This window comes from Streptomyces sp. NPDC040405 (assembly GCF_055595765.1).
The window spans coordinates 774,816-887,854 of the sequence record NZ_JBVIVI010000002.1; the positions used below are offsets into that span (position 1 = coordinate 774,816).

General features: G+C 71.3%; 105 protein-coding genes and 2 pseudogenes (1 of these 107 only partly in view). 62 read left to right on the forward strand and 45 right to left on the reverse strand.

All coding sequences use genetic code 11. The features are described 5' to 3' along the window. Positions 1–128: 128 nt before the first annotated feature. Entirely contained in the window at positions 129–1,805 is a 1,677-nt protein-coding gene (locus ACZ59A_RS10850; RefSeq protein ID WP_470956371.1) for a fumarate hydratase, read from the reverse strand. Between the two features lie 260 nt (positions 1,806–2,065). Here ACZ59A_RS10850 and ACZ59A_RS10855 point away from each other — a divergent pair, with 260 nt between their 5' ends. After that, complete coding sequence (locus ACZ59A_RS10855) at positions 2,066–2,704, forward strand: DUF1707 SHOCT-like domain-containing protein (protein WP_470957875.1); 639 nt, start codon at positions 2,066–2,068, stop codon at positions 2,702–2,704. A 178-nt stretch (positions 2,705–2,882) separates the two neighbouring features. Continuing rightward, positions 2,883–3,239: a WhiB family transcriptional regulator gene (locus ACZ59A_RS10860; RefSeq protein ID WP_468051270.1), complete on the forward strand. Its 357-nt coding sequence runs from the start codon at positions 2,883–2,885 to the stop codon at positions 3,237–3,239. Positions 3,240–3,351: 112 nt separating this feature from the next. Here the strand turns inward: ACZ59A_RS10860 and glpX are convergent, their stop codons facing one another. Next, the gene (glpX, locus tag ACZ59A_RS10865; RefSeq protein ID WP_470956374.1) at positions 3,352–4,383 is read right to left on the reverse strand and encodes a class II fructose-bisphosphatase; all 1,032 of its coding nucleotides are present in this window, start codon (positions 4,381–4,383) and stop codon (positions 3,352–3,354) included. 169 nt (positions 4,384–4,552) lie between these two features. On the opposite strand from glpX, the gene ACZ59A_RS10870 reads away from it, so the two are divergent. Then, the gene (locus ACZ59A_RS10870) at positions 4,553–5,131 is read left to right on the forward strand and encodes a DUF4245 domain-containing protein (protein ID WP_470957877.1); all 579 of its coding nucleotides are present in this window, start codon (positions 4,553–4,555) and stop codon (positions 5,129–5,131) included. A 69-nt stretch (positions 5,132–5,200) separates the two neighbouring features. Here ACZ59A_RS10870 and ACZ59A_RS10875 read toward each other — a convergent pair whose 3' ends face one another. The 3 genes from ACZ59A_RS10875 to xseA all read right to left on the reverse strand — a co-directional run bounded on the left by ACZ59A_RS10875 (position 5,201) and on the right by xseA (position 7,518). Continuing rightward, positions 5,201–5,791, reverse strand: a complete 591-nt coding sequence (locus tag ACZ59A_RS10875; protein ID WP_470956377.1) for a malonic semialdehyde reductase — start codon at positions 5,789–5,791, stop codon at positions 5,201–5,203. A 223-nt stretch (positions 5,792–6,014) separates the two neighbouring features. Continuing rightward, entirely contained in the window at positions 6,015–6,287 is a 273-nt protein-coding gene (locus ACZ59A_RS10880) for an exodeoxyribonuclease VII small subunit (protein WP_470956380.1), read from the reverse strand. Positions 6,288–6,297: 10 nt separating this feature from the next. Continuing rightward, on the reverse strand, positions 6,298–7,518 hold the full coding sequence (gene xseA, locus ACZ59A_RS10885; protein WP_470956383.1) for an exodeoxyribonuclease VII large subunit: 1,221 nt from the start codon (positions 7,516–7,518) through the stop codon (positions 6,298–6,300). 53 nt (positions 7,519–7,571) lie between these two features. On the opposite strand from xseA, the gene ACZ59A_RS10890 reads away from it, so the two are divergent. Both ACZ59A_RS10890 and ppgK read left to right on the forward strand, forming a co-directional pair. Continuing rightward, positions 7,572–8,597 carry a 4-hydroxy-3-methylbut-2-enyl diphosphate reductase gene (locus tag ACZ59A_RS10890; protein WP_470956386.1) on the forward strand — a complete coding sequence of 342 codons (1,026 nt, stop codon included), beginning with the start codon at positions 7,572–7,574 and terminating at the stop codon, positions 8,595–8,597. After that, positions 8,594–9,391: a polyphosphate--glucose phosphotransferase gene (ppgK, locus tag ACZ59A_RS10895; RefSeq protein ID WP_468051287.1), complete on the forward strand. Its 798-nt coding sequence runs from the start codon at positions 8,594–8,596 to the stop codon at positions 9,389–9,391. The genes ACZ59A_RS10890 and ppgK overlap by 4 nt, the downstream gene beginning before the upstream one ends. Here ppgK and ACZ59A_RS10900 read toward each other — a convergent pair. After that, a complete protein-coding gene (locus tag ACZ59A_RS10900; RefSeq protein WP_470956389.1) occupies positions 9,285–9,959 on the reverse strand; it encodes a DUF6542 domain-containing protein in 675 nt (224 codons plus the stop codon). The genes ppgK and ACZ59A_RS10900 overlap by 107 nt on opposite strands. 219 nt (positions 9,960–10,178) lie before the next feature. Here ACZ59A_RS10900 and ychF point away from each other — a divergent pair, with 219 nt between their 5' ends. Next, positions 10,179–11,267: a redox-regulated ATPase YchF gene (gene ychF / locus ACZ59A_RS10905; protein ID WP_470956393.1), complete on the forward strand. Its 1,089-nt coding sequence runs from the start codon at positions 10,179–10,181 to the stop codon at positions 11,265–11,267. A 47-nt stretch (positions 11,268–11,314) separates the two neighbouring features. Continuing rightward, a complete protein-coding gene (locus tag ACZ59A_RS10910; RefSeq protein ID WP_470956396.1) occupies positions 11,315–12,331 on the forward strand; it encodes a hypothetical protein in 1,017 nt (338 codons plus the stop codon). 165 nt (positions 12,332–12,496) lie between these two features. Here the strand turns inward: ACZ59A_RS10910 and ACZ59A_RS10915 are convergent, their stop codons facing one another. Beyond that, positions 12,497–12,889: a PIN domain-containing protein gene (locus tag ACZ59A_RS10915; RefSeq protein WP_470956399.1), complete on the reverse strand. Its 393-nt coding sequence runs from the start codon at positions 12,887–12,889 to the stop codon at positions 12,497–12,499. Next, positions 12,886–13,152: a hypothetical protein gene (locus ACZ59A_RS10920; RefSeq protein ID WP_093779986.1), complete on the reverse strand. Its 267-nt coding sequence runs from the start codon at positions 13,150–13,152 to the stop codon at positions 12,886–12,888. Before ACZ59A_RS10920 ends, ACZ59A_RS10915 begins: the two co-directional genes overlap by 4 nt. 201 nt (positions 13,153–13,353) lie before the next feature. Here ACZ59A_RS10920 and ACZ59A_RS10925 point away from each other — a divergent pair. The 3 genes and pseudogenes from ACZ59A_RS10925 to ACZ59A_RS10935 all read left to right on the forward strand — a co-directional run. Next, positions 13,354–14,412: pseudogene (locus ACZ59A_RS10925) on the forward strand (MFS transporter); the annotation flags it as partial. 58 nt (positions 14,413–14,470) lie between these two features. Beyond that, the gene (locus ACZ59A_RS10930) at positions 14,471–15,043 is read left to right on the forward strand and encodes an amidohydrolase family protein (protein ID WP_470956402.1); all 573 of its coding nucleotides are present in this window, start codon (positions 14,471–14,473) and stop codon (positions 15,041–15,043) included. Positions 15,044–15,122: 79 nt separating this feature from the next. Beyond that, positions 15,123–16,169, forward strand: coding sequence for an asparaginase (locus ACZ59A_RS10935; protein WP_470956405.1), 1,047 nt, complete (start codon positions 15,123–15,125; stop codon positions 16,167–16,169). Between the two features lie 3 nt (positions 16,170–16,172). Here the strand turns inward: ACZ59A_RS10935 and ACZ59A_RS10940 are convergent, their stop codons facing one another. The 3 genes from ACZ59A_RS10940 to ACZ59A_RS10950 all read right to left on the reverse strand — a co-directional run bounded on the left by ACZ59A_RS10940 (position 16,173) and on the right by ACZ59A_RS10950 (position 20,728). Further along, positions 16,173–17,984 carry an arylsulfotransferase family protein gene (locus ACZ59A_RS10940; RefSeq protein ID WP_470956408.1) on the reverse strand — a complete coding sequence of 604 codons (1,812 nt, stop codon included), beginning with the start codon at positions 17,982–17,984 and terminating at the stop codon, positions 16,173–16,175. 707 nt (positions 17,985–18,691) lie between these two features. Further along, positions 18,692–19,273, reverse strand: a complete 582-nt coding sequence (locus ACZ59A_RS10945) for a Uma2 family endonuclease (RefSeq protein ID WP_470956410.1) — start codon at positions 19,271–19,273, stop codon at positions 18,692–18,694. 63 nt (positions 19,274–19,336) lie between these two features. Then, positions 19,337–20,728, reverse strand: a complete 1,392-nt coding sequence (locus ACZ59A_RS10950) for a M1 family metallopeptidase (RefSeq protein WP_470956413.1) — start codon at positions 20,726–20,728, stop codon at positions 19,337–19,339. Positions 20,729–20,912: 184 nt separating this feature from the next. Between ACZ59A_RS10950 and ACZ59A_RS10955 the strand changes: the two genes are divergently transcribed. From ACZ59A_RS10955 to ACZ59A_RS10985, 7 genes are all read left to right on the forward strand, one after another. Beyond that, on the forward strand, positions 20,913–21,665 hold the full coding sequence (locus tag ACZ59A_RS10955) for a GntR family transcriptional regulator (protein WP_470956416.1): 753 nt from the start codon (positions 20,913–20,915) through the stop codon (positions 21,663–21,665). Between the two features lie 229 nt (positions 21,666–21,894). Next, the gene (locus ACZ59A_RS10960) at positions 21,895–23,601 is read left to right on the forward strand and encodes a purine-cytosine permease family protein (protein ID WP_470956419.1); all 1,707 of its coding nucleotides are present in this window, start codon (positions 21,895–21,897) and stop codon (positions 23,599–23,601) included. A gap of 425 nt (positions 23,602–24,026) precedes the next feature. Then, positions 24,027–25,679 (forward strand): APC family permease, encoded by a 1,653-nt coding sequence (locus ACZ59A_RS10965; RefSeq protein WP_470956422.1) that lies wholly within the window; start codon positions 24,027–24,029, stop codon positions 25,677–25,679. A gap of 147 nt (positions 25,680–25,826) precedes the next feature. Beyond that, complete coding sequence (locus tag ACZ59A_RS10970; RefSeq protein WP_358625930.1) at positions 25,827–26,012, forward strand: SPOR domain-containing protein; 186 nt, start codon at positions 25,827–25,829, stop codon at positions 26,010–26,012. 124 nt (positions 26,013–26,136) lie between these two features. After that, on the forward strand, positions 26,137–26,556 hold the full coding sequence (locus ACZ59A_RS10975; protein ID WP_468051340.1) for a (deoxy)nucleoside triphosphate pyrophosphohydrolase: 420 nt from the start codon (positions 26,137–26,139) through the stop codon (positions 26,554–26,556). A 155-nt stretch (positions 26,557–26,711) separates the two neighbouring features. Next, a complete protein-coding gene (locus ACZ59A_RS10980; protein WP_470956425.1) occupies positions 26,712–27,149 on the forward strand; it encodes an ATP-binding protein in 438 nt (145 codons plus the stop codon). A 169-nt stretch (positions 27,150–27,318) separates the two neighbouring features. After that, positions 27,319–30,066, forward strand: coding sequence for a SpoIIE family protein phosphatase (locus ACZ59A_RS10985; protein WP_470956428.1), 2,748 nt, complete (start codon positions 27,319–27,321; stop codon positions 30,064–30,066). A 93-nt stretch (positions 30,067–30,159) separates the two neighbouring features. Here ACZ59A_RS10985 and ACZ59A_RS10990 read toward each other — a convergent pair whose 3' ends face one another. The 4 genes from ACZ59A_RS10990 to ACZ59A_RS11005 form a co-directional block, all read right to left on the reverse strand. Next, entirely contained in the window at positions 30,160–30,930 is a 771-nt protein-coding gene (locus tag ACZ59A_RS10990; RefSeq protein ID WP_470956431.1) for a succinate dehydrogenase/fumarate reductase iron-sulfur subunit, read from the reverse strand. After that, complete coding sequence (locus ACZ59A_RS10995) at positions 30,927–32,906, reverse strand: fumarate reductase/succinate dehydrogenase flavoprotein subunit (RefSeq protein WP_470956434.1); 1,980 nt, start codon at positions 32,904–32,906, stop codon at positions 30,927–30,929. Before ACZ59A_RS10995 ends, ACZ59A_RS10990 begins: the two co-directional genes overlap by 4 nt. 17 nt (positions 32,907–32,923) lie before the next feature. After that, positions 32,924–33,766 carry a hypothetical protein gene (locus ACZ59A_RS11000; RefSeq protein WP_468051353.1) on the reverse strand — a complete coding sequence of 281 codons (843 nt, stop codon included), beginning with the start codon at positions 33,764–33,766 and terminating at the stop codon, positions 32,924–32,926. A gap of 80 nt (positions 33,767–33,846) precedes the next feature. Continuing rightward, a complete protein-coding gene (locus tag ACZ59A_RS11005; RefSeq protein WP_470956437.1) occupies positions 33,847–34,134 on the reverse strand; it encodes a hypothetical protein in 288 nt (95 codons plus the stop codon). A 297-nt stretch (positions 34,135–34,431) separates the two neighbouring features. On the opposite strand from ACZ59A_RS11005, the gene ACZ59A_RS11010 reads away from it, so the two are divergent. The 12 genes from ACZ59A_RS11010 (at position 34,432) to ACZ59A_RS11065 (ending at position 50,679) form a co-directional block, all read left to right on the forward strand. After that, positions 34,432–36,429 carry an ABC transporter family substrate-binding protein gene (locus tag ACZ59A_RS11010; RefSeq protein ID WP_470956440.1) on the forward strand — a complete coding sequence of 666 codons (1,998 nt, stop codon included), beginning with the start codon at positions 34,432–34,434 and terminating at the stop codon, positions 36,427–36,429. Positions 36,430–36,590: 161 nt separating this feature from the next. After that, positions 36,591–38,456 (forward strand): translational GTPase TypA, encoded by a 1,866-nt coding sequence (gene typA, locus ACZ59A_RS11015; RefSeq protein WP_470956443.1) that lies wholly within the window; start codon positions 36,591–36,593, stop codon positions 38,454–38,456. 447 nt (positions 38,457–38,903) lie between these two features. Further along, complete coding sequence (locus tag ACZ59A_RS11020) at positions 38,904–40,532, forward strand: peptide ABC transporter substrate-binding protein (protein ID WP_470956445.1); 1,629 nt, start codon at positions 38,904–38,906, stop codon at positions 40,530–40,532. An 89-nt stretch (positions 40,533–40,621) separates the two neighbouring features. Next, a complete protein-coding gene (locus tag ACZ59A_RS11025; RefSeq protein ID WP_470956448.1) occupies positions 40,622–41,548 on the forward strand; it encodes an ABC transporter permease in 927 nt (308 codons plus the stop codon). Then, on the forward strand, positions 41,541–42,485 hold the full coding sequence (locus ACZ59A_RS11030; RefSeq protein ID WP_470956451.1) for an ABC transporter permease: 945 nt from the start codon (positions 41,541–41,543) through the stop codon (positions 42,483–42,485). The genes ACZ59A_RS11025 and ACZ59A_RS11030 overlap by 8 nt, the downstream gene beginning before the upstream one ends. An 11-nt stretch (positions 42,486–42,496) precedes the next feature. Beyond that, positions 42,497–43,552: an ABC transporter ATP-binding protein gene (locus tag ACZ59A_RS11035; protein ID WP_468051372.1), complete on the forward strand. Its 1,056-nt coding sequence runs from the start codon at positions 42,497–42,499 to the stop codon at positions 43,550–43,552. Then, positions 43,545–44,726, forward strand: a complete 1,182-nt coding sequence (locus ACZ59A_RS11040) for an ABC transporter ATP-binding protein (RefSeq protein ID WP_470956454.1) — start codon at positions 43,545–43,547, stop codon at positions 44,724–44,726. The genes ACZ59A_RS11035 and ACZ59A_RS11040 overlap by 8 nt, the downstream gene beginning before the upstream one ends. A 303-nt stretch (positions 44,727–45,029) precedes the next feature. Then, on the forward strand, positions 45,030–46,661 hold the full coding sequence (locus ACZ59A_RS11045) for a peptide ABC transporter substrate-binding protein (protein WP_470956457.1): 1,632 nt from the start codon (positions 45,030–45,032) through the stop codon (positions 46,659–46,661). A 3-nt stretch (positions 46,662–46,664) separates the two neighbouring features. Next, on the forward strand, positions 46,665–47,588 hold the full coding sequence (locus tag ACZ59A_RS11050; RefSeq protein ID WP_468051383.1) for an ABC transporter permease: 924 nt from the start codon (positions 46,665–46,667) through the stop codon (positions 47,586–47,588). Next, entirely contained in the window at positions 47,581–48,621 is a 1,041-nt protein-coding gene (locus ACZ59A_RS11055; protein ID WP_470956460.1) for an ABC transporter permease, read from the forward strand. The genes ACZ59A_RS11050 and ACZ59A_RS11055 overlap by 8 nt, the downstream gene beginning before the upstream one ends. A gap of 2 nt (positions 48,622–48,623) precedes the next feature. Continuing rightward, entirely contained in the window at positions 48,624–49,670 is a 1,047-nt protein-coding gene (locus ACZ59A_RS11060; RefSeq protein ID WP_470956463.1) for an ABC transporter ATP-binding protein, read from the forward strand. Further along, entirely contained in the window at positions 49,609–50,679 is a 1,071-nt protein-coding gene (locus ACZ59A_RS11065; RefSeq protein WP_470956466.1) for an ABC transporter ATP-binding protein, read from the forward strand. The genes ACZ59A_RS11060 and ACZ59A_RS11065 overlap by 62 nt, the downstream gene beginning before the upstream one ends. Before the next feature lie 2 nt (positions 50,680–50,681). On the opposite strand, the gene ACZ59A_RS11070 is transcribed toward ACZ59A_RS11065, so the two are convergent. Continuing rightward, positions 50,682–50,882 carry a hypothetical protein gene (locus ACZ59A_RS11070; RefSeq protein ID WP_470956469.1) on the reverse strand — a complete coding sequence of 67 codons (201 nt, stop codon included), beginning with the start codon at positions 50,880–50,882 and terminating at the stop codon, positions 50,682–50,684. Between ACZ59A_RS11070 and ACZ59A_RS11075 the strand changes: the two genes are divergently transcribed. Beyond that, entirely contained in the window at positions 50,881–51,666 is a 786-nt protein-coding gene (locus ACZ59A_RS11075; protein WP_470956472.1) for a GNAT family N-acetyltransferase, read from the forward strand. The genes ACZ59A_RS11070 and ACZ59A_RS11075 overlap by 2 nt on opposite strands. A 16-nt stretch (positions 51,667–51,682) precedes the next feature. On the opposite strand, the gene gap is transcribed toward ACZ59A_RS11075, so the two are convergent. The 9 genes from gap to ACZ59A_RS11120 all read right to left on the reverse strand — a co-directional run bounded on the left by gap (position 51,683) and on the right by ACZ59A_RS11120 (position 62,121). After that, a complete protein-coding gene (gap, locus tag ACZ59A_RS11080) occupies positions 51,683–52,681 on the reverse strand; it encodes a type I glyceraldehyde-3-phosphate dehydrogenase (protein ID WP_470956475.1) in 999 nt (332 codons plus the stop codon). Positions 52,682–52,802: 121 nt separating this feature from the next. After that, entirely contained in the window at positions 52,803–53,759 is a 957-nt protein-coding gene (locus ACZ59A_RS11085; RefSeq protein WP_470956478.1) for a GlxA family transcriptional regulator, read from the reverse strand. A gap of 101 nt (positions 53,760–53,860) precedes the next feature. After that, positions 53,861–54,688 carry a hypothetical protein gene (locus ACZ59A_RS11090; RefSeq protein WP_470956481.1) on the reverse strand — a complete coding sequence of 276 codons (828 nt, stop codon included), beginning with the start codon at positions 54,686–54,688 and terminating at the stop codon, positions 53,861–53,863. 198 nt (positions 54,689–54,886) lie between these two features. After that, a complete protein-coding gene (locus ACZ59A_RS11095; RefSeq protein WP_470956484.1) occupies positions 54,887–55,921 on the reverse strand; it encodes a hypothetical protein in 1,035 nt (344 codons plus the stop codon). 130 nt (positions 55,922–56,051) lie between these two features. Beyond that, positions 56,052–57,137, reverse strand: coding sequence for an ABC transporter ATP-binding protein (locus ACZ59A_RS11100; protein ID WP_470956487.1), 1,086 nt, complete (start codon positions 57,135–57,137; stop codon positions 56,052–56,054). A gap of 12 nt (positions 57,138–57,149) precedes the next feature. Beyond that, entirely contained in the window at positions 57,150–58,172 is a 1,023-nt protein-coding gene (locus tag ACZ59A_RS11105; protein ID WP_470956489.1) for an ABC transporter ATP-binding protein, read from the reverse strand. 12 nt (positions 58,173–58,184) lie between these two features. Next, entirely contained in the window at positions 58,185–59,162 is a 978-nt protein-coding gene (locus tag ACZ59A_RS11110; RefSeq protein WP_470956492.1) for an ABC transporter permease, read from the reverse strand. Positions 59,163–59,241: 79 nt separating this feature from the next. After that, positions 59,242–61,029, reverse strand: a complete 1,788-nt coding sequence (locus tag ACZ59A_RS11115) for an ABC transporter substrate-binding protein (RefSeq protein ID WP_470956495.1) — start codon at positions 61,027–61,029, stop codon at positions 59,242–59,244. A gap of 78 nt (positions 61,030–61,107) precedes the next feature. After that, on the reverse strand, positions 61,108–62,121 hold the full coding sequence (locus ACZ59A_RS11120; protein WP_470956498.1) for an ABC transporter permease: 1,014 nt from the start codon (positions 62,119–62,121) through the stop codon (positions 61,108–61,110). A 374-nt stretch (positions 62,122–62,495) separates the two neighbouring features. Between ACZ59A_RS11120 and ACZ59A_RS11125 the strand changes: the two genes are divergently transcribed. After that, a complete protein-coding gene (locus ACZ59A_RS11125) occupies positions 62,496–63,530 on the forward strand; it encodes a hypothetical protein (protein ID WP_470956501.1) in 1,035 nt (344 codons plus the stop codon). Between the two features lies 1 nt (position 63,531). On the opposite strand, the gene ACZ59A_RS11130 is transcribed toward ACZ59A_RS11125, so the two are convergent. Further along, positions 63,532–65,697 (reverse strand): S9 family peptidase, encoded by a 2,166-nt coding sequence (locus tag ACZ59A_RS11130; RefSeq protein WP_470956504.1) that lies wholly within the window; start codon positions 65,695–65,697, stop codon positions 63,532–63,534. Between the two features lie 320 nt (positions 65,698–66,017). Between ACZ59A_RS11130 and ACZ59A_RS11135 the strand changes: the two genes are divergently transcribed. The 8 genes from ACZ59A_RS11135 (at position 66,018) to ACZ59A_RS11170 (ending at position 73,620) form a co-directional block, all read left to right on the forward strand. Beyond that, positions 66,018–66,212: a hypothetical protein gene (locus ACZ59A_RS11135; protein WP_055548098.1), complete on the forward strand. Its 195-nt coding sequence runs from the start codon at positions 66,018–66,020 to the stop codon at positions 66,210–66,212. 137 nt (positions 66,213–66,349) lie between these two features. After that, a complete protein-coding gene (gene mshB / locus ACZ59A_RS11140) occupies positions 66,350–67,234 on the forward strand; it encodes an N-acetyl-1-D-myo-inositol-2-amino-2-deoxy-alpha-D-glucopyranoside deacetylase (RefSeq protein ID WP_470956508.1) in 885 nt (294 codons plus the stop codon). Beyond that, positions 67,231–67,599: a DUF6113 family protein gene (locus ACZ59A_RS11145; protein WP_470956511.1), complete on the forward strand. Its 369-nt coding sequence runs from the start codon at positions 67,231–67,233 to the stop codon at positions 67,597–67,599. Before mshB ends, ACZ59A_RS11145 begins: the two co-directional genes overlap by 4 nt. Before the next feature lie 208 nt (positions 67,600–67,807). After that, positions 67,808–69,907 (forward strand): peptidoglycan binding domain-containing protein, encoded by a 2,100-nt coding sequence (locus ACZ59A_RS11150; RefSeq protein ID WP_470956514.1) that lies wholly within the window; start codon positions 67,808–67,810, stop codon positions 69,905–69,907. Positions 69,908–70,046: 139 nt separating this feature from the next. After that, positions 70,047–71,006 (forward strand): ABC transporter ATP-binding protein, encoded by a 960-nt coding sequence (locus tag ACZ59A_RS11155; protein WP_470956517.1) that lies wholly within the window; start codon positions 70,047–70,049, stop codon positions 71,004–71,006. A 2-nt stretch (positions 71,007–71,008) separates the two neighbouring features. Continuing rightward, on the forward strand, positions 71,009–71,752 hold the full coding sequence (locus tag ACZ59A_RS11160; RefSeq protein WP_470957880.1) for an ABC transporter permease: 744 nt from the start codon (positions 71,009–71,011) through the stop codon (positions 71,750–71,752). Then, positions 71,749–72,987: a sensor histidine kinase gene (locus ACZ59A_RS11165; RefSeq protein ID WP_470956520.1), complete on the forward strand. Its 1,239-nt coding sequence runs from the start codon at positions 71,749–71,751 to the stop codon at positions 72,985–72,987. The genes ACZ59A_RS11160 and ACZ59A_RS11165 overlap by 4 nt, the downstream gene beginning before the upstream one ends. Before the next feature lie 60 nt (positions 72,988–73,047). Beyond that, a complete protein-coding gene (locus ACZ59A_RS11170) occupies positions 73,048–73,620 on the forward strand; it encodes a response regulator transcription factor (RefSeq protein WP_470957883.1) in 573 nt (190 codons plus the stop codon). 13 nt (positions 73,621–73,633) lie between these two features. Here ACZ59A_RS11170 and ACZ59A_RS11175 read toward each other — a convergent pair whose 3' ends face one another. Together ACZ59A_RS11175 and ACZ59A_RS11180 are read right to left on the reverse strand one after the other, a co-directional pair. Continuing rightward, on the reverse strand, positions 73,634–74,461 hold the full coding sequence (locus ACZ59A_RS11175) for a transglutaminase-like and tetratricopeptide repeat-containing protein (protein WP_470956523.1): 828 nt from the start codon (positions 74,459–74,461) through the stop codon (positions 73,634–73,636). Further along, on the reverse strand, positions 74,458–75,474 hold the full coding sequence (locus ACZ59A_RS11180) for a GNAT family N-acetyltransferase (RefSeq protein WP_470956526.1): 1,017 nt from the start codon (positions 75,472–75,474) through the stop codon (positions 74,458–74,460). The genes ACZ59A_RS11175 and ACZ59A_RS11180 overlap by 4 nt, the downstream gene beginning before the upstream one ends. Positions 75,475–75,586: 112 nt before the next feature. Between ACZ59A_RS11180 and fdxA the strand changes: the two genes are divergently transcribed. Continuing rightward, positions 75,587–75,913 (forward strand): ferredoxin, encoded by a 327-nt coding sequence (gene fdxA / locus ACZ59A_RS11185; protein WP_059145256.1) that lies wholly within the window; start codon positions 75,587–75,589, stop codon positions 75,911–75,913. A gap of 179 nt (positions 75,914–76,092) precedes the next feature. Then, a complete protein-coding gene (gene dapC, locus ACZ59A_RS11190; protein WP_470956529.1) occupies positions 76,093–77,190 on the forward strand; it encodes a succinyldiaminopimelate transaminase in 1,098 nt (365 codons plus the stop codon). A 64-nt stretch (positions 77,191–77,254) separates the two neighbouring features. Here dapC and ACZ59A_RS11195 read toward each other — a convergent pair whose 3' ends face one another. Next, entirely contained in the window at positions 77,255–77,929 is a 675-nt protein-coding gene (locus tag ACZ59A_RS11195) for a hypothetical protein (protein ID WP_470956533.1), read from the reverse strand. A gap of 201 nt (positions 77,930–78,130) precedes the next feature. Further along, on the reverse strand, positions 78,131–79,039 hold the full coding sequence (locus tag ACZ59A_RS11200; RefSeq protein ID WP_470956535.1) for a VldE C-terminal domain-containing protein: 909 nt from the start codon (positions 79,037–79,039) through the stop codon (positions 78,131–78,133). A 165-nt stretch (positions 79,040–79,204) separates the two neighbouring features. On the opposite strand from ACZ59A_RS11200, the gene dapE reads away from it, so the two are divergent. Together dapE and ACZ59A_RS11210 are read left to right on the forward strand one after the other, a co-directional pair. After that, entirely contained in the window at positions 79,205–80,275 is a 1,071-nt protein-coding gene (gene dapE, locus ACZ59A_RS11205) for a succinyl-diaminopimelate desuccinylase (protein WP_470956537.1), read from the forward strand. A 161-nt stretch (positions 80,276–80,436) separates the two neighbouring features. Beyond that, the gene (locus ACZ59A_RS11210; RefSeq protein WP_470956540.1) at positions 80,437–81,183 is read left to right on the forward strand and encodes an LOG family protein; all 747 of its coding nucleotides are present in this window, start codon (positions 80,437–80,439) and stop codon (positions 81,181–81,183) included. A gap of 30 nt (positions 81,184–81,213) precedes the next feature. On the opposite strand, the gene folP is transcribed toward ACZ59A_RS11210, so the two are convergent. After that, positions 81,214–82,074: a dihydropteroate synthase gene (folP, locus tag ACZ59A_RS11215; RefSeq protein ID WP_470956543.1), complete on the reverse strand. Its 861-nt coding sequence runs from the start codon at positions 82,072–82,074 to the stop codon at positions 81,214–81,216. A gap of 130 nt (positions 82,075–82,204) precedes the next feature. On the opposite strand from folP, the gene ACZ59A_RS11220 reads away from it, so the two are divergent. Continuing rightward, positions 82,205–82,594: a DivIVA domain-containing protein gene (locus ACZ59A_RS11220; protein ID WP_470957886.1), complete on the forward strand. Its 390-nt coding sequence runs from the start codon at positions 82,205–82,207 to the stop codon at positions 82,592–82,594. Further along, the gene (locus tag ACZ59A_RS11225) at positions 82,591–83,187 is read left to right on the forward strand and encodes a DNA-3-methyladenine glycosylase I (RefSeq protein WP_470956546.1); all 597 of its coding nucleotides are present in this window, start codon (positions 82,591–82,593) and stop codon (positions 83,185–83,187) included. The genes ACZ59A_RS11220 and ACZ59A_RS11225 overlap by 4 nt, the downstream gene beginning before the upstream one ends. Positions 83,188–83,215: 28 nt before the next feature. Here ACZ59A_RS11225 and chcB read toward each other — a convergent pair whose 3' ends face one another. Next, positions 83,216–84,034 carry a 2-cyclohexenylcarbonyl CoA isomerase gene (chcB, locus tag ACZ59A_RS11230; protein WP_470956548.1) on the reverse strand — a complete coding sequence of 273 codons (819 nt, stop codon included), beginning with the start codon at positions 84,032–84,034 and terminating at the stop codon, positions 83,216–83,218. 225 nt (positions 84,035–84,259) lie between these two features. Between chcB and ACZ59A_RS11235 the strand changes: the two genes are divergently transcribed. Then, on the forward strand, positions 84,260–84,427 hold the full coding sequence (locus ACZ59A_RS11235; protein ID WP_003966491.1) for a DUF3117 domain-containing protein: 168 nt from the start codon (positions 84,260–84,262) through the stop codon (positions 84,425–84,427). 112 nt (positions 84,428–84,539) lie between these two features. On the opposite strand, the gene ACZ59A_RS11240 is transcribed toward ACZ59A_RS11235, so the two are convergent. Then, positions 84,540–85,208: an O-methyltransferase gene (locus ACZ59A_RS11240; RefSeq protein ID WP_055548063.1), complete on the reverse strand. Its 669-nt coding sequence runs from the start codon at positions 85,206–85,208 to the stop codon at positions 84,540–84,542. Between the two features lie 131 nt (positions 85,209–85,339). Between ACZ59A_RS11240 and sigE the strand changes: the two genes are divergently transcribed. The 5 genes from sigE (at position 85,340) to ACZ59A_RS11265 (ending at position 90,319) form a co-directional block, all read left to right on the forward strand. Continuing rightward, entirely contained in the window at positions 85,340–86,143 is an 804-nt protein-coding gene (gene sigE / locus ACZ59A_RS11245) for an RNA polymerase sigma factor SigE (protein ID WP_398294516.1), read from the forward strand. Further along, complete coding sequence (locus tag ACZ59A_RS11250) at positions 86,140–87,048, forward strand: hypothetical protein (RefSeq protein ID WP_470956552.1); 909 nt, start codon at positions 86,140–86,142, stop codon at positions 87,046–87,048. Before sigE ends, ACZ59A_RS11250 begins: the two co-directional genes overlap by 4 nt. Positions 87,049–87,270: 222 nt before the next feature. Continuing rightward, positions 87,271–88,968, forward strand: a complete 1,698-nt coding sequence (locus ACZ59A_RS11255) for a S1C family serine protease (RefSeq protein ID WP_470956555.1) — start codon at positions 87,271–87,273, stop codon at positions 88,966–88,968. 102 nt (positions 88,969–89,070) lie between these two features. Further along, entirely contained in the window at positions 89,071–89,541 is a 471-nt protein-coding gene (locus tag ACZ59A_RS11260) for a sec-independent translocase (RefSeq protein ID WP_470956558.1), read from the forward strand. A 118-nt stretch (positions 89,542–89,659) separates the two neighbouring features. Beyond that, positions 89,660–90,319, forward strand: coding sequence for a hypothetical protein (locus ACZ59A_RS11265; RefSeq protein ID WP_470956561.1), 660 nt, complete (start codon positions 89,660–89,662; stop codon positions 90,317–90,319). Positions 90,320–90,388: 69 nt separating this feature from the next. Here ACZ59A_RS11265 and ACZ59A_RS11270 read toward each other — a convergent pair whose 3' ends face one another. The 3 genes from ACZ59A_RS11270 to ACZ59A_RS11280 are packed head-to-tail and all read right to left on the reverse strand — an operon-like array spanning position 90,389 to position 93,362. Then, positions 90,389–91,543 carry an Mrp/NBP35 family ATP-binding protein gene (locus ACZ59A_RS11270; protein WP_470956563.1) on the reverse strand — a complete coding sequence of 385 codons (1,155 nt, stop codon included), beginning with the start codon at positions 91,541–91,543 and terminating at the stop codon, positions 90,389–90,391. Between the two features lie 42 nt (positions 91,544–91,585). Then, positions 91,586–92,089 carry a DUF1003 domain-containing protein gene (locus tag ACZ59A_RS11275; protein WP_470956566.1) on the reverse strand — a complete coding sequence of 168 codons (504 nt, stop codon included), beginning with the start codon at positions 92,087–92,089 and terminating at the stop codon, positions 91,586–91,588. Next, on the reverse strand, positions 92,079–93,362 hold the full coding sequence (locus ACZ59A_RS11280) for a magnesium transporter MgtE N-terminal domain-containing protein (RefSeq protein ID WP_470956569.1): 1,284 nt from the start codon (positions 93,360–93,362) through the stop codon (positions 92,079–92,081). The genes ACZ59A_RS11275 and ACZ59A_RS11280 overlap by 11 nt, the downstream gene beginning before the upstream one ends. A gap of 172 nt (positions 93,363–93,534) precedes the next feature. Between ACZ59A_RS11280 and ACZ59A_RS11285 the strand changes: the two genes are divergently transcribed. Next, on the forward strand, positions 93,535–94,278 hold the full coding sequence (locus ACZ59A_RS11285) for a hypothetical protein (protein ID WP_468051523.1): 744 nt from the start codon (positions 93,535–93,537) through the stop codon (positions 94,276–94,278). Between the two features lie 190 nt (positions 94,279–94,468). Here the strand turns inward: ACZ59A_RS11285 and ACZ59A_RS11290 are convergent, their stop codons facing one another. Beyond that, positions 94,469–95,026: a hypothetical protein gene (locus tag ACZ59A_RS11290; protein ID WP_470956572.1), complete on the reverse strand. Its 558-nt coding sequence runs from the start codon at positions 95,024–95,026 to the stop codon at positions 94,469–94,471. Positions 95,027–95,080: 54 nt separating this feature from the next. Between ACZ59A_RS11290 and ACZ59A_RS11295 the strand changes: the two genes are divergently transcribed. Next, on the forward strand, positions 95,081–96,052 hold the full coding sequence (locus tag ACZ59A_RS11295) for a DMT family transporter (protein WP_470956575.1): 972 nt from the start codon (positions 95,081–95,083) through the stop codon (positions 96,050–96,052). On the opposite strand, the gene ACZ59A_RS11300 is transcribed toward ACZ59A_RS11295, so the two are convergent. Further along, positions 96,049–97,149 (reverse strand): magnesium and cobalt transport protein CorA, encoded by a 1,101-nt coding sequence (locus tag ACZ59A_RS11300; RefSeq protein ID WP_470956577.1) that lies wholly within the window; start codon positions 97,147–97,149, stop codon positions 96,049–96,051. The genes ACZ59A_RS11295 and ACZ59A_RS11300 overlap by 4 nt on opposite strands. Positions 97,150–97,603: 454 nt before the next feature. Between ACZ59A_RS11300 and ACZ59A_RS11305 the strand changes: the two genes are divergently transcribed. From ACZ59A_RS11305 to ACZ59A_RS11315, 3 genes are all read left to right on the forward strand, one after another. After that, positions 97,604–98,206 carry a suppressor of fused domain protein gene (locus ACZ59A_RS11305; protein ID WP_470956579.1) on the forward strand — a complete coding sequence of 201 codons (603 nt, stop codon included), beginning with the start codon at positions 97,604–97,606 and terminating at the stop codon, positions 98,204–98,206. 67 nt (positions 98,207–98,273) lie between these two features. After that, positions 98,274–98,912 (forward strand): DUF6758 family protein, encoded by a 639-nt coding sequence (locus ACZ59A_RS11310; protein WP_470956582.1) that lies wholly within the window; start codon positions 98,274–98,276, stop codon positions 98,910–98,912. 135 nt (positions 98,913–99,047) lie between these two features. Then, positions 99,048–99,923 carry a PHP domain-containing protein gene (locus ACZ59A_RS11315; protein WP_470956585.1) on the forward strand — a complete coding sequence of 292 codons (876 nt, stop codon included), beginning with the start codon at positions 99,048–99,050 and terminating at the stop codon, positions 99,921–99,923. A gap of 75 nt (positions 99,924–99,998) precedes the next feature. On the opposite strand, the gene ACZ59A_RS11320 is transcribed toward ACZ59A_RS11315, so the two are convergent. Continuing rightward, the gene (locus ACZ59A_RS11320; protein ID WP_009715242.1) at positions 99,999–100,154 is read right to left on the reverse strand and encodes a hypothetical protein; all 156 of its coding nucleotides are present in this window, start codon (positions 100,152–100,154) and stop codon (positions 99,999–100,001) included. Between the two features lie 221 nt (positions 100,155–100,375). Here ACZ59A_RS11320 and ACZ59A_RS11325 point away from each other — a divergent pair, with 221 nt between their 5' ends. After that, entirely contained in the window at positions 100,376–101,305 is a 930-nt protein-coding gene (locus ACZ59A_RS11325; protein WP_470956588.1) for an NYN domain-containing protein, read from the forward strand. On the opposite strand, the gene ACZ59A_RS11330 is transcribed toward ACZ59A_RS11325, so the two are convergent. Continuing rightward, positions 101,302–102,165, reverse strand: coding sequence for an alpha/beta fold hydrolase (locus tag ACZ59A_RS11330; RefSeq protein ID WP_470956591.1), 864 nt, complete (start codon positions 102,163–102,165; stop codon positions 101,302–101,304). The genes ACZ59A_RS11325 and ACZ59A_RS11330 overlap by 4 nt on opposite strands. Before the next feature lie 125 nt (positions 102,166–102,290). Continuing rightward, a pseudogene (locus tag ACZ59A_RS11335) lies at positions 102,291–104,541 on the reverse strand (DEAD/DEAH box helicase). A 220-nt stretch (positions 104,542–104,761) separates the two neighbouring features. Here ACZ59A_RS11335 and ACZ59A_RS11340 point away from each other — a divergent pair. Then, positions 104,762–105,496 carry a ferritin-like fold-containing protein gene (locus tag ACZ59A_RS11340; protein WP_468051546.1) on the forward strand — a complete coding sequence of 245 codons (735 nt, stop codon included), beginning with the start codon at positions 104,762–104,764 and terminating at the stop codon, positions 105,494–105,496. 62 nt (positions 105,497–105,558) lie between these two features. On the opposite strand, the gene ACZ59A_RS11345 is transcribed toward ACZ59A_RS11340, so the two are convergent. From ACZ59A_RS11345 to ACZ59A_RS11360, 4 genes are all read right to left on the reverse strand, one after another. Next, positions 105,559–105,828, reverse strand: a complete 270-nt coding sequence (locus ACZ59A_RS11345) for a hypothetical protein (protein WP_470956594.1) — start codon at positions 105,826–105,828, stop codon at positions 105,559–105,561. 248 nt (positions 105,829–106,076) lie between these two features. Next, the gene (locus ACZ59A_RS11350) at positions 106,077–106,304 is read right to left on the reverse strand and encodes a DUF3107 domain-containing protein (protein WP_468051551.1); all 228 of its coding nucleotides are present in this window, start codon (positions 106,302–106,304) and stop codon (positions 106,077–106,079) included. A gap of 114 nt (positions 106,305–106,418) precedes the next feature. Then, positions 106,419–107,060, reverse strand: a complete 642-nt coding sequence (locus tag ACZ59A_RS11355; protein WP_468051553.1) for a TetR/AcrR family transcriptional regulator — start codon at positions 107,058–107,060, stop codon at positions 106,419–106,421. Positions 107,061–107,195: 135 nt separating this feature from the next. Then, positions 107,196–107,426, reverse strand: coding sequence for a hypothetical protein (locus tag ACZ59A_RS11360; RefSeq protein WP_468051555.1), 231 nt, complete (start codon positions 107,424–107,426; stop codon positions 107,196–107,198). A gap of 132 nt (positions 107,427–107,558) precedes the next feature. Between ACZ59A_RS11360 and ACZ59A_RS11365 the strand changes: the two genes are divergently transcribed. From ACZ59A_RS11365 to ACZ59A_RS11380, 4 genes are all read left to right on the forward strand, one after another. Beyond that, a complete protein-coding gene (locus ACZ59A_RS11365) occupies positions 107,559–108,641 on the forward strand; it encodes an alpha/beta fold hydrolase (RefSeq protein ID WP_470956598.1) in 1,083 nt (360 codons plus the stop codon). Further along, positions 108,625–110,070 carry a DUF3152 domain-containing protein gene (locus tag ACZ59A_RS11370; protein WP_470956601.1) on the forward strand — a complete coding sequence of 482 codons (1,446 nt, stop codon included), beginning with the start codon at positions 108,625–108,627 and terminating at the stop codon, positions 110,068–110,070. Before ACZ59A_RS11365 ends, ACZ59A_RS11370 begins: the two co-directional genes overlap by 17 nt. A 327-nt stretch (positions 110,071–110,397) precedes the next feature. Next, positions 110,398–112,104, forward strand: a complete 1,707-nt coding sequence (locus ACZ59A_RS11375; protein WP_470956603.1) for a DUF3492 domain-containing protein — start codon at positions 110,398–110,400, stop codon at positions 112,102–112,104. A gap of 560 nt (positions 112,105–112,664) precedes the next feature. Continuing rightward, positions 112,665–113,039: the beginning of a hypothetical protein gene (locus tag ACZ59A_RS11380; RefSeq protein ID WP_470956605.1), read on the forward strand. 801 nt of this gene lie beyond the right edge of the window; 375 of the gene's 1,176 nt are visible here — the first part of the coding sequence; its start codon is at positions 112,665–112,667; its stop codon lies beyond the right edge, outside the window.

Here is a 113,039-nt window from a genome sequence, read left to right on the forward strand (position 1 = left end):
ATCCCCCCCTTCCCCCCCCCCTCCTCTTTCCTCTCCCCTCTCCCCCCCTCCCCCCCCCCCCCCCCTCCCCCCCCGACCCCCCCGTGAGGAAAACACCCCCCGGGGCCGTCGGAGGCGGTGCCCGCGGATCAGGCTCCCGGGCGGACCGGGATGGTGCTCACGAACGGCTGGGCGGGGCCGGGGTCGGTGAAGAAGTCGTTGCCCTTGTCGTCCACCACGATGAACGCCGGGAAGTCCTCCACCTCGATCCTCCAGACCGCCTCCATGCCCAGCTCCTCGTACTCCAGGACCTCGACCTTCTTGATGCAGTCCTGCGCCAGCCGGGCCGCCGGGCCGCCGATCGAGCCCAGGTAGAAGCCGCCGTGCGCGGCACACGCGTCCGTGACCTGCTGGGAGCGGTTGCCCTTGGCCAGCATGACCTTCGAGCCACCGGCCGCCTGGAACTGCTCGACGTACGCGTCCATCCGGCCCGCCGTGGTCGGGCCGAACGAGCCCGACGCGTACCCCTCGGGCGTCTTGGCCGGGCCCGCGTAGTAGACCGGGTGGTTCTTCAGGTACTCGGGCATCTCCTCGCCCGCGTCCAGCCGCTCCTTGATCTTCGCGTGCGCGATGTCACGGGCGACGACCAGCGTGCCGGTCAGCGAGAGCCGGGTCTTGACCGGGTGCTTGGTCAGCTCGGCCAGGACGTCGTCCATGGGCCGGTCGAGGTCGATGGCGACCGCGTCCAGGTCCGGGCCCGCGCCCTTGGTCAGCTCCTCGGCGGTGGTGTCCGGGAGGAAGCGCGCCGGGTCGGTCTCCAGCTGCTCCAGGAAGACGCCCTCCGGCGTGATCTTCGCGAGCGCCTGGCGGTCGGCCGAGCAGGAGACGGCGATCGCGACCGGGCAGGACGCGCCGTGCCGCGGCAGCCGGACGACCCGTACGTCGTGGCAGAAGTACTTGCCGCCGAACTGCGCGCCGATCCCGATCTTCTGCGTCAGCTCGAAGACCTTCTCCTCCAGCTCCTGGTCACGGAAGCCATGGCCGGTTGGGGAGCCTTCGGCGGGCAGCTCGTCCAGGTAGTGCGCGGAGGCGTACTTCGCGGTCTTCAGCGCGTACTCGGCGCTGGTGCCGCCGACCACGATCGCCAGGTGGTACGGCGGGCAGGCGGAGGTGCCCAGGGAGCGGATCTTCTGCTCCAGGAACTTCATCATCGACGCCTCGTTCAGCACCGCCTTCGTCTCCTGGTAGAGGAAGGACTTGTTCGCCGAGCCGCCGCCCTTGGCCATGAAGAGGAACTTGTAGGCGCCCCCGTCGGTCGCGTACAGCTCGATCTGCGCGGGCAGGTTGGAGCCGGTGTTCTTCTCGTCCCACATGGTCAGCGGGGCCATCTGGGAGTAGCGCAGGTTGAGCTTGGTGTACGCGTCGTAGACGCCGCGCGACAGGGCCTCCTCGTCGGCGCCCGCCGTCAGCACGTTCTGGCCGCGCTTGCCCATGACGATCGCGGTGCCGGTGTCCTGGCACATCGGCAGCACCCCGGCCGCCGCGATGTTGGCGTTCTTCAGCAGGTCCAGCGCCACGAAGCGGTCGTTCGCGCTGGCCTCGGGGTCGTCGAGGATGCGGCGCAGCTGGGCGAGGTGATCGGGGCGCAGGTAGTGCGAAATGTCGTGCATCGCCTCGGCCGCGAGCGTGCGCAGCGCCTCCGGCTCGACCTTGAGGAAGGTGCGCCCGTCGGCCTCGAAGGTGCTCACGCCCTCGGAGGTCACCAGACGGTACTTCGTCCGGTCTTCTCCCAGGGGCAGCAGGTCCGAATAGGCAAACTCTGGCATCGCGGCCATTCCTTACTCGACGGGGGCTACGGCTGACTTCGTCGACAGCGCGTGCATAAGCGTAGAACGCGGCGGGGGAGCGGGGGCTTGTGAGGTAAGGCTCACTAGAGGCCGCTCGCCGGAGGCCCGCCGCATATTGTGTCGCGACCTACCCCTAGTCGCGATCTATCGCGTCTGGGTAGTCTGGTCGCGTGGATGAGCAGCAGTCGCAGCAGCCGGTCCCCCTGACCAAGTCCGCCCCCGCCCCGGCGTCGGCCCCGATGTCGGCCCCGGCGCCGGTCGCGGTGCCTGACGCGGGGCGCGTCGCCGAGGCGGAGATCCGCGCGTCCGACGCGGATCGCGACCGGATCGCGGACATCCTGCGGGAGGCCCTCGCCGAGGGGCGGCTCGAACCCGAGGAGCACGCCGAGCGGATCGACGCGGTCTACCGTGCCAAAACCCTCGGCGAGCTGGAGCCCCTGGTCCGGGACGTGCCCGCGGGCCCGGTCCGCGCCGCGGCGGGTCTGCCCTCCGATGCGGCGTCCGGTCCCGCCGCCGGTCCCGAGAACCTGATCGCGGTCTTCGGTGGCTCCGTACGCAAGGGCCGCTGGCGGCCCCGTCGCCGTACGCACGCCTTCGCGGTCTTCGGCGGCGTCGAGATCGACCTCACCGAGGCGGTCTTCGAGCAGCGGGAGATCGTCATCCAGGCGTGGGCCGTGTTCGGCGGGGTGGAGATCAGGGTTCCGGAGAACGTCTCGCTGCACGGTTCGGGCTCCGGCGTATTCGGCGGCGTGGACGTCGCGGAATGCGAGGCTCCGGACCCCGACGCGCCGGTGATCCGGGTCAGCGGATTCGCGCTCTTCGGCGGGATCGAGGCCAAGCCGAAGCGCGGGAAACGTGTGAAGAACCTCAGGTCATAAGGGCTGAACAGCCGCTGTGCATACGTAATTTCTGGGTGGGGCAACCGTGTGCATAAGCGTGCGCACAGCGGGTAAGGCTTGGTGCATCGTCTCCCGCACGGCTGATGGGGGTGCACAGGGGGCCGCATCGCGGGAGACGGGCAAGGGTGAACACCGGAGCCGTCGTCAGGAGTAGACCGTGCTGCAACCGCATCAGCCCCTGCTGGACGCCGCCGTGCCCCCGCAGCGCACCCCCGCTCGGGAACAGGCCGGCCCCTGGCACTCGGAGGCGGTGTGCCGCCGGGACGAGGCCGGGCTGTTCTTCGCTCCGTCCAAGGAGCCCACGGCTGCCAGGCTGTCGCGGGAAGAGGCCGCCAAGCGCGTCTGTGCGCGCTGCCCGGTCATGGTCGAGTGCCAGGAGCACGCGCTGCTCCAGCCCGAGCCGTACGGTGTGTGGGGCGGGCTGACCGCGGCCGAGCGCCGGGTGGTGCTGGCCCGCCGTCGCCGTCGCGAGGCGGAACTGCAGCGCGCCGTGCGCGTCGCCGCCGCCGGGTGAATTCTTCGGGTCACGGGCCGGGCCCCGCCGAGCGGCGGAGTCCGGCCCGTGTCGTATCCGGCGTACGACGCGGCTGTGTGACGTACGACGCGTCTCCGGCGTAGGACGCGTGCTAGCGCGGGCGCTCGAAGTCGACCGAGGCGTAGGCGCGCAGCTTGGACAGCTTGTGGGTGGAGTCGATCTGCCGGATCGTCCCGGACTTCGACCGCATGACCAGCGACTGCGTGGTGGCGGTGTCCGCGCGGTACCGCACCCCGCGCAGCAGATCGCCGTCGGTGATGCCGGTGGCGACGAAGAACACGTTGTCGCCGCTGACCAGGTCGTCGGTCTGGAGGACCTGGTCGAGGTCGTGGCCCGCGTCGATGGCGCGCTGGCGCTCCTCGTCGTCCTTCGGCCACAGCTTGGTCTGGATCGTGCCGCCGAGGCACTTGATCGCGCAGGCCGCGATGATGCCCTCCGGAGTGCCGCCGACGCCCAGCAGCAGATCCGCGCCGGTGCCCTCGCGCACCGCCATGATCGCGCCGGCCACGTCGCCGTCGGAGATGAACTTGATCCGGGCGCCCGCCTCCCGGATCTCCTTGACCAGGCCCTCGTGGCGGGGACGGTCCAGCACCACCACGGTGACGTCCTCGGGGCTGGACTTCTTCGCCTTGGCGATCCGCCGGATGTTCACCCCGGGCGGCGCGGTGATGTCGACGAACTCGGCCGCCTCGGGGCCGGTGACCAGCTTGTCCATGTAGAAGACGGCCGACGGGTCGAACATGGTGCCCCGCTCGGCGACGGCGAGCACGGAGACCGCGTTGGCCATGCCCTTGGCGGTCAGCGTGGTGCCGTCCACCGGGTCCACGGCCACGTCGCACTCCGGGCCGGTCCCGTCGCCGACGCGCTCTCCGTTGAAGAGCATCGGCGCTTCGTCCTTCTCGCCCTCGCCGATGACCACGACGCCGTTCATCGACACGGTGTGGACGAGGGAGCGCATGGCCTTCACGGCGGCGCCGTCCGCGCCGTTCTTGTCGCCGCGGCCCACCCAGCGGCCGGATGCCATGGCGCCCGCCTCGGTGACCCTGACCAGCTCAAGGGCGAGGTTGCGGTCGGGAGCCGCGGGACTGACCTCGAGCTGGGACGGAAGATGATGCTCGGTCATCGGAGCGCACCTTTCTGTACGGCGACGAACCGCAGAATGTGAGGGTGCTCATGACCTTATCCGTTCATTGTGAAAGTGAGCAGAGGACCCCACGCATGAGCACGGCCCTGTCACGGCCCTGTTGCCGGGTGCCGCGAGGCGATGAGGGACGATAGGGGGCGTGGCAGGTATGCGTGGCAAAGAGACGGTGCGGGACATGGTCCTGTCGCTGACGGTGATTGGTGTCGTCGCGGCGGCCATCTACGTCTTCGGCATTCCGCACGACGACAGTGACAAGGGCAAGGGCGTCCGGACGGTCGACTACCGGGTGGAGGTGGACACCGCCCGGCGCGCGGCGCCGTACCCGGTCGCCGCCCCCGAGAAGAGCAGCCTGCCCAAGGGGTGGCGGGCGACCTCGGTGACGTACCAGCCCGGCACCACCGAGGACAAGGGCGCGGCCTGGCATCTGGGCTTCCTCGACCAGGACGAGGAGTACATCGCGATCGAGCAGAGCGATGGCAAGCCGGTCCCCTTCATCGAGGACGTCACCCAGCAGGCGCGGGAGACGAAGGCCAAGCAGAAGATCGGCGGCCATGAGTGGGTCCGCTACGAGGGCGACAAGTACGACGCCCTGGTGCGCCGCGAACCGGGTGTGACCACGGTCGTCACTGGCACCGCGTCGTACGGGCAGCTCGCGAAGATGGCCGCCGCGCTCAAGGCCGAGAAGGCCGAGAAGGCCGAGGGCGCGGAGAAGACCGCGAAGGGCTGACCGGACAGCGGCGCGCCCCTTCGGCGAGCTCGCCGAAGGGGCGCGAAGGCGTCTCCGTCCCGGAGCGCATCAAACGGTCGTGACGACCTGGTCGTAGTCCAGGCGCGGGCTGCGCGGCTTCCAGGCGTCCTCGCTCGGCTTACCGATGTTGACGACCATCAGCGGGGTGTGGTCGTCGTCCAGGAACTCCTTCTGGATCCCGGCCGGGTCGAACCCGGTCATCGGACCGGCGGCCAGACCGGCGGCGCGGACGCCCACGATGAAGTAACCGGCCTGCAGCGAGGCGTTGAACCCGGCGGCGTGCTCACGGGTGCCGCGCTCGCTGAAGAAGACGTCCTTGATCTGCGGGGCGTGCGGGAAGAGCGCGGGCAGCTCCTCGTGGAACTCGTTGTCCGCGGCGAGGATCGCGACCAGCGGCGCGGACGCCGTCTTGGGCTGGTTACCCTCGGCCATGTGCGGCACCAGACGCTCACGCGCCTCGGCGGAGCGGACCAGGACGATGCGCAGCGGCGACTGGTTGAACGCGGTGGGGGCGTACTTCACCAGGTCGTAGATGGCCTGCACCTGCTCCTCGGAGACCGGCTCGTCGGTGAAGGCGTTGGCGGTGTGGGCCTCACGGAAGAGCAGGTCCTGAGCGGCCGGGTCGAGTGCGAGCGTCATGGTAAACCTCCTGGTCACGGTGGTGATATCAGCGTTGCCTGACTCCACTGTACGAGATTTACATTAATCTTCAACTAAAACCGGGGCACCGTGCCCCGAATCACAGCGACCCGGTCCGGGCCACCAGCCCTCCGGCACTTGAGGAACGGGGCCCACTGTCCAGCCCCTCCGGCGTTTGAGGAGCGGGGTCCGGGGCGGAGCCCCGGGAACAACCCCTCGCCGGTCAGCCCTCGCCGCCCCCGTCGGCGTCGCCGTCGCCATCCGGCGACTGCGCCAGCGCCGCGTCGAGCCGCGCCCGCGCGCCCTCCAGCCAGCGCCGGCACACCGTGGCCAGCTCCTCGCCCCGCTCCCACAGGGCCAGCGACTCCTCCAGGCTGGTGCCGCCCGCCTCCAGCCGCCGCACGACCTCGACCAGCTCGTCCCGCGCCTGCTCGTAGCCGAGCGTCGCCTCCGCCGTCCCGGCCTGCTCGCCAGTCTTCTCGTCCGTCTTCGCCATGCCCCTCAGCCTATTCAGTGGGTCCGACAGCGGCCCGCACCGTGAACTCGCCTTCCGCGACCCGCGCCCGCAGCTCCTCGTCCGCCGACACCTCGGCCGCCGCCCGCACCACCGACCCGTCGGCGTGCTGGAGCACCGCATAGCCGCGGCGCAGCGTCGCGGCGGGGGAGAGGGCCACCACCCGGGCCTGGGTGTGCGCCAGCTCCGAGTCCGCCCGGTCGAGCAGATGCCCCAGACAGCGGCGGGCCCGGTCGAGCACCGAGGCGATCTGCTCCTCGCGCTCCTCCACCATCCGGTGCGGCTGCCGCAGAGACGGCCGGGCGAGCGCCGCCTCCAGCCCCCGCTCCTCGCGGTCCAGCAGCCCGTTCACACTGCGCAGCGCGCGCTCGCGCAGATGCTGGATGCGCACCAGCTCCTCGCCCACGTCCGGCACGGTCTTCTTCGCCGCGTCCGTGGGCGTGGAGGCGCGCAGATCGGCGACCAGGTCGAGCAGCGGGGAGTCCGGCTCGTGGCCGATCGCGGAGACCACCGGCGTACGGCACGCCGCGACGGTCCGTACCAGCTGCTCGTCCGAGAACGGCAGCAGGTCCTCCACGCTGCCGCCGCCGCGCGCGACCACGATCACGTCGACCTCGGGCCGCGCGTCCAGCTCCTTGACCGCCTCGATCACCTGCGGCACCGCGTGCGTGCCCTGCACCGCGACGTTGCGCACCTCGAAGCGGACGGCGGGCCAGCGCAGCCGGGCGTTCTCCAGTACGTCGCGCTCGGCGGCCGAGGCGCGGCCGCAGACCAGCCCTATCAGCTGCGGCAGGAACGGCAGCGGCTTCTTGCGCTCGGCGGCGAACAGCCCCTCGGCCGCCAGCGCCTTCTTCAACTGCTCCAGCCGCGCCAGCAGTTCCCCGACGCCCACCGGCCGGATCTCGGCGGCCCGCAGGGACAGCTGGCCGCGTGGCGCATACCACTCCGGCTTGGCGTGCACGACGACCCGGGCGCCCTCCGAGACCGTGTCCGCGATCTTGTCGAAGACGGCGCGGAAGCAGGTGACGGTCAGCGAGATGTCGTAACTGGGGTCGCGCAGCGTCAGGAAGACCACACCGGCGCCCGGCCGCCGGGACAGCTGGGTGATCTGCCCCTCGACCCACACCGCCCCGAGCCGGTCGATCCACCCCCCGATCAGCCGGGACACCTCGCCGACCGGGATCGGCGCTTCCACGGACGTGTTGACAGCCATGCCCGCGAGGGTATCGGCCACCACCGACAGAGCCCGTCGTCATCGCCCCTACGATGGGGGACATGACTGCAACCTCCGCCCGCCGGGTCCTGCTCGCTGCCCCGCGTGGCTACTGCGCGGGCGTCGACCGTGCCGTGATCGCCGTCGAAAAGGCCCTGGAGCAGTACGGCGCGCCGATCTACGTGCGCAAGGAGATCGTCCACAACAAGTACGTCGTCCAGACCCTGGAGAAAAAGGGCGCGATCTTCGTCGACGAGACGGAGGAGGTGCCCGAGGGGTCCATCGTGATCTTCTCGGCGCACGGCGTCGCCCCGGTCGTCCACGAGGAGGCCGCGGAGCGCAAGCTGGCCACCATCGACGCGACCTGCCCGCTGGTCACCAAGGTCCACAAGGAGGCCGTCCGGTTCGCCAAGGAGGACTACGACATCCTCCTGATCGGTCACGAGGGCCATGAGGAGGTCATCGGCACCAGCGGCGAGGCGCCGGACCACGTCACCCTGGTCGACGGCCCGGGCGATGTGAAGAACGTCGAGGTCCGCGACGAGTCCAAGGTCGTCTGGCTGTCCCAGACCACCCTCTCGGTCGACGAGACCATGGAGACCGTGGACGCGCTCCAGGACCGCTTCCCGCAGCTCATCAGCCCGCCCAGCGACGACATCTGCTACGCCACCCAGAACCGCCAGATCGCGATCAAGCAGGTCGCGGCCGAATCCGACCTGGTCATCGTCGTCGGCTCCAAGAACTCCTCCAACTCGGTGCGGCTGGTCGAGGTCGCGATCGGCGCCGGTGCCAAGGACGGGCACCTGGTCGACTACGCGAGCGAGATCGACGAGGCGTGGCTGGAGGGCGTGAGCACGGTCGGCGTGACCTCGGGCGCCTCCGTACCGGACGTGCTGGTCGAGGGCGTCCTGGAGTGGCTGGCGGAGCGCGGCTACGGGGACGTGGAGGTCGTGCAGCCCATGCAGGAGACCATGACCTTCTCGCTGCCCAAGGAACTGCGCCGGGACCTGCGGTCCGAGGCCGCCCAGGCTGCCGGAACCGCCGCCGCGGCCACCGGGACGGACGGCGCGGAGCGGTGACCCACAGCAGCGGCAGCGGCCCGGCCGCGCGGGTGTTCGGCGTGGACATCGGCGGGTCCGGGATCAAGGGCGCACCGGTGGACCTGGACCGCGGTGACCTGGCCGAGGAGCGCCACAAGGTGCTCACCCCGCACCCGTCCACGCCCGAGGCGGTCGTGGACGGTGTGGTGGAGGTCGCCGGGCACTTCGGCTGGTCCGGGCGGCCCGTCGGGGTGACCTTCCCGGGCGTGGTGACGGACGGGACGACCCGTACCGCCGCGAACGTCGACAAGAGCTGGATCGGCACCGACCTGGCGGGCGTGCTCGGCGAGCGGCTGGGCGCACCGGTCACCGTGCTGAACGACGCGGACGCGGCCGGGGTCGCCGAGATGACCTTCGGCGCGGGCCGCGGCCGCCGGGGCACCGTGATCGTGCTCACCCTCGGCACCGGCATCGGCAGCGCGGTCTTCACCGGCGGCCGGCTGGTGCCCAACACCGAGCTGGGCCATCTGGAGCTGGACGGCCACGAGGCGGAGAAGCGCGCCTCCACCAAGGTGCGGGAGGATCACGACCTGAGCTGGCCGGACTGGGCGCACCGGGTGCAGAAGTACCTGGCGCACCTGGAGATGCTGTTCTCGCCCGAGCTGTTCGTGATCGGCGGCGGGGTGAGCCGCAAGGCGCACAAGTTCCTGCCGCTGATCGAGGACATCAGGGCCGAGATCGTCCCGGCGCAGTTGCAGAACAACGCGGGGATCGTGGGTGCCGCGATGGCCGCGGCTGACGCTGCTGACGGCGCCGCCGCTGCCGCGCCATGAGGGCGACCCTGCGGACGAGGACGATCACGGCGGTCAGCAGCGTACCGGCGTAGAGCCAGCCCGCGTTCAGCGAGAGCGCGGTGAACACGCCCAGCGCCTGGCCCGCGAACCCCTCGCTGCCGTCGTTGATCGGCAGCAGCCCGGCCGTGAAGGCGATCGGCACCCCGATCGCCCCCGGGAACAGGTCGGCGGGCCGTACCCACATCCCGCAGCCCGCGCACGCCAGCAGGAAGAACACCCCGTACGCGGTGGGCGACCCGGACAGCAATAACGCGTCCAGGCAGCCGAAGGCGAACATCGCGAGCGCGGTCAGCAGCCCCGCGCCCAGGGCGGTGAGCCGGGCGCTGGGCAGGGTGAACGGACGGTCGCGCAGCGCGGCGGCCGCGCCCAGCAGCCCGCCGCGTGCGCCCGGGCGTGCCACCGGCCGCGCGCCGCGCCCCGCGCCGCCCGCGCCCGGCCCCCGGCTTCTGCCCTGTCCCCCGCTCCTGCCCGGGTACGTGTCGTCCGCCGCCGGTCGGGGCGAGGGGGCTGCCGCCCGGCGGGGCGTACGTGTCCTGTAGTGCTCCACCAGACCAACGTAGGTGGGCGGAGGGCTGGAATCCGGACTGGGACACGCCTTTCGCGGGACCTTGGCAGTCTGTTCGACTGATTGTCAGCCCGGGAGGGTGACGATCCGCCCGGGCGGGTGACGCGAGGCGGCCCCGTAGACTGGTGGACCGGCCCCGCGGGGCCGCGCCTCTGTCCTTGCATTCGATCCCGCTACGGGAAGCTACGGGAAGTCGCCAACGTGTCGCTCACGATCGGAATCGTCGGTCTGCCGAATGTCGGCAAGTCGACCCTGTTCAACGCCCTGACCAAGAACGACGTGCTGGCGGCCAACTACCCGTTCGCCACCATCGAGCCCAACGTCGGTGTCGTCGGCGTCCCCGACCCCCGCCTCGACAAGCTCGCCGAGCTGTTCGGCTCGGCCCGCAAGCTGCCCGCCACCGTCGACTTCGTCGACATCGCCGGGATCGTCAAGGGCGCCTCGGAGGGCGAGGGCCTGGGCAACAAGTTCCTGGCGAACATCCGCGAGTCCGACGCCATCTGCCAGGTCATCCGCGCCTTCAAGGACGAGAACGTCGTCCACGTCGACGGCAAGATCTCGCCCAAGAGCGACATCGAGACGATCAACACCGAGCTGATCCTGGCCGACCTCCAGACCGTCGAGAAGGTGCTGCCGCGCCTGGTCAAGGAGTCCCGGATCCAGAAGGACAAGCAGGCCCAGGTCAAGGCCGTCGAAGAGGCCAAGGCCATCCTCGAAGAGGGCCGCACCCTCTTCTCCGCCGGAATCGTCCAGGGCAGCGAGCGCGCCGCCGTCCTCCACGACCTGCACCTGCTCACCACCAAGCCGTTCCTCTACGTCTTCAACGTCGACGAGGACGAGCTGACCGACGACGCCTTCAAGGCCGAGCAGCGCGCCCTCGTCGCCCCCGCCGAGGCGATCTTCCTCAACGCCAAGCTCGAAGCCGACCTCGCCGAGCTGGACGACGAGGAGGCCCTCGAACTCCTCCAGTCCGTAGGCCAGACCGAACCCGGCCTCGCCACCCTCGCCCACGTCGGCTTCAACACCCTCGGCCTCCAGACCTACCTCACGGCAGGCCCCAAGGAGTCCCGCGCCTGGACCATCTCCAAGGGCGCCACGGCCCCCGAGGCGGCCGGTGTCATCCACACCGACTTCCAGAAGGGCTTCATCAAGGCCGAGGTCATCTCCTTCGACGACCTGGTCGAGACGGGCTCCGTCGCCGACGCCCGCTCGGCGGGCAAGGCGCGCATGGAGGGCAAGGACTATGTGATGCGCGACGGCGACGTGGTGGAGTTCCGCTTCAACGTTTAGCCAAATTCCGGTCCAACCTATGGTGTGAAGAAGTAGGGGGTCGCTGAATGGCTGATGTCACCTTTCTGAGTCAGGCTGAACCAGTTGATGAGTACGGTCGTGCTCTTTACGCGGTGTCGCGATCAATTCTGAGGGCTCACTTCGATGAGTTGTCGCAAGCGGACCTCGAAGACCTCAATTGCGATCGGGCGGACGTCACGTTTCGGCAGCTCGCCAAACTCGCTCGCCTCCACCGCGACAAGGGATCGCGCGGAGATGGGTTTGAGTGGGCCGTTCACGAGGCGATTGTCGGCGGCGAACCACGCGTTGTCGATCTAGTCAGCGAAGCGCTCAGGAAGGTGAGTCCTAGGTCATTCGCCGACTTGGACAGGCCGACGTCCCTGATGTTCGGTCACGAGCGTGCACACAACCTCGGATTCACTGACGCTATTGTCAACAATGCGAGTGGTGACGCGGTGTTGCTGCCTGACGGCTCAGGTCGGCCATTCGCATTTGGTTCCTGGGTGCCGATCGCTGCTCGCGGTGTCGCCGCCGAGCCTCAGCTTCGGGAACGGATCAAGAAGGTGTGGAAGACTGATCTGTTCCTAAGTAGTGCCGAGAAGGCGCGGTTTGCCGCCACGACTGTCAAGAGTAATTGGCATCAACTCGAAGACGGTAACGGGCTCCGGGTGGCGATTGTTCCCCAGGCGCTAGACCTTTCGGCGGGATATCAGAGGTGGAAGAGTCTCCACCTGGTCGCGCTCCCAGACCCGGACGGCTTCATGGGCTTGTTCAATGATGCGTATGAGGCAGTTGCCGAAGCGGTTCTGACGGTTGGCAGGCACGATCGTGCGCCCTATTACTACAAGCCGAGTGCCAAGGCCCAGAAGATCCAGGCGCAACTGGAGAAGTATGGGAAGGTGAGGGTGGTCGACATACTTGACGCCCTGAATGAAGCGGCGCAGCAGAACCTAATTACTGTCGATCGAAAGCTCATGTCGGTGGAAGCGCCTACGTGGCTGAATATCAACGAAAAACGCACGCCCATCATCGCGCCGAGACCGTCCTTCGAGAAGCTCGACTGATCTCGCAGGTGTGTCAACAGCTGTGAAAGCGTCACCTACCGGACACTCGCAGCCGACGACCTCTACTGTCACGGTCCCTCGACGCGAGACACTCCCAGCTCCCAGCGGCCTCGAAAATGAGGCAGTGAGTAAGCGAACGGGCTGGTGGTGGGAGGTCATCGGTTGCTAGACGGTGCGGATGACAGGGGCGGGTTTGATGTCCTGGGCGTCGATGAGGGTGCGGATGTCGTTCGGGTCCGTGGTCCAGATGATGGCGCCGAGGCTGGCTGCCATGGTCACGACGGTGGCATCGACGATGTCGGAGGTGCCGGCCTTGCCGCAGAGGATGCCTGCGGCTTTGGCCGTTTCGAGGCCGACGGGTACGACGAGGCACCCGGCGAGGAACTTGCCGAGTCTGACCTGGCGGCGGGAGTCCCGCCAGGCCTGGCTGACGACGATGGACGGGACGTGGATGTCTCTGCCGTCTTCGAGGGCCAGGCTGTGGCGGGCCCACATGCGTCGGTCGTCGTTGTCGATGGCGATGAGTACCCCGGCGTCGTACAGGTAGGGGATGTTCACGCGGCTGAGGCTCCCGAGCTGCTGAGGTACTCGGCGTCGGCGGCGGCCAGGTCCGCGCGGGCGGCGGCGAGCTCTTCCGGGGTGAAGGCGCCGTGTTCCGCCTGCCACTCCTGGATGACGGCCCGGCCGGCCCGCAAGCGCAGCTCGCGTTCGGCAGCTCCGGCGACGAGGCGGGAGAGCGGGATGCCTTCTTCCTCGGCGGCTCCGGCCAGGGCTTCGACCAGAGATTCGTCGAGAGTGATAGTCACCTTCTTGGTAGCCATACATCAACCATAGCGCGGTATGGCCCTCGGCGCTGATGTCGCCTTCACATCCGGTGTTCGCGCGCAGGCCCGTGCGGACACCGGACGTCCGAAGACTGCGCACGCACGGCCCTCGGAGACCGGTTCCTGCATCGCGGGCCCTTCTTCCGCCCCCTCGTCCACGGTGATAGCCGCAATCACCGCCGACGGAGGAGGAGCCAGATGAAGACCGGCCTCACTGATGCAACCGATGCGGAACACGGTGCGGCAAGCCCCTGCCCCAGCCGTCGGCAGGGGCTGCGCACCATCGTCGGCACCGGGGCGGGCAACGCGCTCGAGTGGTATGACTGGAACGTCTACGCGCTCTTCGCGCTCTTCGTCGCCGAGCAGTTCTTCAACCCGGAGGACGCGTTCTCCGGGCTGCTCGCGACGCTCGCGGTGTTCGCCGTGGGGTTCGTGATGCGTCCGCTCGGCGGCCTCCTGTTCGGCTGGATCGGCGACCGGTTCGGACGACGGGCGGCGCTGATGCTGTCGATCGTCCTCGGTGCCGTCGGCTGTCTGCTGATCGGTGTCGCTCCCTCGTACGCGAGCGTGGGGGCGACGGCATCGGTGGTGCTCCTGATCGCCCGGCTGCTGCAGGGGCTGGCGTACGGGGGTAAGGCGGGAGCTTCGTACACCTACATCTCCGAGTCGGCTCCCGCACACCGCCGGGGTCTGTGGTCGAGCGCGATCTATGTCTCCGGCGTCGCGGCCATCCTCCTGGGGACGCTGCTCGGCGCCACGCTGACCAGCGTGCTCACCGAGCAGCAGATGTCGGCCTGGGGCTGGCGGGTGCCGTTCCTCGTCGGCGGGGTGCTCGGCGTCGTCACCCTCTTCCTGCGCCGCACGCTCAGCGAGACACCGCAGTACGAGCGGGAGCGGGCCAGGGCCCGGGTCTCGATCGCCCGGGGCCTGTGGGAGAACCGCTTCGCGGCCCTCCGGGTCATCGGGCTCGTCGTCGGCGTCACCACGTTCTTCTACGCGTGGGTGACCGACGCACCGGCGTACGCGATCACTGTGAAGCACATGGAGTCCTCCGCCGCGCTGTGGTCCGGTGTCATCTCGTCCGCCGTCACGATCGCGGCGTTGCCGTTCGCCGGGGCGCTGTCCGACCGGTTCGGGCGACGGCCGAACTTCCTCGTCTTCACGCTCGGCGCCGCGGCCCTGTCGTTCCCCCTGAACCGCCTCATCCAGGGCGAGATGTGGCAGCTGACCCTGGCCATGTCGATCGCGGGCGTGCTGCTGGCCATCGTCACGTCGATCCTGCCGGCCTTCCTCGCCGAGCTGTTCCCCCACACACGTGCGTGCGTCGGGGATCGGGCTGCCCTACTCGGTCGCGGTGGGGCTCTGCGGCGGCACCGCGCCGTACCTCCAGACCTGGCTGGGCAGTACGGGGCACGGCGATCTCTTCATCGGCCACACCGTCGTCCTGCTGCTGATCGCCTCCGACGCCATGCCGCTCCAGGGCACCGACGGGAAGCCGCTGACGGGAACGGAATGGCCGCCGCCGTCCGACGCGGTCACCCATCCCCGCAGCACGGGTACCTTCGCCCGGACCCTGCGCGTCTACGTCCGGGAAACCGGCCTGCTCCCCCTCCCGGAAGCCATCCGCCGCGCCACGCTGCTGCCCGCGCGGGTGCTGGAGCGCGCGTGCCCCTATGCCCGCCGCAAGGGGAGGCTCCAGCCCGGCGCCGACGCGGACCTCGTCGTCTTCGACCCGCTCACCGTCCACGACCGGTCCACCTACGAACACCCGACGCGCCCTTCTCAGGGGTTCCGGCACGTGCTGGTGGGCGGGGAGTTCGTGGTGCGCGACGGGGAGATCGACCTCGACGCGATGCCCGGCCGCCCGCTGCGCGGGGCCCGCGGATGACTGCTGGGGGAGACTCGGCCGACGCCGGTCGTCCGCCGCGCTCTGCCCGATGTTCCATGCCACAGCTGAGAGGAACGCCATGTCACTGACCGGCCGGAAGGTCGTCGTCTTCGCCCTCGGCGGCACCATCGCCACCACCGCGGACCCACTGACCGGCGAGTTGACGCCCGCCCTGTCGGCGGAGCAGCTCCTGCACTCCGTGAGGGGAATCGACGCCTTGGGCGTCGAGCTGCGTGTCCATGATTTCCGCCGTCTGCCCAGCGCCTCGCTGTCGCCGGCGGACCTCGACGAGCTCCACGCCGCCATCAGGGCGGAGCTGGACTCCGGGCGGGTGGACGGCGTGGTGGTCGTCCAGGGAACGGACACCATGGAGGAGACGGCCTTCTACCTCGACCTGCTGCACCGAGGCGAGGAGCCGGTCGTCTTCACCGGGGCGATGCGCGACACGACCAAGGCAGGCCCCGACGGACCGGCCAACCTGTACGCCGCCGTCGTCGCGGCAGCCGGACCGTGGCTGCGGGGGGCGGGCTGCGTCGTTGTCCTCGGCGACGAAGTGCACGCCGCGCGAACGGTCCAGAAGAGCCACACGACCAGCACCGCCGCCTTCACCTCCCCCGGCTCCGGCCCGCTCGGGCTGGTGGCCGAGGCACGGGTGCGGCTCCACCAGCGACTGCCCCACAGGACCAGCCTCCCGGCCGACGCCGCCGCCGACAACGCCGCCGCCGACGGAACGGCGGGCCCGCGCCCGGCGCGGGTCGCGCTGCACACCGTGGCCTTCGGGGACGACGGCACCCAACTCGACCTGCTGGACGGCCAGTGCGACGGGCTCGTCATCGCGGCCCTCGGTGCCGGGCACGTACCCGAATGGCTGGTCCCCCGGCTCCGCCGCCTCGCGGACCGGATCCCCATCATCCTCAGCTCCCGCATCGCCAACAGCCCCGTACTCACCCGCACCTACGGCTACCCCGGCTCCGAGCAGGACCTCCTCGCCGCCGGGCTGATCCCCGGCGGCGACCTCAGCCCCTACAAGGCCCGCCTGCTCCTCCTCCGCCTCCTCACCACCGGCTGCCACGACCGCACCCGCATCGCCCAAGCCTTCGCGGCCATCGCCGAGCGCGACGGGTAGGGCTTATCGCGTACCGCGGCCGATTTTCACCACCTTGGACGCCCTCAGGACCTTGCCCGCCGCGTCCAGGGCCTTCACCTGGAAGTAGGGCCCCGGGGTGGGCGTCGTGACGGCCGTCTCGAAGCCGGTGCGCCGGGCGTGCCCGACGACCACCGACAGGGACCGGGGGTTCGGTCCCGCGAGCACCCGCCACGCTCTCGTCTGCGTCGATCCGTTCCAGGAGGCGTAGACGGTGCGGTGCCTTCCGGCGGTCCGCGCCGCCACGCTCGGCCGGTAGTAGGGGGTGCCGACCCAGGCGTTGCGGAAGGCGCGGTACGAGATGTTCGAGCCCGGCATCTGGGCGTCGTAGAGCAGGCCGCGCGAGGGGTTGTGCTCGGAGTTCCCCGCCCCCGCGTACTCGGAATAGTAGGAAGTCTGGCCCCACCCGATGAATTCGTTTCCGTTGGGCAGCGCCTGGGTGTTGCCCTGCGATGCCGCGAACAACGGTGGCTGATGGTAGTAGGCTCGGGCGACCTTCGCCTTGTGGTGGCGGAAGTCGAGGTCGAGGATCAGGCCGTGCGACTTCTGTTCGGGCGTGCCGTCCGGTTGGTTGCAGCATCCGTCGTCGAACATGCTGATCCGGTTCCCCGGCCGGAACCTCGCATCGTGTTGCCAGTAGAAGTGCGCGTTCCGGCCGAAGGTGAAATCACTCTTCTTGCCGCCGAGCTGCCAGCGGATCTTCCCCGTACTTCTGGAGATGTCGTAGACCGCCCACATATTGCGCGAGGAAACCAGCAGGCGGCCGTCCGGACCCTCGTCGATCGAGTTCAGATGGTAGGCGTCCCACACTCCGCCGGACGATGACGTATCGGAGGCCGACACGTGGGAATCGGCGGGGTCGATATGTTGCAGCGCGTCCCAGGAGAAGACGAGTCTTCCCGTGGCGAGGTCGACCTCCTGGATCTGGCTGTCCAGGATCGTTCCGTTTTTGGGTCCCCCGTAGGGGGTGAGGTCCAAGGGAACCGGCTTGGAGGCGAGGAACAGCGCGGTCCCCCTGCGGGTCAGCAGGAATTCATGCTCGTCCGGAGAGAATCCGTGATGCGCGAAAACCGTCCTGAGCAGGCGGTAGTGGGAGTCATAGATGTAGTAGCATCCGCCCGGTTCCGGCGCACCGGACGGCAGATTCGTATAGGTGGGCGGAATGGCGATGGACCCCTGCCACCAGGTCAGCACCGGCTGCGTCTTCCCGGTTCGCGGATTGTGATAGCTCTGAACCTTGAAGTCGGCGTTCTGGAGATGTGCGGAGGAGAGTGGCCGGAACCAGACCGGGTTTCCCGGGTTGTCGACCATCAGCGCCCCCGTCTGGCCGACGACCGTGCCCGTGCTGTAGGGCGCGACAAAGATTTTCCCCGGTGCCGTTCCCGGCTTGTGCCGGGTCACGGTGACCCGCATGGGATGGAGGCGCGGCGCCGATACGAAGTTCCACACATCCCTTCCCGAGGTGATCGGTGCCGGGGTGGTCGCACCGCGCGCCCTGCTGGAACTCTCCGTCGGCGGGGCGGGTTCCGTCGCGCATTCGTGAGGAGTGGTCACCCGTGAACCCGCCGCGGGCGCCGGAGGGCAACTCGCGCCGAGGAATGCCAGGGCCACCGCACCCACCGACACGGCGCGAGTGACCTCCTTTCCCATGCCGAGAGCCCACATCGTCTGCGCTGCCATTGCCGATCTCCCTTGTCCCGGGCGCCCCTGCCGGAATGAGGCGCGATCGTCCGACGTGAGCTTCCGCTCTCTGGCGACGGTAGGTATCGCGGCCGGACCGGATCCGCTGGACGCCACGCCGATGGGCCGTTCGGACGCCCACCACACCCGGGCGGACGCGGTGCAGCCGCCCGAATGGCCCAGAGGGCGGACTCCGGCGCGCGTGGCCCGGACCCGCTGCCTACCTCTCCAGAAAGTGCTGATGAGGCGGAGAAGGGATATGACCGAACCAGCCGGACGCACTCGGGGAATCCGTCGGATAGCGCGCCTGCGAAACCAGTGCAAATCTGTGGCAGGGCTGTTGCTGGTGGGTCTGCTCACCGCGGGAATCGCCGTGCACACGGGGAGATGCGACGGTCCCACGGGCCCGGAGGGAACGACAGCCAATGGGGACGTTGTGGGCACGCCCACGCCCTTGCGTAATGTACCCGGGGAAATTTCAGCGGTCGCAAACGGCAGTCTGCTCGTCTACCGCATTCCGGGCATCCGGGGAGATCAGGTCAATGCCACGGCCATGCTCTTCGTCCCCAAGGGGGTGGCTCCGGGGGGGCCGCTTCTGGTGTGGGGGCATGGAACGGTGGGATGGGTACCGCAATGCGCTCCGAGCGTCCAGCTCTAGGAATTTCGAGAGGGGGCCTCGTCTGTGCTAGAGGGTAGTCGGATGGCTCGGCCCGCTGCCTGGCCTTCTACGTGGCGGACCTCTCGGCCATGCCTTCGCGGCCATCGCCGAGCGCGACGGGTAGGGCTCATCGCCGCTACACGGCAGCGGCTCGTGCTGACGCTCGTCAGCCGCTTCGGGGTGGCGCGAGCTTGTCCAGGTCGAGGCTGATCTTGAACGGCACCGGGCGCTGGAGAGACCGTCGGAAGATGCCCGCGGGCGCATAGGCGCCGGTCGGTTCGTCGAGTTCGTATACGTGGACGACGGGTGCTCCGTCTTCGTCCTCGATGCACCAGTAGTGCGGGATGCCGGCCTCGGCGTACTTGCGCAGCTTGACCGTACGGTCCCGGTGTGCGGACTCGGGGGAGACGACCTCCACCACGAGCTGGACATCCTCCGGAGCGAACCAAGTGCGGTCGGGGTCGTAGGCTGCCGTGGCCACCAGGAGGTCGGGCTCCGGACGATTACGCGCGTCAAGCCGGATCGTCATCTCCCGTTCGGCCTCGAATCCGTCTGCTGCCTGGTCCATCAGGGCGGTGGTCAGGTTGGTGACGAGGCGACCATGCCATGACCTCTGTGGGGACATCATGAAGACGAGGGCCCCGTCGATCAGCTCAGTGTGGCGGGGCGCCTCGGGAAGGCGGTCCAGATCCTCCGCGAACCAGCCCTCCGCACGCGGCGGGCGCATCCAGTCGGGCAGTGCGGTCATGGCTCAACCCTAGCGAGGCGGGAGGACCCGGGCCACGGGTTCCCTGGCGGAGGGTGACGGGCGTCATCGCTTCGGCTTGCCCTTGTCGTACAGCCAGGTGTCGAAGAGCTTGCTCAGGTCCTTGCCGGACAGGCGCTCGGAGAGGGCGATGAACTGACGCGTGTCGGCGTTGCCGTGGCGGTGGGCCTTCAGCCAGGTGCGGAGGATGCGGAAGAAGGTGCGGTCGCCGACGGTGCGGCGGAGTTGGTGGAGGGCCATCGCGCCGCGGCCGTAGACGGGTGGGTCGGAGACGCGGCCGGGGGAGGGCGGGGCGGCGGGTGGGAAGGCCCAGATGCCCTTGCTCTCCTCGTCCGCGCCGTCGTAGAAGTCGTCGAAGGTCTGCTGGGCGGTGCGGCCGTGGTGCTGTTCGGTCCAGAGCCACTCGGCGTACGTGGCGAAGCCCTCGTTGAGCCACATGTCCTTCCAGACGCGCGGGGTGACCGAGTCGCCGAACCACTGGTGGGCCATTTCGTGGACGATCAGGCGATCGTCGGGGACGGTGGGGAAGTAGGGCTTGGTCTGGGTCTCCAGGGCGTAGCCGAGGCCGGGGAGGGGGTCGACGATGGCGCCGGTGGAGGAGAAGGGGTAGGGGCCGAAGGTGCGGCTCTCCCATCGGGTGATCTTGGTGATCTGGGCGGGGATCGCGCGGGACTCGTCGGCCTCGGTGGGGTCCACGGCGACGTACTGGGGGAGGCCGTCGGCGGTGGTGGTGTGGACGTCGAAGCGGCCGATGGCGACGGTGGCCAGGTAGGTGGCCATGGGCTGGCGGGTGCGCCAGTGGTGGGTGGTGCGGCCGTGGCGGGTGTCGCGGCGGGTGAGTTCGCCGTTGGAGACGGCCGTGTAGCCCCGGGGGACGGTGACGGCGATGTCGTACGTGGCCTTGTCGGAGGGGTGGTTGTTGCTCGGGAACCAGGTCATGGAGCCGGTCGGTTCGCCGAGACCGACCGCGCCGTCGGAGGTCCGGAGCCAGCCCTCGTGGGAGCCGTCGGGGTCGGTGAGGGTCTTCGGCTTGCCGTCGTAGGTGACGGTGGTCGTGAAGGTGCGGTCCTCGGGGAGGGCGGTGGCGGGGGTGAGGATCAGCTCGGTGCCGTGGCGGGAGGCGCGGGCAGGGCGGCCGTTCACGGTGGTGTCGCGGACGTGCAGCCCGGCGAAGTCGAGGTGGAACGAGCTGAGGGCCCGGGTGGCGCGGGCGGTGATCCGGGCGGTGCCGCGCAGCCGGTGGGTGCCGGGCGTGTAGTCGAGGGCGAGGCGGTAGTGGGTGACGTCGTAGCCGCCGTTGCCGAGCTTCGGGAAGAGGGGGTCGCCCGCGCCCGCCGCACCCGGTCGGGCTCCGGCGCCGGGACCGGTGCAGGCGGTGCACGACGTGGCCAGGAGGAGCAGGGCGGTGAGGAGGAGCGGCGCGGGTCGCTGGGGCACGGGTCTCCTCGGGTGGGCAGCCTGTGGGCTGGTGATCGTTAACAAAGCGGGTGAACCGGATCCCGGTCGATATAAACGTCTCCGAACTGCAGTTCACCACTTCTAGTGAAGCTCTGGCCGTCAGTTGCTATGGACAACCGTCGGTTGTCAAGCTGTTGCTGACTGTCAACCACTGGGAGTGCACGTGGCCTTTGGTGACCAGCCCGCATACCTCCGTGTCGCCGACGACCTCCGGAAGAAGATCGTCGCGGGCGATCTGCCACCGCATGCCCGCCTCCCCTCTCAGGCGCGGATCCGCGAGGAGTACGGGGTGTCCGACACCGTCGCCCTCGAGGCCCGCAAGGTGCTGATGGCCGAGGGCCTGGTCGAGGGCCGCTCCGGGTCGGGTACGTATGTCCGTCCGCAGCTCGTCCCGCGCCGTCTGATGCGCACCGGCTATCACCCCCGGGGCGAGTCCAGCCCGTTCCGGCAGGAGCAGGGGGACGACGGGGTCAGCGGTACGTGGGAGTCCGCGAGCGAGCAGGAGGAGGCGAGCCCGGAGATCGCCGAGCGGCTGCGGGTCGAGCCGGGGGGGCGCGTCATGCGCACCCGGTATCTCTTCCGGGCGGCAGGCGATCCGGTGATGCTCTCCACGTCCTGGGAGCCGCTCACCGTCACCGGCCGTACGCCCGTGATGCTGCCCGAGGAGGGGCCGCTGGCCGGGCGCGGGGTGGTCGACCGGATGGCGGCCGTCGACGTGGTGGTGGACAACGTGGCGGAGGAGGTCGGGGCGCGTCCGGGCCTCGCCGAGGAGGTGCTGGCGCTCGGCGCGGTGCCGGGCCATGTGGTGCTCGTGGTCTCCCGTACGTACTTCGCGGGCGGCCGACCGGTGGAGACGGCCGACGTGGTGACGCTGGCCGAGCGCTACCGGGTCGCGTACCACCTGCCGGTGAAGTGACGCGGCTCGCAAGGCCACTTGCCGGTGAAGTGACGCGGCTCGCAAGGCCGCCTGCCGGTGGAGTGACGCGGCTCAACGGCCACCGGCCCGGGGGCTGTGTTTACCGCGAGTTGACGTCCGCCCCTTCGCCGTAACGGACCGGCAACGCCGCCCCGCGGCCTGCCGACATGTGACCGGCCTAGCTTCCTCAGGCGTACCGCTCCCGCGCCGAACGACAGGGGAAGCCGCCATGACGGACACGGTCACACCTGAGCAGCAAGAGGCGGTCGGAGCCCGCGCGCCGCGGCGCAGTTACGCCCGGCTCGCCGCCGACGAGAGCCGCGAGGACTATTCGCTGCGCTACGCGCCGCACTCCTACCGCCGCTGGTCGCCGACCATGGTCGCGTCGACGGCGCTCGGCGGTATCGCCTATCTCGCCGACTTCGCGATCGGTGCGTCCATCGTCTTCACGTACGGCTTCACCAGCGGTCTCGCCTCGATCCTCACCGCGGCGACGATCATCTTCCTGACCGGTATCCCGATCGCGCGTGCCTGCGCGACGTACGGGCTGGACATGGATCTGATCACCCGCGGTGCCGGGTTCGGCTACTTCGGATCGACTCTGACCTCGCTCATCTACGCGAGCTTCACCTTCATCTTCTTCGCGCTGGAGGGCTCGATCATGGCGCAGGCCATGCATCAGGCCCTCCACATCCCGCTCCCGATCGGCTATCTGCTCACCACTCTGATCGTCATCCCGATCGTGTTCCGCGGGATGGGAGCGCTGGCCAAGGTGCAGGCGTGGACCCAGCCGCTGTGGCTGATCGGGCTGGTGCTGCCGTTCGTGGTGCTCGCCTTCGAGCGGCCGGACGCCTGGGCCTCGTTCGCCTCCTTCGGCGGTACGGAGGGGGCGGGCTCCGGCTTCGACTGGATCGGGTACGGGCTCGGCACCGGCGTGGCGCTGTCGCTGATCGCCCAGATCGGCGAGCAGGCCGACTATCTGCGCTTCATGCCCGCCAAGACCGAGCAGAACCGGCGGCGCTGGAATCTGGCGGTGCTGGCCGCCGGGCCCGGCTGGGTGGTGATCGGCGCGGCCAAGCAGCTCGGCGGCGCGTTCCTGGCCTTCGTGGCGCTCGGCGCGGTCGGCACGACCCACGCCCTGGAGCCCATCGCCCCGCAGATCGAGGCGCTGAAGCCCTGGCTCGGCTCGGTCGCGCTGCCCGCCGCCGCGCTGTTCGTCGTGGTCTCCCAGATCAAGATCAATGTGACCAACGCCTACAGCGGCTCGCTGTCCTGGTCCAACTTCTTCTCCCGGGTGACCCACCGTCACCCCGGCCGGGTCTGGTACATCTTCCTCAACCTCGCCATCGCGCTGGCGCTGATGGAGATGAACATGTTCGCGGTGCTCAACAAGCTGCTGGGCTTCTACTCCAACGTCGGCATCGCCTGGATCGCGGCGGTCACCGCCGATCTGGTGATCAACAAGCCGCTGGGGCTGAGCCCGAAGTACATCGAGTTCAAGCGCGCGTATCTGTATCCGGTGAACCCGGCGGGGTTCGGCGCGATGGTGATCGCCTCGACGGTTTCGATCACCGCCTTCTTCGGGGCGTTCGGGGAGGTGGCCGAGGCGTTCTCCACCTTCCTCGCCTGCGGTCTGGCGCTGGTGCTCTGCCCGCTGCTGGCCTGGCTCACCCGGGGCCGCTACTACCTGGCCCGGCCGAACCCGGTGAACGGGCCGGGGGTGGAGGTGCCGGACATCACCGCCGCCCACACCTGTGCCGAGTGCGAGACGGCGTACGAGCTGCCGGACATCGCCGACTGCCCGGTGCGGGCCGGGGCGGTCTGCTCGCTGTGCTGCTCGCTGGATGCCGAGTGCGGCGACGCCTGCCGCAAGGGCCCGCGGGGCGCGGCGCCGGTGCTGCTGCCGGTGCCGAGGGTGCGCGCGAGCGACGGCTGAGGGCGAAGGACAAGGCGGTAAGAGGGACGAGCCGAGTAAAGGGCCGGTAATTTATTCGGCTGGTCTTTCTTTGGCCCGCGGTCAACTTGAGCTGGATTTGAGCTTGTTGGCTATGGGTGGCGCCTTATTCCCTGTACTTCGCTATTCAAAACCCATGCGTGGGAATCACGGCCCGCGGCTTGTCGAATTGGATGCATTCGGCGATATCCGAGTGGAATGGCGGTGCTGGTGAGGGCGGCGCGGCCCGCGCTGGTCCATACCGTCTGGCCAGCGCCTTCGTGTGAAGTCAAGGAACGTGTTGCGTAGATCACACGCGATGCCCGATAGCTCAGATCGGCCTCAACCCGTAAAGCGCACCCTTATTTCGCTTGTACGATGGCGCGCGTTTGCAACAGGTCTGGGGGGCGAAAGGAGCGTGAGGGGCGTTGAGCACGGAGCAGGGTTCCCACTCGCATTACAAACGGTCACTCGGCACGGTGGCCCTCACCGCGGTGGGCCTCGGTTCGATTATCGGCTCCGGCTGGCTGTTCGGCGCCGCGCGGGCCGCGGCGCTGGCGGGTCCGGCGGCCATCTTTGCCTGGGTGATCGGCGCGGCGGTCGCCCTGACCATCGCCCTGACGTACTCCGAACTCGGTTCGATGTTCCCCAAGGCCGGCGGCATGGTCCGGTACGGCCAGTACTCGCACGGCTCGCTGGCCGGATATCTGGCGGCCTGGGCCAACTGGATCGCGATCGTCTCCGTCATCCCCGGTGAGGCGACCGCGTCCGTCCAGTACATGAGCTCCTGGGACTTCGGCTGGGCCAAGGAGCTGTACGACGGGAAGGAGCTGACCGGCGGCGGTGTCGCGCTCGCGTCCGTGCTGCTCGTCTTCTACTTCTTCCTCAACTGGTTCGCGATCACCCTCTTCGCGAAGACCAACACCGCGATCACCGTCTTCAAGCTCGTCGTCCCGGCCCTGACCGCGGGCGCCCTGCTGATGTCGCACTTCGACACCGGCAATGTCACCGGCAACGGCGGCTTCACGCCGAACGGCTGGAACTCGGTGTTCACCGCCGTCGCCGTCTCCGGCATCGTCTGGGCGTACAACGGCTTCCAGTCGCCGCTCAACATGGCGGGCGAGGCCCGCAACCCGGGCAAGTCGCTGCCCAAGGCCGTCATCAGCTCGATCCTCATCGCGCTGGTGATCTACGTAGCCCTGCAGATCGCGTTCCTGACCGCCGTCCCGGCGGCCGACCTCGCGCACGGCGGCTGGGCCAAGCTCTCGTACAACTCCCCGCTCGCCGACCTCTCCCTCGCCTGGGGGCTGAACTGGCTGGCGCTGCTGCTGTACGCGGACGCCTTCGTCTCCCCGTCCGGCACCGGCATGATCTACGCGGCCACCACCTCCCGCATGGTCCAGGGCGTCCAGGAGAACGGTCATCTGCCGGGCGTCTTCGGCAAGGTCGACCCGAAGACCGGCATTCCGCGTCCGGCGCTGGTGCTCAACCTGGTGATCGCCTTCGCGTTCCTCGCGGTCTTCCGCGGCTGGGGCTCGCTGGCCGAGATCGTCTCCGTGGCCACCGTCATCTCGTACATCACCGGCCCCGTCGCCGTGATGTCGCTGCGCAAGCTCTCCCCGGACCTGCCGCGTCCGGTGAAGCTGCGCGCGATGCCGGTCATCGCGCCGATCGCGATGGTCTTCGGCTCGCTCGTCCTCTACTGGGCCCGCTGGCCGCTCACCGGCAAGGTCATCTTCATCATGGCGATCGGCCTGCCGATCTGGGCCTGGTACGAGCTGCGCAAGCCGTGGGCCGAGCTGAAGCCGCATCTGGCGGCCGGTGCCTGGATGGTGACGTACCTGCTGGTCATGGCCGGGGTGTCATGGGCCGGTGGCAAGGAGTTCGGCGGCCGCGGCTATGTGCCCGAGGGCTGGGACATCCTGGTCGTCACCCTGCTCGCGCTCGGCTTCTACACCTGGGGCGTCCGCAGCGCGTGGCGCAATCCCTCGCTCGTGCAGGCCGAGCGCGAGCTGGCCGACACCACGGCCGAGGACCTGACCGGCGAGGCGGACCGGGAGACGGTTTCCGCGCGCGGTTGAGGGCGTGGCCGGATGCGTGCCTCGTTGTAAGAACACGTATCCGCTGCGTGAAGGTAGGGCGTAGGCTCGGGCATATGCGGAACGGGATTTCCTTAACGGTGTCGCCCAGACGCGTGTCCGGGTGCGCCACAACGGAGGGGCGGAGAGATGAGTGACGGCAACACTGTGCTGCCATGGCTCGTCATCCGCCAGGACGGCAACGGCAACCGCTATCGCGTCGGCCGCTACGCCACGCGTACGGAGGCCCAGGAGGTCGCCGACCGACTCGACGGGCAGGGCCGGGAACAGCTCTACGTCGTCGAGCGGACCGCAGCGACCGGGCAGGCCGGCTGACGCCGCCCGTACTGCCCGTACAACACGTATAAGGCCACGCTGTCGGCGGGCCGGAGTCTCCCGTTCGTCCGGGCGGGAGAATCCGGCCCGCCGGGCTCTGTGCCGCGCCCCCTAGAGTGCGGGCATGACAGTGCGCGTGGTGGTGGGCGGAGCGGTGTTCGACCAGGGGCGGCTGCTGGCCGCGCGGCGCAGCGCCCCGCCCGAACTGGCCGGGCGCTGGGAGCTGCCCGGCGGCAAGGCCGAACCCGGTGAGACCGCGCCGCAGGCCCTGGTGCGGGAGCTGCGCGAGGAACTGGGCGTCGAGGTCGAGCCGCTGGAGCCGCTGCCCGGCGAATGGCCGCTGAAGCCCGGTTATGTGCTGCGGGTGTGGACCGCCGCGCTGCGCTCTGGCGAGCCGCGTCCGCTGGAGGACCACGACGAGCTGCGCTGGCTCACCCCCGACCGGGTGGACGAGGTCGACTGGCTGGATGAGGACCGCCCCGCGGTGGCGGAGGCGGTCCGTCGGCTGCGCGCCGCGGAACACCCCCGTCCGCGCGCCCGCTGATCCCCTGTGAGCTCTTTCGGTCCTGCCGGGACGGCCCGAAGTGGTACCGGACCAGGAATTCGGGTATGTGCTCATTAACCCCTCTGAATCCCTCCATTTCGGCGGGGCTGCGCAGTGGCGGAAGCGGCTGGGCGCGGCGTGGGAGCGGCTGGGAAGTGAGCGGCGTGAGTGAGAGCGCAGGGACGGACGCCGGGCCCACCCCCGGTTTCGTCGAGTGGGTCTTCCCCGCCGAGCCGGGCTCCGTGCGCGCCGCGCGCTGTCTGGTCCGGCAGGCGCTGGACGACTGGGGGCTGTCGGCGCTGGGCGATGTGACGGCGCTGCTGGTGAGCGAACTGGTCACCAACGCCCTGCGGTACGCGAGTGGTCCGATCGGGCTGCGCATGTACGCCCGTCGCGAAACCGGCGCGCCGGTTTCGGTCCTGATGGTCGAGGTTTCGGACCCGCTGGCCGATCCGCCGCACGCGCGTACGGCGTCTTTGGAGGACGAGAGCGGCCGGGGGCTGGAGTTGATCGCCCGGGCCGCGCTGCGTTGGGGTACCCGGCGGGGCCGGGCCGGAAAAACGGTGTGGTTCGAGCTGCCTCTCCCCGGTTAGGAGTGAGGGGGAGCGCTGATCTTGAGCGCTTCATCAAAAGCCGGGACGGAAACGGATTGCGGGCTGAGATAGTGCTGTGATCGTGAAGACCGTACTCCGGATGGCCGTGGTGCTGGATACTCGGCTATCTGTAGCCGGTCGGAGCACCTGAGCCGGAGGGGACGGGCGCATGAGCGAGAAGCCAGCGGGGGCGGATACCCCCGAGGGGACGGTTGGTTCGCAGGTGTCGCCGGTGTCGCAAATGTCATCGATGTCGGAATCCGGATCGGGGTCCGCGCCGGGGTCCAAGCCGGGGTCCGCACCGGGATCGGTGCCGGGGCAGATGGCGGGGCCGATACCGGGCTCGATGGCCGATGTGTGGCAGAGCAGTCCGCCCGGCTCGATCTACGACTACATCCGTGTCGCCTCCTTCTCGCTCGGGTCCGACGGCCGTATCGCACAGTGGAGTGAACGCGCCGCCGAGCTGCTGGGGCTGACGGCCGCCCAGGCCATCGGCAAGGACCCGGTGGACGCGTTCGTACCGGCTGAGCTGCGGGAGACCGGCCGCCGCAAGGTCGCCGACATCCTGGACGGCCGGGAGTGGACCGGCCTGGTCCCCTACCGCACCCCCCAGGCGCCCGGCGGAGTCGGCATCGCCGAGGTGTATGTGATGCCCGGCCAGGACGAGGACGGGGAGCGCACCGCGCTCTGTATCGCGGTCGATGTGAGCGCCCTGCGCGGACTGGAAACCGATCTTGCCGCCTCACAGGCCGTTTTCGGTCAATCTCCGCTCGGTTTCTTTCTCTTCGGTACAGATTTGCGCATGCTCCGCGTCAACGAGCGCTTCGCGACGGTTTTCGGCCGCCCGGTCGAGGAGTACCGCGGCGCGACCGCGCACGACCTGCTGCCCCGGGGCGAGGCCGACCGGCTCGCCGCCGCCCTGCGCCAGGTCTGGGACAGCGGACAGTCCCTGACGGACATGCCGCTCATGGGGCCCGTCCCCGGCAGCCACGACCGCCGCCGCTGGTCGGTGTCGCTGTACCGGCTGCACAGCGGATCGGGCCGCCCCATCGGCGTCGCCGGCCTCGCCACCGACGTCACCGGCCGCCGCCGCGCCGAGCAGGAGGCCGCGGGCGTACGCCGCAACCTGGCGCTGCTGAACGAGGCCGGGGCCCGAATAGGCACCTCGCTGGATCTGGAGACCACCGCCCGCGAGCTGCTGGACGTGGCCGTCCCACAGTTCTGCGACATCGCCTCCGTCGACCTCTACCAGGGGCTGCTGTCCGGTGACGAGACCCCGCCCGGGCTCGCCGACGGCAGCGCCGAGCTGCGCCGCGTCGCCTTCGCCAGCGCCGTCTCGGACGGCCCCGTCGCCTTCGGCGACGTCTACCGCACCGACGACAGCGGCCAGGGCGAGCTGCCCAAGCCCATCGAGGTCGGCGAGGTGCACCGTTACCCCTTCCACTCGCTGTGCGCCCACGCCCTGCGCACCGCCCAGGTCCGGGTCGTCACCGGCCGCGACAGCGGCGAGAGCCTGGAGCTCGGCGCGATTCTGCAGTCCACCCTCCTGGTGCCGATGGTCGCCCGCGACACCGTCGTCGGCCTCGCCCAGTTCTCCCGTACGAAGGGCAGTGAACCCTTCGGCGAGCGGGACCGGGCGCTCGCCGTCGAACTGGCCGCCCGCGCCGCAGTCTCCATCGACAACGCCCGGCTCTACCGCAGAGAACACGAGCGCGCGCTGATACTCCAGCGCAGCCTGCTCCCGCCCGGCGACCCGGAGGCCGCCGGGCTCGACATCGCCTGCCGCTATCTGCCGGGCAACGCGGCCACCGAGGTGGGCGGCGACTGGTTCGACGTCATCGAACTGCCCGGGCACCGCACCGCGCTGGTGGTCGGCGACGTGATGGGGCGCGGCCTGCGGGCCGCCGTCGCGATGGGCGAGCTGCGCACCGCCGTCCGCACCCTCGCCCTGCTGGACCTGGAGCCCGCCGAGGTGCTCTCCGCGCTGGACGAGATCGCCCGGGGACTGGGCGCGCCCGGCGGTTCCAACGCCGGTGCCCGGGCCGCGCGGTCCTTCGAGGGCTCCTCCGACCTGTCCGAGGTCTACCTCGCCACCTGCGTCTACGCCGTCTACGACCCGGTCACCCGGCGCGCCACGTTCGCCAACGCCGGTCATCTGCCGCCCGCCCTGGTCGAACCGGGGGAGGGCGCCCTGCTGATGGAGGTGCCGCCGGGGATGCCGCTCGGGGTCGGCGGCGAGCCCTTCGAGGAGATCGAGGTCGAGCTGCCGGACGGGGCGCTGCTGGCCCTCTACACCGACGGCCTCGTCGAATCCCGCGATCACGCCCTGGACGAGGGGCTCCAGGACCTCCGTTCCGCCCTGTCCACGCACGAGGGCGCGGACAGCCCGGACAGCTCGCTGGAGGACATCTGCGACCACGTCCTGAGCCGCCTCGACACCCACCACGGCGAGGACGACATCGCCCTGCTCATGGCCCGGGTGCACGGTCTGCCGTCCGGCGCGGTCGGCGACTGGAAGCTGCCCAGCGACCCGCAGTCGGTCGGGCGGGCCCGGGAGCTCGCCCGTGAGCAGCTGGAGTCCTGGGACCTGGACGGCCTGGTCGACACCACCGAGCTGCTGGTCAGCGAGCTGGTGACCAACGCGCTGCGGTACGGGGAGGGCGAGATACGGCTGCGGCTGCTGCTGGACCGGACACTGGTGTGCGAGGTCTGGGACGGCAACCTGGTCCAGCCGCGGCGGCGGCGCGCCCGCGACACCGACGAGGGCGGCCGCGGGCTGCAGCTGGTCGGCCTCCTCAGCGCGGGCTGGGGCAGCCGCCGCACCCCGCACGGCAAGACGGTGTGGTTCGAGCTGGCCCTCCCGGACGGCGAGTCCTCGGGCCCGGACTCGGTGGAAGCCCTGCTCAGCCTCTGGTGAAGGGCTCAGCCTCTGGTGAACAGGTCGGCCCCTGGTGAACGGCTCAGCCTCTGGTGAGCGGGTGTGGGCCCGCCGCGGGGCGGGCCCACACGGTCAGCTCTCCCGGCGGCGGATCTTGTTGCCCAGCCAGACCAGCGGGTCGTACTTTCGGTCCACGGCCCGCTCCTTGAGCGGGATCAGCGCATTGTCGGTGATCTTGATGCCCTCGGGGCAGACCTCCGTACAGCACTTGGTGATGTTGCAGTAGCCGAGCCCGTGCTCGTCCTGGGCCGTCCGCTTGCGGTCGATCCCGGCTTCCTCCGCCGCGTCCAGCGGATGCATGTCCAGCTCTGAGACCCGCATCAGGAAGCGCGGGCCCGCGAACGCCTCCTTGTTCTGCTCGAAGTCGCGCAGCACATGGCAGGTGTCCTGGCACAGGAAGCACTCGATGCACTTGCGGAACTCCTGCGAGCGCCCCACGTCCTCCTGCCGCATCCGGTACTCGCCCGGGCCCAGCCCCTCCGGCGGGACGAAGGACGGCACCTCCCGGGCCTTGGCGTAGTTGAACGAGACGTCCGTGACCAGGTCACGCACGACCGGGAAGGCCCGCAGCGGCGTCAGCGTGATCGTCTCGTCGCGGCCGAAAACCGACATCCGCGTCATGCACAGCAGCCGCGGCCGTCCGTTGACCTCGGCGCTGCACGATCCGCATTTGCCCGCCTTGCAGTTCCAGCGGACCGCCAGGTCCGGTGCCTGGGTCGCCTGGAGGCGGTGGACGATGTCCAAAACGACTTCGCCCTCATTGACCTCGACGCGGAAGTCGCGCAGACCGCCGCCGTCCAGATCGCCCCGCCACACCCGGAAGTGGGCCTCGTACGCGCTCACTGGGTCAGCTCCTCGTCCGTCAGGTACTTCACCAGCTCGTCCTTTTCGAACAGGTTCAGCAGATCGGGCCTGATGGGCGGCATCTCGCGCCGCTCCAGCCGGATCTGCCCGCGCCCGGGATCGGGCGGTGCGGCGAGACCGGCCGAGGGGTCGGAGAGGCGGCAGACCAGGTTGACCCGGCGCCATTCGCGGTCCATCTCGGGACAGTCCTCACGGGTGTGCCCGCCGCGGCTCTCGGTGCGCTCCAGGGCGGCGCGCGCCACGCACTCGCTGACCAGCAGCATGTTGCGCAGGTCGATGGCCAGATGCCAGCCGGGGTTGAACTGCCGGTGCCCCTCGACCCCGGCCCGCCGCGCCCGCACCCGCAGGCCCGCCAGCCGGCGCAGCGCGTCCTCCATCTCGCCTTCCCGCCTGATGATGCCCACCAGGTCGTTCATGGTCTGCTGGAGCTCCTGGTGCAGGGTGTACGGGTTCTCGGCGGGACCGGCCGGAGCGCCGGACGGCTGTTCCCCGGGGGACGGCTCCTCGCCGTCCTCGGCGCTGAACGGCCGCAGCGCCTCGGCCGCCGCCAGGTCCAGCTGGGCGTCGTCGGGCACCGGGCGGGCGCCGGACGCGGCGGTCTCCTGCGCGTACCGGGCCGCGTGGAGCCCGGCGCGGCGGCCGAAGACCAGCAGGTCGGAGAGCGAGTTGCCGCCGAGCCGGTTGGAGCCGTGCATGCCACCGGCGACCTCGCCCGCGGCGAAGAGGCCGGGGACGCCGCTCGCGGCGGCGGTGTCCGGGTCGACGTCCACCCCGCCCATCACGTAGTGGCAGGTGGGGCCGACCTCCATGGGCTCGGCCGTGATGTCGACGTCGGCCAGCTCCTTGAACTGGTGGTGCATGGAGGGCAGCCGCCGCTTGATCACCTCGGCGGGCATCCGGGTGGAGACGTCGAGGAAGACGCCGCCGTGCGGGGAGCCGCGGCCCGCCTTGACCTCGGAGTTGATGGCGCGGGCCACCTCGTCGCGGGGGAGCAGCTCGGGCGGTCGGCGGTTGTGGTCCGGGTCCTCGTACCAGCGGTCGCCCTCGTCCTCGGACTGGGCGTACTTCTCCTTGAAGACGTCCGGAATGTAGTCGAACATGAACCGCTTGCCCTCGCTGTTGCGCAGCACCCCGCCGTCCCCGCGCACCGACTCGGTGACGAGGATCCCCTTGACCGAGGGCGGCCAGACCATTCCGGTCGGGTGGAACTGCACGAACTCCATGTTGATCAGCGGGGCCCCGGCGAGCAGGGCCAGCGCGTGGCCGTCGCCGGTGTACTCCCAGGAGTTGGAGGTCACCTTGAAGGACTTGCCGATGCCGCCGGTGGCCAGCACCACGGCCGGGGCCTCGATCGCGAAGAAGCGGCCGGACTCCCGTTCGTAGCCGAAGACCCCGGCGACCCGTTCGCCCGCCGCGTCCTTGACGACGCGGGTGACCGTGCACTCCTGGAAGACCTTGAGCCGTGACTCGTAGTCGCCGGTCTCGGCCTTGTCCTCCTGCTGAAGGGAGACGATCTTCTGCTGGAGGGTACGGATCAGCTCCAGCCCCGTACGGTCCCCGACGTGGGCGAGCCGCGGGTACTCATGGCCGCCGAAGTTCCGCTGGGAGATCCTGCCGTCCGGGGTGCGGTCGAAGAGCGCGCCCCAGGTCTCCAGCTCCCAGACCCGGTCCGGGGCCTCCTGGGCGTGCAGCTCGGCCATCCGCCAGTGGTTGAGGAACTTGCCGCCGCGCATGGTGTCGCGGAAGTGCACCTGCCAGTTGTCGCCCGCGTTGACATTGCCCATGCTGGCGGCGATGCCGCCCTCGGCCATCACCGTATGGGCCTTGCCGAACAGCGACTTGCAGATGACGGCGCATCGCATGCCCTGTTCGCGTGCCTCGATCGCGGCCCGCAGCCCGGCGCCGCCCGCGCCGATCACGACCACGTCCCAGGACTGCCGTTCGACTTGCGTCATCGTGTAAGGCACCTCTCCTAGAAGAACCGGGGGTCGTCGAAGGCGCCGCTCGCCAGCAGATACACATAGAAGTCGGCGACGGCGACGCTGATCAGCGACGCCCAGGCCAGCTGCATATGGCGCGCGTTGAGCGAGCTGACCCAGCCCCAGAGCCGGTAGCGGACCGGATGCCGGGAGAAGTTCCTGAGCCGGCCGCCGACGATGTGCCGGCACGAGTGGCAGGAGAGGGTGTACGCCCAGATCAGCGCGATGTTGGCGAGCAGCACCAGGGTGCCCAGGCCCATGTGGCCCCACCGGCCGTGCTCGTCCCGGAAGGCGAGCACGGTGTCATAGGTGAGGATCCCCGCGACGATCACCGCGAAGTAGAAGAAGTAGCGGTGGATGTTCTGGAGGATGAGCGGGAAGCGGGTCTCGCCGGTGTAGTTGGCGCGCGGCTCGGCGACCGCGCAGGCCGGTGGCGAGGCCCAGAAGCCCCGGTAATACGCCTTGCGGTAGTAGTAGCAGGTCAGCCGGAAGCCGAGCGGGAAGATCAGGATCAGCAGGGCGGGGGACAGGCCCCACCACGCGCCGAAGATCTCCCAGTTCGCGCCGCCCTTCATGGGGACGCAGTTCTGCGCGACGCAGGGCGAGTAGAACGGGGAGACGTACGGCTCGGCGTAGTAGTCGTCCCCGGCGAAGGCCCGCCAGGTCGAGTAGACGATGAACGCGAACAGCCCGGCGGCGGTGACCGCGGGCGCCAGCCACCAGCGGTCGGTCCGCAGATGGCGGGCGGGGATGGCGGCGCGCGAGGGGCTGCGCACGCCAGTGGCCGCTTCCCGCTCGGCGGGCGTGGCGGCTTGGGGGTCGGTGCCAGTGGCCAAGGAAAACTCCGCGGTGGAGTGGTGTGGGGGACGGTCGGTGCGGACCCGTCGGGCCGGGCGCGCGCCGGGCAGCCCCTGTTTCAGGGAGCGTGGCGGTCGCGCGCGCCGAGACCCTCGTCGTCGACGTCCGACCACAGCGCGCTGTTGTAGGGCGCGTCGGGGACCGGAACCATCTCGGGGCGCGGCCGCTCCGTACTGGGGGCCGTATCGCGCAGCAGGGCGAGACTCTCGCGCAGGTGGTCCGCGTCGGTGCGGACGCGGCGTATCTCCAGTCCGCCGGCGCCGACCCGGTCTTCCAGCCGGGTGACGGAACGGACCAGATCGTCGAGACAGCGTTGGACGGCCGTCAAGTCGTCGTTCAAGGACATGACTTGCCCTCACTTCCGCGGTTGCGGTTGGCGGCGCTCATGCGACAGCGAGTGTTACGCGTCACAGTCCTGGTTGGGAAGGGATCTGCCGCGATTGGCGGAGTCACCGGCGTGATCACGCCGCCGTGCGCCGGGGTGCGCGCCGGTCGTGCTGATCCGGTCGGGTGATCCTGTCCCCTCCATGGCCGTCCCGAGGTGCTGTCTCATGATCCGTCGCTTTGAGTAAGGAGTATATGCGACAGGCGTCAAAATGTGCGAAATGCACGGAATATCGGCACACCCCGGAGGTCACGAGCCATGTCCATCGACAAGCGACGCTGCGCCATGCTGCTCGCCGCGGGAGTGCTGCTGCCACTGCCCGTCCTCACCGGGTGCAGCTCCGGCGACGACGACGCCCCGCCGTCGCCCGCGGCCCGGGACATCGCCCCGGCCGCCCGCGCGCAGACCGCCCCCGGCGGCACGCTGCACTGGGCGCTCGACGCCCGGCCGGCCACCTTCAACGCCTTCCAGACCTCCGCCGACACCGGCACCGAGCGGATCGCCGGAGCGGTGCTGCCCACGCTCCACACCCTCGACGCCCGCGGCCGTCCGCGGCTCAACGGCGACTACCTGGAGTCCGCCGAGGTGGTCTCGCGCGAGCCCAAGCAGGTCGTGGTCTACAAGCTCAACCCCAAGGCGGTGTGGAGCGACGGCCGCGCGCTCGGCGCGGAGGACTTTTCCGCCCAGTGGAAGGCCCTGCGCGGCACGGAGAACGCCTACTGGACCGCGCGCAACGCCGGATACGACCGCATCGCGCGGATCCAGCCCGGCGACAAGGCCCACGAGGTCAAGGTCACCTTCGCCAAGCCGTACACCGACTGGCGGTCGCTGTTCACGCCGCTGTACCCGAAGAGCATGATGAGCAACCCGGCCGTCTTCAACGCCGGGGCCCGCAAGGGGCTCGCCGTCAGCTCGGGACCCTTCATGGTCCGCGAGGTCGAGGACACCTCCGTCACCCTCGTACGGAACCCCAAGTGGTGGGGCGACCGGGCCCGGCTGAACCGGCTGGTCTTCGACGCCGTCCCGGCCCGGAAGCGGGCCGCCGCCCTGATCGACGGGTCCGTCGACATGGCCGAGGTCGACCGGTCGACGGCGCGCCGCGTCCAGGCCGCGGCGCCCGCCGGAAAGCCGGCCGCCGGGGCCAAGCTGCACCCCTCCGGCAAGGCGGGCGCGCCGAAGCTGGAGACCCACGCCCAGGACGCCGCGGACGCCACCCGCGCCCGGGCGGAGGCCGAGAAGGCCCCGGGGACCGAGCGGTCCACGACCGTGGCCCTGCGCCGGTACGCCCTGCGCAAGGCGCTGGACCCCGCGTACACCCAGCTCGCCATCAACGGGACCAAGGGCCCGCTCGCGGATGAGCGGGTGCGCCGGGCGGTGGCCCGCGCGATCGACCGCGAGGCGCTCGCCAAGGCGGTGCTGAAGCCCTTCGGGCTGCCCACCGAGCCGCTCGGCAACCATCTGCTGATGTCCGAGCAGAAGGGGTACAAGGACCACAGCGGCGCCCTCGGCGGCCCGGACACCCAGGCCGCGCAGTCCCTGCTCGCCGACGCGGGCTGGCACTCCGGCGGCTCGTCCGCCCGCCAGAAGTCGGTCGACGGCAAGACGGACGACCGGGGACGGCAGTCGAACCCCGCCGAGGACAAGGCCGACAGGGCCGATAAGGCCGACAACCCCGCGCCCGCCGCGGGCGACGCGGGCCGGTCCGGACGCTCCCACCCGGCCGTCGTGCAGAAGAAGGGCCGCCCGCTCGTGCTCCGCTTCGTCGTCCCGTCCGACTCCGGCGGCGCCTCGCTGCGCGCGGTCGGCCGCCGCATCGGCCGGATGCTGGAGGAGATCGGCGTCCGCACCGAGATCACCCAGGTGAAGAGCGACTCCTTCTTCAAGGACCACATCGCCACCGGCAAGTACGACCTGGCCCTCTACTCCTGGCCCGCCTCCGCCTACCCGGCGACCGACGGCCGCCCGATCTACGCCAAGCCCCAGCCCGCCGCGGACGGCTCGCTGGTGGTGGAGCAGAACTACACCCGGGTCGGCACGGACCAGATCGACCAGCTCTTCGACCAGGCGCTCTCCGAGCTGGACGGCGGCGCCTCGCGCTCCCTGGTCGGCCGGGCGGACGCCCGGATCTGGGCGGCGGCCGGATCGATTCCGCTCTATCAGCCCCCGCAGCTGGTCGCGGTCCGCAAGACGGTGGGCAACGCCGGAGCGTTCGGATTCGCCACCCCCCGCTACCAGGACATCGGCTTCAGGAAATAGGTGGCGGTGACAGTACGGAAACGTATGGGGACGGCCTGCGGCAAGTGTCGCGGCGCCGTCCCCTTACCATGGGGTGAGCCGTGGCGTAAGCAGCCCGGCAGAAAGGCGCGCCGGATCAAGGAGCGCGCAGCCACCCACGAAACCGGGAGAAGCGCGCTCGTATGCCCACGCGCCACGACATTCGTAACGTCGCCATCGTCGCCCACGTCGACCACGGCAAGACGACCCTCGTCGACGCCATGCTCAAGCAGGCCGGCGCGTTCGCCGCACATCAGCAGGTGGACGACCGGGTCATGGACTCCAACGACCTGGAGCGCGAGAAGGGCATCACCATTCTCGCGAAGAACACCGCCGTGAAGTACCACCCGGCGGACGGCAGTGACCCCGTCACCATCAACATCATCGACACCCCCGGCCACGCCGACTTCGGTGGTGAGGTCGAGCGCGGCCTGTCCATGGTCGACGCCGTGGTGCTGCTGGTGGACGCCTCCGAGGGCCCGCTGCCGCAGACCCGCTTCGTGCTGCGCAAGGCGCTGCAGGCCAAGCTGCCGGTCATCCTGTGCATCAACAAGACGGACCGCCCGGACTCCCGGATCGACGAGGTCGTCAACGAGGCGTACGACCTCTTCCTGGACCTGGACGCGACCGAGGAGCAGATCGAGTTCCCGATCGTCTACGCCTGTGCGCGTGACGGCATCGCCTCGCTGACCAAGCCCGAGGACGGCACCGTCCCGGCGGACAGCGACAGCCTCTGGCCGTTCTTCGTCACCCTGCTGGAGACCGTCCCGGCGCCCGAGTACGAGGCCGCCGCCCCGCTCCAGGCGCACGTCACCAACCTGGACGCGGACAACTTCCTCGGCCGGATCGCGCTGCTCCGCGTCGAGCAGGGCGAGCTGAAGAAGGGGCAGACCGTCGCCTGGATCAAGCGCGACGGCACGATCTCCAACGTCCGCATCACCGAGCTGATGATGACCGAGGCGCTCACCCGCAAGCCCGCCGAGGTGGCCGGTCCCGGCGACATCTGCGCGGTCGCCGGTATCCCGGACATCATGATCGGCGAGACCCTGGCCGACCCCGAGAACCCGATCGCGCTCCCGCTGATCACCGTCGACGAGCCCGCCATCTCGATGACCATCGGCACCAACACCTCGCCGCTGGTCGGCAAGGGCGGCAAGGGCCACAAGGTCACCGCCCGGCTGGTCAAGGACCGGCTGGAGAAGGAGCTGGTCGGTAACGTCTCGCTGCGCGTGCTGCCGACCGAGCGCCCTGACGCCTATGAGGTCCAGGGCCGTGGCGAGCTGGCGCTGGCGATCCTCGTCGAGACGATGCGCCGGGAGGGCTTCGAGCTGACCGTCGGCAAGCCGGAGGTCGTCACCAAGGAGATCGACGGCAAGGTCCACGAGCCGATCGAGCGGCTGACCATCGACTCGCCGGAGGAGCACCTGGGCGCCATCACCCAGCTGATGGCGACCCGCAAGGGCCGGATGGAGACGATGACCAACCACGGGTCCGGCTGGATCCGCATGGAGTGGATCGTGCCGGCCCGTGGCCTGATCGGGTTCCGTACGGAGTTCCTGACGCAGACCCGCGGCACCGGCATCGCGCACTCCATCTTCGAGGGCCACGAGCCGTGGTTCGGCGACCTGCGCACCCGTAACAGCGGCTCGCTCGTGGCCGACCGCTCGGGCGCGGTGACCGCCTTCGCGATGACCAACCTCCAGGAGCGCGGTGTGCTGTTCACCTCGCCCGGCACCGAGGTGTACGAGGGCATGATCGTCGGCGAGAACTCGCGCGCCGACGACATGGACGTGAACATCACCAAGGAGAAGAAGCTCACCAACATGCGGTCCTCGACCGCGGACGTGACCGAGTCCCTGGTGCCGCCGCGGCTGCTGTCGCTGGAGCAGTCCCTGGAGTTCTGCCGCGACGACGAGTGCGTCGAGGTGACCCCGGAGACCGTCCGCATCCGCAAGGTCGTACTGGACCAGAAGGAGCGCGGCCGCGCCGCGTCGCGCGCCAAGCGTTGATGTCGCGCGCCAAGCGCTGAGGTTCGCCTCCGTACGCCCCGGCAGCCCGGGCCTTCCGCTTACCCGGCGGGGGCCCGGGCTGCTGCCGTGTCAGGCAGCTGCCAGTCAAACGGTTATCCGGCGAGGGGCGTCCGGATATCGGATTTCGGGTTCCGCATGATGTGTTAACAGTCCGTTTCGCGTGTGTCTGTCTGCGGCAGTTTTGTCCGGATTTCGAAGCTCCGCGCGTAGATGATGTGACCAAAGCGAGACCCATAAGGTGTGGTTTACGGGGCTGGCGTGCTCAATCATGGGGTCCATTGAGCTCGGGTCAACGGGTCGCACGCTGTGGGGAGCGCGGACCTACGAGCACATCTGGGGGGTCCGGTCCCTTTCGCTGTCAGGGGTGTCAGCGTGTCTCCGGGCACCCCTCTCGTAGCAGCAGAGGACTCCGGAGGAGGCAAACCCATGCGTGGTGCCAAGAGCGCCAAGTGGGTCGCGATGGCCGCGGTCGTGGCACTGGGCGCGACCGCTTGTGGTGGCGGCGGTGACAGCAAGGACAGCGAGAACGCGGCCGTCAACCCGAACGGTGTGTACACCTATCAGGACGTCGAGCCACAGAACCCGCTGATCCCGACCAACACCAACGAGGTCGGCGGCGGGTACATCCTGAAGAACCTCTTCCGTGGTCTGGTCGACTACGACGTCAAGGGCAAGCTGCGCAATCAGGTCGCCCAGAGCGTCGAGTCGCCGGACAACCAGAAGTTCACGGTGAAGCTCAAGAAGGGCTGGAAGTTCCACAACGGCGAGCCGGTGACGGCCAGTTCCTTCGTGGACGCCTGGAACTACGGCGCCAACGTCAAGAACGCCCAGCTGAACGCCTCCTGGTTCGCCGACATCAAGGGCTTCGACGAGGTCCACCCGGAGAAGGGCGACCCGAAGGCCGACAAGATGTCGGGCCTGAAGGTCGTGAACGACAACGAGTTCACCATCGAGCTGTCGCACCCGGTCTCCACCTTCAAGGACCGGCTCTTCTACGACGCCTTCTTCCCGCTTCCCAAGGCCTTCTACAAGGACCCGAAGAAGTTCGGCGAGGCCCCCATCGGCAACGGCCCCTACGAGGTCGACGGCAAGTGGGAGCACAAGGTCCAGTTCAAGGTGAAGAAGTACGCCGGTTACCAGGGCGTGGACAAGCCCAAGAACGGCGGCATCGTCTTCAAGTTCTACAACAAGGACGAGAGCGCCTACAACGACCTGGTCTCCGACAAGCTGGACGTGATGTACCAGGTCCCGCCGTCGTCGATCAACGTCTACAAGACCGACCTGGGTGACCGCTCGGCCGACCAGATGTTCGGTGGCAACACCACCATCGCCTTCCCGATGTACGACAAGGAATGGGCGAAGCCGGAGAAGGCCAAGGTCCGTCAGGGTCTGTCCATGGCGATCGACCGCGACACCATCACCAAGACCGCGCTGAAGGGTTCGAAGGACCCGGCCGACGGTTGGACCCCGAAGGTCGTCGAGGGCTACCAGCCCAACGCCTGTGGTGAGTACTGCAAGTTCGACCCGAAGAAGGCGAAGCAGTTCATCAAGGAGGGCGGCGGCGTCCCCGGCAACAAGATGACGATCGCCTACAACGCCGACGGCGGCAACAAGGAATGGGCCGAGGCGGTCTGCAACGACATCAAGCAGAACGCCGGTGTCCCGTGCGAGGCCGACCCGCGCGCGACCTTCCAGCAGCTGCGCACCGAGATCACCGAAAAGAAGATGAACAGCGCGTTCCGGATGGCCTGGGTCCAGGACTTCCCGAACATCTCGAACTTCATCGCCGAGCAGTACCGCACCGGCGCGGGCGCCAATGACTCCGGCTTCAGCGACAAGAAGCTCGACAAGCTGATGGAGGAGGCCGACTCGGCCAAGACCATCGAGGAGTCCAACAAGCTGTACGCCCAGGCCGAGGCGAAGCTCAAGGACACCATGCCCTCCATCCCGCTCTTCTTCGACCACACCAACGGCGGTCACTCCAAGAACGTCCAGAACGTCAAGTTCGACACGTTCCGGCAGGCGATCTGGACCGACGTCGAGGTCAAGAAGTAGTCGAGAGGCTTGCAGTGACGCGGTCCCGGTGACCGTCCGTCCCTCGTGGACGGGCGGTCGCCGGGCGCGTCGGCGACAGGAGGACACCCATGGGGCGATACGTCGCGAGGCGACTGCTCCAGATGATCCCGGTCTTCATCGGGACCACACTGCTCATCTTCTTGATGGTGTATTCGCTGCCCGGCGATCCCGTCAAGGCGCTCTTCGGCCAGCGGGCATCCGACCCCGCCACGGTCGAGAGACTGCGCCATCAATTCGGCCTCGACAAGCCGCTGCTGACCCAGTACTGGGACTACATCACCGGACTGTTCCGGGGCGACTTCGGGCAGAGCTTCACCGGCCGCCCGGTCGCCGACCTGATGGCCGACGCCTTCCCGGTGACCATCCGGCTCGCGCTTCTGGCGTTCGCCATCGAGATCGTCATCGGCGTCAGCCTCGGTGTGGTGACCGGCCTGATGCGCGGCAAGTTCCTGGACCGGTTCGTGCTGGTGTTCACCCTGATCGTGACCTCGATCCCGGTGTTCGTGATCGGCTTCGTCACCGTGTTCCTGTTCGGCCTCAAATGGAAGGTCATCACGCCGACCGTCCAGGACTCCATGGACGTCCAGCAGCTGCTGGCACCGGCCATCGTGCTGGGCGCCCTCTCGCTCGCGTATGTGTCCCGGCTGACCCGGACCACCGTCGTGGAGAACCTGCGCGCCGACTACATGCGCACCGCCCTCGCCAAGGGGCTGCCGCGGCGCCGGATCATCGGCGTCCATCTGATGCGCAACTCGCTCATCCCTGTCGTGACGTTCCTCGGCACCGACCTCGGCACCCTGATGGGCGGCGCGATCGTCACCGAGGGCATCTTCAACATCCAGGGCGTGGGCAACACCCTCTTCCGGGCGATCCAGACCAGTGAGGGTCCCACCGTCGTCGGCATCGTGACCGTGCTCGTCCTCGTCTATCTGGTGAGCAGCCTGGTCGTCGACCTGTTGTACGCAGTCCTGGACCCGAGGATTCGCTATGCTTAACCCAATTCAGACCTCCGAGGCCGGCCCTGTATCGGCGGCAGCCGCAGCGCCAATTCCGGGCGGCAGCGAGATCACCAAGGCGCGCAGCCTCGGCCAGGACGCCTGGCGCGAACTGAGCCGCAACCCCATCTTCTGGGTCTCCGCCGCGCTGCTCGTGCTCTTCCTGCTGATGGCGGCTCTGCCCAGCGTGTTCACCAGCACCGACCCGGGCCACGCCGATCTGCGCAACCACTACCTCGGCAAGCCGGAGTGGGGGCACTTCTTCCAGCCGGACTGGTTCGGCTACAACGGCCAGGGCCAGAGCGTCTACGCCCGGACGATCTACGGCGCCCGCGCCTCGGTCATCATCGGCGTCTGCGTGACCCTCGGGGTCACCCTGGTCGGCGGTCTGATCGGCATGTTCGCCGGATACTTCGGCGGCTGGATAGACACCCTGCTCTCCCGGCTCACCGACATCTTCTTCGGCATCCCGCTGCTGCTCGGCGGCATGGTGCTGCTGCAGGCGTTCACCCACCGCACCATCTGGACCGTGGTGCTGGCCCTCGCCACCTTCGGCTGGATGCCGCTCGCCCGCGTGATGCGCGGCGCGGTCATCACCCAGAAGCAGGCCGACTTCGTGACGGCGGCCCGGGCGCTCGGCGCGGGCACCACCCGCATCCTGCTCCGGCACATCCTGCCGAACGCGCTCGCCCCGGTGATCGTCGTGGCGACCATCGCGCTCGGTGGCTTCGTCTCCGCCGAGGCCACCCTGTCGTACCTTGGTATCGGCCTGCAGTCGACGGTCTCGTGGGGCGTGGACATCTCGGACGCGCAGAACGTACTGCGGGACGCCCCGCACGTGCTGCTCGTCCCGGCCACCTTCCTGAGCCTGACCGTGCTGTCGTTCATCCTGCTCGGCGACGCGGTGCGCGACGCCTTCGACCCCAAGCTGCGCTGAGGGAGGCGTACGTGACCACCATCGAGAAGACCGGCGCGGAACCCTCCGCGCGCGTCGAGGACGACGGCGGCCCGCTGCTGGAAGTCCGCGATCTGCACGTGGAGTTCCACACCCGGGAAGGCATCGCCAAGGCCGTCAACGGAGTCAACTACTCCGTGAGCGCGGGCGAGACGCTGGCCGTGCTCGGCGAGTCCGGCTCCGGCAAGTCCGTGACCGCCCAGGCCATCATGGGCATCCTGGACATGCCGCCCGGCAAGATCCCGCAGGGCCAGATCCTCTTCCGCGGCGAGGACATGCTCACCATGGCCCCGGAGGAGCGCCGCAAGATCCGCGGCCGCCGGATCGCCATGATCTTCCAGGACGCGCTCTCCGCGCTGAACCCGGTGCTCTCCGTCGGCTACCAGCTCGGCGAGATGTTCCGGGTCCATCAGGGGCTGTCCAAGAAGGAAGCCAAGGCCAAGGCCATCGAGCTGATGGAGCGGGTCCGCATCCCCGCCGCCAAGGAGCGGGTGGGCGACTACCCGCACCAGTTCTCCGGCGGTATGCGCCAGCGCATCATGATCGCCATGGCGCTGGCCCTGGAGCCGGACCTGATCATCGCCGACGAGCCGACCACCGCGCTCGACGTGACCGTGCAGGCCCAGGTGATGGACCTGCTCGCGGAGCTTCAGCGCGAGTACAACATGGGCCTGATCCTGATCACCCATGACCTGGGCGTGGTCGCGGACGTCGCCGACAAGATCGCGGTGATGTACGCGGGCCGGATCGTGGAGACCGCGCCCGTGCACGAGCTGTACAAGCGCCCCGCCCACCCGTACACCAAGGGACTGCTCGACTCGATCCCGCGGCTGGACCACAAGGGCCAGGAGCTGTACGCGATCAAGGGGCTGCCGCCCAACCTGCTCAAGATCCCCACCGGCTGCGCCTTCAACCCGCGCTGCCCGAAGGCCCAGGACATCTGCACCACCGAGGTCCCGGCGCTGGCCGAGGTCGCCGAGCAGGATGGCACCGCACTGCCGGGCCGCGGCAGTGCGTGCCACTTCTGGAAGGAGACCATCCATGGCTGAGCCGGAGAAGCCGGAGAAGAGCGACAAGGCCGTGGACGTCACCAAGGCCGCGGAGGCGGCGGACGCGACGCCCAACGTCTCCGAGGTGACGACGGTCGACGCCGCGAACGAGGACGAGGCCGTGGCCGCCCTCGACGCACATGTCGACCGCGGGGAGCCGATCCTCCAGGTGCGCAACCTGGTCAAGCACTTCCCGCTGACCCAGGGCATCCTCTTCAAGAAGCAGGTCGGCGCGGTCAAGGCGGTCGACGGCGTCTCCTTCGACCTCTACCAGGGCGAGACGCTCGGCATCGTCGGCGAGTCCGGCTGCGGCAAGTCCACCGTCGCCAAGCTGCTGATGACGCTGGAGACCGCCACCGCAGGCGAGGTGTTCTACAAGGGCCAGGACATCACCAAGCTGTCCGGCCGCGCCCTGCGGGCCGTCCGCCGCAACATCCAGATGGTCTTCCAGGACCCGTACACCTCGCTCAACCCCCGGATGACGGTGGGCGACATCATCGGCGAGCCGTACGAGATCCACCCCGAGGCCGCACCCAAGGGCGACCGCCGCCGCAAGGTCCAGGAGCTGCTGGACGTCGTCGGCCTCAACCCCGAGTACCTCAACCGCTATCCGCACCAGTTCTCCGGCGGTCAGCGCCAGCGCATCGGCATCGCCCGCGGCCTCGCGCTCAACCCGGAGATCATCATCTGCGACGAGCCGGTCTCGGCGCTGGACGTGTCGGTGCAGGCGCAGGTCATCAACCTGATGGAGAAGCTGCAGGACGAGTTCAACCTGTCCTACATCTTCATCGCCCACGACCTTTCCATCGTCCGCCACATCTCCGACCGGGTCGGCGTGATGTACCTGGGCAAGATGGCCGAGATCGGCACCGACACCGAGATCTACGACCACCCGACGCATCCGTACACCCAGGCCCTGCTGTCCGCCGTCCCGGTCCCCGACCCGGAGTCGCGGGAGGGCCGGGAGCGCATCATCCTCACCGGCGACGTCCCCTCCCCGGCCAACCCGCCCTCGGGCTGCCGCTTCCGCACCCGCTGCTGGAAGGCGGAGGACAAGTGCGCCAAGGAGGTGCCGCTGCTCGCCATCCCCGAGCGCTTCGCCGGTACGGATTCGCGGGCGGCGCACGAGTCGGCGTGCCACTTCGCGGAGGAGAAGGACGTGGTGCACGCGTAGCCCGCGGCACGCTCGACGGAGGGCGCCCGGCCACTGGCCGGGCGCCCTCCGCCGTCTCCCCGGCACGGCCCGCCGAACCCGGCGTTGAATCGATTAAAGATTTGGAACAGACGCTTGAATCGCGGGGAGCGATAGGCCACAGTGGCATAGAAAGCGCTTGCCGAGCGCGGGACGTACCGCTCGGCTCGCGCTTCACCAATGGCGCCGCTGCCACGGACAGCGGTCACCGGCGTGCGCACCACCTCGCCCTGGGGTGTGATGAGGGCCTAAGACGGATCTTGGTCCGGGTCCTCGGGAGGCGCCATGCGCGGAGCCCAGCACGTCATGCGGGTGCGGTGCCTGGTGTGCGCCCTCTGCGTGGCCGCCGTCCCGGCCGTCGCGGGCTGCGGCGGCGACTCCGGCTCGGCCGAGGGCATCGTCCGCTCCTCCTGGGGCGATCCGCCGAACCCGCTGGAGCCCGCCAACACCAACGACGTCCAGGGCGGCAAGGTCCTCGACATGATCTTCCGGGGGCTCAAGCGGTACGACCCGGCGACCGGTGAGGCCAAGGACGCGCTCGCGGACCGGATCACCACCGCCGACCAGCGCACGTACACCGTCACCATCAAGAAGGGGCGGCGGTTCGGCAACGGGGAGAAGGTCACCGCGAAGTCCTTCGTGGACGCCTGGAATTACGGGGCCCTGCTCGACAACAAGCAGCGCAACGCCTACTTCTTCGAGTACATCGACGGGTACGACAAGGTCCACCCCACCACCGGCCGCCCCACCGCCCGCACCCTCTCCGGGCTGCGGGTGACGGGGGAGCGGACCTTCACCGTCCGGCTCACCCAGAAGTTCTCCTCCTGGCCCAAGACGCTCGGCTACAACGCCTACGCGCCGCTGCCCCGGGCCTTCTTCGAGAACCACGCGGCCTGGCTGAAGAAGCCCGTCGGCAACGGCCCCTACCAGGTGCGGTCGTACGACAAGGGCTCGGTCATGAAGCTGCGCGCCTGGGACGGTTACGCCGGTCCCGACAAGGCCCGTAACAAAGGGGTCGACCTCCGTGTCTACACCGACAGCAACACCGCCTACACCGATCTCCAGGCGGGCAATCTCGATCTGGTCGACGACGTCCCGGCCCAGCAGCTGAAGTTCGTCCGCTCCGACCTCGGCAACCGCTACCTCAACCAGCCCGCCGGGATCATCCAGACCCTCACCTTCCCCATGTACGACCGGGCGTGGAGCGGGCCCGCCCACGCGAAGCTGCGCCGCGGCATCTCCATGGCGATCAACCGCGCGCAGATCACCGACCGGATCTTCCGCGGCACCCGCACCCCCGCCACCGACTGGACCTCCCCGGTGCTGCGCCGCCAGGGCGGCTATCAGCCGGGGCTGTGCGGGGACGCCTGCTCCTACGACCCGGACCGGGCGCGGAAGCTGATCCGGGAGGGCGGCGGGCTGCCCGGCGGCCGGATGACGATCACGTACAACGCCGACACCGGCTCCCACAAGGACTGGGTCGACGCCGTCTGCAACAGCGTCAACACCGTGCTGCGCAGCGACCGGGCGTGCGTCGGCAAACCGGTCGGCACCTTCGCCGACTACCGCAACAAGATGGCCGGGAAGCGGATGACCGGCCCGTTCCGGGCGGGCTGGCAGATGGACTACCCGCTGATCCAGAACTTCCTGCAGCCGCTGTACTACACCGACGCCTCCTCCAACGACGGCCACTGGAGCGACACCGGCTTCGACCGGCTGGTGAACCAGGCCAACGCCGCCCCCGCCGACACGGCCGCCGTCACCGCCTTCCAGAGCGCCGAGAAGATCCTCGCCCGGCAGATGCCCGCCATCCCGCTGTGGTACCAGAACGGCAGCGCGGGCTACGCGTCCCGGCTCAGCGAGGTGACGCTGAACCAGTTCAGCGTCCCCGTCTACCACCAGATCAGGGTCGGCTGAGCCATGGGCCGCTATGTGCTGCGGCGGCTGCTGCAGATGATCCCGGTCTTCCTCGGCGCCACGTTCCTGATCTTCTTCATGGTCTACGCGCTCGGCGACCCGGTCGCCGCCCTGTTCGGCGACAAGGCGCCCGACCCCGCCACCGCGGCCCGCATCCGCAAGGACCTCTACCTCGACGAACCGCTGTGGAGCCAGTACCTCCACTACATGGGGCAGGTCTTCGGCGGCCACTTCGGCACCGCCTTCAACGGACAGCCCGTCACCGAGCTGATGGCCGGTGCCTTCCCCGTCACCCTGCGGCTCACCATCGTCGCCGTCGTCTTCGAGATGGCGCTCGGCATCACCCTCGGCGTGCTCAGCGGACTGCGCCGGGGCCGGGGCCTGGACACCTCGGTGCTGCTGCTCACCCTGGTCGTGGTGTCCATCCCGACGTTCGTCAGCGGCACCGTGCTCCAGTACGTGTTCGGCGTGCGGTGGGGCTGGGCCCGGCCGTCCGTCGCCCCCGAGGCGCCGTTCACCGAACTGCTGCTGCCCGGGGTGGTGCTGGGGCTGGTGTCCCTCGCGTACACCACCCGCCTCACCCGCACCTCGCTCGTCGAGAACGCCCACGCCGACTACGTCCGTACCGCCGTCGCCAAGGGGCTGCCGCGCCGCCGGATCGTCGTCCGGCATCTGCTGCGCACCTCGCTGATCCCGGTGGTGACCTTCATCGGCACCGACATCGGCGCGCTCATGGGCGGGGCCATCGTCACCGAGCGGATCTTCAACATCCATGGCGTGGGCTACCAGCTCTACCAGGGCATCCTGCGCCAGAACTCGCCGACCGTGGTCGGCTTCGTCACCATCCTGGTGATCGTCTTCCTGCTCGCCAATCTGCTCGTCGACCTCCTCTACGCCGTGCTCGACCCGAGGATCCGGTATGCCTGAGCCTTCTGAGCCCCTTGAGGCGCGATCTGATACGCCATCCGACCGACCGGTGGATCTCGCCGCCACCGGCACCGCGACCCTGGACGCCGGGCCGCGGAGCCGACCGTGGCGCCGCCCCCTCCCGCGGCTGCGCCTGAGCCGCGCCGCGCGCCGCCCGGCCGCCGCCTCGGGGGGCGGCCCGGCCCCCGGCAACCGCGGGCTGTGGTCCGACGCCTGGCACGATCTGCGCCGCAACCCCGTCTTCGTCGTCTCCGCGCTGGTCATCCTCTTCCTCGTCACCGTCGCGGTCTGGCCGCAGCTGATCGCGGACGGCAATCCGTACCAGGGCAACCTGGCCAAGGCGCAGGACGGACCGGCCCCCGGCCACCCCTTCGGCTTCGACCTCCAGGGCCGGGACGTCTACACCCGCACCGTCTACGGCGCCCGCGCCTCCATCACCGTCGGCATCTGCGCCACCGCGGGCGCGGCGCTGCTCGGCAGCGTGCTGGGCGGCCTCGCCGGGTTCTTCGGCGGCTGGTGGGACGGGCTGCTCTCGCGGATCGCCGACGTCTTCTTCGGCATCCCGATCCTGCTCGGCGGGCTTGTGTTCCTGTCGGTGGTCACCAGCGGTTCGGTGTGGCCGGTGGTCGGCTTCATCGTGCTGCTGGGCTGGCCGCAGATCTCCCGTATCGCCCGCGGCTCGGTCGTGACCGTCAAACAGCAGGACTACGTCCTGGCGGCGCGCACCCTCGGGGCGGGCAACGGCCGGATGCTGCTGCGGCACATCGCGCCCAACGCCGTCGCCCCCGTGATCGTCGTCGCGACCATCGCGCTCGGCACGTACATCGCGCTGGAGGCGACCCTGTCGTTCCTCGGCGTGGGGCTGAAGCCGCCCACCGTCTCCTGGGGCATCGACATCTCGTCCGCGTCCACCCAGATCCGCAACGCCCCGCACATGCTGCTGTGGCCCGCGGCGGCGCTCAGCCTCACCGTGCTCGCGTTCATCATGCTCGGCGACGCGGTGCGCGACGCCCTCGACCCGAAGCTGCGCTAGCCGTGGCCCGCCTGCTGGACGTACGGGACCTGCGCGTCGCCTTCCGCACCCGGGACGGCGTCGCCGAGGCCGTCGGCGGGGTGAGCTACGCCGTCGACGCGGGGCGCACGCTGGCCGTGCTGGGCGAGTCGGGGTCGGGGAAGTCCGTGACCGCCCAGGCGATCATGGGCATCCTCGACTCCCCGCCCGCCTTCGTCACCGGCGGCAAGGTCTTCTTCCAGGGGCGCGATCTGCTGGCCCTGAGCGGCGAGGAGCGCCGCCGGATCCGCGGCGCCAAGATGGCGATGATCTTCCAGGACGCGCTGTCCGCCCTCAACCCGGTGATCCCGGTGGGCGCCCAGCTCGCCGAGATGTACCAGGTGCACCGCGGTATGTCGCGCAAGGACGCCCGGGCGCGGGCCGTCGGGCTGATGGACCGGGTCCGCATCCCGGCCGCGGCGGCGCGGGCCGGGGACTATCCGCACCAGTTCTCGGGCGGGATGCGCCAGCGCATCATGATCGCCATGGCGATCGCCCTGGAGCCGGAGCTGATCATCGCCGACGAGCCGACCACCGCGCTCGACGTCACGGTCCAGGCCCAGGTCATGGATCTGCTGGCGGAGTTGCGCCGCGAGTACGGCATGGGGCTCATCCTCATCACCCACGACCTGGGCGTGGTCGCGGACGTCGCCGACACCATCGCCGTGATGTACGCGGGCCGGATCGTGGAGACCGCGCCGGTGCGCGACCTGTACCGGAGCCCCGCCCACCCGTACACCCGCGGCCTGCTCGACTCCATCCCGCGCGTGGACCAGCGCGGCGGCGAGCTGTACGCGATCAAGGGGCTGCCGCCCAGTCCGCTCGCGCTTCCGCCGGGCTGCCCGTTCAGCCCCCGCTGCCCGCGCGCCCGCGACATCTGCCGCACCGACCGGCCGCCGCTGTACGAGGTGTCCGGCGCCGGGGCCCAAGGGCGGGCCAGCGCCTGCCACTTCTGGAAGGAGGAGCTGCATGGCCTCGACCCCCTCGACCCCCTCGGCACCGCCGGTACCGTCGGCCCCCTCGGCGGCTGACCCGGCCCCGCCCGTCCTCGAAGTACGCGGCCTCGCCAAGCTCTACCCGCTGACCCGGGGCGTGGTGGTCAAGCGGGCGACCGGCGCGGTCCGGGCGGTCGACACGGTCTCCTTCGACCTGCGGCGCGGCGAGACCCTCGGCATCGTCGGCGAGTCCGGCTGCGGCAAGTCCACCCTCGCCCGGCTGCTGGTCGGCCTGGAGCGGCCGACCGCCGGAACGATCCGCTACCGGGGCGAGGACATCGCGCGGCTGTCCGCGCGCGCCCTCACCCATGTCCGCCGCAACATCCAGATGGTCTTCCAGGACCCGTACACCTCGCTCAACCCCCGGATGACGGTCGGGGACATCGTGGGGGAGCCGTACGAGATCCACCCCGAGGCCGCCCCCAAGAGCGACCGCCGCCGCGCGGTCCAGGGCCTGCTGGACGTCGTCGGCCTGAACCCCGAGCACATCAACCGCTATCCGCACCAGTTCTCCGGCGGCCAGCGCCAGCGCATCGGCATCGCCCGCGGCCTGGCCCTGCGCCCCGAGGTCATCGTCGCGGACGAGCCGGTGTCGGCGCTGGACGTCTCGGTGCAGGCCCAGGTGGTCAACCTGCTGGAACGCCTCCAGGACGAGTTCGGCCTCGCGTACGTCTTCATCGCCCACGACCTGTCGGTGGTCCGGCACATCAGCGACCGGGTCGCCGTGATGTACCTGGGCCGGTTCGCCGAGACCGGCACCGGCACCGAGATCTACGACCACCCGACGCACCCGTACACCCAGGCCCTGCTGTCCGCCGTCCCGGTCCCCGACCCCGAGGCCCGCGCCCACGGCCGCATCCTGCTGACCGGCGACGTCCCCTCCCCGGCCGACCCGCCCACCGGCTGCCGCTTCCGCACCCGCTGCTGGAAGGCTGAGCCCCGCTGCGCGGCGGAGGCCCCGCCGCTGGCCGTACCCGCCGGTCTGAAGGGCGCGGCGGCGCACCCGTCGGCGTGCCACTTCCCGGAGGAGCGGGCCGCCGTCTGACCTCAGAAGAGACCGAGGACGTCGGTGTCCCGCCACGGCACGGTGACGGTGAACTCGCGGTACCGGATCGGGGGGCCGCCCAGGACGACGCCTTGCTCATCGGCGCGGAAGGCCACCAGCCGCCTCCAGCCGACGCCCGAGAAGAGCTGAAAGGGTGTGCGGGTGTAGTACTCCTGATAGACCGGAGGCGGGAAAACAGCCATGTCACGACCCTACGATCTTCAGCGCGCCACCGACTTCCGGCTGCTTTTCGCCCGGCGGCAGTCCACCGAGGTCAGGCCGGTGCCGGGCGGCTTTCTGGTGCGGCACGAGCAGTTCGCGCGCTCGCACGAGCACAACGAGATCCACATCGACGGGCCCGTCGAGCCGACGGAGCTACCGGCCGCCGCGGACGCGGCCATGGCGGGGCTGCCGCACCGCCGGATCACCGTCCACGACGACCGGCTCGGGCTCGCCTGCGCGCCCGCGCTGACCCTGGCGGGGTACGTGCACGCGGTCGAGCTGGTGATGACGTACACCGGACCGGTGCCGGAGCCGGGGCGCGAGGTCGTGGAGCTGGACCTCGGCCCGGATCCGTACGGGCCGCTGTGGCGGGCGCTGGCGAACCAGCAGCGGCGGTGGATGCCCGACGCCGACGAGGAGACGGTGCGTCAGCTGGTGGGGCGGCGGGCCGCCCGGCGCAACGGGGCCGAGGACGTACGGTTCCTGGCCGTGCACGACGAGGGCGGCGACGTCGCCGCCTGGGCCGACCTCTATCTGGAACCCGCCGACGGCATCGCCCAGATCGAGGAGGTGGCCACCGCCGAGCACGCACGGCGCCGGGGGTACGCCGACGCCGTGCTGTCCGGCGCCCTGCGGCGCGCGTCGGCCGCGGGCTGCGCCCTGCGGTTCCTGGTGGCCGACGGCGAGGACTGGCCGCGCCAGTGGTACGCCCGCCGGGGCTTCACCGTCGTGGGCCGCGCCCATGTCTTCTCGCGGTTCAGCTGATGGCCGACGCCGCCGGTCAGCGGGCGGCGAGGAGCGCGAGGGTGTCGATCACGCGGTTCGAGAAGCCCCACTCGTTGTCGTACCAGGCGACCACCTTGATGTGGCGGCCGTCGACGCGGGTGAGGGCCGAGTCGAAGATGGACGAAGCCGGGTTGCCCGTGATGTCGGACGAGACGAGCGGGTCCTCGGAGTACTCCAGGACACCGGCCAGCGGGCCCTCCGCCGCGGTGCGGTAGGCCGCCAGCACGTCCTCCCGGGTGACGTCGCGGGCGACGGTGGTGTTCAGCTCGACGATCGAGCCCACCGGAACCGGCACGCGGATCGAGTCGCCCGACAGCTTGCCGTCGAGGTTCGGCAGCACCTGACCGATCGCCTTGGCGGCGCCCGTCGTGGTCGGCACGATGTTGACTCCGGCGGCGCGGGCGCGGCGGGCGTCACGGTGCGGGCCGTCCTGGAGGTTCTGCTCCTGGGTGTAGGCGTGCACCGTGGTCATGAAGCCGTGCTCGATACCGGCGAGTTCGTCGAGGACCGAGGCCAGCGGCGCGAGCGCGTTGGTGGTGCAGGAGGCGTTCGAGACGACCGTGTGCAGCTGCGGGTCGTACGCGTCGGTGTTCACCCCGTAGGCGAGCGTGACGTCCGCGCCGTCCGACGGTGCGCTGACGAGGACCTTCCGCGCACCCGCGTCGAGGTGGGCGCGGGCGGCCTTGGCGGAGGTGAAGCGGCCGGTGGACTCCAGCGCGACGTCGACGCCGAGTTCGGCCCAGGGGAGCTGCGCCGGGTCGCGCTCGGCGAGCACCTTGATGCGGCGGCCGTCGACGACGAGGGTGTCGCCGTCGACGGTCACCGGGCGGCCGAGCCGGCCGGATGTGGAGTCGTAGGCGAGGAGCCGGGCGAGGGTGGCGGGCTCGGTGAGGTCGTTGACGGCGACGATCTCCAGGTCGGTGTCGCGTTCGAGCAGGGCGCGCAGCACATTGCGTCCGATGCGGCCGAATCCGTTGATGGCGACGCGAGTCATGAATACCCCTTGGTGTCTCTGCGGCTCGTCTTGGGCTCGTCACCAGCCTCGCGTGCGGGATCCGGCGGTGACCGTGGCGTGAGCGCCACGGTTCGCAAGGATCGCGCCATGCGCTGGACCGCTACTCGCCCCGCGTGAACGTGCGCCGGTATTCGGTCGGCGTGGTCCCCAGGATGTGCTGGAAGTGCATGCGCAGATTCGCGCCGGTGCCGAGCCCCACGTCGTTCGCGATCTGCTCGACGCTGCGCTCGGACCGTTCGAGCAGCTCACGGGCGAGGTCGATGCGGGCGCGCATGACCCACTGCATCGGCGTGTATCCGGTGTCCTCGGCGAAGCGCCGCGAGAAGGTGCGCGCCGAGACGGCCGCGTGCTGGGCGAGGGTTTCGAGGCTGAGGGGTTCGCCGAGCCGGTGCAGCGCCCACTCGCGGGTCGCGGCGAACCGCTCACCCAGCGGCTCGGGCACGCTGCGCGGCACGTACTGCGCCTGGCCGCCGCTGCGGTACGGGGCCGCGACCAGGCGCCGGGCCGCGTGGTTGGACGCGGCCACCCCGAGGTCGCCGCGGAGAATATGCAGACACAGGTCGATCCCCGAGGCCGCACCGGCCGACGTCAGCACGCTGCCCTCGTCCACGAACAGAACGTTCTCGTCGACCTGGACGAGGGGGTGCTTCGCGGCCAGCGCCCGTGTGTAATGCCAGTGCGTCGTGGCGCGCCTGCCGTCGAGCAGACCCGTGGCGGCGAGGGCGAAGGCCCCGGTCGAGATGGCGGCGAGCCGCGCGCCCCGGCCGTGGGCGGCGATCAGCGCGTCCACGACGGCCTCCGGCGGATCGTCGCGGTCCGGGAACCGGTAGCCGGGGATGAACACGATGTCGGCCCACACGAGCGCGTCGAGCCCCTGGGCGACGTGGTACGACAGCCCGTCACCCCCGGTCACGAGCCCGGGCGCCGCACCGCACACCCGCACCTCGTACGGCATGCTCGCCCGGGTCGTGAACACCTGCGCGGGAATGCCGACGTCGAGCGGTTTGGCGCCGTCGAGCACGAGAACGGCGACGCGACGCAGGCGGGAGGCTGGCACGGGGACAGGCTACGTGGGGCATATGTCCAGGGTGAAGCGATGGCCCACCACCGGCCGTACGTCCCCGGCGGCCCACCAGCGCGTGTGCGGCTCGGGGCCGGTCAGGGCCTTTTTCCGACGCGCCATGCTGTGCCGTCCCACCGGTAGACGGGCAGTCCGTCGGCCGGGGTGGTGCGGAAGGGGCGCCCCCTGTCCGTGATCGTCGCGGTGCCGGAAGTGGTGCCGTCCGACCAGTCGAGCCGACCGGTCCAGGTGCACGCACAGCGTGGTGTCGATACGTCGATTTCGAGCCTGAGGGGAGAGGCGGACGTCACCTTGTACGGGAAGGCCAGAGGGCTCGTCCGGACGCCGTTCCCGCGCTCGGTGCCCGGGACCCGACGGAGCGGAGATGCGCCGCCTCCACCGCACCTCTGGCTGACCAGCCGGGGGTCGAGCACCGTGCCTTTCATGGGCTTGGCGCGCTTGACTACGTCCACGGTGAAGTCCTTGAGGACGATCGTGCGGCCTTCCCGACCCGACATCTGGAGGCCGAGCCTGAGGGTGTTCGGTGCCGCGCCCCCGAAGGCGTACGGGTCCCGGTCCCAGGTCGTCCCGTCCCGGCGGGGTCGCCCGCCGGGTACGTAGTCGGCCAGCCGGGCTGCCGGTACCGGGAAGACCCACCCGCCGCCCGTGCCGCAACCGCTGTCGAGGTGGGGCGTGACGTCCACCGCGACCAGCGGCCCGGCGCTCGGGCTCGTGTCGGCCGTGGGCTGCGAATCGCGCGGCTCCGTGCCGTGCGGTACGAACTTCTTGATCAAGGGTTCCGCCGCGAGCCGCAGCGCGGCCCCGACCAGTTCCTCTCCCCAGGCGACCATGCCGACGACCAGCCCCACGGGCAGCAGCCACACCAGCCACCCGGCCCAGTGCCGCCACCCTCTGCCAGGCGTCATGGCGCCCCCCCGCCCATGTATGACTGACCGTCAGGCAGATGCCCGTGACGGTCCATCGTCAAACGGGGCGAGGTCGCCGCGTGTGGCTACGGCGTGAGGTGGTCGAACTCCGCGGCCTTGGCGGCGCGTGTGAAAGGTCAACGACCACGCACCCCGGCTGTTCGCTGTGATCCAGGAGTAAGAGAGGGCGGCTCGGGATCAGCGCGGGGTGTTGCTCGCCCACACTGGGGCGCCCGCGTCGTTGTACAGGCAGAAGTTGCCGTCGTCCTGGATCTTTACGCGGGTGGCGTGCAGATCCCTCCCCGTCGCCCAGACCGCGTTGTGGTCACGGTCGTAGAGCACGAAGTTTCCGTCGGTCTGCAAGCTGGCGCAGTTGCCGCGGCCCAGGGCGTCCGGGGCGGACCAGACGGCCTGCTCGTCCCAGTACAGGACCAGGTTGCCGTCCTGTTGCATCCGCAGTTGGTTGCGCCCGTTGTGCGAGGCCCAGCTCGCACCGGTGCACAGCTCGCTGTTCGGTCCCCAGGAGGCGTCTCCCGCGCTCCGCGCGACGCTCTTCTTTTGCTCGGGCTTCGCGGACGTCGCCCCAGGGGACGGCTTGCGTGCGGTAGCGGTCGGCGTGGCGGACTTCGCGGTCGGCGACGGGAGCGGGGGCCGGGCCGCACGGGACGGCGCGTTCTCCCCGGGCCCCTTGGACTTCGGCTTCTTCTGGGGGGTCTGGCCGGGTTCCGGGGAGGCCGCCTCGTACACCCCGGAACGCCCGCCTTCGCGTTCGAGCACCCTCGTCGCCGCGTCCGAGTCGCCCTTGGCGTTCTCTTCCGAGGAGCCGAACTTCCCTGCCACCACCAGCAGTGGCACGGCCAGCAATAACGCTCCGACTATCGCGGCCCCCGCGAGCACCGGCCGCCGAGGACCGCCCGGCGGCGCCGCTGGGCCCGATGTCGCGGTGGGCGGCCCCGACCCGCCCACGGCTGCGGCTTCCGCGACGCTCGCGCCTTCGTGCTCTTCGGTGCGGGAGGCACGGGAAGCCTCCTCAGCCGGAGCCGGGATGGGGTCGGCACTCTTGTCTGCCTGTACAGGCGCGGCCTCGGCCTCCCTGGGGGCGGTGGTGGCCGAGCCGGAGGAGTCGGGGACGGACGGGGCCTCCTGCGTGGCGGGCTCCGCCACCGCGGCCGCGTCTCCCACACCGCCGGCCGCGCTGGACGCGTCGTGCTTGTGGACAGTCAAACTTCCCACCGCATTCCTCAAAGCCGCCCCGCATACGTCCCGCAGCGGGCTGCTCATTAGATGCGCGGCCTCATGTTCAGGTCAACCAACTCAACGGCGCCCGCTCGCAGTTGTAGGGAAATCCGGCTTTGGGCACTCCCTACGACAGCGCCGGGTCCAGGACGATGTCCTGGGTTCGGGCCTCGGTGGTCGGGTCCTCGGGGAAGTGGCAGGCGGACAGGTGGCCCTCGCGGTTGCCCTCGATGCGCAGCAGCGGGGGGTCCTGCTGGGCGCAGACGTCCTGGGCCTTCCAGCAGCGGGTGCGGAAGCGGCAGCCGGAGGGCGGGGCGATGGGGGAGGGGACGTCACCGGCGAGCCGGATGCGTTCGCGGCCCGAGCCGGGGGCGTCGTCATCGGCCATCACCACCGCCGCGTCCGGGACGGCGGACAGCAGGGCATGGGTGTACGGGTGGCGGGGGCGGCGGTAGAGGGAGTCGCGGTCGCCGACCTCGACGATCTTCCCGAGGTACATGACCGCGACGCGCTGCGAGAAGTGCCGTACGACGGCGAGGTCGTGGGCGATGAAGAGGAACGCGATGCCCAGCTCGCGCTGGAGGTGCTGGAGCAGGTTGACGACCTGGGCCTGGATCGAGACGTCGAGCGCCGAGACCGGCTCGTCGGCGACGATCAGCCGGGGTTCGAGGGCGAGGGCGCGGGCGACCCCGATGCGCTGGCGCTGGCCGCCGGAGAACTCGTGCGGGAAGCGGTTGTAGTGCTCGGGGTTGAGGCCGACGGTCTCCAGCAGCTCCCGCACCCGGGCCTCGCGGCCGCCGGGCGGGCGGATGCCGTTGATCTCCATCGGCCCGGAGATGATGGTGCCGACGGTCTGCCGGGGGTTCAGCGAGGAGTACGGATCCTGGAAGATCATCTGGATCTCGGAGCGGACCGGTGCGAGCTGTTTGCGGTCCGCGTGGGTGATGTCCCGCCCCCGGTAGGTGATCCGCCCGGCGGTGGGCTCCAGCAGCCGGGTCAGCAGCCGCCCGGTGGTGGACTTGCCGCAGCCGGACTCGCCGACCAGCCCGAAGCTTTCCCCCGCGTGGACGGTCAGGTCGATGCCGTCGACGGCCTGGACGGCGCCCACCTTCCGCCGGAACGGGAAGCCGCCCATGATCGGGAAATGCTTGGTCAGCTTCTCGGCGACCAGGAGGGGTTCGGATTCCCCCGGCGTGCTCGGCTCGATGGTCATCTGTACGGCTCCTTAGCCCAGCCGGGGCTTGATCTGCTCGAGGTAGAGGGTCCGCGTCCGCTCGGCGCCCAGATGGCAGGCGGCGCCCCGGCCGTCCGGGAGCGCGGGCCGCGTCCCCCGGCAGCGGTCACCGTCCACCTGCGAGACGTACCCGCACCGCGGGTGGAAGGGGCAGCCGGGCGGCGGGGCGAGGAGGCTCGGCGGGGTGCCGGGGATGGGGCTGAGCGGTTCGTCGAGGGCGGAGGACAGCCGGGGCATGGAGCCCAGCAGCCCCCAGGTGTACGGGTGCTGGGGCGCCCGCAGCACCTCGCGGACCGTACCGCGCTCGACGGCCCGGCCCGCGTACATCACCAGCAGGTCGTCGGCGGTGTTGGCGACCACGCCCAGATCGTGGGTGATCAGGATGATCGCGGAGCCGAACTCCTGCTGGAGCTCCTTCAGGAGGTCCAGGATCTGGGCCTGGACGGTCACGTCGAGTGCGGTGGTCGGCTCGTCGGCGATCAGCAGATCGGGGTCGCAGACCAGCGCCATGGCGATCATGGCGCGCTGCCGCATCCCGCCGGAGAACTGGTGCGGATAGTCGTCCACCCGCAGCCCCGGGTTGGGGATGCCGACCTTCTCCAGCATCTCGATGGCGCGCAGCCGGGCGTCCCGCTTGGAGGCGCCGGTGTGCTTGCGGTACGGCTCGGCGATCTGGCGGCCGACCGTGTAGTACGGCGAGAGGGCGGTCAGCGGATCCTGGAAGATCATCGCCATCGTGTTGCCGCGCAGCCGCTCCAGGGTGCGTTCGGGCGCGCCGGTCAGCTGCTGCCCGTCGAGCCGGATCTCGCCGGTGACCGTGGTGACGCGCGGGTCGTGGAGGCCGAGCACGGTGAGGTTGGTGACCGACTTGCCGGAGCCGGACTCGCCGACGATGCCGAGCGTCCGGCCGCGTTCGAGGTCGAAGGAGAGGCCGTCCACGGCCTTGACGACGCCGTCCTCGGTGGCGAAGCGCACGTGCAGGTCGGTCACGGACAGGAAGGATTCGGTGGTCACTTCGACGTCCTTCTAAGCGAGGCGTACGCGTGGGTCGATGACGGCGTAGGCGGCGTCGACGAGGATGTTGAACACCACGATGGCCGTGGCGCTGACCAGCATCACGCCCATCAGCATCGGCAGATCGGTCAGCTGGACGGACTCCACGGCGAGCCGCCCGATGCCGTGCAGGGTGAAGGTGTACTCGGTGACCATCGCCCCGCCGAAGAGCGAGCCGAGGTCGATGCCGAAGATGGTGACGATGGGGGCGATGGCCCCGCGCCAGGCGTAGCGGAAGAAGACCGTCCGGCTGGCCAGCCCCTTGGCCCTGGCCGTACGGACATGGTCCTCCTGGAGCTGCTCGACCATCTGGGAGCGGGTCATCCGGCTGTAGTTGGCCATGAAGATCAGCGACAGCACCAGCCACGGCAGCAGCATCCCGCTGAACCACTTCGCCGGATTGTCGGTGAAGGGGTAGTAGGCGGGCTGGTCCATGATGCCCAGCCCGCTGACGAACCAGGCCAGGCACAGCACGCCGACGAAGTAGATCTGCAGGGACGCGCCCAGCAGCGACAGCGAGCTGAAGAACTTGTCGATCCAGGTGCCGCGCCGCCAGGCCGCGATCATCCCGATGCCGATCCCGCCGACCAGGAACACCGCGGCGCCGCCGATGGCGAGCGAGAGGGTGGTGGGGAAGCGGTCGACGATGGTGCCCCACACCGGCTCCTGGCTGACGAAGGAGTAGCCGAAGCAGGGCGCGGAGCAGTGCCCGACCGCGAAGTCGCGCCCGGCGACGATCCCCACCATGAACTTCGCGTACTGCACCGGGACCGGCTGGTCCAGGCCGAGGTTCTTGTTGATGATCGCGAGCGAGGTGGGGTCGCAGCTCTTGCCGCAGGCGAGCCGGGCGGGCTCGGCGGGCAGGGCGAAGAAGAGGAAGAAGGTGATCGCGCTGATCAGCAGCAGGATCACGATCGCGCCGAGGGACCGGCGGGCGAGGAATCTCAACATGGCGTCGGAGATCTTCCGGTAGGTGCGGGGCCCGGCCGCGCCGCGGCGGTACGCGCGCGGCGCGGCCGGGTTCCGGTGGCTACTTGACGAAGACGGCCGTCGGATCCACGGCCCCGTAGACCGGGTTCCACTTCACCCCGTCGATGCCGGACCCCCAGAGGGTGAACAGCCGGTTGTAGAAGGTCGGGACCGCAGGTACCTGGTCGGTGAGGACCTTCTCGCTGAGCTTCATCCAGTCCGCGGTGGCCCGGTCGAGGTCGCCGACCTTGGCGACCCGGCCGATCTCCTTGTTGATCGCCGGGGCGTTCAGATGGCTGTAGTTCGCCGAGTCGTTGTAGACGTTCTCTCCGCCGTAGACCGGTGGGACCACGGTCGAGGCGGACGGCCAGTCGGCGGACCAGGAGGACCGGTAGAGGTCGTACTTGTTGTCCACCTTGCCGATCTGGCTGTAGTAGGTGGTCTGGTCGATCTCCTTCTTCTGGACCTTGAACCCGGCCCGCTGCAGGGCCTGCTGGACGACGACCGAGGCGTCCTGGTGGGTGTCGCCGTTGCCGTACGCGTAGACCAGCTCGTAGCCCTCCTCGCCCGCCTCCTTCAGCAGCTCCTTGGCCTTCTTGGCGTTGCCGCCGGGGTACTTCTTCTTCTGGAACGGGTCGAAGTCGGGGTTGTAGCCCTTGAGCGTCGGGCCGACCAGGCCGCCCGCGATCTCACCGCCCTTCGGGCCGCCGAACTGCTGGAGGTACTGACCGCTGGGGAAGGCCCATGCGATCGCCTCGCGCACCTTCTTGTTCTTGACCCGGTCGGTATTGATCGAGACGACGTCCACATACGGCTGGGTCTCGGTCATCGACCGGGCCATCGCGTCCTTGTTCTTCAGGACCGCCGAGATCTGCGAGGGGTCGACCGCGTTGGTCCAGGTCATGCCGTTCTTGTCGGCGCCCTTGTCGGCCACGAGACGGCGGGTGGAATCCACCCACTGATGGCCGAAGGAGACGTCGAAGGTGTTCACGTACTGATGGCGTATCGGATCGGTCTTGGGGTCCCACTGGTCGTTCTTGACGAACTGGATGCCCTTGCCCGGCTTAAAGTTCTTGATCTTGTACGGGCCGCTGGCCACCGGCGCCTTGTCGTACTTCTCTTTGGTGTCCTTGGCGGGCGGCACCGCGCCGATGTTGGGCATGGCCACCGCGAACGGCACCTCGGCCCGCGGCTGGTCGAAGTGGAAGACGACCGTCTTCTCGTCCGGCGTGTCCAGCACCGACTTCGGCAGGTGCTTGCCCTTGTACGGGCCGTCCGGCAGCGCCTTGCGGTACTTCTGGCCCTCGCCCGAGAGCCACTGCTGGAGGTACGTCGGGCCGTTGGTCTGATACGGCGCGTAGAGCCGCTCGACGGCGTGCCGGACGTCCTTGGAGGTGATCGGCGAGCCGTCCTCGAACTTCAGCCCGTCCTTGAGCGTGTACGTCCACGTCCGGCCGCCGTCGGAGGACTTGCCGGTGTCGGTCGCCAGATCGCCGACCAGCTTGACCTTGCCGGTCTTGTCGTCGATCCGGTAGTTCGTCAGCGTCCGGTTGTAGAGGGTCTGCATGATCAGCTCATCGCTGACATAGATCTGGCCGGGGTCCAGATGCTCGAACGCGTCGCGCTGGAGCACCGAGACCGTGCCGCCCTTCTCCGCCCCCGCCAGCTCCTTGGCGGGCCCGGTCGAGTCGGCGGCGCTGCCCAGGGTGATCCCCTGCGCCTTCATCTTCGGTTCGCTGGACTGTCCGGGGGCCGAACCGCCCCCGCTGCTGCACGCCGAGAGCGCCAGCGCCCCCGCGGCCAGGGCGACGGCGTAACCGCGTGCTCTGCGCCTGCTGTTCCACGTCATGGTGGTCGATGCACCTGCCTCGCTGGACCTCGTCGGACGGAACACTTGCCGTTCTCTGCGTCTGCCGTGTGGTGCTGGTCAACGCGTGGTCTTCGGGTCCATGGCGTCCCGGACCGAGTCCCCGAGCAGGTTGAAGGCGACGACGAAGATCACCATGGCGATGCCGGGGAAGAACATGTAGGTGATGTCGCCCTCGTAGAAGTTGGCGCCCTTGGCGAACATCCGGCCCCAGTCGGGGGTCGGCTCGACCACCCCGACGCCGAGGAACGACAGGGCCGCCTCCGTCGTCACGAAGTTCGGCAGCATCAGGGTGGACTGCACCAGGATCGGGGTGCCCAGATTGGGCAGCAGCTCCCTGCGGACGATCCGCCACGGCGAGGCCCCCGTCACCTTCGCGGCCTCGACGAACTCGCGCTCCCGCAGCGACAGCACCTGACCGCGCAGCAGCCGGGCCAGCTGCATCCAGCCCAGCAGCCACAACACGGTGACCAGGGCCGTCACCCGGAAATAGGTGGGTGTCTCCTTCTGCGGGCTGACGAACAGCGCGGTCACCACCGGCATGAAGGCGACGAAGAACAGCTGCTGCGGAAAGGACAGCAGCAGATCGATCAGCCGCCCCAGGAAGTAGTCCGTGCGCCCGCCCAGATAGCCCGCGACGACGCCGACGACGATGCCGGTGAGCGTGGACAGCAGCGTCGCGGCCAGCCCGATCAGCAGCGAGGTGCGGATGCCGTACACCAGCTGCGTCAGCACGTCCCGGCCGAGCTTGGGCTCGATGCCGAACCAGAACTCGCCGTCGATGCCGCCGTTGGGCTTCGTCGGATAGCCGGTGAGCGGATCCAGCAGCTCGGGCCGGTCGAGGCCGTACGTCGTGTACGGGTCCTTGCCGTACAGCGAGGCGATCACCGGGGCCAGCACGGCGACGGCGAAGAAGAACAGCACGACACAGGCGGAGATCACGCCCGTCCGGTCGCGCTTGAAGCGCCGCCACATCAGCTGACGGGGCGCTAAACCGGCCGGTCCGCCGCCCTGCCCGCCGTCCCCGTCCGGCGGGGTCTTCCCGGCCACGGTGAGCTGGGATGGAGTCGTCATCGCGTAGCGCCCCCCATGGTGATCCGCCCCGTCGCACAAAGCGCCAACTCGGTTTATCTACCCGCGTCGTGGCGGGTTGAGCGGACTTTCGCAACGGATTCACAGCCGGGTCAAGGGGCGGGTAAGGGCGGATGTGCCCGGCCTCGGAGTCTTGAGCGAAGATTTTGCAGATCGAGGTCATGACGTGCTTGACAGTGATCGTTTCCGACCGGAAGGCATCCGGTTGGTCACGATCCGCGCACTTCTTGGGCTTTCTTCGGGTCTCGACGGTTGCCCGGGGTGTGCGGCGGGGGAAACCTACGGCTATGGGGCAGGGACGGATACTCACACGCGGAGCGCGTGTTTTCGGCGCACTCGTCTGCGCGGTGCTCGGAATGATCTCACTGGCGTGGATCGTCCGGGACCTGGACAAGGCGGACGAGGCGAGCCATCTGTGGTGGACATGGTCCGGAATGCCGTTCCGGGCCTCGGGGAGCCTCTTCGGCTCGTCCCTCTTCGATCTGGTCCTGCTCGTGCTCTGCGTCGTGGTCGGGATCACCGCGCTGCGCTCACCGGCCGCCGCGGGGGCGCTCGGTGCGGTCGCCGCCGTGACCCTGGTCCTGCGGCTGCCGAGCCTGTGGAACCTCAACGCGGACTGGATGCAGGGCATCCCCGACGACCTCAAGACGCGGGCCACGCTGAGCGCCTGGGCCGGGGTGGTGCTCGGGGCGCTGCTGCTGGCCACCGTCGTCGCGGCCCGGCGCCCCGCCGACGCCTACCCCGCCGAGCCTGGCGCGCTGCCCGCCGACCAGCCGCCCGGGCGGCCGGGGCCGGGGGCCGCGGTGACCGGCGCGCTGTTCCTGGGGGCGGCGGGGGCCGTCTTCGGCGCCTGGCAGATCTACTGGGCGCAGAAGGCGGACTGGGACATCTACAAGTACCAGCTGACCGGCAAGCACACCCTGGTCACGCTGCTCTCGCCGCCCGCCGCCTGGGAAGCCTGGGCCCTCGTCGCGCTGTGCCTGGTGGCCGCCGCGGCCGCGCTGGGGCGGGCGGCGCTGGCGCGCCCGCTGGGGATGGTGGCCGCGGTGCTGGTGCTGGCGACCGGGGTGAGCGACATCTCGCTCTACAGCAAGCTGGAGTACATCGAGCACATCGACGACCTGCCGACGGTCGGCGTGCTGTCGGTGCTGACCGCGTTCTTCGAGGCGATCGTGGGGCTGGTGGCGCTGATCGCGCTGGCCCGCCGGGGCGAGGCGGACGCTCCGGCCCCGGCGTACGGGACGGGGGCGTACGGGACGGGGAGCTACGGCGGCTACGGCGGCGCCGGATACGCCCCGCCGCCCGCCGCTCCGCCGGGCTACGCCCCGCCGCCTCCGGCCGCGCCGCCCACGGCGCCGCCGCCTCCGCCGTCCCCGCCGCCGGGCTGGTGAGTCAGCTCAGGCCGAGCGACCGCTTCAGGAAGTCGACCTGGAGCAGGAGCAGGTTCTCGGCGACCTGCTCCTGCGGGGTCATATGCGTCACCCCGGACAGCGGCAGCACCTCATGCGGATGGCCCGCGGCCAGCAGCGCGGAGGAGAGGCGCAGCGAGTGGGCGACGACCACGTTGTCGTCCGCCAGCCCGTGGACGATCATCATCGGGCAGGCCGGGCCCTCCGCCGCGCCGGACAGCCCCTCGTCCGTCACCAGCGAGTTCGCCGCGTACACCGCGGGCTGCTCGTCGGGGTGGCCCAGGTAGCGCTCCGTGTAGTGGGTGTCGTACAGCCGCCAGTCGGTGACCGGCGCGCCCACCACCGCCGCGTGGAAGACGTCGGGCCGTCGCAGCGCGGCGAGCCCGGCGAGGTAGCCGCCGTAGGACCAGCCGCGGATGGCGACCCGGCCGAGGTCCAGCGGGAAGCGCCCGGCGAGCGCGGTGAGCGCCTCGACCTGGTCCTCCAGGGTGACGGCCGCGAGGTCGTCGCGGACGGCCTTCTCCCAGCCGGGGGAGCGGCCGGGGGTGCCGCGCCCGTCGGCGACGACCACCGCGAAGCCCTGGTCGGCGAACCACTGCGAGGTGACGTACGCGTTGTGGGCGGCGACCACGCGCTGGCCGTGCGGTCCGCCGTACGGGTCCATCAGGACCGGCAGCGGCCCGTCGCCCTCGGTGTATCCGGTCGGCAGGAGCACCGCGCAGGGGATGTCGTGCTTGCCCGCGAAGGTGAGCTGCGGGCGCGCGGTGATGACGGGGGTCTCGGCGTACGAGGCGATCTCGGCGACCGTCTCCGCGGCGCCGTGGTCCGCGGCCCGCAGCAGCTCCGCCCGGGCGCCGGGCCGGTCCGTCCCGGCATAGGTGAGCGCGATGAGCCGGTCGCCGCGGGTGGCGGAGTGCACGGCGGGGAAGGGCCGCTTGCCGACCGGCTCCCAGCCGCCCTGGTCGCCGCTGCCGCGGAACCAGGCGCGGTAGACGTCGATCTCACCGGGCCGCTCGGGCAGCGCGGCCTCGGCCCCGGGGGAGGCGGAGAACAGCACGTCGTCCTCGCCGACGGAGAGGACCGCGCGCACGTGGAGGGCGCCGGAGGTGAGCTTGCGGTCACCGACCATCAGGGCCCGGGCGCCGCCCTCGTCCGCGATCCGGACGAGCCGTCCGTCCGGGGTCCAGGCGGGTGCGCCGGGGAAAAGATCCAGCCATACCGCGTCCTCGTCGGCGTGCACGGTGCTGGTCCGGCCGGTTTCGGTGTCCACGGCCAGATAGAGCTGGCCGCGCTGGTCCCGGGCCTGGACGAGGAGCAGCGGCGGACCGTAGGCCGACCAGTGCACCCGCGCGAGGTAGGGGTAGCGCTGCCGGTCCCACTCGACCTCCGTACGGGAGCCGTCCAGGCCCAGCAGAAGGAGCCGCACCTCGGCGTCGGCGGTGCCCGCGGCCGGGTAGGCGACCTCGGCGGGCGCCTGGCCGGGGTGCGCGGGGTCGGCGATCCACCAGCGGCGCACGGGGGCGTCGTCGGCCCGGGCGACCAGCAGGGCGTCGCCGTCCGGGGACCACCAGAAGCCGCGCGTGCGGTCCATCTCCTCGGCCGCGATGAACTCCGCGAGGCCGTAGGTGACGGTGTCGGCCTCCGGCTCGGCGAGCGCCCGGTCGCCCTCGCCGCCGGTGCCCGTGACGCGCAGGGCGCCGCCCGCCACATAGGCGACGTGGCGGCCGTCGGGGGAGGGGCGCGGGTCCACGACGGGGCCCGGCACCCGCAGCTCGCGGGCCTCGCCGCCGATCAGGTCGGAGACGAACAGCCGCCCGGAGAGGGCGAAGGCCGCCGTTTCGACGGCCCGGTCCACCGCGTAGCCGACCACCCCGGCCGACCCCTCGCGGCTGCGCTCGCGGCGCGCCCGCTCCTCGGCGGAGAGTTCCTCGTCCGCGCCGCCGAGCAGGGCCACCGGATCGGCGGCCGGGTACTCCCGCCGCCCGGCGACGTCGTACACCCACAGCAGGCCCGCCCGGTCGGTGCCGCCGCGGGACCGCAGGAAGACCACGCGGGAGTCGTCGGGGGCCACGCCGAAGGCCCGGGGAGCTCCGAGCGTGAACCGCTGGGTGCGCGCGTGCTGCCGAGGGAAGGAGAGCTGTCCGGTCATGAGGCGAGCGTACGGCTCATGAAGATCGCGAGGGGCGTACTGGTCGGTACCCCGCGCCGAGGCCGTTGCCAGGGGCACACTCCGGCCGTCCGGCGGCCAGAACAAGCCAGCTTCTCAGTCGGTGAGATGGCGGATAACCAGCGGGAAGTCGCCCAGGCCAAGCGCCAGTTCGTGCGATCAGGCATGCGCCCCTGTCATGCTCCCGTGCACCGACTCGTGCGCACGCGCCGATAGTTATGATCGATTGCGCATAGTGGGTAGGCCCCGTGTGGCATCAATATGTTGTCTGTCCGAGCGCGTGTTCCTGGAGGTGAGTCGCTGTGGCGCTCTCGATCTCGTTGTCTGTGCTGCTGTTGATCATCGTATTCATGCTCGTCAACAAGGCCGGGCTGAAAACCGCGCACGCGCTCATCTGTGTGCTGCTCGGTTTCTACCTCGCCAGCTCGTCGGTCGCCCCGACCATCGACGACCTGACGACCAACGTGGCGAACATGATCGGTGACGTGAAGCTCTGATCCACCTCTGATCCACGCTCCGGTCCACGTCTGATCCATGTCTGACCCACGTCTGATCCACAGGGACGCACGGGCGCTCCACGGGGGTCCGGGCCCGCGGTCCGCGGGCATGGGCGGGCGAATCGTAGGCTGTGGTCATGACCGCTCTTCCCGCCCGTCGTCTGCTCCTGGTGCACGCGCATCCGGATGACGAGTCGATCAACAACGGCGCGACCATGGCCAAGTACGCGGCCGAGGGTGCCCACGTCACGCTGGTGACCTGCACCCTCGGTGAAGAAGGCGAGGTCATTCCGGCCGACCTGGCACATCTCGCCGCCGACCGCGATGACACCCTCGGCACCCACCGGATCGGTGAACTCGCCGCGGCCATGAAGGCGTTGGGCGTCCAGGACCACCGCTTTCTGGGCGGTCCGGGCAGATATCGCGACTCGGGCATGATGGGCGCCCCGCAGAACGACCGGCCCGACTGTTTCTGGCAGGCCGACCTCGACGAGGCCGCCGCCCGCCTGGTGGCCGTGATCCGCGAGATCCGGCCGCAGGTCCTGGTGGCGTACGACGCCGACGGGGGCTACGGGCACCCCGACCACATCCAGGCACACCGCGTCGCCATGCGCGCCGTGGAGCTGGCCGCGGAGCCGGGCCACCACCATGACCCGGGCGAGCCGCACGACGTCGAGAAGGTCTACTGGAACTGCGTGCCGCGCTCGGTCGTCGAGGAGGGCTTCGCGAGGCTGCGGGCGGCGGGCGAGGAGGCCCCCTTCCCCGGTGTCGCCACCGCCGACGACGTACCGGGCGTGGTGGACGACGCGGAGGTCTCGGCGGTGATCGACGGCACCGCGTACGCCGACGCCAAGACCGCCGCGATGCGTGCGCACGCCACCCAGATCGCGGTGGACGGGCCCTTCTTCGCGCTCTCCAACGACCTGGGTCAGCCGCTGCTCGCCCGCGAGCACTACCGGCTGGTCAGGGGCGAGCCGGGAGCGGAGCGCGAGGACGACCTGTTCGCGGGGGTGACGGCATGACGGCCACCCGGCTCGTGGGATTCGCGCTGCTCGCCGTCCTCGGGGCCCTGGTCGCCATCGCGGGCGCGGTGGTCCAAGGGCTCTGGTTCCCCGGCGGGTTGCTGCTCGCGCTGCTCGGCGTCGCGGCCGTCTGCTACGGCGGCGTCAAGGCGACCGACCGGCGGATGGGCGGCGGTCTGCCCGCCGGGGCGTGGACGCTCGTCGTCCTGCTGCTCACCAGCGCCCGTCCGGAAGGGGACTTCCTCTTCGGCGCGGGCGTGGGGTCGTATGTCTTCCTGCTGGGCGGCATGTTCATCGGTGTGATGTGTGCCACCCTGCCGGTGGTCTCGCAACCGGGTGCGCTGGCCGCCCGACTTGGTAAGTGACGTGACGTTTACGGCGTGACGTCCCCGGGACCCGGCGCGATGTTCCCGGGGCACCGGACGCACCTCCGCCGACGCACAACGGATCCGCAAGGTGCAGCCATGGGGCGGCCGCCAAGTACGCGACCGCGGCGCCCAGTATGGTGGTGCGCGCCGCCGAGCCGCCCGCGCGAGGTCTGACGGGCGGCGGAGCTAACTGGGAGAACCTGCTTTGAGCCGTGAATCTGACAGTTCGTCCTCCGGGGCCCAGGGGGGTAGCGGCGGTGCCGCCTATCCATCGGGCACCCCGCCGTACGGATCCCGCCTGTCACCGTCGCCGGACGCCCTTCAGGGCGGCGTCGGTGACGGTGAGACGCACGCCGCGGCCAAGCCGGAGGATCCGAAGACCGAAACCACTCTGACGACCCGCATCCGGATCAACATCCCGGGTTCGCGGCCTATTCCGCCGGTCGTCATGCGCAAGACCGTCGACGGGGAGAGCGTGCCCGCCCCCCGCTCCGGTGAGGACGACGGGGACGGCGCCGAGCCCACCGGCGGCACGCCCCGGCCCGATGCCGTCCGCAGCCCCGAGCTGGGCGCGGCGGCGGCCGAGGGGCGCGCGGACGGTGCCAAGGACCGAGAGGGCCGCGAGAGCCGCGAGAAGGGCGGCAAAGGCGGCAAGGGCGAGGGCGACAAGACCAGCGACTGGTTCGCGCCGCCCCGCCGCCCCAAGGGCTCCTCGACGACCCAGAGCACCCCGCTGCCTCCGGCGCCGGAGACCACCCAGCAGTTCCCCGTGCCTCCCCTGGGCGGCGGAACGCAGGCCGACCTGCCGTACTTCACGGACACCCAGGGCGGCCACCCCGGAGCGCCGGAGCCCAGCGGCCCGACGACCGGACCGGTCACCGGCGAGATGCGGATGCCCGGCGCCCCGGCGCGGGACGAGGACCTGCTGGCGCCGCCCGGTCCGGGCGCGCCCGCCGGTCCGGGGCTGCCCGACAGCTCGGGCGTCGGCCCGCTGAACGGGGCGGCCGGACAGCCCCCGACCCCGCCCGGCGGCTCGCCGCTGGGCAGTCTCGGCGCCACCACGGGCGCGAGCCCGACCGTGCAGCCCGGTCCGGCCGGTCCGCTGGGCGGTCCCGGCCCGGATGCCGGTCCCTCGCAGTCGCTCTTCCGCGACCCCGAGTTCACCTCGCCCAGCGGGCCGGATCAGGTCTCCAGCGACACCCTGGTCAGCGGGGTGCCCGTGGTCCCGCCCGGCCACGGCACCTCCGGGCCGCCCGCCGGGCCGGGCCCGGCCGGGCCGCCCACCGGGAACACCGGGGACAGCGCCCCGCCGAGCAGTCCGGCGCCGAAGGCGCCCGCAGCGGGCAAGCCCAAGAAGAAGGGCCGCTCCAAGGTCGTCATGCTGGGCGCCCTGCTGGTGGCCGCGGCCGGTGTCGCGTACACCGCGGGCCTGGTGATGAACCACGCGGACGTGCCCAACGGCACCACCGTCCTCGGCGTCGACATCGGCGGCTCCTCCAAGCAGGTGGCCATCGACAAGCTGGACACCGAGCTGGGCGGCCGTACCGGTGCCGCGCTGAAGGTGACCGTCGACGGCGAGCAGAAGGAGATCAAGCCGTCCGTCGCGGGTCTGGCCCTGGACACCGAGACCACCGTGCGGAACGTCGCGGGCCGCGACTACAACCCGGTGACGGTCATCGGCTCGCTCTTCGGCGGCACCCATGAGGCCGAGCCCGCCGTGACGGTCGACGAGGAGAAGCTCCGGGACGCCCTGGGGCGCCTCGCGGGCGACTCGGGCACGGCGCGCGAGGGCACGATCACCTTCAAGCCGGGCAAGGCCGCCCCCGTCTACGGCAAGGAAGGCCGGGGCCTGGACATCGACAAGGCGGTCACCGCGGTCTCCGAGGCGTACCGCGAGCGGGCCGAGACCGGCAAGGACAAGCCGGTCGATCTGCCGGTCGTCGCCAAGCGGCCGACGATCAGCAAGACCGAGGTGAACGCGAAGCTGAAGTCCTTCGCCGAGCCCGCGATGTCCGGTCTGGTGACGATCAAGACCGATGACGCGCATTCCATCCAGTTCGGCCCGGACCGCTCGCTGCCGCAGATCCTCTCCATGCGGCCGATCGACGGCAAGCTCCAGCCGCACTTCGACCTCGCCGCGATCAAGAGGCTCTACGGCCAGACCTTCGACGGCGTGGTGATCGAGCGGGCCGACGGCAGCAAGAAGCCGGTCACCCCGCAGGAGGTGGCCATCGCCATGCGGACCGCGCTGCTGGGCAAGTCGACCGCCGACCGGACCGCGGTCATCGAGACCTCGCCCAATTAGCGGCATCCGACAGGCCGCTCACGGCCCCCGCCCGGCACCATCGGGCGGGGGCCGTGACCGTTACCTATGACATCTGTCATCTCCAGGTCACGACCGCCGACACTGCCGCCGGACGGTCCCGCCGGGCGAAGCTTGGGCCATGACAGCGACCACCGCACCATCCGCCACCGGCGAGCGGGCCCGCACCGCGGACGCCCCGCCGGTGGTCAGCTTCACCGGCGTCAGCAAGAGCTACGGCACCGTGCGTGCCGTGGCCGACCTCGACCTCCGCCTCCATCCGGGCGAGACCGTCGCCCTGCTGGGGCCCAACGGCGCGGGCAAGTCCTCCACCCTCGATCTGCTGCTCGGCCTGCGCACCCCCGACAGCGGCCGCGTCGAGGTCTTCGGCACCACCCCGCAGCAGGCCGTCGCCCGCGGCCACATCGGCGCGATGCTGCAGAGCGGCTGCCTCATGGCGGACGTCACGGTCCGCGAGCTGGTGCGGCTCGCCTGCGATCTGCACCCCAAGGGCCACCCGGTCGACGAGGTCCTGGAGCGGGCGAGCCTCACCGACATCGCCGACCGCAGGGTGAACAAGCTCTCCGGCGGCCAGGAGCAGCGGGTGCGCTTCGCGTTCGCCACCGCGGGCGCCTCCGACCTGATCGTGCTGGACGAGCCGACGACCGGGATGGACGTCTCGTCCCGGCAGACCTTCTGGGGCTCGATGCGCGACCAGGCCCGGCAGGGCCGCACCATCCTGTTCGCCACCCACTACCTCGAAGAGGCCGACGAGATCGCCGACCGGGTGATCGTGCTGCACCGCGGCCGGGTGCTGGCGGACGGCTCGTCCGCCGACATCAAGGCGATGGCCGGGGCCCGGCGGATCTCCTTCGCCCTGGACGGCCCGCCCGACGAGGGGGCGCTGCGCGCCCTTCCCGCCCTGACCGGCCTCGACATCTCGGGGCGTACGGTACGGATGCGGTCCACCGACGCGGACGCGACCGTGCACGCGGTCTATGGACTCGGGCTCTACCCGCGCGGCCTGGAGGTCGCCGGACTCGGCCTGGAGCAGGCGTTCCTCGCCATCACCGACGCCGCCACGACGCCCGAGGAGGCGTGACGATGACGACCCTGGTCAAGCTGGAGATCGTCCGCGCACTGCGGAACCGTAAGTTCATGTTCTTCACGGTCGTCTACCCGTCCGTGCTCTTCCTGATGATCGCGGGCAGCGCGGACAACAACGACCGCATACCGGGCACCGGCCTGTCGCTGCCGCTCTACTACATGGTCTCGATGGCCTCCTTCGGCGCGCTGACCGCCGTCCTCATGGTCAAGAGCGAGCAGATCGCCAAGGAGCGCGAGGGCGGCTGGGTGCGCCAGCTGCGGCTGACCGCGCTGCCCGGACGCGGCTACGTGATGGCCAAGATCGCCTCGGCCGCGGTCACCACCCTCCCGTCGATCGTGATCGTCTTCATCGTGGCCGCCGCCGTCAAGGGCGTCCGGCTGGACGCCGCCTGGGAGTGGATCGCGCTGACCGGCGCGATCTGGGCGGGCTCACTGGTCTTCGCCGCCCTGGGCGTGGCCATCGGCTATCTCGCCACGGGCGACGCGGTGCGCCCCCTGACGATGATCATCTACTTCGGTCTGTCGATCCTCGGCGGCCTGTGGATGCCGACCACCTCCTACCCGAAGTGGCTGCAGACCATCGGCGACTGGCTGCCCACCCACGCCTATGCCGCGCTCGGCCGGGCGATCGAGGTGGGCAGCGCCCCGCACGCCAGGGACATGGCCCTGCTCGCCGGTTACCTGGTCCTCTTCGCGGGCGCGGCGGCCTGGCTCTACCGCAAGGACACCCGTACGGCATGAAACGGCCGACCTGGTGGCGCGACGCGGCCCCCCACGACGAGGACTTGGACGCTCCGGCCATCGGCCAGAGCCCCGAGAACCGACGCCAGGCCCTGATCAAGCTGATGTGGATCGGGATCTGGATGGCCTACCTGGGCGCGCCGGTGAGCGACCTCGCGGACGGTCACCACACCGTGCCGGCCACCGTGTTCGGGGCGCTCGGCCTGCTGGTCTTCGTCGGCATCTATCTGCTGCTGGTCTTCCGGTTCACCGGCCGGAACATGTCCCGGGCCTCCATCCACCGGGGGCTGGTCACGATCTGTGTGCTCGCCGCCGTCCTCACGGTCACCCTGGGCGACGCCTGGCTGGTGCTCGCCGTGTACGTCTCCGTAGCCTTCGGCGCGGTGCTGCCCCCGCGGCTCGCCCGGTGGGCGATCCCGCTGAACACCGTCGCCATGGTGGGCGCCGGGCTGCTGGTCCGCGGCTCGGAGGACCTGATGTCGGCCCTGGTCGTCCCCTCCCTGCTCGGCGGCTTCGCGATGAGCGCGGTGGGGCAGATGGTCCGTACGACCCGGGCGCTGCGCGAAGCCCGCGCCACCGTCGCCCAGCTCGCCGCCAACGAGGAGCGGCTGCGGCTCGCCCGCGATCTGCACGACCTGCTGGGGCACTCGCTCTCGCTGATCACGCTCAAGAGCGAACTGGCCGGGCGGATGCTGCCCGGCAAGCCCGACGAGGCGGCGCAGCAGGTCGCCGACATCGAACGGGTCAGCAGGCAGGCCCTGGTCGACGTGCGGGAGGCGGTCAGCGGCTTCCGCCGCCCCACCCTGGAGGCCGAGCTGGCCGGGGCCCGCACCGCGCTCGCCGCCGCGGGCATCGTCGCCGATCTGCACCGGGCCGGAGTCCACCACCCGGATCTCCCGCCCGACCAGGAGGGCGCGCTGGCCTGGGCGCTGCGCGAGGCGGTCACCAACGTGGTCCGGCACAGCGGGGCGCGCCGCTGCGCCGTGACCCTCACCGAGGCGGGCGACGACCTGTGCCTGACCGTCACCGACGACGGCCGCGGCACGACCGGCCCGCACGGCAACGGGCTGACCGGCCTCGCCGAGCGGCTCCAGCTGGCCGACGGCCGTCTGGAGACCGCCCCGGGCGACCACGGCGGCTTCACCCTCCGCGCCCTGGCCCCGCTGTCCCGGAGCGCGGATCTCCTGGCCGAGCCCGCTGCCGAACCCGCCCCCGGCCCCGTCCCCGAGCCCTGACCGGCCGCCGCCGGATACGCTGCCCGGGTGATCCGGGTATTGCTGGCCGAGGACCAGTCCATGGTGCGCGAGGCGCTGGCCGCGTTGCTCGGGCTGGAGGACGAGATCGAGGTCGTCGCCCAGGTGGCGCGCGGCGACGAGGTGGTGGACGCGGCCCGGGACCACCGGCCCGATGTCGCGCTGCTGGACATCGAGATGCCGGGGCTGACCGGCATCGAGGCCGCCGCCGCGCTGCACGCGGCGGCGCCCGGGGTGCGGATCGTGATCCTGACGACCTTCGGCCGCCCCGGCTATCTGCGCCGGGCCATGGAGGCCGGCGCCGATGCCTTCCTGGTCAAGGATGCCCCCGCCGCGCAGCTCGCGGACGCGATACGGCGGGTGCTGTGCGGTGAGCGGGTCATCGACCCGACCCTGGCCGCGGCGGCGCTGGTGGACGGGGCCAGCCCGCTGACCGCACGGGAACGCGAGGTGCTGGGCGCCTCCGCCGACGGGTCGACCAACGCCGAGCTGGCCCGGGCGCTCAACCTGTCGCAGGGCACGGTCCGCAACTACCTCTCCACGGCCATCCAGAAGACCGCCGCCCGCAACCGGGCCGAGGCGGTCCGCATCGCCCGCGACAAGGGCTGGCTGTAACGGCGACGGGCGGTCAGTTGAGGCGCGCGCGGGCCGCGTGCGCCTGGCGCCGCACCGCGTCCGCCGCCTCCGGCTCCATCACGCCCACCACCTCCGCATACTCCTCCAGCTCCCGCGCCCCGGTGAGGAAGTCGCCGCGCTCGACCAGCAGCTGCGCCCGCTCGTAGCGCAGCCGCGCGGGGTGGCTGGGCAGCAGCAGCGCCAGCTCGACCGCCCACAGCTGGACGTCGGTGCGCTCGGGGCGGGCGGCGGCCCAGGCGCGGATGTTGTTGAGGATGCGCAGCACGATGTCCAGCGGATCGGCCGGGCCCAGCACCGACGGCTCCGGCGGCGCGCCGGTCACCCCCGACACCAGCAGCGCCGCGTCCTGGCCGGACAGCCTCCGGCCGCCGTCGAACGGGTCGGCCAGCACATGCTCCCCGTACGGATCGCCGAAGCCGACCACGAAGTGGCCCGGCAGCGCGACCCCGTACACGGGTGCGCCCGCCCGCCGCCCGACCTCCATCCACACCAGGGACAGCAGGATCGGCAGCCCACGGCGGCGCCGCAGCACCTGGTGCAGCAGCGAGGACTCCAGCCGCCGGTAGTCGGCCGCGGCGCCCCGGAAGCCGTGCCGCTCGCCGAGGACCCGGGCGAGGGCGTCGGCCCAGGCGGCGGGCCCGCCGGGGGCGAACGGGACCTGACCGGCCAGCCGGTCGAGTTCGATCTGCGCCTCGTCGAGCCCGGCCTCGTCCAGCCCGTCGTCGGCCTCCAGGCCCATCAGCAGGCACAGCAGGGCCAGGTCGGGGCGCTCCTCGCGGGCCTCGTCGGCGAATCTCCGGCGTGGTGACATCTCGCTCATGCGTGATCGGTGCTGGGCGCGCGCCAGTGGTGGTAGGTGTGGTGGAGGGTGAACCCCATGCCGTCGTAGAGGGCGTGGGCGTCGCTGTTATCCGCCTCGACCTGGAGGTACGCGGCCGAGGCGCCGTCGTCCAGCGCCGTGCGGGCCAGCGCGGTCATCACGGCCCGGGCCAGACCCTGCCGACGCCGCTCCGGGGCGGTCTCCACCGCCGCGAACCCGGCCCAGCGGCCGTCCACTACACAGCGCCCGATCGCGGCCGGGGGCTCCTGCGCCGATTCGCCGCGTATCGTCGCGAACCATACCGACGGGCCGCCGGAGAGCACCGCCAGCGCCTCGGGGGTGGGCCGGGCCGAGCGATGGTAGCGGGCCAGCCAGGCGTCATCGATCCGCCGGGAGAGCGTCACCGCCGAGATGTCGGCGTCCTGGTCGGCGATCGGGGCCAGCGCCGCGATGCGCACCTGCACGGAGACCTCCCGGATCCAGCCGCGCGTCTCCAGCTCCGCGGCCAGCACCTCCTGGGTGCCCTCGGCGCCCGTGCTGACCTGGACGTACGCGGGCAGCCCGCGCGCGGCGTACCAGTCGGTCACCCGGCGCAGCGCCTCGTCCGTACCGCAGCCGGGGTCGCCGAGCGGCAGGACGGAGTTGGCGCGGCGGGTGAACCCGCCGGACGCGCGCAGCTCCCACTCGCCCAGCCGCTCGCTCGTCAGCGCTGGCCACCCGCGCGCGGCGACCCGGTCCAGCTCGCGCGCGTTCGCCGCCGGACCCCGCCGGCGGGCCGGTGCGGCGGGCACCACCTTGCCCGCGACCAGCGACGACTCCTCGATCTGGACGGACTGGCCGGTGCGCCGGGTGATCTGCAGCACACCCTTGTTCCACGATGTGAGAACCCCGACCACGTCGGTGTACTTATCCGGGCCGCTCGGGTCGCCCGTGAGGAGTCTGACCGACACTCGTTTCCGCACGTCATCGGGGGTGATACGGACCTCGAGCCGTCCGCCGGTGGTGAAATCCACTGCTCTGCCAACCCCTCATGTGCGTCTGGTGCCCCGGAACGGAGATACTAGGTGCGGGCATCGACGACGCCGCGCTCCCGCGCGATACAGCCCTAAGAGGAGGAACGACAGCGTGACCTACGTCATCGCGCAGCCTTGTGTCGACCTGAAGGACAAGGCGTGCATCGAGGAGTGCCCCGTCGACTGTATCTACGAGGGCCAGCGGTCCTTGTACATCCACCCGGACGAATGCGTCGACTGTGGGGCCTGTGAGCCGGTATGCCCGGTCGAGGCGATCTTCTACGAGGACGACACTCCGGAAGAGTGGAAGGACTACTACAAGGCGAACGTCGAGTTCTTCGACGAGCTCGGTTCGCCCGGCGGTGCGAGCAAGCTCGGCCTGATCGAGCGTGACCACCCGTTCGTCGCCGCGCTTCCGCCGCAGGAGCACGACGAGTGATCCTGCCCGGGAATTGAGACCCGGCGCGGCTTTCGGTCCCGTAAGGCATGTGGCCTGCGGGACCGGGCTGTTCCCGGGCATCCACCGGGATTCCCGGGGCGCGACGGGTGCCGGACACCTCTGAGGGGGGTCGGGTACCCCTGAAGCCCCGGGCTGTTTCGAAGAAAGCGAGCCACCCCGTGCCACCCGTCTCCGCCCGCCTCCCGGTCTTCCCCTGGGACCGGCTCGAACCGTACAAGGCGACCGCCGCCGCCCATCCGGACGGCATCGTCGACCTCTCGGTGGGCACCCCCGTCGATCCGGTCCCCGAGCTGATCCGCGCCGCGCTGGCCGGTGCCGCGGACAGCCCCGGCTATCCGACCGTCTGGGGCACCCCCGCGCTGCGGGACGCGCTGACCGGCTGGGTCGAGCGGCGGCTGGGCGCGGAGGGCGTCACCCACACCCAGGTGCTGCCCGTGATCGGCTCGAAGGAGCTGGTGGCCTCGCTGCCGGCACAGCTCGGCCTGGGCCCCGGCGACAAGGTCGCCTTCCCGCGGCTCGCCTACCCGACGTACGAGGTGGGCGCGCGGCTCGCGGGCGCCGAGCCGGTGCCGTACGACTCCGTCGGGGACCTGGAGCCGGCGGGGCTCAAGCTGCTGTGGCTGAACTCGCCGTCCAACCCCACCGGCCGGGTGCTGTCCAAGGAGGAGCTGCGGGCCGCGGTCGACTGGGCCAGGGCGCACGGGGTGCTGCTGGTCAGCGACGAGTGCTACCTGGAGCTGGGCTGGTCGGCGGACCCGATGTCCGTCCTGCACCCGGAGATCTCCGGCGGAAGCTTCGACGGTCTGGTCGCGGTCCACTCGCTGTCCAAGCGGTCCAACCTGGCGGGCTACCGCGCGGCGTTCCTCGCCGGTGACGAGAGCGTGCTCGGCGAGCTGCTGAAGATCCGCAAGCACGGCGGGATGATCGTGCCCGCGCCGGTGCAGGCCGCGACGGTCGCCGCGCTCGGCGACGACAAGCACGTCGCGGAGCAGCGCGAGCGCTACGAGGCGCGGCGGGCCGCGCTGCGCGGCGCGCTGGAGGGGTACGGCTTCCGCATCGAGCACAGCGAGGCGTCCCTGTACCTGTGGGCGACCCGCGACGAGCCGTGCTGGGACACCGTCGGCGCGCTGGCCGAGCTGGGCATCCTGGTGGCGCCCGGCGAGTTCTACGGCGCCGCGGGCGGCGCGTACGTCCGCGTCGCGTTCACCGCGACGGACGAGCGGGTGGCGGCGGCGGTCCGCCGCCTGGCCGCCTGACGACGGCCCAAGAGGGTGCCCCCGGCCGCCGCGGCGGCCGGGGGCACCCGCGCTTTCAGCCGATTCAGCCGAGCAGCGGGAGTCCCTTCACCGAGGGCAGGCCCTTGACCGGGAGGTCGTCGGTCGGCATCGGGGCGGCGGGCGCGGTCTGCTGCGGCGCCGGGACGGGAGCCGGAGCGGCGGCCGGGGCGGCGGCCGGAGCGGGGAGCGGCGCCGGGGCGGGGCGGACCGGGGCGCCCTTGGCGTGGACGCCCTTGCCCTTGGCCAGGCCCTTGCTCATGCCCGCCGCCTTGCCCTTGCCCTTGGCGTGCAGCGCGCCCTTGCCCTTGGCGGCGTGGGCGCCGCCCTTCCCCTTGCCCTGGCCGTCCTTGGCAGCGTGGGCCGCGCCCTTGCTCTTGGCGGGGGTGCTCTTGGCGGGGGTGCTCTTGGCCGGGGCGGCCTTCGCCGCCGCGGCGGGCTTGGCGGGCTTGGCGGGCGTGGACGCGGCCGGGGCGGTCTGCGCCGGAGCGGCCTTCGCCGGGAGAATCTCCTTGACGGTCCGCCCGGCCTGCTGCGAGGCGGCGTCGGCCAGCTCGCCGACGGAGGAGGGGTCAAGTGCGCTCAGCCCGCCCAGCTTGGGGGTCTGCGGCAGGGTCGGATCCACCGCACTCGCGGCGTCGGCGGCACCGACCACGGGAGTCGCACTCGCTGCGACCAGCAGCGCGGCCCGAGCGATCCGACGCGTGAGAGGGAGGGACATGATTCTCCTTTGACGGGGGACATTGGCGTGAAGTGTCCAGCGATCGGACGCAGTGAATATCGCGTGAGCCGCGCGAAGGTTGCGGTACGCCAAGGTAAAGAATTGATAATGTGTCGCATTATCCGTTTACGCACAAAACATGCGTCCACAACGGTTGTTCAGCACCCCGTCAACGGTGCTGAGCTGCGACGATCTATCTCGTTATCGCATGAGGGCGAGGCGTATTTCCGACCCGGAACTCTTGTCGGACGTGCGCCAGCCATCCCCTGAATTCCGCGCGTTCCATACGTGCTTGCCGTAAGAGACCCGTTCGATGCGCAACTCGTCCGAGTGAGCCACCGCCCAATAGGCCAGCTCCCAGGCGCGCTCCGTCCGGCCGCCCCGGGCCGAGGATTCCGCCACCGGGACCAGGACCTCCGGCGGGACCGCCGCGTGCCTGCCGCCGCCCTGCCCCGCCACGTTCAGCCGCGACCGGGCGTCCGCCCCGAACTCCTGCCGCAGCGCCGCCTGGACGCGCGCCGGATCGCCCGCCTTGCCGTCGTCCGGCGGCCCCGGGCAGCTGAAGGCGGCCGCCGAACGCCCGGTGAGGGTGGCGGTCAGCACGACGGCCTCCGTCTCGTGCTTCGCGTACGCCTGCGGGAAACCGCTGTACTGCACCCGCTGCGCGGCCACCGTGAGCGGCAGCCGCGAGTAGCCGGGCACCTTGACCAGGTGGTCGTAGAACTTCCCGGCCGCGTACACCGGGTCCTGGATCTGCCGTGCCGTACCCCAGCCCTGCGACGGGCGTTGCTGGAAGAGGCCGAGCGAATCCCGGTCGCCGTGGGTGATGTTGCGCAGTCCGGACTCCTGGAGCGCGGTGGCGAGCGCGATGGTGACGGCCCGTTCCGGGAGCCCGCGGGAGGCGGCCACGGCCTCGATCGTGGCGGCGTTCACGGCCTGTTCGGGGTCGAGCAGCACATCGCCGCCCTCCGCCCGCGCCACGCAGCGCGGCGGCCCGTTGCCACCGGTCAGCAGATGTACCGCTACGTACGCGGCGAGTCCCAGCAGTACGGCGCACGCGACCGCGGCACGGAGCAGGCGGGGACGGCTGAAGAACGTGGACCGGGGCACACGGCCCACGTTACTGGGTGGCCCGGACGCCGGGGCCGCGCAGGGGCCGGGGGTGGGGAAGGCCACGCGCCGGGTCCGAGCCCGAGTCCGGGGCCGAGCCCGAGGCCGAGTCCGGGCCCGAGTCCGGGAGCGGGTGGCCGGAACGGAACGGCTAGGGTCGCGGGTATGGCACACCCCGCACTCGACCTGTCCCTGGACGCGGCCCGGCTCACCGCCCGGCTCGTCGACTTTCCCTCGGTCAGCGGCGACGAGAAGGCGCTCGCCGACGCCGTCGAGCAGGCGCTGCGCGCCCTGCCGCACCTGACCGTCGACCGGGACGGGGACGCCGTCGTCGCCCGTACGCGGCTGGGGCGCGCCGAGCGGGTCGTGCTGGCCGGACACCTCGACACCGTGCCGATCGCCGACAACGTGCCGTCGCGGCTGGACGAGGACGGCACGCTGTGGGGCTGCGGCACCTCCGACATGAAGTCCGGCGTCGCCGTGCAGCTGCGCATCGCCGCGACCGTGCCCGAGCCCAACCGCGACCTCACGTTCGTCTTCTACGACCACGAGGAGGTCGCCGCCGAGCTGAACGGCCTGAAGCGGCTGTCCGAGCACCACCCCGAGTGGCTGGCCGCCGACTTCGCCGTGCTGCTGGAGGGCACCGAGGGCAAGGTCGAGGGCGGCTGCCAGGGCACCCTCCGGGTGCGGGTGACCACGGGCGGGCACCGTTCCCACTCCGCGCGCAGCTGGCTCGGCGAGAACGCCATCCACAAGGCCGCGCCGATCCTCGACCGGCTGGCCGCCTACGAGCCGCGGCATGCGGACATCGACGGCCTCACCTACCGCGAGGGGCTGAACGCGGTGGGGATCGAGGGCGGGATCGCGGGCAACGTCATCCCCGACGCCTGCGCCGTGACCGTGAACTTCCGCTTCGCGCCGGACCGTTCGGAGGCGGAGGCGCTCGCCCACGTCCGCGAGGTCTTCGACGGCTTCGACGTGACCGTCACCGACTCCGCGCCCGGCGCCCTGCCCGGGCTGTCCCACCCGTCGGCCGCCGCCTTCGTGGCGGCGGTCGGCGGCGAGGCGGCGCCCAAGTTCGGCTGGACCGATGTCGCCCGCTTCTCGGCGCTCGGCGTGCCCGCCGTGAATTACGGCCCCGGCGACCCCAAGCTGGCCCACACCCGCGAGGAGCACGTGGACACCGCGCTGATCCTGGAGGGCGAGGAGCGGCTGCGGGCCTGGCTCACGGGCTGAGCCCCCTCGGGCGTCCCCCGCCCGCCGGGCCGAACGCCGTCGTCCGCTTCCTCGCAGATCAGAGAACAGATGAGCGTGGCGCGGATTTCGGCTTTTCGCCGCCCGGTGGGCCTACGCTGAACCCCAGATCTTTAGCAGATCTTGGCGAAGGGAGCACACAGATGGGCAACGCCGAGGAAGAGCGAGCGCTGCATGAGCAGCGTCTGGGCCCGGTCGTGCGCCGTCGCCACCAGATGCGGCCCGGCACGACCGACCAGCGGCTGCTGGACACCCAGGGAGCCACCCACTGGGTGCACGAGGACCCGTTCCGCGTGATGCGCATCCAGTCGGAGTTCGTCGAGGGCTTCGGCACCCTGGCCGAACTCGGACGGGCGGTCAGCGTGTTCGGCTCCGCCCGTACGCCCGAGGGATCACCGGAGTACGAGGCCGGGGTGAAGATCGGGCGGGCCCTGGCCGAGGCCGGGTTCGGGGTGATCACCGGGGGCGGCCCCGGTGCGATGGAGGCGGCCAACCGCGGCGCCACCGAGGCGGGCGGCGTCTCCGTCGGCCTCGGTATCGAGCTGCCGTACGAGCAGGGGCTCAATCCGTACGTCGACATCGGCGTCAACTTCCGCTACTTCTTCGTGCGGAAGACGATGTTCGTGAAGTACGCCCAGGGGTTCGTGGTGCTGCCCGGCGGTCTCGGCACCCTCGACGAGTGCTTCGAGGCCCTGACCCTGGTGCAGACGAAGAAGGTGACCCGGTTCCCGATCGTCCTCTTCGGCAGCTCCTACTGGGGCGGTCTGGTCGACTGGCTGGAGAACACGCTGATCGCCCAGGGCAAGGCGGCCCCGCAGGACCTGGAGCTGTTCCACCTCACCGACGACATCGACGAGGTGGTCGACCTGGTGACCAAGGAGTCCGGCTGACCGCCCCCGGGGCGTGAGCGGACCGGCGCCTCAGGCCAGCCCCCGGCGGGCGACCGCCGGGGGCCGGTGGCCCGCGATGGACGAGACCATGTCCAGCACCTGACGGGTTTCGGCCACTTCGTGCACCCGGTAGACCTGGGCGCCCAGCCAAGCGGAGACCGCGGTCGTCGCGAGCGTGCCGATCACCCGCTCCTTGACCGGGCGGTCCAGTGTCTCGCCCACGAAGTCCTTGTTGGACAGCGAGACCAGCACCGGCCAGCCGGTCTCCCGCAACTCCTCGAGCCGCCGGGTGGCCTCCAGCGAGTGCCGGGTGTTCTTCCCGAAGTCATGGCCCGGGTCGATCATGATCCCGTCGCGCCGTACGCCCAGCTCCAGCGCGCGCTCCGCGAGCCCCAGGGTGACCCGCAGGATGTCCGCCACCACGTCGTCGTAGCCGATGCGGTGCGGCCGGGTGCGCGGTTCGGCGCCGCCCGCGTGCGTGCAGACCAGCCCGGCGCCGTACCGGGCGGCGACCTCGGCCAGCTTGGGGTCCACCCCGCCCCACGCGTCGTTGAGCACGTCCGCGCCCGCCGCGCAGACCGCCTCGCCGACCTCGTTCCGCCAGGTGTCCACGCTGATCACCACGTCCGGATGGCGCCGCCGCACCTCGGTCACGAAGCCGACCGTGCGCCGCGCCTCCTCGGCGGCGCTCACCTCGTCCCCGGGCCCGGCCTTCACCCCGCCGATGTCGATGATCGCCGCGCCGTCCGCGACGGCCTGCTCGACGCGGGTGAGCGCGGGCTCGTCGCGGAATGTCGCACCCTGGTCGTAGAACGAGTCGGGCGTCCGGTTGACGATCGCCATGATCACTCGCTCGTTCTCGTCGAACTCGCGTCGGCCCAGCCGCAGCATGCGTACTTCCTCTCAGGTGTCCGGCAGCGACGATAACTGTCAGTGGGGCATGGCACGATCGGGTCAGACATTTGACGGGGCCGACGTCCCCTGCGACGTCGCGGCCGAGCCGCCCTAGCCGAGGAGAACGATCACCGTGTTTCTGTTCTTGCTGATCACGCTGGTCGTCGTGGTCGGCGCGGTCACCCTCGCCGTTGTCGGCGGCGGGGACGGGGGCCAGCTGTCCGAGGCGCCGCCCGACCGGCTGGACGACCCGCTCCCCGCCGCCCGCCCGCTGGACCGGGAGGACGTCGAGGCGCTGCGGCTGCCGATGACGCTGCGCGGCTACCGGATGGCGGACGTGGACGACGTGCTGGGGCGGCTCGGCGCCGAGCTGGCCGAGCGGGACGCCCGGATCACCGAGCTGGAGGAGGCCCTGGCGGGCGCGCGGACCCCGGCGTACGGGGACGGCAAGCAGGCCGAGGGCCCGGGGGACTACCCGCCGGAGTATCCGGCGGACTTCGAGGGGAGCGGATCGTGAGCGGTCAGGGGACGGTTGCCGGAGCGGACGGCCTGGCGCGCTGTCCGTGGGGGCTGGAGTCCGACTCCATGGCGGACTACCGGGTCTACCACGACACGGAGTGGGGCTGTCCGGTCCGCGGCGACGACGCGCTGTACGAGCGGATCTGTCTGGAGGCGTTCCAGTCCGGGCTGTCCTGGATCACGATCCTGCGCCGCCGGGAGGGCTTCCGGGCCGCCTTCGCCGACTTCCGGATCAAGGCGGTCGCGGAGTTCACCGAGGCCGACGAGCAGCGGCTGCTCGCCGACCCCGGCATCATCCGCAACCGGGCCAAGATCACGGCCACGATCGGCAACGCGCGGGCCGCGGCGGAGCTGGCCGAAGGCGAGCTGGACGAGCTGATCTGGTCCTTCGCCCCCGACCCCGCCACCCGCCCGGTCCCGCACACCGCGGCCGACGTCCCGGCGATCACCCCGGAGTCCACGGCGCTCAGCCGAGAGCTGAAGAAGCGCGGCTTCCGTTTCGTCGGGCCGACCACGGCCTATGCCCTGATGCAGGCCTGCGGCCTGGTCAACGACCACCTGGCCGACTGCCACGTCCGCGACCGCGTCTGACCGCCCGGCCCGGGTGTGGCGCCGCGGGTCAGCGGCCCGTGAACCGCGGCTGCCGCTTCTGGACGAAGGCGTCCACCGCGGTGCGGTGGTCCTCCGAGGCGCCCGCCCGGCGCTGGAGCTCGTCCTCCTTGGTCAGAGAGTCGGTGAGGCTGTGGCAGGACGCGTAGGCGAGCGATTCCTTGATCGCCGCGTAGGCGGCGGTCGGGCCCTCGGCCAGCCGGCGGGCGACCGCCGCCGCCTCGGCGGGCAGCTCCGCGGCGGGGACGACCCGGTTGGCGATGCCCAGCTCCAGCGCCTCCGCCGCGCCGACGCCGCGCGGGAAGAGCAGCAGGTCGGCGGCCCGGCCATGGCCGATCAGGCGCTGCAGGGACCAGGAGACGCCGGAGTCGGCGGTGAGCGCGACGCCCGCGAACGAGGTGTTGAACGAGGCGGTGTCGGCCACGATCCGGTAGTCGGCGGCGAAGGCGAAGCCCGCCCCGGCCCCGGCCGCGACCCCGTTGACCGCCGCGACCACCGGCTTCGGCATCCCGGCGATCGCGGTCACGATCGGGTTGTAGTGCAGCGAGACGGTGCTCATCGTCGAGCCCTCGGTCCGCTCGCCCCGGGCGTGCGCCTCGCGGTCGGTGGCCAGCAGCCCGATGTGCTCCTTGAGATCCTGTCCGACGCAGAAGGCGCGCCCGGTGCCGATGAGCAGGACGGCCCGGACCGCCGGATCCTCGGCGGCCTGGAGCAGCGCGTCACGCAGCGCCACCTTGGTGTCGATATTGAGCGCGTTCATGGCGTCGGGACGATTCAGAGTGATCGTCGCGAGCCCGTCGGCCTGCTCGTAGAGCACGGTGTCGGTCATGGGCGGCCCTCCCGTGGGCAGATGTTCGGTCGCGGCGGGCGTACGTTATCGCGGTCGCCTCCCCGAATTGAGTGGTTTTGGGGGACTGCCTCGCACGGGGGTTGCCGACCGATGTTGGTCATCGGGTCATGCCATGCGGGATAATGACAGAGAAGCAACGTGTTCGATGCCGGTGACGCCTGGGTTGTCGGCTGCGATGAGCTGGTTTCAGGAAGGGGAACGAGCATGGCGGCCATGAAGCCGCGGACGGGCGACGGCCCGCTCGAGGTGACCAAGGAGGGGCGGGGCATCGTCATGCGCGTTCCGCTCGAAGGCGGCGGTCGGCTCGTCGTCGAGCTGACACCCGACGAGGCCGACGCGCTCGGCGATGCACTGAAGAAGGTTGTCGGCTGAGCCACCGGCCCCACCATCACCCGAGCCCCGCCCCGGCGTCCGGTATGCAGATACCGGCCGCCGGGGCGGTGCTGTGAGCGGGGTCCCGGCACCGCCGGGAGAAAGGCCGGTCTCAGCCGCCGCGGTTGACCGCGCACAGCAGGCCGTCCCCGACCGGGAGCAGCGAGGACTGCAGCACGGTGGACTCGCGCACGGTGCGCAGCAGCTCACGCAGCCGCAGCACCTCGGCGGGCTGGGCGGCGGAGTCCACGGTCCGCCCGTTGGCGAAGACCCCCTCGAAGCAGACCAGGCCGCCCGGCCGCAGCAGCCGCAGCGCTTCCTCCAGGTAGTCCAGGCACTCCAGCCGGTCACCGTCGCAGAACACCAGGTCGTAGCCGCCGTCGGCGAGCCGGGGGAGGACGTCCAGGGCGCGGCCGGGGATGAAACGCGCCCGGTTTCCGGCGAACCCCGCGGCGCGGAACGCCTGCCGGGCGAACTGCTGCATCTCGGGTTCGGTGTCGACGGTGGTCAGCACGCCGTCGGGGCGCATGCCGTGCAGCAGATGGATGCCGGAGACGCCGGTCCCGGTGCCGATCTCGGCGACGGCCTTGGCATCCGCGGCGGCGGCGAGCAGGCGCAGCGCAGCGCCGGTGCCCGCGGACACCGAGCGCAGCCCTGCCTCCCGGGCCCGGTCACGGGCCCAGTGAAGGGCTTCGTCCTCGGCGACGAACGCGTCGGCGAACGCCCAGCTCGTCTGCCGGTTGCCGGTAATGACCCTCTCCTGTCCCCGTAGTTGGCGCAACGGTGACTGTATCCGCTGCGCACGGGAACCCGCAGATGGGACCAGGCGTTGAGGAGGGAAGGGGGGACCGTATGGATCACGACCAAATGCAGGTCAAAAATACTTATCCGGAGCTAACGGGCGAGGTGGATATGGTAGGGGCTCTACTGGACACCACCAGAGCCGACAGGGGAGGTGCGGCTGCGGCCGGTGATCGGCGAGTGCTGAGGCGCTTTCGCAGGTCAGCGGGCGAGCCGAGATCCGTGACCGACACCGCTGACCGTTCCCGTTCCGCCGACTCCACCACCGCGACCTTTGCCACTACCGCGTCGTTCGGTGCGGAGGGGGATTCCCCGGCGTGGACGCCTCCCACCTGGGAGGAGATCGTCAGCACGCACAGCGCACGGGTCTACCGCCTCGCCTACCGGCTCACCGGTAACCAGCACGACGCCGAGGACCTCACCCAGGAGGTGTTCGTCCGCGTCTTCCGCTCGCTGTCGACGTACACCCCGGGCACCTTCGAGGGCTGGCTGCACCGCATCACCACCAATCTCTTCCTCGACATGGTCCGCCGTCGTCAGCGCATCCGCTTCGACGCCCTCGCCGAGGACGCGGCCGAGCGGCTCCCCAGCCGCGAGCCCTCCCCTCAGCAGCACTTCAACGACACCCACTTCGACGCCGATGTGCAGCAGGCGCTCGACACCCTCGCGCCGGAGTTCCGCGCGGCCGTCGTGCTCTGCGACATCGAGGGCCTGTCGTACGAGGAGATCGCCGCGACGCTCGGCGTCAAGCTGGGCACCGTGCGCAGCCGGATCCACCGTGGCCGCTCCCATCTGCGCAAGGCGCTGCAGCACCGCGCTCCGGCGGGGGCGCGCGCCGAGCAGCAGCGCGAGGTCGCCGCGGTGGCGCCGCGGGTCTCCGGCCCGCGGCTGAGTGGGGAGGTCGGGATCGCGTGACCCGATCAGGCGGTCCGTCCCCCGCCGAGCAGCATCTCGGCGACCGCCTTGCGGCTCTGGTCGACGGTGAACTCGGGCATGACGCGCGTGAGCGCGTGCTCGCACACCTGGCGACGTGCTGTAAGTGCAAGGCGGAGGCCGACGCGCAGCGTCGGCTGAAGAGTGTGTTCGCCGAGACGGCGCCCCCGGCGCCGTCCGAGGGCTTCCTCGCCCGTCTCCAGGGCCTCCCGGCCATCGGCGGCGACGACGGCCCGGGAAGCGGTTCCCCCTTCGCGGACCCGGGCGTCCTCGGCCTGCGCGGTGGCGCGCGGGACGTACGGGAGGACGCGCCGGACGTGCGGGCGTCGGAGCGCAGACGACGGGAGCAGGCGTTCGCCTACCTCCCCGCGGTGGCGCCGGTCGACCCGGTCGCCGCCGTCTCGGCGCACCGGGAGCGCGGCTTCCGGATCCATGAGGCCGAGCGCCCCGCGCCGCGCCGCCGCTTCGCCTTCGCGGCCGCGGGCGCGGTGTCCCTGGCCGCCTTCGCGCTCGGCGCCGCCCTGCCGCTGGAGGCGGCGGTCGACCCCGGCCCCCGGACGGACGGCTCGGACAGCGCGGTCACCCCGGTCGACGCCGACGCCGTCGGCACGGGCGCCCGCGAGCGGACCGGCCGCGACATCGGGCTGCTGGCCACCACCGAGACGCGACCGGCGGGGCTCCCCTCCCCGAGCGCGACCCCGAGCCACCCGGTGCTGAGCCCCTCCGGTGCCGCGGTGAACCCGCTGATACAGCCGCTCCTGTCGGTCACGGACCTGATGCGGGCCCCGACCTCCACCCCGGCGGCGCCCGCGCCGACCCAGATGGAAGGCCCGACGCAGCCCGCGTCGGCCACCCCGTACCTCGGCTTCAGCGCGCCCCCGCCCTAGGGGCGGCTCGCAACCCGGGGATTCCGCGCAATATCGCTCACACGTCCGGTCGTTCCGCTCGTTCCGCGCACGCGGGCCCGGGTGGACTGATTGAATCGCTTTCGGGCAGCCCTGCCCTGTCGGGGGCATTCCCGATGGCGGCCGCGGGCGAGCCGAAGAGTCGCGGTGACGTATGACCCGGGCGGCGCGGTTGGCGATCGCTTGCGGGAACTTGGGGAGATCATGGACGAGCGGAAGGCCCCCGGGCCCAAGCCGAAGTGGTGGAGCCGTCCGGTCGCACGGCCCGGCGACCGGCAGACGGACGGCGCGGCGGAGACCGGCGCGGAGCCATCGGAGGAGACGGCGCCGGAGACGGCCGCGGAGCGGGCGGTGCCGTCCGGGCCGGAGGCCGAGCGGCCGACCGGCGCCGCGCGGCCGCTGCACGAGCCCGATCCGTACAGCACCCCGCCCTACGGCGGCCCCGGGCCCTGGGCCCCGGCCCCGCCCGTACAGCACCCGGGCACGACCCCGGCGCACGGCACGGACCTGCCGCCCGGCACCGTCCCCCAGCCCGCCCCGCAGCCGGGGAGCCCACAGCCCATTCCGCAGCCCGCGCCGCAGCCGGGGAGTCCGCAGCCGGGGATCGCGCACAGCACCCCGCCGCCGGGGATCGCGCAGCCCGGGATGGTGACCCCAGCGCACGGCACCCCGCTGCCGCCGCCCGCCGCGCACCCCGAGCTGCCGCCCGCCGTCGAGGGCACCCCGGTCCCGGCCCAGTGGCAGAGCTACGACCCGTGGACCGTGCCCCCGCAGCCCGCCGAGCGCAAGGTGGTCTCCCGCCGCCGCGCGTTCGTCGCCGTCCTGCTGATCGCGCTGATCGCGGGCTGCCTGGGCGGCGGGATCGGCGCGTACGTCGAGCGGGACCGGGCCTCCGGGGGCATCGACGTGAAGCTTCCGCAGGCCCCGCTGGAGAAGGGCACCCGGTCCCCGGGCAGCGTCGCGGGCATCGCCTCCAGCGCGCTGCCGGGCGTGGTGACCATCCATGTCAGCGGCAGTTCCGAGGAGGGCACCGGCACCGGGTTCGTCCTCGACAAGCGGGGCCACATCCTCACCAACAACCATGTCGTGGCGCCCGCCGGCTCCGACGGCGACATATCGGTGACCTTCAACGGCGGCCAGAGCGCCCGCGCCGAGCTGGTCGGCCGGGACGCCGGGTACGACCTGGCGGTCATCCGGGTCGAGGGCGTCTCCGGGCTGCGCCCGCTGCCGCTGGGCAACTCCGACTCCGTCCGGGTCGGCGACCCGGTGGTGGCGATCGGCGCACCCTTCGACCTGGCGGGCACGGTGACCTCCGGGATCATCAGCGCCAAGGAGCGCCCGATCACCGCGGGCGGCGAGAAGGAGGACGGCAGCGACATCTCCTACGTCGACGCGCTGCAGACCGACGCCCCGATCAACCCGGGCAACTCCGGCGGTCCGCTGGTCGACGGCAAGGCGCGGGTCATCGGGATCAACAGCGCCATCCGGGCCGCCGACGACGGCGCCGAGCTGGGCGGCCAGGGCGGCTCCATCGGCCTGGGCTTCGCGATCCCGATCAACCAGGGCAAGCGGGTCGCCGAGGAGCTGATCAACACCGGCAAGGCCACCCACCCCGTGATCGGCGTCACGCTCAACATGGAGTACACGGGCGACGGTGCCCGGGTGAACGGCAAGGGCGCCGACGGCCCGCCGGTCACCCCGGACGGCCCGGGCGACAAGGCGGGGATCAAGGCCGGTGATGTGATTACCGAGGTGGACGGCGTCCGGGTGCACAGCGGCCAGGAGCTGATCGTCAAGATCCGCAGTCACCGCCCCGGCGACCGGCTCCGGCTGACCCTGAAGCGGGACGGCGACGAGCGCACCGTGGAGCTGACGCTGGGCTCGGCGAGCAGCGGCGGCTGACGCCCGATGTTGGCCCGGGCGTCTCCCGCGACGACCCTGCCGACAGGTACGGTGTTGAGTGGCCCACTTCAGGGGTTTCGGACGTCTTCTAGGAGCTGCAAGGTGTTGGACATAGGACCTCTCGAGCTTGTCGCGCTCGTTGTCCTTGCGGTGCTCATCTTCGGCCCGGACAAGCTTCCGAAGGTCATCCGGGACGTGTCGCAGTTCATCCGCAAGATCCGGGAGTTCTCCGACAGTGCCAAGGAGGACATCCGCTCCGAGCTGGGGCCGGAGTTCAAGGACTTCGAGTTCGAGGACCTGAACCCCAAGACGTTCGTGCGCAAGCATGTGCTCGACAACGACGAACTGGGTCTCAAGGAGATCCAGAACGGGTTCGACCTCCGCAAGGAGATGGCCGAGGTCGCCGATTCCGTTAACGGCCGGGAGAGTGACGTCGCACACGGCTCTTCAGGGGGCTCCGGCACCACTCCGCTGTCCCTGTCCAAGGGCGACTCCGACACCCCTGACCTGCTGCGCAAGCGCGATGAGCCGTCTCGCGAGGACCGTCCGCCTTTCGACTCCGACGCCACTTGATCCCCCCGTATGCCCAGGTCGGTTGACCCGTATGGCTATCCTCCCTTTGTCCGGGGTGAGGTCGCCCGAAGGGGGGCGGGCCGCCCACGACGAAGGGCAACGAGGAGGCTCCGCGCACATGGGCACGACGAGTCGGCTAGGGGTGCATGGGGTGGACGGTACGGCGCAGGGGATGCCCGCCGAGGCTCGGCGGAGCGTTGACGGCTACCTGATGGCCGCGTTCCCCTGGTACGGCCTTGACGAGGCGTTCACCGGGCCGCGCTGGCTCATGGAGGTGGGTGCGGCCGCCGACGGCCGGGTGGAGTACGGCTCGACCGGGCACGGCGAGGTGCCGTCGCTGCGCGTCGAGACCGACATGGACCAGCAGCGCTTCACCGCGGTGGTGACGGTCGGCGGCCGCCCCGTACGGGACAGCGCGGACGGCACCGGCAAGCTGGAGGCCACCTCGGTCTCCTCGGCCGCCTGGCTGGCCGGTTCGGGCCTGCTGTCATGCACCTGGCCGACCCGCATGGAGCGGGGCCTGCGCCAGGACTGGCTGGACCAGCAGGCCGCGATCGCCTGGGAGCTGGCGGACGCCCTGGACGGCGAGGAGTGGTCCCCGCTGTCGCTGCCGGTGGACGGCGTGCCGACCGACTTCCACTACCGCGAGTCGGAGTACGGCTGGGTGCTGGCCGGGTCGGCGGGCGAGAGCGTGCACATCGGGGCGTACGGGCGCGGGATGAGCGCCTACGGCCTGGGCTTCTCGGTGATCAAGGACATCGCCGGGTACGACGCGTAGCCGCGCGGACGCGCGCGGGGGCGGCCTCCTGGACTTGAGGAGGCCGCCCCCGCGCACGCGTAAGACCGCTCAGAACTTGTTGCGCGGCGTGACGCCCAGCGACATGCCCGCGAGGCCCCGCTGCCGTCCGCCGATCTTGCCCGCGATCGACCGCAGCGCGCTGCCCGCGGGGGAGTCGGGGTCGGACAGCACGACCGGCCGGCCGTCGTCGCCGCCCTCGCGCAGCCGTACGTCGATCGGGATGGAGCCCAGCACCGGCACCGTCGTACCCGTGGTCCGGGACAGCCCCTCGGCGACCGTCTGCCCGCCGCCGGTGCCGAAGACGTCGACCATCTCGTCGCAGTGCGGGCAGGGCAGCCCGGACATGTTCTCCACCACGCCGACGATCTTCTGATGGGTCTGGACGGCGATCGAGCCCGCCCGCTCGGCCACCTCGGCGGCGGCCTGCTGCGGCGTCGTCACCACCAGGATCTCGGCGCCCGGCACGAGCTGGGCGACGGAGATCGCGATGTCGCCGGTGCCCGGCGGCAGGTCCAGCAGCAGGACGTCGAGGTCGCCCCAGTAGACGTCGGCCAGGAACTGCTGGAGGGCGCGGTGCAGCATCGGTCCGCGCCACACCACCGGGGCGTTGCCCGGGGTGAACATCCCGATCGAGATCACCTTCACGCCGTTCGCCGACGGCGGCATGATCATGTCCTCGACCTGGGTCGGCTTTCCGTCGGCGCCGAGCATGCGCGGCACCGAGTGGCCGTAGATGTCGGCGTCCACGACACCGACCTTGAGGCCGTCGTCGGCCATCGCGGCGGCCAGGTTGACCGTCACCGACGACTTGCCGACGCCGCCCTTGCCGGAGGCCACCGCGTACACCCGGGTCAGCGAGCCGGGCTGGGCGAAGGGCACCTCGCGCTCGGCCTGGCCGCCGCGCAGCGAGGCCGCCAGCTCGCGCCGCTGCTCGTCGCTCATCACGTCCAGCTCGACCGTGACCTCGGTCACCCCGCCGACCTGGCCGACCGCGTCCCGCACCCGGTTCGTGATCGTCTCCCGCATCGGACAGCCGGAGACCGTGAGGTACACCACCACCGCGACCGTGCCGTCCGACGCGATCTCGACGGATTTGACCATGCCGAGGTCGGTGATCGGCTTGTGGATCTCCGGGTCGTTGACCGTGGCGAGCGCGGCGCGCACCGCTTCTTCGCTCGGTGCCGGGACAGTGTCGGTAGCCATAAGCAGATGGTACGGCGCCGCGGGTGCGCGCCGGAAAGCCCGTCAGCGGTCGCGTTCCTCACGCGACGGCGCGGGCCGCCGTTCGTCCAGCTCCCGGACCAGTCCCTCGAACTCGGAGCGGATCCAGTCCCTGGTCGCGACCTCGCCGAGCCCGGTGCGCAGCGACGCGATCTCCCGGGTCAGGAACTCGGTGTCGGCGATGGACCGCTCGTTCTGCGCCCGGTCCTGTTCGAGGTTGACGCGGTCGCGGTCGGCCTGCCGGTACTGGGCGAGCAGGATCAGCGGCGCCGAGTACGACGCCTGCAGCGAGAGCATCAGCGTCAGGAAGATGAACGGGAACGGGTCGAACCGCAGCGGCCGCGGGGCCAGGGTGTTCCACAGCAGCCAGGCGACGACGAAGACCGTCATCCAGGCGATGAAGCGGCCGGTGCCCAGGAAGCGGGCGATCAGCTCCGACGCCCTGCCGAACGCCTCCGGGTCCCAGCGCGGCAGCGGGCTGCGGCGGGGCTCCTTGGGCCGGTCGAGACGGCCCCCGTCACCGTCCATCGCCCACCTCCGGAACCGGCGCCGCGCCGTGCGGCTCGCGCTCCCGCCAGCCGGGCGGCAGCAGATGGTCCAGGACGTCGTCCACCGTCACCACGCCCAGCAGCGACCCGCCCTCGTCCATGACCGGCGCCGCCACCAGGTTGTACGTCGCCAGATGGGCGGCGACCACGGAGAGCGGGGTGTCCGGCGGCAGCGGCCGCAGATCGGTGTCCACGACCGAGCCGACGAGGGTGAACGGCGGGTCGCGCAGCAGCCGTTGGAAGTGGATGGTGCCCAGATAGCGCCCGGTGGGCGTCTCGTCGGGCGGTCGGCACACATAGACCTGGGCGGCGAGCGCCGGGGTGAGGTCCTGGTTGCGCACCCGCGCGAGCGCGTCCGCGACCGTGGCGTCCGGCCGCAGCACGATCGGCTCGGTCGTCATCAGCCCGCCCGCCGAGCCCTCCTCGTACGACATCAGCCGCCGCATGTCGGCCGCGTCCCGGGGCCGCATCAGGGTCAGCAGCCGTTCCTTGTCCCGTTCGGGCAGCTCGGACAGCAGGTCGGCCGCGTCGTCCGGGTCCATCGCCTCCAGGACGTCGGCCGCGCGCTCCTCCTTGAGCTTGCCGAGGATCTCCACCTGGTCGTCGTCGGGCAGCTCCTCCAGGACGTCCGCGAGCCGTTCGTCGTCCAGCGCCGCCGCGACCTCGCCGCGGCGCTTGGCGGAGAGGTGGTGCAGGACGTTGGCGAGGTCGGCGGGGCGCAGCTGATCGAAGGTGGCGAGCAGGTTCTCCGCGCCCTGTCCGCGCTCCTCCAGCGAGAATCCGGTGACGGCCGACCAGTCCACGGTCAGCGTCTCGCCGCGGCGGCGCAGCGCACCGCTCTTGCCGCGGCGTACGAAGACCCGGTCGATCTCCCATTCGCGGCGTGCGGGCAGCTGGGCCATCGCCACGTCGAGGACCGTGACCTGCTCGCCGGTCTCCACCACCCGCACGGTGCGGTCCAGCAGTTCGCCGAGGACCAGCGTCTCGGTGGGGCGCTGCTCGAAGCGCCGCATGTTGACCACGCCGGTGGTGATGACCTGGCCCGACTCCATGCCGGTCACCCGCGTCATGGGCAGGAAGATGCGGCGCCGGGTGACCACTTCGACGACCAGCCCGAGGACCCGCGGCGGCCGACCGGCCAGCCGCAGCATCGCCACCAGGTCGCGGACCCGCCCGACCTGGTCGCCGTTCGGGTCGAAGACGGCGACGCCGGCCAGATGCGAGACGTAGATCCGTGAGGCGCCTGCGGGCATGCCATGCGCCTCCTTCTCGCCACGCATTGGTGCGTATTCACCGGGTTCAGGCTAGCCTGTCCCGTTCTGCCCCGCCGCCGGACAAGCGGCCCCCGCCGCCCTGCGCACACTTCCGTACGGCACCGGTACGCTGCCGTACTGCACCGGACCGGCATCAGGAGGCAGAGCGGACGTGCGCATCCGGAACACGGTTCTCGTCGCGGTGATGTGCGCGGGATTGGCCGCGACGCTCACCGCGTGCGGCGGCGAAGAGGAGAAGGACCCCGACGCGGGAACCAACGGCGTGGGCAAGCTCCCCGCCACCAAGATCCAGAGCAAGGCGCGGACGGCGGCCGGGGGCGCGGACGCGGTCCATCTGTCCGGCAGCCTCGTATCCAAGGGCCGCACCTACAAGGTCGACATGAAGCTCAAGGGCGACGGCGGCACCGGCGTCGTCTCCACGAAGGGCAGCAGGTTCGAACTGCTGCGGGTGGGCGAGGAGCTGTACCTCAAGGCGGGCTCGGGCTTCTGGGGCCACCAGGGCAGCGGCGGCGGCCACAGCGGCGACGCGGCCGCCGCGGACAAGCTCGACGACAAGTACGTGAAGGTGCCGTCCGGAGACCCCTCCTACAAACGGCTCAGCGGCTTCACGGACAAGAGCGTCATGCTGGACGGCCTGCTCGGCCTCCACGGCACGATCACCGCCGGCGACCGGGGCGAGGTCGGCGGCATCCGCACGATCCGCATCCGCGGCGGCCAGGGCGAGGGCGGCTCCCTGGACGTCTCCCTCCAGGGCCGCCCGTACCCCCTGCGACTGGAGCGGGCCGGGGGCGCGGGGGTGATCCGCCTCGCGGACTGGAACAAGGACTTCGACCTGTCCGCACCGGACGAGGACCATGTGGTCGACTACGGCCAGCAGATCCCGACGGGGACGTAGCCCCGCAGCGGTAGCCCACCCCCAGCCCTCCCGGCCGTGCCCCCTGCCCCTCCGGGGCGTACCACCCAGCCCCTCCGGCGTTTGAGGAGCGGGGTCCAGGGGCGGAGCCCCGGCGGGGGTGCGGGGGCGGAGCCCCCGCAAGGGGGCCCGGGGCGCAGCCCCGGTTCGGGAAGGGGCGGGGTGGGGAAAATCAGCCCGCCTTACGGCCCCGCTTCCCCCGCGCCAACAACTTCGGCAGACCCGCCGGCATCTCCCGCCGCGTCACGGCAGGAGTCGGCAGCGGCGCCGCCGCGAGCGACCCCGTCCCCGCCGCCACGAGCGCCCCGTCGAGGACCGGCTCCAGCCGCAGCACCCGGCACTCCCGCGCCCACCGGTCCGCGATCCCGTCCGCGTCCACCGCGTTCAGCCGCTTGCCCTTCAGCTCGCCGACGACCGCCGTCCACGCCTCGCCGCCCGGGGCGAGTTCGACCACCCGCGCGGGCCAGCCGATCAGCCGCCCGCCCTTGTCCTTGCTGCGCACGGTCACCGTCGCGGCGCCGCCGTCCACGAGCCCGAGCCCCTTCAGCGGCTGCTCGTCGGGGCCGTCCCCGACGAGGCAGACGGCGCCCTCGTGCCAGATGTGCCACAGCGCGCGGGCGGCGCCCTCGGAGCCCTGAACCCAGATCAGGGCGGACTTCTTGGACGCCTCCTCGACCAGAGCGCGGTCGATCGGGTCCATGGCGTCCAGCGGCGTCGGCGTCTGCGTCATGCGAACAGCCTAGGACAGCGGGACCGGTGCCCTCCGCGTATCCCACCCACCGAAATGACAGTTCCATGCAAGGCATACGCACCTTACGCTGAGCCCGTGCCCACGACCCGCTCCGCCCGCACACCCACCGCCGTCACCACCGCACCCCGCCCGACCCTGGACGCCGCCCTGCTCGCCGTCGCCGTCGCCGGGGTGTCGCTCTCCGCGCCGCTGGCCGCCGCGACCGCGGCCCCCGCCCTCGCCGTCGCGTTCTGGCGCAACGCGATGGCGGTCGGCGTGCTCACCCCGCTCGCCCTGTGGCGCCACCGGAGCGAGCTGCGCGGGATGGGGCGCCGGGCGGTGGCGCTCTCCGCGGCCTCGGGGGCGCTGCTCGCGGTGCACTTCGGGACCTGGCTGCCGAGCCTGCACATGACGTCCGTGGCCTCCTCCACCGCGCTGGTGACCACGACCCCGATCTGGACCGCGCTGCTGCTGCGGCTGCGCGGCCACCGCCCGCCGCCGATGGCGACCCTCGGCACGGTGCTGGCGTTCCTCGGTGTGGTGATCCTCACCGGAGTCGACCTGTCCGCCTGCCCGCAGGCGCTCGCGGGCGACGCGCTCGCCCTGGTGGGCGGAGTGGCCGCGGCCGGATACGTGCTGCTGGGGGCGGAGGTGCGCCGGGCGGCGAGCACGACCGCGTACACCTGCGTCTGCTACTCCACGGCCAGCGTGTTCCTGCTGCTGACCTGCCTGGTCGCGGGCGCGCGGCTGCACGGCTACAGCGGGGACACCTGGCTGCGGCTGGTGCTGCTGATGCTCACGGCGCAGCTGCTCGGGCACACGCTGATCAACCGGGTGGTCAAGGGCCTGGGCCCGTCCGTGACCTCGACCGCGATCCTGCTGGAGACGCCGGGCGCGGCCCTGATCGCGGCGGTGTGGCTGGGCCAGCAGCCGCCGGTGGCCGCCTACCCGGCGCTCGCGGTGATCCTCGGCGGGCTCGCGCTCGTCGTCCTGGGGGACCGTAAGAAGGTGAGCGCGAGTCTCTAGAGCCAGCCGTTCCGCTTGAACCCGCGGTGGATCGTGACGCAGATCCCCACCGTGACGGCCATCACCATCGGGTAGCCGAACTTCCAGTGCAGCTCGGGCATGTAGGTGAAGTTCATGCCGTAGATCCCGGCGATCATCGTCGGGACGGCGCAGATCGCCGCCCAGGAGGTGATCTTTCGCATGTCCTCGTTCTGGGCGACCGTCGCCTGCGCCAGGTTCGCCTGGAGGATCGAGTTCAGCAGGTCGTCGAAGCCCAGGACCTGCTCGTTGACCCGGGCCAGATGGTCCGCGACGTCCCGGAAGTACTTCTGGATGTCCGGGTCCACCAGCCGCATCGGACGCTCGCTCAGCAGCTGCATCGGCCGCAGCAGCGGCGAGACGGCCCGCTTGAACTCCAGCACCTCGCGCTTGAGCTGGTAGATCCGGCCCGCGTCGCCGCCGCGCCGGGAGGTGGCCTGCGAGAAGACCTCGATCTCGACCTCGTCGATGTCGTCCTGGACGGCGTCGGCGACCGCGACATAGCCGTCCACGACCTGGTCGGCGATGGCGTGCAGCACCGCCGAGGGGCCCTTGGCCAGCAGCTCCGGGTCCTCCTGGAGACGGTGGCGCAGGGCGCGCAGCGAGCCCTGGCCGCCGTGCCGCACGGTCACGATGAAGTTGTGGCCGGTGAAGCACATCACCTCGCCGGTCTCCACGACCTCGCTGGTCGCGGTGAGTTCGGCGTGGTCCACGTAGTGGATGGTCTTGAAGACGGTGAAGAGGCTGTCGTCGTACCGCTCCAGCTTCGGCCGCTGGTGCGCCTGCACCGCGTCCTCGACGGCCAGCGGGTGCAGCCCGAACTCCTGTGCGATGCCCGCGAACTCGCGCTCGGTCGGCTCGTGCAGGCCGATCCAGGCGAACCCGCCCTCGGCGCGCACCCGCTCCATCGCACGCGCCGGGCTGACGTGGTCGCTGACCCGCTTCCCGTCGCGGTAGACGGCGCAGTCGACCACCGCGCTGGTGACGGACGGGTCGCGGGTGGCGTCGTAGTTGCTGGTGTTGTGCGTCCGGCGCAGGGCGGGGCGGACGGCTGCGCGCAGGTCACGGATCATCGACATGACGGGCTCCTTCACGGGCCGGCCGTCAGCGGTGGGCGCGCGGCGCAGCGCTGCGCCCGGAACGTGGACGTACGGCACTCGGATGAGGCGTACGTACGTCCGCAAAGCGGGCGGCGCTCCGTGCGATGGCGCTGACGGAAATCGCGGAGAACAGAACAGATGCGATACGAAGGCGCTCTGCCGTCACATGCCCTTGATGCGAGAAGACTTCACGTGTTTCACCGCGAGGCGGCGGGGTACGGAAGGTTTCAGATCATGAAGTCGCATACCAAGGGGAAACGACGGGAGAACTGTCGGTACTGCACGGTCGACTAGGATCCACCGCAGCCCCACCTCCTCCGGCCGGTCCCCCTTGGGGGACGACGTATTTCCCTGGGCAGGCAGCAAGGCTATCAGTCGGCAGAACCGTTAAGCCGCCGCTTTGCCCGTTCGATACGCGATCTATGCTCACCGCATGTCAGACGTTCTGCAGCTGGTCGAGGCCCGGTTGATCACTGCGCTGGGCGAGCCGGACGCCCGCGCCGCCGTCACGTTCGTCGGTACGGACCGCATCGAGGTGCTGCGTTTCCGCGCCGGCGGGAACATCGTCCGGTACGCCACCCTCGGCATGTCGGACCATCCGATGACCGACCCCATGGCCGCCGTCGCCGACCACCTCCGCGGCCCGCGCGCCGAGCTGGTCCTCACCGTGCGCCCGGGCGGCCCCGGCCCCGAGGCCGCCGTGCTGGACGAGGTGCTGCGCCCGCTCGCCGTGCTGGCCGCCACGCCGCAGGTCGAGGGCCTGGTGGTGACCCCGGGCGCGTCGCTGGAACTGGGCGGACCGCTGTGGCCCGGGGCGCCCTTCACCTCCGTACTGGTCGGCGAACCGGGCGGTCTGGTCGAGGACTTGGAGCTGATCGAGCCGATGGAGCCGGTGCGCTTCCTGCCGCTGCTGCCGATGACCGGGAACGAGGCGGCGTGGAAGCGGGTCCACGGCGCCGGCGCGCTCCAGGATCGCTGGCTGCGGCACGGCACGGACCTGCGCGACCCGGCCAGATCCGGGGTGCCGCTCGTCTGAAGCCCGTCCCCTCCACACGGGTGATCGTCCTTGACGTGGGGACGGGCGGGGAGGACCGTGGGGCCCTATGAGGGGCGAACCCAGTTGCCCGAAGTGCGGTGGCCGGGTGCGTGCGCCCGGTCTTTTCGCCGACTTCTGGCAGTGCGGTGTGCACGGCACGGTGCACCCCGTCCAGCCGGTCGTCCCGCCGAGCGTGGAAGCACTCGTGGTGGTCACCAACCGTGCCCGGGTGCCCGTATGGATGCCGTGGCCGCTGCCCGTCGGGTGGCTGTTCACCGGGGTCGCGTGCGCCGGTGACGACCGCAGTGGCGGCCGCGCGACCGTCGTGGCCTGCTCGGGCCCCGGCCCGCTGGGCGGCCCGGGGGAGCTGCTGCTGATCGCGGAGGAACTGGGCGTGGGGCTCGGCGCGCGGTACGCGGGCATTCCCGGCCCCGATCCCGGTCCCGGGATGCGGGTGGACAAGCCGCCGCACGTCAAGGTGCTGGCCGCCGGGCGGCCCACCCCGCTGTGGCATGTCGAGGGCACCCCGGACGACCGTGCGGTGTTCGCGGGCGAGGCGTGCGGGCTGTGGCTGTGGGCGGTGGTCTGGCCGGAACAGACCGGGCTGCTGATGTACGACGAGATGGTGCTCACCGATCTGCGGGACGCGGGCGCCGAAGTGGACCTGGTGCCGTGCGGCGCGCTGTCGCCGCGGCTGCTGTCCTGACGCCGGCCGTACGGTCCTGACCCCGGGTGGCGGTACGGACCGGCCGGGTCACCCCTGACGCGGGCATGCCCCTGGACTGCGGCTACGCTGAACGAGGCCGCCCGTTCACCCTGTTACCGCTGGGAGCCCGCGTTCGTGCGCATCGACCTGCACACCCACTCCACCGCGTCGGACGGTACGGACACCCCCGCCGAGCTGGTGCGCAATGCCGCCGCGGCCGGGCTGGACGTCGTCGCGCTCACCGATCACGACACCGTCGGCGGCTACGAGGAGGCGGCCGGGGCGCTGCCGGACGGGCTGACGCTGGTCACCGGCGCCGAGCTGTCCTGCCGTCTGGGCGGGGTGAGCCTGCACATGCTGGCGTATCTCTTCGATCCGGCCGAGCCCGAGCTGGCGCGCGAGCGCGAGCTGGTGCGCGACGACCGGGTGCCCCGGGCCCAGGGGATGGTGGCGAAGCTGCGCGAGCTGGGCGTGCCCGTCACCTGGGAGCGGGTCGCGGAGATCGCCGGGGACGGGGCCGTCGGACGGCCGCACATCGCGACCGCGATGGTCGAGGCGGGCGTCGTCGAGACCGTCTCGGACGCCTTCGACTCGGAGTGGCTGTCGAACGGCGGCCGGGCGTACGTGGAGAAGCACGAGCTGGACCCCTTCGAGGCGGTCCGGCTGATCAAGGGCGCGGGCGGGGTCGCCGTCTTCGCGCATCCGCTGGCCGTCAAGCGCGGTGAGTGCGTACCGGAGAGCGCGATCGGGGAGCTGGCCGAGGCCGGTCTCGACGGCGTCGAGGTCGACCACATGGACCACGACGAGCCGACGAGGACCCGGCTGCGCGCCCTCGCCGCCGAGCACGGGCTGCTCACCACGGGCTCCAGTGACTACCACGGCAGCCGTAAGACCTGTCGGCTCGGCGAGTACACCACCGACCCCGAGGTCTACGCGGAGATCGTGCGCCGGGCGGCGCTGGCCCCACGCGAAGCGCCCCCGTACGACGGCGTACGAGGGCGGCTGCGGTGACGCGTCACTCTCTGCGGTGACTCGTCGGCGTCTGTGTCTACGTCTGTGTCTGCTGCTGCTACTGCGTCGGTGCTACTACCGGGCGGCGGTTTCGGCTGGACGGATGTAGATGCGCTGGCCGATCGCGGCGGCCTGCTGCACGATCCGGTTGACGGAGGCGGCGTCCACGACGGTGCTGTCCACGGCGTTCCCGTCGACATCGTCAAGGCGCATGATCTCGAAGCGCTGCAAGGCTTCTCCCTTCGTCTGATCCTCCTGCTGGAGAACTGGTCTGTACGGGAGACGCGCGGCGTCGCTGCCGCGCGTTCCACAACCTGTTCAACGAAGCATGCCTTGAAAAGATTCCCTACGCTAATGAAATTTTTCGCCAGTCTAAGTATTCCCTGGTCGGGCGCCGATCAGCCGGAGTCCGGTTGTGCCCCTCAGGCGGGGGCCCGGAGAATGAACCGCGTATGAGTGACGTGATGCCTGCGGGCCAACCAGACCTCGCCTCGATCGTCGACGGCATCGAGCGCACCAACGAGCTGCTGCACCGTGTGCTCGCCGAGGTCGCGACCACGCCCTCCACTCACGCGATCTTCGTGGACGCCGGATATGTCTACGCGGCCGCCGGGCGGCTCGTCGCCGGTACTGAGGACCGCCGGGCCTTCGAGCTGGACGCCGAGGGGATCATCGAGGCGTTCATCGACAAGGCGCGGATGATCTTCCCGGACAGCCGGCTGCTGCGGGTCTACTGGTTCGACGGGGCCCGGCGCCGCATCCACACCCCGGAGCAGCAGAGCATCGCCGAGCTGCCCGACGTCAAGGTCCGGCTGGGCAACCTCAACGCCAACAACCAGCAGAAGGGCGTCGACTCGCTCATCCGGTCCGACCTCGAATCCCTCGCCCGGCACCGGGCCATCGGTGACGCCGTGCTGATCGGCGGCGACGAGGACCTGGTCTCCGCCGTCGAGGCCGCGCAGGGGTACGGAGCGCGCGTCCATCTGTGGGGCATCGAGGCCCTCGACGGGCGCAATCAGGCCGAGCCGCTGCTGTGGGAGGTCGACAGCCAGCGCACCTTCGACCTCGACTTCTGCAAGCCGTACGTCACCCGGCGGGCGACCGGCTACGAGCCGAACGGCGACATGCCGCTGTGCGGGCCCGCGCCCTCCCGCGACGAGGTGCGCTTCATCGGCGCGCAGATCGCCGCCCAGTGGCTCTCCGCACGCGGCCGCGAAAGCCTCGCCGACCTGCTGCCCGGCCACCCCTATCTGCCCGGCTCGGTCGACCAGGAGCTGCTGATCGACGCGGAAGGGATGCTGCGGCTGTCGCTGCGCGCCCACGCCGACCTGCGGCGGGCGCTGCGGGACGGCTTCTGGGAGCACCTGCAGGCGCAGTACTAACCGGTCTCCTGCCAGAACCCGATCAGCGCGTCCGCCGTGGGATGCGGCCGTTCGGCGTTGGGGGAGTGCTCCGCGCCGTCGATCACGGTCCGGCGGGCGGACAGCCGCTCCGCCATCGCGTCCATCAGCGGCACCGGCCAGGCGTAGTCCACCGCACCCGACAGCACATGCTTGGGGAGCGCCGTCGCGGCCAGCTCCCCGACCCGGTCCGGCTCGCCGTTGAGCTGCCGCCCGGTGGCCATCAGCTGCTCCGGAACGGTGCCCATCCAGCGCGAGCGCAGAAAGTCCCGTACGCCGGGCGGGGTCACCTCATCGGCCGCCTCGGGCGGATCGAGTTCGCGCATCGCCTGCCACACCGACTCCATGTCCATCACGCCCAGCGCGTCGATCAGCAGTTTGGTGCGGGCCTGCTGCGGGGGCGCGATGGCGGCGGGCCCGGAACTCATGATCGTGAGCGAGGCGAAGGCGGCGGGGTCGCGGAGCACGGCGGCCCGCGCGATCAGCCCGCCCAGCGAATGCCCCAGGACATGGACCGGCCCCGCGCCGTCCGCCAGCGCCGTGGCCTGCGCGAGGAGATCCCGCGCCAGCTCGTCCTGGGCGTAGGCGGTCTCGTCGCGCGGTCCGTGGCTCTCGTGCTGGCCGCGCCCGTCGATCGCGACCGCCCGGAAACCGGCGGTGGCCAGCGGCTCCAGGAGCGCGATGAAGTCCTCTTTGCTGCCGGTGAACCCCGGCACCAGCAACACGGTCCCCTGCGGCGAACGCGCGGGCCGCGCGTCATGCACGGCGAACTCACCGCGCGCGGTCGTCAACCGATGGGCGCGGGCGCCCACGGGAAGGGTGAGAAAAGGCGGCCTGCTCATGGGGACGAGGCTATACAGGCCGCGGAGAACGGCGTGTGAACGCGGTGGTTCGCGCCAGGACGTACGCGCGCGGGGCCTGATCCGCATGGTTGCGGATCAGGCCCCGTCGAGTGCGCCGGGTGCCGTCAGGACTCGGGCGTGGTGTCCGCCGCCGCGCGGGTGCGGGTGCGGCGGCGCACGGGCTTCGCCTCGGCCTCGTCGGACTGCGCGGCCGGCTCCGCGGCCTTGGCCGCCGTACGGGTGCGACGGCGCGGCTTGGCGGGGGCCTCGGCCTCCGCGGCGGCCGTCTCCTTGGCAGCCGTCTCCGTGGTCGCCGTCTCCGCGGTGGCGGCCTTGGCGCGGGTGCGGCGGCGCGGGGTGGCCGTGGCGGCTTCCGCCACCTCGGTCCCGGCGTCGGCCGTCTCCGCCTTGGCGCGGGTGCGGCGGCGGGGCTTGGCCGGAGCCTCCTCGGCCGCCTCCGCGGCCTCGGGGGTGCCCTCGGCCGTGGCGACCGCGGTCTCGGCCGTGGCGGCCTTGGCGCGGGTGCGGCGGCGCGGCTTGGCCGGGGCCTCCTCGGCCGCCTCTGTCGCCTCGGGGGTGCCCTCGGCCGTGGCGACGGCCGTCTCGGCGGCGTCGGCCTTGGCGCGGGTACGGCGGCGGCGGGGCTTGGCGGCGGTCTCCTCCGCCGGGGCCTCAGCGGCCGGGGCCTCGGCCGCCGGAGCCTCCGCCGTGTCCACGGCGGTGACGGCCGCGGCGTCCGCCTCGACCGTCGCACCGGAGCGGGTACGGCGACGGCGGCGCGGGCGGCGCGGCTCGGTCGCGGACTCGCTGCCCTCGGTCTCGACCGGAGCCGAACCGTCCACCGTCTGGCCACCGCGGGTGCGGCGGCGGACCCGCGGGGTGCGGGTGCGGCGCGCGGGGCGCTCCTCCTCCGCGGCGGCGGGGGAGCGGCGGCCACGGCCGCCAGTCTCGCCGAGGTCTTCGACCTCCTCGGCGCCCAGCCCGGCCCGGGTGCGCTCGGCGCGCGGCAGGACACCGGTGGTGCCCTTCGGGATGCTGAGCAGCTCGTACAGGTGGGCGGAGGTCGAGTAGGTCTCCTCCGGGTCGTTGAACGGCAGGTCCAGCGCCTTGTTGATCAGCTGCCAGCGCGGGATGTCGTCCCAGTCGACGAGCGTGATGGCGATACCCGAGGCGCCCGCGCGGCCGGTGCGGCCGATGCGGTGCAGATAGGTCTTCTCGTCCTCGGGGGACTGGTAGTTGATCACATGGGTGACACCCTCGACGTCGATGCCGCGCGCGGCGACATCGGTGCAGACGAGAACGTCGACCTTGCCGTTGCGGAAGGCGCGCAGCGCCTGCTCGCGGGCGCCCTGGCCGAGGTCGCCGTGGACCGCGCCGGAGGCGAACCCGCGGCGGGAGAGCTGGTCGGCGATGTCGGCGGCGGTCCGCTTCGTACGGCAGAAGACCATCGCGAGGCCGCGGCCGTCGGCCTGCAGCACGCGCGACACGACCTCCGGCTTGTCCATCGAGTGGGCCCGGAAGACGTGCTGGGTGGTGTTGGCGACGGTCTGGCCCTCGTCGTCCGGCGCGGTGGCGCGGATGTGCGTGGGCTGCGACATGTAGCGGCGGGCGAGACCGATGACCGCGCCCGGCATGGTCGCCGAGAACAGCATGGTCTGGCGCTTGGCCGGAAGCATGTTGATGATCTTCTCGACGTCGGGCAGGAAGCCCAGGTCGAGCATTTCGTCGGCCTCGTCGAGGACGAGCGCCTTGACGGAGGAGAGCCGCAGCTTCTTCTGGCCCGCCAGGTCGAGCAGTCGGCCGGGGGTGCCGACGATCACGTCGACGCCCTTCTTCAGGGCCTCGACCTGCGGTTCGTACGCGCGGCCGCCGTAGATCGACAGCACCCGGACGGCGCGGACCTTACCGGCGGTGAGCAGGTCGTTGGTGACCTGCTGGCACAGCTCGCGGGTGGGGACGACCACGAGCGCCTGCGGGGCGTCGGTCAGCTGGTCGGGCTTGGCCCGGCCCGCCTCGATGTCGGCGGGGACGACGACGCGCTCCAGCAGCGGGAGGCCGAAGCCCAGCGTCTTGCCGGTGCCGGTCTTGGCCTGGCCGATGACGTCGGAGCCGGAAAGGGCTACCGGGAGCGTCATCTCCTGGATGGGGAACGGGGACGTGATGCCGACGGCTTCAAGGGCCTCGGCTGTCTCGGGGAGGATCCCGAGTTCTCGGAAGGTGGTCAGGATGCTTGCCTCTTCTGTGAGACGCGACGAGAGGCGGCGAAGGGGGTCGCACGGCGCCCGGGTACACCGGCCTTGGTGGCCGATTCGGCGCGGGACCACTGCCCTCGCTCGAGCGTTCACGTCGCGAGCGGGTCCCTCCTGCCGTGCACATGAAGATGCGCGCCGCGCGGAGGGCGGTCGGGTGTTAGGAGCCGATCGGGCCACCGACCGGGCATCCGCATTCGTGGAACGACCCGCCGATACTCGACGGGTGCAAATACCACTGTACCCCGGAAGTGCGCATCTGTGACCGGCCAACCCGAACCGGGGCGTGGGGGGACTTGGCTGACCAGGGCCTTCCTCGACACGTACGGCGGACTATTGTGCGCTCCATGGAGACGTCTGATACGCCTGAGACCGAGAAGACCCCGACCGGGATCGCCGCGCAGGACTGGGACACGGCCGCGGCCGACCCGCAGTACCGGGCCGCTGTGGTGGATCTGCTCGGGGCGCTCGCCTATGGCGAGCTGGCCGCCTTCGAGCGGCTCGCGGAAGACGCCAAGCTGGCGCCCACGCTGGAGGACAAGGCGGAGCTGGCGAAGATGGCGTCGGCCGAGTTCCACCACTTCGAGCGGCTCCGGGGCCGACTGGCGGCGGTCGGCGAGGAGCCGACGGCCGCGATGGAGCCGTTCGCCGCGGCGCTGGACGGGTTCCACCGCCAGACCGCGCCGTCCGACTGGCTGGAGGGCCTGGTCAAGGCGTACGTGGGCGACTCGATCGCCAGTGACTTCTACCGAGAGGTGGCGGCCCGGCTCGACTCGGACACCCGTGACCTGGTGCTCCAGGTGCTGGACGACACCGGCCACGCGAGCTTCGCGGTGGAGAAGGTGCGCGCCGCGATCGAGGCCGATCCGCGGGTCGGCGGTCGGCTGGCGCTGTGGGCCCGGCGGCTGATGGGCGAGGCGCTGTCGCAGGCGCAGCGAGTGGTCGCGGACCGTGACGCGCTGTCCACGATGCTGGTGGGCGGGCTGGCCGACGGCTTCGACCTGGCCGAGGTCGGCCGGATGTTCTCGCGGATCACCGAGGCCCACACCAAGCGGATGTCGGCGCTGGGCCTGGCCGCGTAGCGCTCGATACGCGCCGCGCGCAGGCCGTGGGGTTTCCCGCCTACGGCCCGCGCGCCGCGGCGTCAGGCCGGGACCGACTGGCGCCTACCGGCCCGGGGCCGGATGAGCAGCGACAGCAGGGCCGCGGCGAAGCCGAACGCGACCATGAGGACGACCGCGGAGTAGCCCGAGCCCAGCACCGTGTGGGCGATCATCGCGCCGAAGAACGCGGCACCGGGGCCGGTCGACAGGACGAGGGGCGTGGGGGGCAGCCGGCGGGGCAGTCGGCGGCTCGCCCCGTATGCGACGGCGAGACCGATCAGTACCGAGCCGAGCGCTTCCCAGAAGATCATGGCGCGTCCTTCCCGTGAGCGGACCGGGACCGAAGCGTGATCACGCGTCGGTCCTGCCGGTCCTACCCGGGCCCAAGCGGGGGCAATCCTGATCGAAGGGGCGGGCTGCGGCGTAGCGGCGCACAACGGCGGGGGGGGGGGGGGGGGGGGGGGGGGGGGGGGAAAGAAGGGGGGGGGGGGGGGGGGGAAAACCCCCCCCCCCCCCCCCCCCGCCGTCGCGTCAATCGCTCAGAGTGCGCCGAAACCGCTCAGAGCGCGCTGAAGCCGACCTTGCGGGCGCTCGGCTCACCGATCTCGACGTAGGCGAGACGGTCGGCCGGAACCAGGACCTTGCGGCCGTGTTCATCCGCCAGGCTCAGCACCTGCGCCTTGCCAGCGAGCGCGTCGGCAACCGCGCGCTCGACGTCCTCGGCAGACTGCCCGCTCTCCAAGGTGATCTCGCGGGGCGCGTGCTGCACGCCGATCTTGACCTCCACGGCCTTGTCCCTCCGACGGTCAGTTGGTGCGCGGCGTCCGCGCTGTACGCAGCACACATTAGCCCGGGAATCAGGCCCGCTGGGCGGCGCGGGACAAGCCCGCAGCGAACACGCTCAGTGTCCGCTCTCCGCCCCGTGCAGCGGGAAGCCCGCGATACCGCGCCAGGCGAGCGAGGTGAGCAACTGCACAGCGGTGTCCCGGGGGACGGTGCTGCCACTGGAGAGCCAGTAGCGGGCGACGACCTGCGAGACGCCGCCGAGGCCGACGGCCAGCAGCATGGACTCGTCCTTGGACAGCCCGGTGTCCTCGGCGATGACCTCGCTGATCGCCTCGGCGCACTGCAGCGAGACCCGGTCCACGCGCTCGCGCACGGCGGGCTCGTTGGTGAGGTCGGACTCGAAGACGAGCCGGAAGGCGCCGCCCTCCTCCTCGACGTACGCGAAGTACGCGTCCATGGTGGCGGCCACCCGCTGCTTGTTCTCGGTCGTCGAGGCGAGTGCGGTGCGCACCGCCTGCAGCAGGGCGTCGCAGTGCTGGTCGAGCAGGGCGAGATAGAGCTCCAGCTTGCCCGGGAAGTGCTGGTAGAGCACCGGCTTGCTGACTCCCGCGCGCTCGGCGATGTCGTCCATCGCAGCCGCGTGGTAGCCCTGTGCGACGAAGACCTCCTGGGCGGCCCCCAGGAGCTGATTACGTCGGGCTCGGCGCGGCAGGCGCGTACCCCGCGGGCGCGCCTCGGTCTGCTCGATGGCTGTCACGCCGCCTCCCATTGAATGTTCTGAGCGCGGTGTCCACCGCGCCCGCCATCGTACTTTTGGGTAACAGGGCCGCGCGCGGTCCGTGCGGAGAATTTCACGGACCGGACTCTATGAAAAGCCCACAAATGGCCCTGGTCATCGATACTCCTCCTCGTTCTCCTCGACGACCCGGGCCTGCTCCGCGCGGTCGGCCTCGTCGGCCTCCAGCGTTTCGTCGGCGGTCCGGCGGTCGTCGCGGTGGGGGACGAGCTCGTGGTGCTGTTCGGCGGCATCCGCCTCGGGGGCCTCCACGCCGTAGGGGGCGGAGCTGTCGTTGTTCTCGAGAGCGTTCGCGAAGGTGTCGGGGTCGCGCGGATCGACGGACATGTACTCCCCTTCCCAGGGGCAGACGATCGCCCCTGTGTAATAACGAGCCTAGGAGAGGTCACTTTCGGACGCTACGTGGTCTGTGAGGGTGAACACACGGTCAGCCATGTGATCGTCTCGTAACATTGCGGCATGTCTTCGACCGAGCCGCCGGAAGCCCGCATCGTTGCCGCGGTGCCCCCCGCGCGGCCCGTGCGGGTCGGGGCGGGTGAAAAGCTCCGTACCACCAGCCTGCCCGGTCTCACGCTGAACGTGCGTACCCGGCCCCCCGCGGTTTCGGGGCTGCCGCCCGCGGTGTTCCTCCACGGTCTCGGCGGCTGCTCGCAGAACTGGTCGCCGCTGATGGAGCAGCTCGCCGACCGGCTGGACATCGAGGCCCCCGACCTGCCCGGATTCGGCGACTCCCCGCCGCCCGACGACGGCGACTACTCCATAACCGGCCACGCCCGGGCCGTCATCCGCCATCTCGACGCGGGCGGCCGCGGTCCCGTGCATCTGGCTGGAAACTCCATGGGCGGCACGATCGCCATCCGCGTCGCGGCCGTGCGGCCGGACCTCGTGCGCAGCCTCACCCTCGTCTCGCCCGCGCTGCCCGAGCGGCGCCCGCAGCGCACCGCGGTGCCCACCGGGCTGCTCGCGATCCCCGGGGTGACCCGCCTCTTCAGCCGCGCGACCCGCGGCTGGGACGCGGAGCGGCGCACCCGGGAGCTGCTGGCGCTCACCTACGGCGACCCCAGGCAGGTCAGCCAGGAGGACTTCGCGCTGGCGGTCGAGGAGTACGAGCGGCGGCTCGCCCTCCCGTACTTCTGGGACGCGCTCTCCCGTTCCGCGCGCGGCCTCATCGACTCCTACGCCCTCGGCGGCCAGCACGCGCTGTGGCGGCAGGCCGAGCGGGTCCTCGCGCCCACGCTGCTCGTCTACGGAATGCGCGACCAGCTGGTGTCCTTCCGGATGGCCCGGCGGGCGAGCGCAACCTTCCGCGACTCGCGTCTGTTGACGCTGTTGGACGCCGGACATGTGGCGATGATGGAGTACCCCGGAGCAGTGGCGCGGAGCATGCGCGAACTGATCGAGGATGTCGAGGGACGACCCGTAGGCGGACCGGACGGGCCGGACGGACGGGAAGCACGAGAGACACACGACAGACGGGACAGCCGGAAGGTACGGGGCGTACCGGTGCCCGGAGCAGACGGGAGCGGTGCGGCGCGTGGGTAAGCACAGCGCACGGGGCGGCCAGGAGGACCCGGACTCCGGGTCCGCCGAGGCGGATTCCGGCCCCGGTGCGGGGCGTCGGCGGCGCTCCGCCGTGCCCGGCGCCCAGGACCCGGGCGGCACGCCGCCGCAGGGCACCCCGCGGACGGCCTACGGACCGGTCGCGTCCCCGGCGCGCTCCCGGGGCGGACACCCCGGGCCGCCCGGACACCCGGGGCACACCGGACACCCGGGGCATCCCGGGCGCCGGGAACAGACCGGCGGCTGGAGCGCCTTCGGCACCGCCACCATGAACGCGCCGCAGCGCCCCGGCGGGCCCGCTGCCGGGCCCATGGCCGGTGGTGCGCCGGGCGGTGGCGCGGGCGGGCTGATGCCCGGGCCGCGCAAGGAGTACCTGGAGTCGTTCGACACCCCCGAGGCCCTGGACGCCGAGGGCGAGGACGTCTTCGCCGCCGGTGCGCCCGGATCGGTGCCGCCGCCGCGCGGTGCCCGCCCCGGCGCGGGCGCCGATGACGGCCGTAGGACCGCCGGTGAGGGCCCCGGCGGCCCCGGCGGTCCCGGCACCGCGGCGGCCGACGGGACCGATGAGGCCGACGCCCCGGGCAAGGGCGTACGAGGGGCCGCCAAGGGCGGCAAGGGGCGCACGTTCACCGGTATCGCCGCGGCGGCCGTGACCACCGTGCTGGCCGTCGTGGTGGCCGGGCAGGTGGCGAACGGCCCGCAGAGCGACGACAAGGCGCAGTCCAAGGGCGGCCCCGAGCGCGGCGACGGGGGTGCCGGGGCGTCCCGTACGGACGGACGGGCCACCCCGTCCGCGACCCCCGAACTCGCCACGTACGGCCAGAAGATGGCCGCCCTGTTTCCGCTCGATCCGAAGCTCAAGGGCTCGGGCGCCTTCACGACCGTCCCCGGGCAGGACAAGGCGCCCGGCAAGGGCGAGGTCCTGCGCTACCGGGTGGACGTCGAGAAGGGGCTGCCGCTCGACGGCGCGCTGTTCGCCGAGGCGGTGCACAAGACGCTCAACGACGACCGCAGCTGGGGCCACGGCGGCACCCGCACCTTCGAACGGGTCTCGTCCGGGCGTCCCGACTTCGTGATCACCCTGGCGAGCCCCGGCACCACCGCGGTGTGGTGTCAGAAGTCCGGGCTGGACACGACCGAGGACAACGTCTCGTGCGACTCGGCCTCCACCGAACGCGTCATGATCAACGCCTATCGGTGGGCGCAGGGCGCCAGCACGTTCGGCGACGACAAGATGCACTCGTACCGCCAGATGCTCATCAACCACGAGGTCGGGCACCGGCTCGGGCACAACCACGAGACGTGCACCAAGCAGGGCGCGCTCGCCCCGGTGATGATGCAGCAGACCAAGTTCCTGGCGACGGACGGCGTGACGTGCCGCCCCAACGCCTGGCCGTTCCCCAAGGGCTGACGCGGCCCCTCTTTCAAGGGCTGACGCGGGCTTTCCGCAAGGGCTGACGCGGCCCTTCCCCACGGGCTCGCGCCCGTTATAGCGCCTCACAACGCCTGAATGCCAGGAAGGTCACGGGCGTTCACCCCTTCCGGTGGGGGGGGGGGGGGGGGGGGAAGAACGCCCCCCCCCCCCCCCCCCCCCCCCCCCCCCCCCCCCCCCCCCCCCCCCCCCCCCCCCCCCCCCCCCCCCCCCCCCACGGCCATGCGCGCATAACGTGCTCCCGCTGCCCGACGTGCCGAACCGCGGCATGACGGCTTGCCCACATGGGAGATCGGGGGTGCGCTCATGCGCGTGGGACTGCTTACGGAGGGTGGGTACCCGTATGCGACCGGTGAGGCGCGGGTGTGGTGCGACCGGCTGGTGCGCGGGCTGGACCAGCACGACTTCGAGGTCTACGCGCTGAGCCGCGACGCCCACCAGGAGGCCGCGGGCTGGGCGGAGCTGCCCGGGCAGGTGCGGCGGGTGCGCACCGCGCCGCTGTGGGGCGAGCCGACCGGGCGGCGGCGGTCCTACGGGCGGCGGCAGCGGCGGCGGTTCGCCGAGCACTACGGGGATCTGGCGGTGGCGGTCTGCGTGCCGGGCGGCCCGGACGGTGCCCAGGCGGACCGTTTCGCCAGCGGTCTCCACGGCCTCGCCGACCTCGCCCGCGACACGGGCGGGCTGTCCGCCGCGCTCCGCTCCGAGGACGCCGTCCGCTCCCTGGAGCGCGCCTGCCACACCCCCGGCGCACCGCGCGCCGCCCACCGGGCGCGGGTCGCCGATCTGCTGGCCGTGACCGAGGCCCTGGAGCGGGCGCTGCGGCCGCTGTCGCTCGACTGGTACGGCGGCGGGGGCCGCGACCCGGGGCTGTCCGGCGTGGACCTGTGCCACGCCACGTCCGGCGGCGCGGCCGCCCTCCCCGGGCTGCTGGCCAAGCGCCGGTTCGGTACGCCGCTGCTGGTCACCGAGTACGGCGTACGGCTGCGCGAGCACTATCTGCGCCGCCCGGCCGGGCGCTCCGGGCCGGTCCGCGCCCTGCTGGCCGCCTTCCAGGGGAGGCTGGCCGCCGAGGCGTACGCCCAGGCCGCGCTGATCACCCCCGGCAATACGCACGCCCGCCGCTGGCAGGAGCGGTGCGGTGCCTCCCCGGAGCGGCTGCGCACCGTCTACCCCGGTATGGACGCCGCCCGCTTCGCGGAGGTCGGCGAGGGCGGCGCGGCGGCGGGCGGCGGGGACGACCGGACGCTGGTGTGGGTGGGGCGGCTCGAACCCGCCAAGGACGTCGTCGCGCTGCTGCACGCCTTCGCCGAGGTGCGCCGGTGGCAGCCGGACGCGCGGCTGCGCGTCATCGAGACCCGGCCCGGCGACGACCCCGCCGACGAGTACGAGGCCCACTGCCGCGGCCTGGCCGCCCACCTCTTCCCCGACGAGGCCGCGAACGCCCATACGCCCGGGGACAACCCGGTCTCCTTCGAGTACGTCGGCGACCCTGAGGTGCCCACCCTGGCGGACGCCTACGCGGCGGGCGCGGTCGTCGTGCTGTCCAGTGTGGTCGAGGGCTTTCCGGTGGGGCTGGTCGAGGCGATGTTCTGCGGCCGGGCCACGGTCTCGACGGACGCGGGCGCCGTATGCGAGGCCATCGGCGGCACCGGCCTGGTGGTGCCGCCGCGCAACCCCCGGGCGCTGGCCGACGCGTGCCTCGCGCTGTTGCGCGACGCCGAGCGCCGGGCCCGCCTGGGCGCCGCCGCGCGCGCCCGCGCGCTGGAGCTCTTCACCGCCGAGCAGAACGTGGTCGCCTTCCGGGGCATCTATCTGGAGCTGATGTCGCACTGCCCGGTGCGCCGCGAGGAGGTCGGCGCGGGCGGTGCGCCGCTGCCGTTCGCCCGCCCGGCGGAAGCCCACATCCCGGGCCACTGGACCGCGGGCCGACGGGGCGCGCACACCCCCGGCTGGGCAGCGGCCGGACCAGCGCCGCGGCAGCGCCTGGCTGCCCTGTCCGAGGAGGGCGCATGACCGGCCCCACCCACCGGCCGGGTGCGTCCGGGCCCGTCGATCCGCCGGGCACGTCCGGGCCCGTCCACCGGCCGGGTGCGTCCGGGGCCGACGATCGGCCGGGCGTGTCCGGTCGTGATCACCGGCCAAGCGTGTCCGGTCCCGATCGTCGACCCGGCCCGTCCGGTCCCGACCACTGGCCGAGCGCGTCCGGTCCCGATCACCGGCCGAATGTGCCCGGTTCCGACCGGCGACCCGGCGCGTACAGTCCTGCCCACCGGCCGGGCCCGTCCGGGCCTGCCCACCGGCCGGGCCCGTCCGGGCCTGACCACCGGCCGGGTGCGTCCGGTCCCGCTCACCGGCCGGGTGCGTCCGGGGCCGTCGATCCGCCAACCACGTCCGGCCCTGTTCACAGGCCGGGCGCGTCCGAGCCCGCCCACCAGCCGGGTGGATCCGGGACCGACGACCGGCCAAGCGTGTCCGGGGCCGTCCACCGGCCGGGTGTGTCCGGGGCCCCCCGTGAGCAGCTCAGTGCCCCGGCGTCGGCCCATGAGCGGGGGGCGAAGGCGCGGCGCGGATCGGTGGATCCGGTGCGGGCGCTGATGCACCGCCACCGCGAGCTGTGCGCCCGGGCCGTCGATCCGCTGGAGATCGCCGCCGGTCTTGAGGCCCACGGGGTCACCGACCGCACCGCCGCCCGCTTCCGGCACCGCGACGTCTTCTCGCTCGCCGAGGAGCTGTACGCCCGGGTGCCGCGCGACGGCGACGGCGGGGACGACGCCCACCCTGAGGAGACCGGCCCGGCCCGGCCCTGGGCCGTGCGGGCGGCGCTCGGGCTGCTCCGGCTGCTGCCCGGTGCGCTGGCGGTGGCGACCGTCGTCGGGGCGTACCGGACCGGGGCCCTCGCCGTCGGCGCGGCCGGTGCCGCGCTGACGGGAGCCGCGCTGTGGCTGTGC

Excerpts from the sequence above, each read along its gene's own strand:
- ACZ59A_RS10855 (WP_470957875.1), top strand. The coding sequence starts at position 2,066 with ATGTCGGCCCCGGCGCCGGTCGCGGTGCCTGACGCGGGGCGCGTCGCC.
- ACZ59A_RS11160 (WP_470957880.1), top strand. The coding sequence starts at position 71,009 with ATGACGACCCTGGTCAAGCTGGAGATCGTCCGCGCACTGCGGAACCGT.
- ACZ59A_RS11130 (WP_470956504.1), bottom strand. The coding sequence starts at position 65,697 with ATGACCGGACAGCTCTCCTTCCCTCGGCAGCACGCGCGCACCCAGCGG.
- ACZ59A_RS11030 (WP_470956451.1), top strand. The coding sequence starts at position 41,541 with ATGCTTAACCCAATTCAGACCTCCGAGGCCGGCCCTGTATCGGCGGCA.
- ACZ59A_RS10995 (WP_470956434.1), bottom strand. The coding sequence starts at position 32,906 with ATGACGCAAGTCGAACGGCAGTCCTGGGACGTGGTCGTGATCGGCGCG.
- ACZ59A_RS11270 (WP_470956563.1), bottom strand. The coding sequence starts at position 91,543 with ATGGCTACCGACACTGTCCCGGCACCGAGCGAAGAAGCGGTGCGCGCC.
- ACZ59A_RS10945 (WP_470956410.1), bottom strand. The coding sequence starts at position 19,273 with ATGACCGCACTGCCCGACTGGATGCGCCCGCCGCGTGCGGAGGGCTGG.
- ACZ59A_RS11005 (WP_470956437.1), bottom strand. The coding sequence starts at position 34,134 with ATGTCCTTGAACGACGACTTGACGGCCGTCCAACGCTGTCTCGACGAT.
- mshB (WP_470956508.1), top strand. The coding sequence starts at position 66,350 with ATGACCGCTCTTCCCGCCCGTCGTCTGCTCCTGGTGCACGCGCATCCG.
- ACZ59A_RS10920 (WP_093779986.1), bottom strand. The coding sequence starts at position 13,152 with ATGGCTACCAAGAAGGTGACTATCACTCTCGACGAATCTCTGGTCGAA.
- ACZ59A_RS10890 (WP_470956386.1), top strand. The coding sequence starts at position 7,572 with ATGGGGGACATGACTGCAACCTCCGCCCGCCGGGTCCTGCTCGCTGCC.
- ACZ59A_RS11290 (WP_470956572.1), bottom strand. The coding sequence starts at position 95,026 with ATGACGCAGACGCCGACGCCGCTGGACGCCATGGACCCGATCGACCGC.
- ACZ59A_RS11070 (WP_470956469.1), bottom strand. The coding sequence starts at position 50,882 with ATGGCTGTTTTCCCGCCTCCGGTCTATCAGGAGTACTACACCCGCACA.
- ACZ59A_RS10850 (WP_470956371.1), bottom strand. The coding sequence starts at position 1,805 with ATGCCAGAGTTTGCCTATTCGGACCTGCTGCCCCTGGGAGAAGACCGG.
- ACZ59A_RS11375 (WP_470956603.1), top strand. The coding sequence starts at position 110,398 with ATGCGCGTGGGACTGCTTACGGAGGGTGGGTACCCGTATGCGACCGGT.
- ACZ59A_RS11255 (WP_470956555.1), top strand. The coding sequence starts at position 87,271 with ATGGACGAGCGGAAGGCCCCCGGGCCCAAGCCGAAGTGGTGGAGCCGT.
- ACZ59A_RS11295 (WP_470956575.1), top strand. The coding sequence starts at position 95,081 with ATGACAGTTCCATGCAAGGCATACGCACCTTACGCTGAGCCCGTGCCC.
- folP (WP_470956543.1), bottom strand. The coding sequence starts at position 82,074 with ATGCTGCGGCTGGGCCGACGCGAGTTCGACGAGAACGAGCGAGTGATC.
- ACZ59A_RS11075 (WP_470956472.1), top strand. The coding sequence starts at position 50,881 with ATGTCACGACCCTACGATCTTCAGCGCGCCACCGACTTCCGGCTGCTT.
- xseA (WP_470956383.1), bottom strand. The coding sequence starts at position 7,518 with ATGGCTGTCAACACGTCCGTGGAAGCGCCGATCCCGGTCGGCGAGGTG.
- typA (WP_470956443.1), top strand. The coding sequence starts at position 36,591 with ATGCCCACGCGCCACGACATTCGTAACGTCGCCATCGTCGCCCACGTC.
- ACZ59A_RS11265 (WP_470956561.1), top strand. The coding sequence starts at position 89,660 with ATGGGCACGACGAGTCGGCTAGGGGTGCATGGGGTGGACGGTACGGCG.
- ACZ59A_RS11360 (WP_468051555.1), bottom strand. The coding sequence starts at position 107,426 with ATGTCCGTCGATCCGCGCGACCCCGACACCTTCGCGAACGCTCTCGAG.
- ACZ59A_RS11175 (WP_470956523.1), bottom strand. The coding sequence starts at position 74,461 with ATGAGCGAGATGTCACCACGCCGGAGATTCGCCGACGAGGCCCGCGAG.
- ACZ59A_RS11345 (WP_470956594.1), bottom strand. The coding sequence starts at position 105,828 with ATGATCTTCTGGGAAGCGCTCGGCTCGGTACTGATCGGTCTCGCCGTC.
- ACZ59A_RS11115 (WP_470956495.1), bottom strand. The coding sequence starts at position 61,029 with ATGACGTGGAACAGCAGGCGCAGAGCACGCGGTTACGCCGTCGCCCTG.
- ACZ59A_RS11050 (WP_468051383.1), top strand. The coding sequence starts at position 46,665 with ATGGGCCGCTATGTGCTGCGGCGGCTGCTGCAGATGATCCCGGTCTTC.
- ACZ59A_RS11055 (WP_470956460.1), top strand. The coding sequence starts at position 47,581 with ATGCCTGAGCCTTCTGAGCCCCTTGAGGCGCGATCTGATACGCCATCC.
- ACZ59A_RS10985 (WP_470956428.1), top strand. The coding sequence starts at position 27,319 with ATGAGCGAGAAGCCAGCGGGGGCGGATACCCCCGAGGGGACGGTTGGT.
- gap (WP_470956475.1), bottom strand. The coding sequence starts at position 52,681 with ATGACTCGCGTCGCCATCAACGGATTCGGCCGCATCGGACGCAATGTG.
- ACZ59A_RS10960 (WP_470956419.1), top strand. The coding sequence starts at position 21,895 with ATGACGGACACGGTCACACCTGAGCAGCAAGAGGCGGTCGGAGCCCGC.
- ACZ59A_RS11020 (WP_470956445.1), top strand. The coding sequence starts at position 38,904 with ATGCGTGGTGCCAAGAGCGCCAAGTGGGTCGCGATGGCCGCGGTCGTG.
- ACZ59A_RS10970 (WP_358625930.1), top strand. The coding sequence starts at position 25,827 with ATGAGTGACGGCAACACTGTGCTGCCATGGCTCGTCATCCGCCAGGAC.
- dapE (WP_470956537.1), top strand. The coding sequence starts at position 79,205 with ATGGCACACCCCGCACTCGACCTGTCCCTGGACGCGGCCCGGCTCACC.
- ACZ59A_RS11100 (WP_470956487.1), bottom strand. The coding sequence starts at position 57,137 with ATGACCATCGAGCCGAGCACGCCGGGGGAATCCGAACCCCTCCTGGTC.
- ACZ59A_RS11065 (WP_470956466.1), top strand. The coding sequence starts at position 49,609 with ATGGCCTCGACCCCCTCGACCCCCTCGGCACCGCCGGTACCGTCGGCC.
- ACZ59A_RS11165 (WP_470956520.1), top strand. The coding sequence starts at position 71,749 with ATGAAACGGCCGACCTGGTGGCGCGACGCGGCCCCCCACGACGAGGAC.
- ACZ59A_RS11145 (WP_470956511.1), top strand. The coding sequence starts at position 67,231 with ATGACGGCCACCCGGCTCGTGGGATTCGCGCTGCTCGCCGTCCTCGGG.
- ACZ59A_RS11330 (WP_470956591.1), bottom strand. The coding sequence starts at position 102,165 with ATGAGCAGGCCGCCTTTTCTCACCCTTCCCGTGGGCGCCCGCGCCCAT.
- sigE (WP_398294516.1), top strand. The coding sequence starts at position 85,340 with ATGGTAGGGGCTCTACTGGACACCACCAGAGCCGACAGGGGAGGTGCG.
- ACZ59A_RS10935 (WP_470956405.1), top strand. The coding sequence starts at position 15,123 with ATGTCACTGACCGGCCGGAAGGTCGTCGTCTTCGCCCTCGGCGGCACC.
- glpX (WP_470956374.1), bottom strand. The coding sequence starts at position 4,383 with ATGACCGAGCATCATCTTCCGTCCCAGCTCGAGGTCAGTCCCGCGGCT.
- ACZ59A_RS11040 (WP_470956454.1), top strand. The coding sequence starts at position 43,545 with ATGGCTGAGCCGGAGAAGCCGGAGAAGAGCGACAAGGCCGTGGACGTC.
- ACZ59A_RS11195 (WP_470956533.1), bottom strand. The coding sequence starts at position 77,929 with ATGTCCCTCCCTCTCACGCGTCGGATCGCTCGGGCCGCGCTGCTGGTC.
- ACZ59A_RS11110 (WP_470956492.1), bottom strand. The coding sequence starts at position 59,162 with ATGTTGAGATTCCTCGCCCGCCGGTCCCTCGGCGCGATCGTGATCCTG.
- ACZ59A_RS11010 (WP_470956440.1), top strand. The coding sequence starts at position 34,432 with ATGTCCATCGACAAGCGACGCTGCGCCATGCTGCTCGCCGCGGGAGTG.
- ACZ59A_RS11090 (WP_470956481.1), bottom strand. The coding sequence starts at position 54,688 with ATGACGCCTGGCAGAGGGTGGCGGCACTGGGCCGGGTGGCTGGTGTGG.
- ACZ59A_RS10975 (WP_468051340.1), top strand. The coding sequence starts at position 26,137 with ATGACAGTGCGCGTGGTGGTGGGCGGAGCGGTGTTCGACCAGGGGCGG.
- ACZ59A_RS11305 (WP_470956579.1), top strand. The coding sequence starts at position 97,604 with ATGTCAGACGTTCTGCAGCTGGTCGAGGCCCGGTTGATCACTGCGCTG.
- ACZ59A_RS11310 (WP_470956582.1), top strand. The coding sequence starts at position 98,274 with ATGAGGGGCGAACCCAGTTGCCCGAAGTGCGGTGGCCGGGTGCGTGCG.
- ACZ59A_RS11170 (WP_470957883.1), top strand. The coding sequence starts at position 73,048 with ATGGTGCGCGAGGCGCTGGCCGCGTTGCTCGGGCTGGAGGACGAGATC.
- ACZ59A_RS11275 (WP_470956566.1), bottom strand. The coding sequence starts at position 92,089 with ATGGACGGTGACGGGGGCCGTCTCGACCGGCCCAAGGAGCCCCGCCGC.
- ACZ59A_RS11155 (WP_470956517.1), top strand. The coding sequence starts at position 70,047 with ATGACAGCGACCACCGCACCATCCGCCACCGGCGAGCGGGCCCGCACC.
- ACZ59A_RS10880 (WP_470956380.1), bottom strand. The coding sequence starts at position 6,287 with ATGGCGAAGACGGACGAGAAGACTGGCGAGCAGGCCGGGACGGCGGAG.
- ACZ59A_RS10910 (WP_470956396.1), top strand. The coding sequence starts at position 11,315 with ATGGCTGATGTCACCTTTCTGAGTCAGGCTGAACCAGTTGATGAGTAC.
- ACZ59A_RS10870 (WP_470957877.1), top strand. The coding sequence starts at position 4,553 with ATGCGTGGCAAAGAGACGGTGCGGGACATGGTCCTGTCGCTGACGGTG.
- ACZ59A_RS11210 (WP_470956540.1), top strand. The coding sequence starts at position 80,437 with ATGGGCAACGCCGAGGAAGAGCGAGCGCTGCATGAGCAGCGTCTGGGC.
- chcB (WP_470956548.1), bottom strand. The coding sequence starts at position 84,034 with ATGACCGACACCGTGCTCTACGAGCAGGCCGACGGGCTCGCGACGATC.
- ACZ59A_RS11045 (WP_470956457.1), top strand. The coding sequence starts at position 45,030 with ATGCGCGGAGCCCAGCACGTCATGCGGGTGCGGTGCCTGGTGTGCGCC.
- ACZ59A_RS10875 (WP_470956377.1), bottom strand. The coding sequence starts at position 5,791 with ATGACGCTCGCACTCGACCCGGCCGCTCAGGACCTGCTCTTCCGTGAG.
- ACZ59A_RS11235 (WP_003966491.1), top strand. The coding sequence starts at position 84,260 with ATGGCGGCCATGAAGCCGCGGACGGGCGACGGCCCGCTCGAGGTGACC.
- ACZ59A_RS11125 (WP_470956501.1), top strand. The coding sequence starts at position 62,496 with ATGATCTCACTGGCGTGGATCGTCCGGGACCTGGACAAGGCGGACGAG.
- ACZ59A_RS11300 (WP_470956577.1), bottom strand. The coding sequence starts at position 97,149 with ATGTCGATGATCCGTGACCTGCGCGCAGCCGTCCGCCCCGCCCTGCGC.
- ACZ59A_RS11280 (WP_470956569.1), bottom strand. The coding sequence starts at position 93,362 with ATGCCCGCAGGCGCCTCACGGATCTACGTCTCGCATCTGGCCGGCGTC.
- ACZ59A_RS11025 (WP_470956448.1), top strand. The coding sequence starts at position 40,622 with ATGGGGCGATACGTCGCGAGGCGACTGCTCCAGATGATCCCGGTCTTC.
- ACZ59A_RS11120 (WP_470956498.1), bottom strand. The coding sequence starts at position 62,121 with ATGACGACTCCATCCCAGCTCACCGTGGCCGGGAAGACCCCGCCGGAC.
- ACZ59A_RS11340 (WP_468051546.1), top strand. The coding sequence starts at position 104,762 with ATGGAGACGTCTGATACGCCTGAGACCGAGAAGACCCCGACCGGGATC.
- ACZ59A_RS11365 (WP_470956598.1), top strand. The coding sequence starts at position 107,559 with ATGTCTTCGACCGAGCCGCCGGAAGCCCGCATCGTTGCCGCGGTGCCC.
- ACZ59A_RS11325 (WP_470956588.1), top strand. The coding sequence starts at position 100,376 with ATGAGTGACGTGATGCCTGCGGGCCAACCAGACCTCGCCTCGATCGTC.